Annotated in this window: 105 protein-coding genes, 1 tRNA gene and 1 pseudogene (2 of these 107 cut by a window edge); 52 read left to right on the top strand and 55 right to left on the bottom strand. The window is 42.0% G+C overall.

The window, feature by feature from the left end:
* From GW828_RS04225 to dauA, 4 genes are all read left to right on the top strand, one after another.
* A protein-coding gene (locus GW828_RS04225) for an efflux RND transporter permease subunit (RefSeq protein ID WP_273057813.1) crosses the window boundary here: on the top strand, positions 1–2,352 show its 3' portion. 810 nt of this gene lie to the left of the window's left edge; 2,352 of the gene's 3,162 nt are visible here — the last part of the coding sequence; the start codon falls outside the window, past its left edge; the stop codon is at positions 2,350–2,352.
* 17 nt (positions 2,353–2,369) lie between these two features.
* Positions 2,370–3,053, top strand: coding sequence for a response regulator transcription factor (locus GW828_RS04220; RefSeq protein ID WP_123883122.1), 684 nt, complete (start codon positions 2,370–2,372; stop codon positions 3,051–3,053).
* A gap of 12 nt (positions 3,054–3,065) precedes the next feature.
* On the top strand, positions 3,066–4,322 hold the full coding sequence (locus GW828_RS04215) for a sensor histidine kinase (protein ID WP_273057814.1): 1,257 nt from the start codon (positions 3,066–3,068) through the stop codon (positions 4,320–4,322).
* Between the two features lie 270 nt (positions 4,323–4,592).
* On the top strand, positions 4,593–6,314 hold the full coding sequence (gene dauA / locus GW828_RS04210) for a C4-dicarboxylic acid transporter DauA (protein WP_182741171.1): 1,722 nt from the start codon (positions 4,593–4,595) through the stop codon (positions 6,312–6,314).
* Between the two features lie 64 nt (positions 6,315–6,378).
* On the opposite strand, the gene GW828_RS04205 is transcribed toward dauA, so the two are convergent.
* The 3 genes from GW828_RS04205 to GW828_RS04195 form a co-directional block, all read right to left on the bottom strand.
* The gene (locus tag GW828_RS04205; RefSeq protein ID WP_124015259.1) at positions 6,379–6,894 is read right to left on the bottom strand and encodes a DUF6702 family protein; all 516 of its coding nucleotides are present in this window, start codon (positions 6,892–6,894) and stop codon (positions 6,379–6,381) included.
* The gene (locus GW828_RS04200; RefSeq protein ID WP_273057815.1) at positions 6,894–9,350 is read right to left on the bottom strand and encodes a M1 family metallopeptidase; all 2,457 of its coding nucleotides are present in this window, start codon (positions 9,348–9,350) and stop codon (positions 6,894–6,896) included. The genes GW828_RS04205 and GW828_RS04200 overlap by 1 nt, the downstream gene beginning before the upstream one ends.
* Before the next feature lie 169 nt (positions 9,351–9,519).
* Complete coding sequence (locus GW828_RS04195) at positions 9,520–10,311, bottom strand: substrate-binding periplasmic protein (protein ID WP_273057816.1); 792 nt, start codon at positions 10,309–10,311, stop codon at positions 9,520–9,522.
* Positions 10,312–10,507: 196 nt separating this feature from the next.
* On the opposite strand from GW828_RS04195, the gene GW828_RS04190 reads away from it, so the two are divergent.
* Together GW828_RS04190 and GW828_RS04185 are read left to right on the top strand one after the other, a co-directional pair.
* Positions 10,508–11,512, top strand: coding sequence for an NAD(P)H-quinone oxidoreductase (locus GW828_RS04190; protein ID WP_273057817.1), 1,005 nt, complete (start codon positions 10,508–10,510; stop codon positions 11,510–11,512).
* A gap of 371 nt (positions 11,513–11,883) precedes the next feature.
* Positions 11,884–12,321 (top strand): hypothetical protein, encoded by a 438-nt coding sequence (locus tag GW828_RS04185; RefSeq protein WP_124015255.1) that lies wholly within the window; start codon positions 11,884–11,886, stop codon positions 12,319–12,321.
* 118 nt (positions 12,322–12,439) lie between these two features.
* Here the strand turns inward: GW828_RS04185 and GW828_RS04180 are convergent, their stop codons facing one another.
* From GW828_RS04180 to cutA, 6 genes are all read right to left on the bottom strand, one after another.
* Complete coding sequence (locus GW828_RS04180) at positions 12,440–12,853, bottom strand: DUF2391 family protein (protein ID WP_124015254.1); 414 nt, start codon at positions 12,851–12,853, stop codon at positions 12,440–12,442.
* Entirely contained in the window at positions 12,843–13,877 is a 1,035-nt protein-coding gene (locus GW828_RS04175; protein WP_124015253.1) for an aldose epimerase family protein, read from the bottom strand. The genes GW828_RS04180 and GW828_RS04175 overlap by 11 nt, the downstream gene beginning before the upstream one ends.
* Before the next feature lie 25 nt (positions 13,878–13,902).
* Positions 13,903–15,045 carry a galactokinase gene (gene galK, locus GW828_RS04170; protein ID WP_182723629.1) on the bottom strand — a complete coding sequence of 381 codons (1,143 nt, stop codon included), beginning with the start codon at positions 15,043–15,045 and terminating at the stop codon, positions 13,903–13,905.
* A gap of 184 nt (positions 15,046–15,229) precedes the next feature.
* Complete coding sequence (locus GW828_RS04165) at positions 15,230–16,900, bottom strand: cation:proton antiporter family protein (RefSeq protein ID WP_273057818.1); 1,671 nt, start codon at positions 16,898–16,900, stop codon at positions 15,230–15,232.
* Positions 16,901–17,206: 306 nt separating this feature from the next.
* Positions 17,207–19,075, bottom strand: coding sequence for a protein-disulfide reductase DsbD (locus GW828_RS04160; RefSeq protein ID WP_273057819.1), 1,869 nt, complete (start codon positions 19,073–19,075; stop codon positions 17,207–17,209).
* Positions 19,072–19,398, bottom strand: coding sequence for a divalent-cation tolerance protein CutA (gene cutA, locus GW828_RS04155; RefSeq protein ID WP_124015249.1), 327 nt, complete (start codon positions 19,396–19,398; stop codon positions 19,072–19,074). Before cutA ends, GW828_RS04160 begins: the two co-directional genes overlap by 4 nt.
* A 202-nt stretch (positions 19,399–19,600) precedes the next feature.
* Between cutA and GW828_RS04150 the strand changes: the two genes are divergently transcribed.
* Complete coding sequence (locus tag GW828_RS04150) at positions 19,601–20,248, top strand: FxsA family protein (protein ID WP_124015248.1); 648 nt, start codon at positions 19,601–19,603, stop codon at positions 20,246–20,248.
* Between the two features lie 140 nt (positions 20,249–20,388).
* Here the strand turns inward: GW828_RS04150 and GW828_RS04145 are convergent, their stop codons facing one another.
* Both GW828_RS04145 and GW828_RS04140 read right to left on the bottom strand, forming a co-directional pair.
* Positions 20,389–20,748 carry a hypothetical protein gene (locus GW828_RS04145; RefSeq protein ID WP_124015247.1) on the bottom strand — a complete coding sequence of 120 codons (360 nt, stop codon included), beginning with the start codon at positions 20,746–20,748 and terminating at the stop codon, positions 20,389–20,391.
* A 90-nt stretch (positions 20,749–20,838) separates the two neighbouring features.
* Positions 20,839–22,290 carry an MATE family efflux transporter gene (locus tag GW828_RS04140; RefSeq protein ID WP_273057820.1) on the bottom strand — a complete coding sequence of 484 codons (1,452 nt, stop codon included), beginning with the start codon at positions 22,288–22,290 and terminating at the stop codon, positions 20,839–20,841.
* A gap of 212 nt (positions 22,291–22,502) precedes the next feature.
* Between GW828_RS04140 and GW828_RS04135 the strand changes: the two genes are divergently transcribed.
* Together GW828_RS04135 and groL are read left to right on the top strand one after the other, a co-directional pair.
* On the top strand, positions 22,503–22,793 hold the full coding sequence (locus GW828_RS04135; protein WP_124015245.1) for a co-chaperone GroES: 291 nt from the start codon (positions 22,503–22,505) through the stop codon (positions 22,791–22,793).
* Positions 22,794–22,850: 57 nt separating this feature from the next.
* Positions 22,851–24,488, top strand: a complete 1,638-nt coding sequence (gene groL / locus GW828_RS04130) for a chaperonin GroEL (protein WP_124015244.1) — start codon at positions 22,851–22,853, stop codon at positions 24,486–24,488.
* Positions 24,489–24,920: 432 nt separating this feature from the next.
* Here groL and GW828_RS04125 read toward each other — a convergent pair whose 3' ends face one another.
* The 4 genes and pseudogenes from GW828_RS04125 to GW828_RS04110 all read right to left on the bottom strand — a co-directional run bounded on the left by GW828_RS04125 (position 24,921) and on the right by GW828_RS04110 (position 28,533).
* A complete protein-coding gene (locus GW828_RS04125) occupies positions 24,921–25,058 on the bottom strand; it encodes a hypothetical protein (protein WP_273057821.1) in 138 nt (45 codons plus the stop codon).
* Entirely contained in the window at positions 25,048–26,553 is a 1,506-nt protein-coding gene (locus GW828_RS04120) for an anti-phage dCTP deaminase (RefSeq protein ID WP_273057822.1), read from the bottom strand. Before GW828_RS04120 ends, GW828_RS04125 begins: the two co-directional genes overlap by 11 nt.
* 107 nt (positions 26,554–26,660) lie before the next feature.
* The gene (locus tag GW828_RS04115) at positions 26,661–27,428 is read right to left on the bottom strand and encodes a hypothetical protein (RefSeq protein WP_273057823.1); all 768 of its coding nucleotides are present in this window, start codon (positions 27,426–27,428) and stop codon (positions 26,661–26,663) included.
* 68 nt (positions 27,429–27,496) lie between these two features.
* Positions 27,497–28,533, bottom strand: a pseudogene (locus GW828_RS04110) (nuclease-related domain-containing protein).
* Positions 28,534–28,772: 239 nt separating this feature from the next.
* Between GW828_RS04110 and GW828_RS04105 the strand changes: the two are divergent.
* The gene (locus tag GW828_RS04105; protein WP_273057824.1) at positions 28,773–29,021 is read left to right on the top strand and encodes a helix-turn-helix domain-containing protein; all 249 of its coding nucleotides are present in this window, start codon (positions 28,773–28,775) and stop codon (positions 29,019–29,021) included.
* 64 nt (positions 29,022–29,085) lie between these two features.
* On the opposite strand, the gene GW828_RS04100 is transcribed toward GW828_RS04105, so the two are convergent.
* On the bottom strand, positions 29,086–29,574 hold the full coding sequence (locus GW828_RS04100; protein WP_124015240.1) for a TIGR00645 family protein: 489 nt from the start codon (positions 29,572–29,574) through the stop codon (positions 29,086–29,088).
* Positions 29,575–30,010: 436 nt separating this feature from the next.
* Between GW828_RS04100 and GW828_RS04095 the strand changes: the two genes are divergently transcribed.
* The 4 genes from GW828_RS04095 to GW828_RS04080 all read left to right on the top strand — a co-directional run bounded on the left by GW828_RS04095 (position 30,011) and on the right by GW828_RS04080 (position 33,769).
* Positions 30,011–30,436, top strand: coding sequence for a hypothetical protein (locus GW828_RS04095; RefSeq protein WP_182741723.1), 426 nt, complete (start codon positions 30,011–30,013; stop codon positions 30,434–30,436).
* 254 nt (positions 30,437–30,690) lie between these two features.
* Entirely contained in the window at positions 30,691–32,052 is a 1,362-nt protein-coding gene (locus GW828_RS04090; protein ID WP_273057825.1) for a malectin domain-containing carbohydrate-binding protein, read from the top strand.
* A 412-nt stretch (positions 32,053–32,464) separates the two neighbouring features.
* On the top strand, positions 32,465–32,776 hold the full coding sequence (locus tag GW828_RS04085; protein WP_273057826.1) for a hypothetical protein: 312 nt from the start codon (positions 32,465–32,467) through the stop codon (positions 32,774–32,776).
* A 240-nt stretch (positions 32,777–33,016) separates the two neighbouring features.
* Positions 33,017–33,769 (top strand): class I SAM-dependent DNA methyltransferase, encoded by a 753-nt coding sequence (locus GW828_RS04080; RefSeq protein ID WP_273057827.1) that lies wholly within the window; start codon positions 33,017–33,019, stop codon positions 33,767–33,769.
* Between the two features lie 141 nt (positions 33,770–33,910).
* On the opposite strand, the gene GW828_RS04075 is transcribed toward GW828_RS04080, so the two are convergent.
* The 5 genes from GW828_RS04075 to GW828_RS04055 all read right to left on the bottom strand — a co-directional run bounded on the left by GW828_RS04075 (position 33,911) and on the right by GW828_RS04055 (position 39,024).
* A complete protein-coding gene (locus GW828_RS04075; RefSeq protein ID WP_273057828.1) occupies positions 33,911–34,792 on the bottom strand; it encodes a hypothetical protein in 882 nt (293 codons plus the stop codon).
* Between the two features lie 362 nt (positions 34,793–35,154).
* A complete protein-coding gene (locus tag GW828_RS04070; protein ID WP_124015235.1) occupies positions 35,155–35,433 on the bottom strand; it encodes a DNA polymerase III subunit epsilon in 279 nt (92 codons plus the stop codon).
* A 194-nt stretch (positions 35,434–35,627) separates the two neighbouring features.
* Positions 35,628–36,680: an alpha/beta hydrolase gene (locus GW828_RS04065; RefSeq protein WP_273057829.1), complete on the bottom strand. Its 1,053-nt coding sequence runs from the start codon at positions 36,678–36,680 to the stop codon at positions 35,628–35,630.
* Between the two features lie 44 nt (positions 36,681–36,724).
* The gene (locus GW828_RS04060) at positions 36,725–37,495 is read right to left on the bottom strand and encodes an SDR family oxidoreductase (RefSeq protein WP_273057830.1); all 771 of its coding nucleotides are present in this window, start codon (positions 37,493–37,495) and stop codon (positions 36,725–36,727) included.
* Positions 37,496–37,557: 62 nt separating this feature from the next.
* Positions 37,558–39,024, bottom strand: a complete 1,467-nt coding sequence (locus tag GW828_RS04055; protein WP_273057831.1) for a flavin-containing monooxygenase — start codon at positions 39,022–39,024, stop codon at positions 37,558–37,560.
* A 176-nt stretch (positions 39,025–39,200) separates the two neighbouring features.
* On the opposite strand from GW828_RS04055, the gene GW828_RS04050 reads away from it, so the two are divergent.
* Entirely contained in the window at positions 39,201–40,208 is a 1,008-nt protein-coding gene (locus tag GW828_RS04050; protein ID WP_273057832.1) for an AraC family transcriptional regulator, read from the top strand.
* Positions 40,209–40,356: 148 nt separating this feature from the next.
* Here the strand turns inward: GW828_RS04050 and GW828_RS04045 are convergent, their stop codons facing one another.
* A complete protein-coding gene (locus GW828_RS04045; protein WP_273057833.1) occupies positions 40,357–40,971 on the bottom strand; it encodes an excalibur calcium-binding domain-containing protein in 615 nt (204 codons plus the stop codon).
* A gap of 308 nt (positions 40,972–41,279) precedes the next feature.
* Here GW828_RS04045 and GW828_RS04040 point away from each other — a divergent pair, with 308 nt between their 5' ends.
* The 3 genes from GW828_RS04040 to GW828_RS04030 all read left to right on the top strand — a co-directional run bounded on the left by GW828_RS04040 (position 41,280) and on the right by GW828_RS04030 (position 43,123).
* Positions 41,280–41,666, top strand: a complete 387-nt coding sequence (locus GW828_RS04040; protein ID WP_124015229.1) for a carboxymuconolactone decarboxylase family protein — start codon at positions 41,280–41,282, stop codon at positions 41,664–41,666.
* 109 nt (positions 41,667–41,775) lie between these two features.
* Positions 41,776–42,291, top strand: a complete 516-nt coding sequence (locus tag GW828_RS04035; RefSeq protein WP_124015228.1) for a hypothetical protein — start codon at positions 41,776–41,778, stop codon at positions 42,289–42,291.
* Positions 42,292–42,601: 310 nt separating this feature from the next.
* A complete protein-coding gene (locus tag GW828_RS04030; protein ID WP_124015227.1) occupies positions 42,602–43,123 on the top strand; it encodes a DUF1993 domain-containing protein in 522 nt (173 codons plus the stop codon).
* 113 nt (positions 43,124–43,236) lie between these two features.
* Here the strand turns inward: GW828_RS04030 and GW828_RS04025 are convergent, their stop codons facing one another.
* Entirely contained in the window at positions 43,237–44,196 is a 960-nt protein-coding gene (locus tag GW828_RS04025) for a DMT family transporter (RefSeq protein ID WP_273057834.1), read from the bottom strand.
* A gap of 144 nt (positions 44,197–44,340) precedes the next feature.
* Here GW828_RS04025 and GW828_RS04020 point away from each other — a divergent pair, with 144 nt between their 5' ends.
* Complete coding sequence (locus tag GW828_RS04020; RefSeq protein WP_124015226.1) at positions 44,341–44,829, top strand: MarR family winged helix-turn-helix transcriptional regulator; 489 nt, start codon at positions 44,341–44,343, stop codon at positions 44,827–44,829.
* An 87-nt stretch (positions 44,830–44,916) separates the two neighbouring features.
* Here the strand turns inward: GW828_RS04020 and GW828_RS04015 are convergent, their stop codons facing one another.
* Positions 44,917–45,168 carry a DUF2999 family protein gene (locus GW828_RS04015; protein WP_273057835.1) on the bottom strand — a complete coding sequence of 84 codons (252 nt, stop codon included), beginning with the start codon at positions 45,166–45,168 and terminating at the stop codon, positions 44,917–44,919.
* A 279-nt stretch (positions 45,169–45,447) separates the two neighbouring features.
* On the opposite strand from GW828_RS04015, the gene GW828_RS04010 reads away from it, so the two are divergent.
* Positions 45,448–46,185 carry a hypothetical protein gene (locus GW828_RS04010; RefSeq protein ID WP_273057836.1) on the top strand — a complete coding sequence of 246 codons (738 nt, stop codon included), beginning with the start codon at positions 45,448–45,450 and terminating at the stop codon, positions 46,183–46,185.
* Positions 46,186–46,318: 133 nt separating this feature from the next.
* On the opposite strand, the gene GW828_RS04005 is transcribed toward GW828_RS04010, so the two are convergent.
* Both GW828_RS04005 and GW828_RS04000 read right to left on the bottom strand, forming a co-directional pair.
* Entirely contained in the window at positions 46,319–46,705 is a 387-nt protein-coding gene (locus tag GW828_RS04005) for a hypothetical protein (RefSeq protein ID WP_182723603.1), read from the bottom strand.
* Positions 46,705–48,276: a S41 family peptidase gene (locus GW828_RS04000; protein WP_273057837.1), complete on the bottom strand. Its 1,572-nt coding sequence runs from the start codon at positions 48,274–48,276 to the stop codon at positions 46,705–46,707. Before GW828_RS04000 ends, GW828_RS04005 begins: the two co-directional genes overlap by 1 nt.
* A 369-nt stretch (positions 48,277–48,645) precedes the next feature.
* Between GW828_RS04000 and GW828_RS03995 the strand changes: the two genes are divergently transcribed.
* Positions 48,646–49,368, top strand: coding sequence for an arginine N-succinyltransferase (locus GW828_RS03995; RefSeq protein ID WP_273057838.1), 723 nt, complete (start codon positions 48,646–48,648; stop codon positions 49,366–49,368).
* 134 nt (positions 49,369–49,502) lie between these two features.
* On the opposite strand, the gene GW828_RS03990 is transcribed toward GW828_RS03995, so the two are convergent.
* Complete coding sequence (locus GW828_RS03990) at positions 49,503–49,781, bottom strand: peptidylprolyl isomerase (RefSeq protein ID WP_182696821.1); 279 nt, start codon at positions 49,779–49,781, stop codon at positions 49,503–49,505.
* A 334-nt stretch (positions 49,782–50,115) separates the two neighbouring features.
* On the opposite strand from GW828_RS03990, the gene GW828_RS03985 reads away from it, so the two are divergent.
* Positions 50,116–52,209: a prolyl oligopeptidase family serine peptidase gene (locus tag GW828_RS03985; RefSeq protein ID WP_273057839.1), complete on the top strand. Its 2,094-nt coding sequence runs from the start codon at positions 50,116–50,118 to the stop codon at positions 52,207–52,209.
* A gap of 219 nt (positions 52,210–52,428) precedes the next feature.
* On the opposite strand, the gene GW828_RS03980 is transcribed toward GW828_RS03985, so the two are convergent.
* Positions 52,429–52,998 (bottom strand): hypothetical protein, encoded by a 570-nt coding sequence (locus GW828_RS03980; protein ID WP_124015217.1) that lies wholly within the window; start codon positions 52,996–52,998, stop codon positions 52,429–52,431.
* Positions 52,999–53,008: 10 nt separating this feature from the next.
* Complete coding sequence (locus tag GW828_RS03975) at positions 53,009–53,830, bottom strand: cytochrome c3 family protein (protein ID WP_273057840.1); 822 nt, start codon at positions 53,828–53,830, stop codon at positions 53,009–53,011.
* 463 nt (positions 53,831–54,293) lie between these two features.
* Here GW828_RS03975 and GW828_RS03970 point away from each other — a divergent pair, with 463 nt between their 5' ends.
* Both GW828_RS03970 and GW828_RS03965 read left to right on the top strand, forming a co-directional pair.
* On the top strand, positions 54,294–55,091 hold the full coding sequence (locus tag GW828_RS03970) for a winged helix-turn-helix domain-containing protein (protein WP_182741733.1): 798 nt from the start codon (positions 54,294–54,296) through the stop codon (positions 55,089–55,091).
* A 4-nt stretch (positions 55,092–55,095) separates the two neighbouring features.
* On the top strand, positions 55,096–55,614 hold the full coding sequence (locus GW828_RS03965; RefSeq protein WP_182696817.1) for a hypothetical protein: 519 nt from the start codon (positions 55,096–55,098) through the stop codon (positions 55,612–55,614).
* Positions 55,615–55,671: 57 nt separating this feature from the next.
* Here the strand turns inward: GW828_RS03965 and GW828_RS03960 are convergent, their stop codons facing one another.
* Complete coding sequence (locus GW828_RS03960) at positions 55,672–56,268, bottom strand: acetate uptake transporter (protein ID WP_124015213.1); 597 nt, start codon at positions 56,266–56,268, stop codon at positions 55,672–55,674.
* A gap of 638 nt (positions 56,269–56,906) precedes the next feature.
* Here GW828_RS03960 and GW828_RS03955 point away from each other — a divergent pair.
* Complete coding sequence (locus GW828_RS03955) at positions 56,907–57,413, top strand: glycine cleavage system transcriptional repressor (protein ID WP_273057841.1); 507 nt, start codon at positions 56,907–56,909, stop codon at positions 57,411–57,413.
* Positions 57,414–57,442: 29 nt separating this feature from the next.
* Here the strand turns inward: GW828_RS03955 and GW828_RS03950 are convergent, their stop codons facing one another.
* The 3 genes from GW828_RS03950 to GW828_RS03940 form a co-directional block, all read right to left on the bottom strand.
* Entirely contained in the window at positions 57,443–57,646 is a 204-nt protein-coding gene (locus GW828_RS03950; RefSeq protein ID WP_273057842.1) for a hypothetical protein, read from the bottom strand.
* Positions 57,647–58,276: a flavin reductase family protein gene (locus GW828_RS03945; protein WP_182696815.1), complete on the bottom strand. Its 630-nt coding sequence runs from the start codon at positions 58,274–58,276 to the stop codon at positions 57,647–57,649. It abuts the gene before it with no gap.
* A 139-nt stretch (positions 58,277–58,415) separates the two neighbouring features.
* A complete protein-coding gene (locus GW828_RS03940) occupies positions 58,416–59,159 on the bottom strand; it encodes a sulfite exporter TauE/SafE family protein (RefSeq protein WP_182723598.1) in 744 nt (247 codons plus the stop codon).
* A gap of 369 nt (positions 59,160–59,528) precedes the next feature.
* Here GW828_RS03940 and GW828_RS03935 point away from each other — a divergent pair, with 369 nt between their 5' ends.
* Complete coding sequence (locus GW828_RS03935) at positions 59,529–60,170, top strand: YqiJ family protein (protein ID WP_273057843.1); 642 nt, start codon at positions 59,529–59,531, stop codon at positions 60,168–60,170.
* A gap of 97 nt (positions 60,171–60,267) precedes the next feature.
* The gene (locus GW828_RS03930) at positions 60,268–62,031 is read left to right on the top strand and encodes a flotillin family protein (protein ID WP_273057844.1); all 1,764 of its coding nucleotides are present in this window, start codon (positions 60,268–60,270) and stop codon (positions 62,029–62,031) included.
* Positions 62,032–62,180: 149 nt separating this feature from the next.
* Here the strand turns inward: GW828_RS03930 and GW828_RS03925 are convergent, their stop codons facing one another.
* From GW828_RS03925 to GW828_RS03885, 9 genes are all read right to left on the bottom strand, one after another.
* Positions 62,181–62,372, bottom strand: a complete 192-nt coding sequence (locus GW828_RS03925) for a DUF3185 family protein (protein ID WP_124015207.1) — start codon at positions 62,370–62,372, stop codon at positions 62,181–62,183.
* 256 nt (positions 62,373–62,628) lie between these two features.
* Positions 62,629–63,090 (bottom strand): DUF1499 domain-containing protein, encoded by a 462-nt coding sequence (locus GW828_RS03920; RefSeq protein ID WP_182723596.1) that lies wholly within the window; start codon positions 63,088–63,090, stop codon positions 62,629–62,631.
* A 13-nt stretch (positions 63,091–63,103) separates the two neighbouring features.
* Positions 63,104–63,562, bottom strand: a complete 459-nt coding sequence (locus GW828_RS03915; protein WP_182696810.1) for a nuclear transport factor 2 family protein — start codon at positions 63,560–63,562, stop codon at positions 63,104–63,106.
* A 298-nt stretch (positions 63,563–63,860) separates the two neighbouring features.
* Positions 63,861–65,423, bottom strand: coding sequence for a peptide MFS transporter (locus GW828_RS03910; protein WP_273057845.1), 1,563 nt, complete (start codon positions 65,421–65,423; stop codon positions 63,861–63,863).
* Between the two features lie 563 nt (positions 65,424–65,986).
* Positions 65,987–66,190: a Sec-independent protein translocase family protein gene (locus tag GW828_RS03905; RefSeq protein ID WP_182696808.1), complete on the bottom strand. Its 204-nt coding sequence runs from the start codon at positions 66,188–66,190 to the stop codon at positions 65,987–65,989.
* A gap of 81 nt (positions 66,191–66,271) precedes the next feature.
* A complete protein-coding gene (locus tag GW828_RS03900) occupies positions 66,272–67,069 on the bottom strand; it encodes an alpha/beta fold hydrolase (protein WP_273057945.1) in 798 nt (265 codons plus the stop codon).
* A gap of 95 nt (positions 67,070–67,164) precedes the next feature.
* Positions 67,165–67,515: a hypothetical protein gene (locus tag GW828_RS03895; protein ID WP_273057846.1), complete on the bottom strand. Its 351-nt coding sequence runs from the start codon at positions 67,513–67,515 to the stop codon at positions 67,165–67,167.
* Between the two features lie 1,027 nt (positions 67,516–68,542).
* Positions 68,543–68,632: transfer RNA gene (locus tag GW828_RS03890), tRNA-Ser, on the bottom strand.
* 198 nt (positions 68,633–68,830) lie between these two features.
* Entirely contained in the window at positions 68,831–70,981 is a 2,151-nt protein-coding gene (locus tag GW828_RS03885) for a M3 family metallopeptidase (RefSeq protein WP_182696803.1), read from the bottom strand.
* A gap of 326 nt (positions 70,982–71,307) precedes the next feature.
* On the opposite strand from GW828_RS03885, the gene GW828_RS03880 reads away from it, so the two are divergent.
* Positions 71,308–71,568, top strand: coding sequence for a DUF5062 family protein (locus tag GW828_RS03880; RefSeq protein WP_124015199.1), 261 nt, complete (start codon positions 71,308–71,310; stop codon positions 71,566–71,568).
* 145 nt (positions 71,569–71,713) lie between these two features.
* Here GW828_RS03880 and GW828_RS03875 read toward each other — a convergent pair whose 3' ends face one another.
* On the bottom strand, positions 71,714–72,382 hold the full coding sequence (locus GW828_RS03875) for a DUF3157 family protein (RefSeq protein ID WP_273057847.1): 669 nt from the start codon (positions 72,380–72,382) through the stop codon (positions 71,714–71,716).
* 275 nt (positions 72,383–72,657) lie between these two features.
* Here GW828_RS03875 and GW828_RS03870 point away from each other — a divergent pair, with 275 nt between their 5' ends.
* From GW828_RS03870 to GW828_RS03860, 3 genes are all read left to right on the top strand, one after another.
* The gene (locus GW828_RS03870; RefSeq protein ID WP_182723588.1) at positions 72,658–73,644 is read left to right on the top strand and encodes a DUF4382 domain-containing protein; all 987 of its coding nucleotides are present in this window, start codon (positions 72,658–72,660) and stop codon (positions 73,642–73,644) included.
* 381 nt (positions 73,645–74,025) lie between these two features.
* Complete coding sequence (hcp, locus tag GW828_RS03865) at positions 74,026–75,684, top strand: hydroxylamine reductase (RefSeq protein WP_182696800.1); 1,659 nt, start codon at positions 74,026–74,028, stop codon at positions 75,682–75,684.
* Positions 75,685–75,797: 113 nt separating this feature from the next.
* Positions 75,798–77,009, top strand: coding sequence for an FAD-binding oxidoreductase (locus GW828_RS03860; RefSeq protein WP_273057848.1), 1,212 nt, complete (start codon positions 75,798–75,800; stop codon positions 77,007–77,009).
* 81 nt (positions 77,010–77,090) lie between these two features.
* On the opposite strand, the gene GW828_RS03855 is transcribed toward GW828_RS03860, so the two are convergent.
* Positions 77,091–78,992 carry a sensor domain-containing phosphodiesterase gene (locus GW828_RS03855; RefSeq protein WP_273057849.1) on the bottom strand — a complete coding sequence of 634 codons (1,902 nt, stop codon included), beginning with the start codon at positions 78,990–78,992 and terminating at the stop codon, positions 77,091–77,093.
* 657 nt (positions 78,993–79,649) lie between these two features.
* Complete coding sequence (locus GW828_RS03850; protein WP_124015193.1) at positions 79,650–80,168, bottom strand: GNAT family N-acetyltransferase; 519 nt, start codon at positions 80,166–80,168, stop codon at positions 79,650–79,652.
* 152 nt (positions 80,169–80,320) lie between these two features.
* On the opposite strand from GW828_RS03850, the gene GW828_RS03845 reads away from it, so the two are divergent.
* Both GW828_RS03845 and GW828_RS03840 read left to right on the top strand, forming a co-directional pair.
* The gene (locus GW828_RS03845) at positions 80,321–81,667 is read left to right on the top strand and encodes a M20 metallopeptidase family protein (protein ID WP_273057850.1); all 1,347 of its coding nucleotides are present in this window, start codon (positions 80,321–80,323) and stop codon (positions 81,665–81,667) included.
* 94 nt (positions 81,668–81,761) lie between these two features.
* A complete protein-coding gene (locus tag GW828_RS03840; RefSeq protein WP_273057851.1) occupies positions 81,762–82,271 on the top strand; it encodes a peptidylprolyl isomerase in 510 nt (169 codons plus the stop codon).
* 151 nt (positions 82,272–82,422) lie between these two features.
* On the opposite strand, the gene GW828_RS03835 is transcribed toward GW828_RS03840, so the two are convergent.
* Positions 82,423–83,631, bottom strand: coding sequence for a porin (locus GW828_RS03835; RefSeq protein ID WP_124015190.1), 1,209 nt, complete (start codon positions 83,629–83,631; stop codon positions 82,423–82,425).
* A 369-nt stretch (positions 83,632–84,000) separates the two neighbouring features.
* Here GW828_RS03835 and GW828_RS03830 point away from each other — a divergent pair, with 369 nt between their 5' ends.
* Complete coding sequence (locus tag GW828_RS03830; RefSeq protein WP_273057852.1) at positions 84,001–85,473, top strand: MBL fold metallo-hydrolase RNA specificity domain-containing protein; 1,473 nt, start codon at positions 84,001–84,003, stop codon at positions 85,471–85,473.
* A gap of 45 nt (positions 85,474–85,518) precedes the next feature.
* Here the strand turns inward: GW828_RS03830 and GW828_RS03825 are convergent, their stop codons facing one another.
* Positions 85,519–85,854, bottom strand: coding sequence for a winged helix-turn-helix transcriptional regulator (locus GW828_RS03825; protein WP_124015188.1), 336 nt, complete (start codon positions 85,852–85,854; stop codon positions 85,519–85,521).
* A 105-nt stretch (positions 85,855–85,959) separates the two neighbouring features.
* Between GW828_RS03825 and GW828_RS03820 the strand changes: the two genes are divergently transcribed.
* From GW828_RS03820 to GW828_RS03805, 4 genes are all read left to right on the top strand, one after another.
* The gene (locus GW828_RS03820) at positions 85,960–86,727 is read left to right on the top strand and encodes an SDR family NAD(P)-dependent oxidoreductase (protein WP_273057853.1); all 768 of its coding nucleotides are present in this window, start codon (positions 85,960–85,962) and stop codon (positions 86,725–86,727) included.
* Positions 86,728–87,022: 295 nt separating this feature from the next.
* Entirely contained in the window at positions 87,023–87,547 is a 525-nt protein-coding gene (locus tag GW828_RS03815; protein WP_273057854.1) for a DUF3087 domain-containing protein, read from the top strand.
* Between the two features lie 33 nt (positions 87,548–87,580).
* Entirely contained in the window at positions 87,581–88,591 is a 1,011-nt protein-coding gene (locus GW828_RS03810; RefSeq protein WP_124015185.1) for an LLM class flavin-dependent oxidoreductase, read from the top strand.
* Between the two features lie 196 nt (positions 88,592–88,787).
* Complete coding sequence (locus tag GW828_RS03805) at positions 88,788–89,966, top strand: tetratricopeptide repeat protein (RefSeq protein WP_273057855.1); 1,179 nt, start codon at positions 88,788–88,790, stop codon at positions 89,964–89,966.
* A 122-nt stretch (positions 89,967–90,088) separates the two neighbouring features.
* Here GW828_RS03805 and ohr read toward each other — a convergent pair whose 3' ends face one another.
* Entirely contained in the window at positions 90,089–90,511 is a 423-nt protein-coding gene (gene ohr, locus GW828_RS03800) for an organic hydroperoxide reductase Ohr (RefSeq protein ID WP_182696790.1), read from the bottom strand.
* 373 nt (positions 90,512–90,884) lie between these two features.
* On the opposite strand from ohr, the gene GW828_RS03795 reads away from it, so the two are divergent.
* A complete protein-coding gene (locus tag GW828_RS03795) occupies positions 90,885–92,645 on the top strand; it encodes an alkaline phosphatase D family protein (protein WP_273057856.1) in 1,761 nt (586 codons plus the stop codon).
* Between the two features lie 141 nt (positions 92,646–92,786).
* On the opposite strand, the gene GW828_RS03790 is transcribed toward GW828_RS03795, so the two are convergent.
* From GW828_RS03790 to arfB, 4 genes are all read right to left on the bottom strand, one after another.
* Positions 92,787–93,794: a class I SAM-dependent rRNA methyltransferase gene (locus tag GW828_RS03790; protein WP_273057857.1), complete on the bottom strand. Its 1,008-nt coding sequence runs from the start codon at positions 93,792–93,794 to the stop codon at positions 92,787–92,789.
* Positions 93,795–93,869: 75 nt separating this feature from the next.
* Positions 93,870–94,265, bottom strand: coding sequence for a DUF3859 domain-containing protein (locus GW828_RS03785; protein WP_273057858.1), 396 nt, complete (start codon positions 94,263–94,265; stop codon positions 93,870–93,872).
* A gap of 18 nt (positions 94,266–94,283) precedes the next feature.
* On the bottom strand, positions 94,284–94,730 hold the full coding sequence (gene aroQ / locus GW828_RS03780; RefSeq protein WP_182696786.1) for a type II 3-dehydroquinate dehydratase: 447 nt from the start codon (positions 94,728–94,730) through the stop codon (positions 94,284–94,286).
* Between the two features lie 156 nt (positions 94,731–94,886).
* The gene (gene arfB / locus GW828_RS03775; protein ID WP_124015178.1) at positions 94,887–95,303 is read right to left on the bottom strand and encodes an alternative ribosome rescue aminoacyl-tRNA hydrolase ArfB; all 417 of its coding nucleotides are present in this window, start codon (positions 95,301–95,303) and stop codon (positions 94,887–94,889) included.
* Positions 95,304–95,624: 321 nt separating this feature from the next.
* On the opposite strand from arfB, the gene GW828_RS03770 reads away from it, so the two are divergent.
* From GW828_RS03770 to GW828_RS03740, 7 genes are all read left to right on the top strand, one after another.
* Positions 95,625–95,990, top strand: a complete 366-nt coding sequence (locus tag GW828_RS03770) for a SpoIIAA family protein (RefSeq protein ID WP_124015177.1) — start codon at positions 95,625–95,627, stop codon at positions 95,988–95,990.
* Positions 95,991–96,198: 208 nt separating this feature from the next.
* Positions 96,199–96,330 (top strand): DUF3012 domain-containing protein, encoded by a 132-nt coding sequence (locus GW828_RS03765; protein WP_273057946.1) that lies wholly within the window; start codon positions 96,199–96,201, stop codon positions 96,328–96,330.
* A 44-nt stretch (positions 96,331–96,374) separates the two neighbouring features.
* Entirely contained in the window at positions 96,375–96,785 is a 411-nt protein-coding gene (locus GW828_RS03760; protein WP_182755630.1) for a hypothetical protein, read from the top strand.
* 184 nt (positions 96,786–96,969) lie between these two features.
* A complete protein-coding gene (locus GW828_RS03755) occupies positions 96,970–98,202 on the top strand; it encodes an efflux RND transporter periplasmic adaptor subunit (RefSeq protein WP_273057859.1) in 1,233 nt (410 codons plus the stop codon).
* Between the two features lie 16 nt (positions 98,203–98,218).
* Positions 98,219–101,431: an efflux RND transporter permease subunit gene (locus GW828_RS03750; protein ID WP_273057860.1), complete on the top strand. Its 3,213-nt coding sequence runs from the start codon at positions 98,219–98,221 to the stop codon at positions 101,429–101,431.
* Between the two features lie 188 nt (positions 101,432–101,619).
* Positions 101,620–101,994 (top strand): BlaI/MecI/CopY family transcriptional regulator, encoded by a 375-nt coding sequence (locus tag GW828_RS03745; protein WP_124015175.1) that lies wholly within the window; start codon positions 101,620–101,622, stop codon positions 101,992–101,994.
* A complete protein-coding gene (locus GW828_RS03740) occupies positions 101,994–103,211 on the top strand; it encodes a M56 family metallopeptidase (protein WP_273057861.1) in 1,218 nt (405 codons plus the stop codon). The genes GW828_RS03745 and GW828_RS03740 overlap by 1 nt, the downstream gene beginning before the upstream one ends.
* A 67-nt stretch (positions 103,212–103,278) precedes the next feature.
* On the opposite strand, the gene GW828_RS03735 is transcribed toward GW828_RS03740, so the two are convergent.
* The gene (locus GW828_RS03735) at positions 103,279–104,487 is read right to left on the bottom strand and encodes a potassium/proton antiporter (RefSeq protein WP_124015173.1); all 1,209 of its coding nucleotides are present in this window, start codon (positions 104,485–104,487) and stop codon (positions 103,279–103,281) included.
* A gap of 293 nt (positions 104,488–104,780) precedes the next feature.
* Between GW828_RS03735 and GW828_RS03730 the strand changes: the two genes are divergently transcribed.
* The 6 genes from GW828_RS03730 to GW828_RS03705 all read left to right on the top strand — a co-directional run bounded on the left by GW828_RS03730 (position 104,781) and on the right by GW828_RS03705 (position 113,263).
* Complete coding sequence (locus GW828_RS03730) at positions 104,781–105,155, top strand: hypothetical protein (protein ID WP_182741214.1); 375 nt, start codon at positions 104,781–104,783, stop codon at positions 105,153–105,155.
* Between the two features lie 230 nt (positions 105,156–105,385).
* Positions 105,386–108,208 (top strand): hypothetical protein, encoded by a 2,823-nt coding sequence (locus GW828_RS03725; protein WP_182722415.1) that lies wholly within the window; start codon positions 105,386–105,388, stop codon positions 108,206–108,208.
* Positions 108,209–108,294: 86 nt separating this feature from the next.
* A complete protein-coding gene (locus GW828_RS03720) occupies positions 108,295–110,979 on the top strand; it encodes a TonB-dependent receptor domain-containing protein (RefSeq protein ID WP_124015170.1) in 2,685 nt (894 codons plus the stop codon).
* A 262-nt stretch (positions 110,980–111,241) separates the two neighbouring features.
* Positions 111,242–111,652 carry a hypothetical protein gene (locus tag GW828_RS03715; protein WP_273057862.1) on the top strand — a complete coding sequence of 137 codons (411 nt, stop codon included), beginning with the start codon at positions 111,242–111,244 and terminating at the stop codon, positions 111,650–111,652.
* Positions 111,616–112,149, top strand: a complete 534-nt coding sequence (locus GW828_RS03710; RefSeq protein ID WP_273057863.1) for a hypothetical protein — start codon at positions 111,616–111,618, stop codon at positions 112,147–112,149. Before GW828_RS03715 ends, GW828_RS03710 begins: the two co-directional genes overlap by 37 nt.
* Before the next feature lie 100 nt (positions 112,150–112,249).
* Positions 112,250–113,263 carry a hypothetical protein gene (locus GW828_RS03705; protein ID WP_273057864.1) on the top strand — a complete coding sequence of 338 codons (1,014 nt, stop codon included), beginning with the start codon at positions 112,250–112,252 and terminating at the stop codon, positions 113,261–113,263.
* A 68-nt stretch (positions 113,264–113,331) separates the two neighbouring features.
* On the opposite strand, the gene GW828_RS03700 is transcribed toward GW828_RS03705, so the two are convergent.
* Positions 113,332–114,378 (bottom strand): methionine synthase, encoded by a 1,047-nt coding sequence (locus tag GW828_RS03700; RefSeq protein ID WP_273057865.1) that lies wholly within the window; start codon positions 114,376–114,378, stop codon positions 113,332–113,334.
* Between the two features lie 44 nt (positions 114,379–114,422).
* A protein-coding gene (locus tag GW828_RS03695; protein ID WP_124015165.1) for a DUF1852 domain-containing protein crosses the window boundary here: on the bottom strand, positions 114,423–115,343 show its 3' portion. Its footprint extends 54 nt past the window's final position; only the last 921 of its 975 coding nucleotides appear in the window; its start codon lies off the right edge, out of view — the gene reads right to left on this strand; it ends in the stop codon at positions 114,423–114,425.

The raw sequence follows: 115,343 nt of genomic DNA, 5'->3' as shown, positions 1-115,343 counted from the left end.
GCCGACGATACCTTTGTGTTGTCGCGTTATAACCAAGCTAACTCAAGCGCGATTGAAATTGTGATGGACGAAAATGGCGATATTGTTGATATTGTTGAGCAAGCTAAGCAAGTCGTCGAAAAATGGCGCAGTTCTAATGTATTACCCGACAACGTCAGTATTGCTACTTGGCATGACAAAAGCACGCTGATTATCGAACGCTTAAGCTTATTGGTTAAAAATGCCTTGAGTGGTATCGCTTTGGTATTCATTATTTTAGCGTTATTTTTAAACTTGCGAGTGGCGTTTTGGGTTGCTGCAGGGTTACCGTTTGTGTTCTTCGGCACCTTGTTTTTTATGAGCAATACTTTTGCTGGCTTAAGCCTAAATGAAATGACCACTTTTGGATTTATTATGGCGCTGGGGATTGTCGTCGATGATGCAGTGGTGGTGGGCGAGAGTGTTTATAGCACTCGGCAAAAATACGGCGACAACATCGACAACACTATCAAAGGTACTTTAAAAGTGGCAACCCCAACGATATTTGGTGTGTTAACCACAGTAGTCGCTTTTGTTGCCTTAGCTAATGTTGAAGGTAATTTAGGGCAGATTTATGCCCAGTTTGGTACTGTCGTCGCCATTTGTTTGATGTTGTCGTTGGTTGAATCTAAATTTATTCTACCGTCACATTTAGCGCATATTAATACTCAAAAAAGTGCCAAGAAATCATGGTTTAATCATATCCAACATGCTGCCGATAGTGGCTTGCAGTGGTTTAGTCGAGTGATTTATCAGCCACTTATTGAGTTTGCATTACGGTTTCGTTATGCGGTGGTATTGCTGTTTATCGCACTGTTTATTGTGGTTGCAGGTATGCCGATAACGGGCAGCGTGCGAGTGGCATTTTTTCCTGATATTGCTGGCGACACTGTCGTTGCCGACTTTTCGATGCAAAATGACGCCAGTTTTGGCCAGACCTATAAAAATTTAATGACCTTAGAAACTGCTGCAAAACAAGTCGATGCTCAGCTGGTGGCCGAACAACAGCATAATAAGGACAGCTATTTAACCAGCTTGCATGTGATGGCAAGCAGCAGTGACTCGGGCCAAGTTCAGGTTGAGTTAGCGCCAGACAGTCCTTATAGCCTCAAAGAATTTAGCCAAAAATGGCTTGAGCTTGTTGGCCAAATGGAAGGCATAAAAAAGCTGAAAATATTGTCGAAGCAAGAAATGCTTGATAATTTTAAAGTGGAAATTAAAGCCAGCGATACCGATTCCGTCTTTGCTGTTGGCCAAGCGATAAAAGCGCAGCTAGAAACCATGGATGGCGTCAGTGGTATCGATAACAATTTAGACATAGGCGAGCCGCAATATCGTTTTGAATTAACCGCGCAAGGTCGGGCCCTGGGATTTGACACCGAAACCTTATCGAGCCAGATATTGCAGTCATTTGGCGGTGGTGTAGTACAGCGTTTTCAACGTGGCAAAGATGAGGTAAAAGTACGAGTACGTTACCCTGATGAAGATCGTCAAACCATCGAAGATATTAAGCTTGCCAATGTTCGAACTAGCGACGGTACTATTGTGCCATTAAGCCACGTGGCGCAGATTTTTAATGATTACCAACCGTCGAACATTACCCGTATTGACAGTCAACGGGCGGTATACATCAGTGCTGTACTAGACAAAGATAAAATTGCCTCAAACGAGCTTGTTAGTCAGCTAAAGCAGACGTTAGTGCCGCAGTTAGCAGTGCAATACCCCGGTGTGAGTTTCAATTTTGCCGGTGAGGCTGAGCAACAAGCTGAAACCACAAGTTCGATAGGGTCGATGTTTGTGCTGGCGTTAATTGCCATTTATGCCTTGCTAGCCATCCCGTTAAAATCATACATACAACCGGTGATTATCATGACCGCGATTCCGTTTGGTATTGTTGGCGCCATTTTAGGCCATTGGTGGAATGACTTAACCATTAGTATTTTATCGTTAAATGGTATTTTGGCCTTAAGTGGCGTGGTGGTAAACGACAGTCTATTGCTGGTATCGCGCTATAACGAGTTGATTAAAGAAGAGGGATTGTCGGTACACGATGCTATTGTTGAGTCATGTACCAGCCGGCTTCGTGCGGTATTGCTTACCTCAGTGACGACCTTTGCTGGTTTAGCACCTTTGTTAGGCGAAACCTCGTCACAAGCACAGTTTTTAATACCTGCTGCGGCAGCGCTGGGTTATGGTATTTTATTTGCTACCGTCATCACCTTGATTTTGACGCCATCTTTGTTGCTCATTCAATGTGAGTTGAAAGCATTTATCAATCACGTTATGGCTAAACTGCGCCCAAATCACCATACGACAAGCTCAGTGGCGTCGTAAACCGAGGAATATATTCGATGTTCACCGACAAGTTGCAGTTGTTATTGGTTGAAGACGATCTTGATTTAGCTACCGCAGTGATCGAGTACCTAGAGCTAGAAGGTATTCTTTGTGACCATTCTGCCAATGGCAGTGCAGGGCTGAATCTGATTTTACTCAATCGCTATGATGCAGTGATATTGGATTTGAACTTACCTAAAATGAACGGTTTGCAAGTGTGTGAATCTTTGCGGCTGCAAGGTATCGATGTACCAGTACTCATGCTTACCGCGCGCGACACGCTTAACGATAAGCTCGACGGCTTTGCCAAAGGTGCTGATGATTACCTCATTAAGCCGTTTGCAATGGAAGAGCTCATTGTACGCATTCGAGTATTATCCCGTCGCCGAAGTGGTCAAGCTATGCGCCTAACCGTGGCCGATTTGGTCCTCGATTTGCAGCAGAAGCAGGCGTTTCGTAATGGGGTAGGCTTAAAGCTATCGCCGACAGCGTTTAAAATTTTAGACGTGTTAATACGAGCGAGCCCTAACCCTGTGTCGCGTGAAAAACTGATGCAAAGTGTGTGGGGAGATGACCAACCAGACAGTAATAGTTTAAAAGTACACATGTTTAATTTACGTAAACACCTTGATGGCAACCAGGAACTCAAGTTGCTGCATACCGTTAGTGGTCATGGCTTTGCCATTAAAGATAACCAGTAGGATAGCCATTAGATGAAATTAACTCCGAGCCTGCGAATTTTTGTACTACTGGTCATGTTGTTTACTGGTATTAGTACCATTTTAATTTTATCGATGCTCAGTGTGCACTATTTTATTTCTGGTATGGACCAAATCTTACAATCTACCATGTACGCTCAAGCACAAGATCAACAGGTTATCGATGGTCAGCCGAAAACATCACATTTTTTTACGGTGGCTTCACGTTGGCAAGACCTACCCGAAGAGATCCAACAAAATATTAAGTCTGAGCCTAGCGAGTTTAACGTCTTGTATAAAAACATTATTGGCGGCTCGCCCATTACGCCCCCTGTAAAAGGCTTTTTTGTTATAAAAGTGCTTAAAGGCAATGAGGTGCGATATGTCTCCAGTACCTTTGACAGTAAAGCTGGCACTATGTCTCCTCCTAAAGGCATTCCCTTTTTTGTGGTGATATTAGCGACTGCAATTTTAGGTATTGTGATGTTTACTATCGTGTTGATGTTAATGATGCGAAAAGTGGCGCGGCCAATGAAGCGTTTAAGAACTTGGGCGAAAGGATTAAATAGCCAGCAATTAGCTCAGCCAATACCCGACTTTCATTTTAGCGAATTAAATACCTTAGCCGATATTGTTAAAACGAGTTTAGGCACTGTGCAGGAAAGCTTAGATCGTGAGCAACAATTTTTAGGCTATGCCAGCCATGAGTTACGCACCCCAATAGCGGTTATTCGGACTAATACTGAATTACTGCAAAAGTTGATAAGCAAAGGTGGGAGCGCAGAAAAGCAAGCCCAAGTGCTTAACCGTATTGAACGTGCAGGGCTCACCATGACAGATCTCACCGAAACCTTGTTGTGGTTAACCCGGCGTGAAGGTAAAAGCTTACCCTTGAACGACGTTAATCTGGGTCAGCTTATTCGTCAGCTTGTGCAAGAGTTAAGGTATTTAATCCACGGCAAGAATATTGAAATTAGTATTGAAACCGATGACTCTACTCATCAACTGCCTGATACTCTCTGTCGAATTATTATCACCAACATAATCCGTAATGCTTTACAGCACACCATTGAGGGCAGCGTAACCATTCGTCAATCGTCCACATTGGTGAGTATCGCTAATCAGTGTGACTCTTATGCTGATAGCTTTGAAGAGCTCGGCTTTGGTTTAGGGCTTGAGTTAACCACTAGACTCATTACGCAATATGACTGGGATTATCAAAATCTAGATACTAATCGCGGCCACAAAGTGTCTATTGATTTTAGCCGTTAAAATTGCTTTTTAACATTAGGCTACAGGGTAAAGATAGCCATTGTTTACACTATTAATCACTATGAATATCTACCTAGCCAAAGCCAGCGACACCATCGCTGGCTTTTTTGCGGGTCATTTGTGATTACGTCAATTCAGATAAAACCAATCGTTATAATGTGATTATAATTACATTATCATTAGGTGTTAACTTAATTCGATTGTACTGCAAAGTAATCGGCCTATAATGAGGGGTATCTTGACGTCGTACTAGGTTATGGGATCGCTGCAATGAAATACCTCACACATTTATTTTCTCTTCGTATTGGGCATGCGCTCAGAGAGTCGTTAAAAGACGCTCCCTACAAAGCCAATGCATTCTCTAAAGATTTATTAGCTGGTTTAACGGTTGGCATTATTGCCATTCCACTGGCGATGGCACTGGCAATTGCTATTGGTGTTGCACCGCAATACGGATTATATACCGCCATTATTGCCGGGTTTATTATCCCGCTGACCGGTGGCTCACGTTATAGTGTATCTGGTCCTACTGCGGCGTTTGTGGTGATCCTTTACCCCATAGTGCATCAATATGGTCTGTCTGGATTATTGCTAGCGAGTATTTTGTCTGGAGTGATACTCATCGCTATGGCGTTGTTACGCCTAGGTCGCTATATCCAATATATCCCTGAGTCAGTCACCTTAGGGTTTACCGGCGGTATTGCGGTAGTGATTGCTGTGCTGCAAGTTAAAGATTTTTTCGGTCTAAGCATCAGTGACATGCCTGAAAATTTTGTCGGTAAAGTTGCCGTATTAACGCAAGAATTACCGACATTGTCATTGCCGACACTGGTGGTGGGGTTAAGTGCGTTAGTGATGTTTATTTTGTGGCCTAAGCTCAAGTTACCTGTGCCAGCACATCTTCCGGCTGTGGTGGTTGCTAGTCTGGTGGCGCTAGTGCTCAATCAGCAAGGCTTTCCTGTTGCGACGATTGGTTCTACTTTTAGTTTTACTTTCGCCGATGGTTCAATTGGCGCCGGTATTCCATCCATGTTGCCTGATTTTCAATGGCCTTGGCTGCGGACCCAGTCGGGCGAATTACCTATTGAACTCAGTTGGCAATTGGCTAGCGATTTATTATCGGCGGCATTTGCGATTGCCATGTTGGGGGCAATTGAATCATTACTGTGTGCTGTGGTGCTCGACGGCATGTCGGGTAAAAAGCACAGTGCTAATAGTGAATTGCTCGGCCAAGGTATCGGTAACATTATCGCGCCATTTTTTGGCGGTATTACTGCTACAGCGGCCATTGCTCGTTCAGCGGCTAATTATAAAGCTGGCGCGGTGAGTCCGGTAGCAGCGATGATCCATGCACTGGTGGTATTAGTGTCTTTGTTATCGCTGAGTACTATTTTGGCGTATATCCCCATGGCGGGCATGTCGGCATTACTCATTATGGTGGCTTGGAACATGAGCGAAGCCCCTAAGATTGTGCATCTTATAAAAAAAGCGCCCGCAAGCGAGGTGCTGGTATTGCTGGTGTGCTTGTTATTGACCATCTTCTTCGACATGGTGATTGCGATCAGTGCGGGGATCATTTTGGCGTCGTTGTTGTTCATGAAACAAGTGGCTGATATGACCAAGGTGCAAGACATTAGCGAGCAGAAAAAGCATATTCATGTTGAATTACCGCCGCGTTGGAAAGTCTTTAAAATAAATGGTCCGTTATTTTTTGCTGCCGCGGACAGTGTCTTTGGTGAGTTGGCGCATTTGAGCGCTGATCAAGATGGGGTGGTGTTGTATTTCGATGGGGTGTCTATCTTAGATTCTGGTGGTGTTTCTGCATTGTACAAGTATATTGCGAAATGTAAGCACCACAATACCCGAGTATTGCTCGCGGATTTTCAATTTCAGCCACTTAAAACCTTAGCTAAAGCAGGCTTTAAGCCAGATGGCGTGCAGTGTGTTACTTACTCAACCTTGGCCGATGCACTCGATGATGTGGCCAGATAGAAATAAAAAAAGCGCCCTACTGAACATCAATAGGGCGCTGGATATTGGCTCGAGCTATCAGTGTTTATTCGCTGGCTTTTGCCACTTCAATGTAATGCCAAGAATCTGCAATATGCAGTCTTGCTGAGGTTACGTGTTTATTGCGCTCAACATTAATGTGGTTAGTTTGTTCTGACCACAATTCTTGTAGGGTCGTCATCTTAAGATAAAACCCCTCCATATTAGTGGTGATCGGTGTTTCCTGATAAACCCACAAATATTTACCCTGTAACTCAGTGCCCACATAGGTCAGGGTTAACGGATGTTGCTGCTGATCCTGCATCGAAAATGTCGATATAGCGTAATATGCAAAAGCTTCACGACTCACGGGATCGCTAATCAAATCAGCATTGCTATCAATGACTTGCTGAGCTGCATGCTCAGCGTCGTGCAAGTAAAATCGATGCTGAATTTCCAGCATACCGCTGCGCTGATTAAACACAATACTGGTGTAGGCTTCTTTTTGCTGGTGGCCATGGGCTTGGCCAGCCAATAAACTTAAGCCAATAACACTCAGTAATATTAGAACCAATTGACGCATTACTTTTTCTTCACTTTAATTTCAGGATCTTTCAGGGCTTCTTTATTGTCATGCATGATATCGCGATACTTATTACCCTTACGCTCTTCTTCTTTAAAGGCTTCAATGCGTGATGGGATAATTTGACGAGGATAATAGTTATTTTCAATATCCACATCGGCAGTTTCGCCGCGACGATCAACCACAGCAGACACTAATACATTGTCTTTGTCGGTCACAATCAGTTTACTGACTTCAAACGGCGAGCGGCGCCAAATTTCAGCTGGCAGCACCAATGACTCGGTATCACCATTTTCAAACGTGAGTTCGAGTAGAATTGGCATCACTAAACCACCAAGATTGGAGAAGTTAAACACATAGTAGTTTTTATCTTCTTTCAATGCCCGCGCCAAGACTTGTTGCTCCCACGGATCCAGTTCGGCGTGTTTTTTGTTGTACTTGTTACGATCTTTATTGGTGACGCTGAATTGATCATGTTGGTCATGATAATCAGTATTACCTGGATTAAGTTCTACCCAGGTTTTTTGGCCACTTTGTTGATTACGTTCAACCGAATAAGGCATAGGTTTATCGTTATAATCTTGGCGACGACGATCAAAATCAATATCAGGATTATTGCTGTCTAAGCGCAGTTTATAAATACGATCTAGCGAGATATCGACATGATCTGTGGTGTAAAACCAGCCACGGAAAAACCAATCTAAATCAACCCCAGAGGCTTCTTCCATGGTGCGGAAAAAGTCGCTTGGTGTCGGGCGCTTATTCATCCAACGACGGCTGTATTCTTGAAAGGCAAAATCAAATAGCTCACGGCCTAATATCACTTCACGCAAAATGTTTAATGCAACAGCAGGTTTAATGTAGGCATTAGGACCAAGCTGCAACACACTGTCTGACTGAGTCATAATCGGAACTTGGACATTAGACTTCATGTATTCAATAACATCAGTTGGCTCACGTCCCCAAGATAAATTAGGATCCCATTCGCGGGTGGCAATGCCGTCTAAAAAGCTGTTTATGCCTTCATCCATCCAAGTCCATTGACGCTCGTCCGAGTTGACTATCATCGGAAAATAGTTATGACCGACTTCGTGGATCACCACGCCGATTAAGAATTGTTTTTCAGCCAAGGTGTATGTGCGACTGCCATCTTCATGCCAAATAGTACGTGGGCCATTAAAGCTGATCATCGGGTATTCCATGCCGCCAACGGGACCATTAACACTGATCGCTGCAGGGTAGGGATAATCGAAGGTAAAGCGTGAATAGACTTCAAGTGTATGAATCACTGCCGCTGTTGAATATTGCTGCCACAGTTCGCCACCCTCTTTAGGATAAAACGACATCGCCATTACATGTGGGTTTTGGCTGTTTTTCTGTTGGTAGCCTTGGGCGTCCCAGATAAATTTACGTGATGATGCCCAAGCAAAGTCACGCACATTTTCGGCTTTAAAATGCCAAGTTTTAGTGCCTTTGGCTGTACTCGATTCATTGGCTAGAGCTTCGTCTTTAGAGACAATAAATACAGGTTTGTCAGCTTTTTTGGCGCTATCTAAACGCTTGAGTTGTTCAGATGACAGCACGCTTTTACTGTTTTGGAGCACGCCGGTAGCGGCCACAATATGGTCACTAGGTACTGTCATGCTCACATCGTAATTACCAAACTCGAGCGTAAACTCGCCGCTGCCTAAGAATTCTTTGTTATGCCATGCTTCGTAATCTGAATAACTGGCGACTCGCGGAAACCACTGCGCTAATAAGAAGATGTCATTGCCACCTTCACGATTATCGTCTGGAAAATGCTCATATCCAGAGCGTGCACCTACGGCATCTTCTTCTAAAATATTGTAGCCGTAATTAATGCGCAGTTGCGTCGATTGCTTGCTGTTTAGGGGCGTCGGTAAATCGACCCGCATTTGAGCGCCAACTATGGTGTATTTCAGTGGTTTTTTATTGGCACCGGTTACCGCCGCAATTTGGTAACCCAAGTTATTGTCGGCTAAAAATTGTTGGCGACGAAGATCTTGCAGGCTGATCTTTGCAAATGCGCTATCGCCATAAGTGTTCTCAGCCCTAACGCTCCCATCAACCCCATAAAAGGCGCTGCTTCGTTCAGCAATTGAGTCAGGTTTAAAACGATTTTGTTCTAATTGGAACCACAGATATTTAAGCGTATACGGAGAATTATTATGATAGGTAATGACTTGCTCACCTTGAATAGCACGCTTTTGTTCATCTAATGTGACATTGATTTTATAATCTACTTGTTGTTGCCAATATTCTTTACCTGGTTCGCCAGCAGCATTGCGATAATCATTTGGTGTGGGAAGGCTCTCTTCAAGTTGACGAAATTTGTCGTCGAACCGACCTTTACTTTGGACAATTTCTGAAGCCGAACTGGTGAAGATTGCTGAACTGCTCAATGCCAATATCAGCAGGTAAAGATACACGCGCATAAATACTCCTATGACTTCAGCAAGCTGATGCCATTAATCCCAAAATGATGATTTATTATTTTTTTGTTAGCGCAGTGTAACGAAAATGACAAGGTTATGCAGTGAGAAGAGTGTTACTAAGTTTTGCACCTTGCTGATGCCAATTCCCTCTGGCATAAAAACAGCGAGTTTAATCAAGGATAGGTAAAAACTTTTGCAGGTTTTTATAGCGGGCGTCGGCTGAGGTGACTTCCGGTAATATTTTGTATTTATCCATAATTTGCTTATATTCGCCATTGGCTTTTAGCATCTGTATGCCGCGGTCAAAAGCGCTCACATAGGCTTTATTTTGCGGGTTAAAACCAATATATAAAGGAACCGGTTTACCTATAGTGCCTGCATAACGAAGTTGTTGATTTAAGTTTAGTTGACTTGCGGTGTACTCAATGACATTTTTGTTGTCGATAATCACCGAGTGGCGGCCTTTTATAAGGCGAATAATGTTCATCGCGATAGGGTCATTACCCGAGGCAAAATAGGTGCTCGGGTGGGAGTTAAGCCATATATCCAGTTCTTTGCCATATTGGTAGCCAGTGACAACGGCAACCTGTTGGGTATTATTGAGGTCGGATATTTGCTCAAATGACTCAGTGCTGTCAGCTAGAGTATAAAAGTCGTTACTTTTATAGCCCACAATCACGTCATTACTCAGTAATTGATAGTTGCCTATCGCTTTTTTAGACAATCCAATGACGGCATCGACATTGTTCCTTTGAAGTTCAAGCATGACTCGTTTAAAAGGGGCTATCATAAATTCAACAGGTTGATTTTGAATTTCAAAAGCGCGACGAGTCAATTCCACAACATAACCAGTGTTAGTATCACAGGCATAGGGACACCAAATATCTGAGGCAATACGAATTGGCGCGGCATGGGCGTGAATACTGAAAACAGACAGTAAAATGAACAGGTACTTTAGCAAGTATTGTGCTCCATGGGATGAACGGGCGCGTATAGTAATTGTTTAAAGTGAAGAGGCAATCTTTTTTTGATTAAAAAAGATACTATTTAAGTATTTACTAACAAATATGTTCATATTGTGAACAGCTACAGTGTGCCAATAACAGATAATTAACATTGGTTACTTTTTAACTGCAATTAACCGAGAGAACATTTTTATGGCGACATTAGATAGACAATTTACTCATGTGATGGTTGAGCAACCTGGCGAACCTAGCGTGATGACCATGGCACAATCTACGCTTGCGATGCCATCCGCGGGTCAAGTGACGATTAAGGTACATGCTGCTGGAGTGAATGGCCCAGATATTAAACAGCGTGTGGGGGCTTATCCACCGCCAGCAGATGCTAGCCCAATCCTAGGTTTAGAAGTGGCCGGTGAAATTGTTGCCGTGGCAGATGATGTAACTCAGTGGCAGGTCGGCGACAAAGTGTGTGCGTTAGTGCCTGGTGGTGGTTATGCCGAGTTAGTTAACACTTATGCCGCCCATTGTTTACCTATTCCTACCGGTTACAGTTACGTACAAGCGGCAGCTCTGCCAGAAACCTTTTTTACTGTGTGGGGTAACTTATTTATTCGTGGCGGGCTTAAAGCAGGTGAAACCGTACTGATCCATGGTGGATCTGGCGGTATCGGCACGACCGCAATCCAAATGGCCAGTTGCTTAGGTGCTAAGGTATTTGCGACTTCTGGTAGCGCTGAAAAATGCCAATATTGTTTGGATCAAGGGGCCAGTGTGGCCATTAATTATAATGAAGAGCATTTTGTCGAACCTATCTTGGCGGCAACGGATGGCCTAGGGGTCAATGTGATTATGGACATTGCTGGTGGCGACTTTATTAATGAAAATCTCAAAGCCATAGCCACTGATGGGCGTATGGTGTCCGTCGCGATGCAACGGGGTCCTCAGGCAAATGTAGATATTTTTCGCATTATGGCAAAACGGGTAGTGTGGACAGGTTCAACATTACGACCACAAAGCGTGCAAAATAAAGCGCAAATTGCTCAAGGCTTAGCGCAATATGTATGGCCATTATTAAACAGTGGTGAAATGAGTATTCCTGTAGATAGCGTATTTGCTTTTGCTCAAGTCGTCGAGGCACATCAGCGTATGGAATCTGGGCAACATAAAGGCAAGATTGTATTAAATCTACAAGCCTAAGCCTCGGCGTTATGTGTGTGCCGATCCATTCGGAATATTTATCAGCATATATTTTGCTAAAAAACTTGAAGCTTGATTTTTTTAAGCTAAAGTCGTCAAGACAAAGTGGTTAGCCTAAAAGTGGCTAATTGCCTTTGTGGACGATTATTTTGTGAGAAAAAAGACAGTAAAGTGTTAAAAATAGACTACGACGGACATTTTTATGCGATTACTTGAAAAAATCATCGTTTTAGGCATTGATTCTCAGAAATATTCTGTTTAAATACCCACGTAAATACAGAACAAATAATCGTGTTGTAGATTGGCTGTTTTATTAGCCATCAAGCTGCATCATTTTTAGGATATGTGTTGATTTAAGGGCGTTAGCATATATGTATAACACAGCAAAAAAACAGGTTTGGTTTGGTGAATTAAGAACATCAAAAGGTAATACTATTGTTGTTCATGATAACCAACTGCCACAAGCGTCTCCAGGGCGCATCTACTTTTACAATACAATTCGTAATACGATTGTTGAGTATGTAGAAGACATCGTTAAAGTGAATTTACATGACTTAGATGATGAGCAAACAAAAGCGGCAATCGCTGAGTTTAATGATGCTTGGAAAGCGGCACGTGCTGAGTTTATGTTAAAGCATCAATCACGTATCGACTTGTCAAAAGTACCAGACACAGCGCCTCCTCGTAAGGCTAAACCAGTGCCAGAACCAGATGAAGTTATTGATTCAGATGATGACATTCCAGAATTTGATGACTCAGATGATGACGATGACAGCTTTGATGAAATAGGTGATAGCATAGACGATTAATTCTGTGCAATACATTAAGTTTTAGACTTAATGTATTGTGTGATTAGCCGCATTACTGGTTTATATTGGTCATAGATTGACAACGTCATAAGCAATAATTTTTTATTGCTTATGACGTTTATTCTTTGTCAAAACTATCAACAATAATTGCGCCCATCGATGCGGGCATCGCAATTAATATCATCCGCTTAAATGCTAAAATGGGATCGTCCCATAACGGCAATTTATCTAATGCTAAAAGCACTATTCCCACGACTAATAACGTCAATATATAGGCAGCAACAACTCGTAATAGAAATGCTTGTCTGCGCTTAATAATATTGGCCTGAAATACACTCTGGTAGGCAAATAAGGCAATAAACGCTAGCGACAGTACCACGATCAATACTAAATTTAAGCTTGGTAAGCTGGCTGATAAATGCCAAGCTTCTTCAGAAAATGCAATCGGCACCGACAGGGCAAAAGCCCCTATGGCAATTTGGCCAATGTCTTCAGCATTAAAATTAGATTTAACAGGCGGATTATTCTGCATCAAACTGATATCGAGTGATGTGATGATAAACGTGTCCCGGTTTTACCCACACATCACCAGCTAAGTCTGGTTGATTAGGTGAATCAGGTAGCATCTGCGGTTCAATACACACGGCTTGGTGATCGCAAAGTGGACGTTGTTTTTTACCAATAGTGCCTTGCAAAAAATTAGCGCCGTAAACTTGTACGCCGGGTTGGTTAGTATAAACCGTCATACTGCGGCCGCTATTTGGGCTGGCTAAGCAACCAAAACGTTGCAAGTCTGCCCCTGGGTTATCTAACACATAACAATGATCAAAACCTTTAGTGGCGGCCAATGCTGCGCGCTCGGTCTGCACCGACATTGGTGTAGGTACAGCCATGTCTAAATCGCTGCCTGCGGTAGCTTGCATTGACGTTGGTATGCCAACATCATTCATTGTGAGGTAATGTTTAGCATCCACTTGTAGAGTATGTTGAGCATTGGTGTCGCTACGATTACCGTCTAAATTAAAGTAGCTATGCTGGGTTAAACTAATGGGGCAGGCTTTATCTGTGCTGGCCAGCATTTCAATGTACACATTGTTACCCGCTAAGCGGTAATCGAGCTGTACGGTGCAATTACCTGGAAACCCCATGTCGCCGTCAGGGCTTTTTAAGGTTAAGCGCATGCCATCACTTAATGGCCCAAGCTGCCATAATTTGCGATTAAACCCCTCCGCGCCACCATGTAAACAGTTAGTCGCTTGATTAATACTCAGTGAGTATTGTTGGCCATTATATTGAGTTTTACCATTGGCAATACGATTGCTATAACGTCCTGCAATCGCACCTAAATGTGCTTGTTGGGCTAAATAATCTTCGGCGCTGTCGCAACCTAAGACAATATTTTTACGTTCACCATTGCGATCGGGAGTCCATAATGATCGAATAATGCCGCCTAAACTTAATACTTCGAGTGCGATGATGCCATTATCGATTCTTACCCGTTCAATCTCTCCACCACGGGGATCTTGCCAAGGTTCCAATACACTAAAACGTACCATTTATGCTTCCCACTTTTGTAAAATATTAACTGATGCGTCCTGCACCGCCACTTGCTGAACACAAGTATATTGTTGCTTCGATACCTGTTTGCTCAAAATATTGCTTTTCAACCACATTAATCACCTCATCGGTGAGATCATGATTAACCAGAGCTAATACACAGCCATCGCTCATCCGCACACCGCCTTGTTCGCCGATCAGCGATGCAACCATAGTCACCAAGCAATCGATTTCAGGGGTAATAATCTCAAAATCATCACGCATTGAAACTTGAGACTGCGCCATTAACTCACTAAAACGAGCAATATTATTCTGTTGTAATGCTCGGGCTGCATTACTGGTGCGTTGGTTTTCAGTGATCACATGGCGAGCACGGCGAAACTGCTCATCACTCAATACCTCTTTATTTAGATTCAGTTGGGCGAGTGATAAATCGCGAAGAGAATCGAGGCCAAGTATCGCAGTGATCTGACTGCATTCTTGTTTGCGCTGTTCAAACTGCTGTGTAAAAACATGACGATCTTGTTTTATATCAATCACAATCAAGCTTAATTCTTCAGGCAATAGCACAGCTTCGCTTTCTAGTTCTAAGCAATCAATCAATAAGGCATGATCGGGCTCTGCCATCGCACTGATAATTTGGTCCATCATGCCGCAATTTAATTGCATAAATTGGCTTTCACCGCGCTGTGCTAATTGGGCAATAGCAATAGGTGATAAATGTAATTGGCTGGCATTACTGATAGCAGTACCAAACGCGATTTCCAGTGCTGCTGAAGATGATAAACCTGCCCCAAGCGGCACATCACCGACAATCGCTAAGTCTAAGCCTTTTGCCTGTAAACCTGATTGGTTCATTGCGGCTGTAACGCCCTTTAAATAATGGCTCCAATCATCGCCAGCAGCTACGGTTCCTTCTTCGCCAAAGTACCATTGCTTAATGTGCCCCGGAAAAGCGGTACTGACCGCGCGAAATAAATCATCATCGCGATGCTTTACAGCAATAACAGTATGAAAATTAATGGCGGCAGGTAATGCGAGGCCTTCGTTATAGTCGGTATGTTCGCCCATAATGTTAACTCGCCCGGGCGCTTGGTATAAATCATCGGGCTTAGTGCCAAAAGTTTGCACGAATAATTTAGTCGCGCGTTGAGCAGGGTTTGACATACTTCAAAAAATCCAACAAAGGGTGACAAGAAAAAGTCTTATTAGTGGAGTTATAGCATGACTTTACTCGATCTGTAACTGTGATTTGTTTATCCGACGCAAAATTGAAAATACGTTGTGGAAAACAAAAACGCCTAGAGATATTTCTAGGCGTTTTAAATGGATCGCAACTTAGGGACAGATTTTATGATGTTGACTTAACGGGCTGCTCATCTGCCGCGATAGCGTGATTCTCATTGGTTATTTCGCCGGCGGATTCAGATACGATGACTGATGGCGAATCAAGTAGCTCTTTAATCACATGGTCAACAAAACCTCTACCTGCAGCTTCATACAAGTTGTACACAGTATTCACACCTGAGTCTTTTAACGAATCGGCGTCTTCTGTGTATTGTACAATGGCACTGATTTTACCTTCGTAATTTAATCTTTTCAGTTGTTGAACGGCAAACAAGTTACCGACGTGATTTGGCATTGCCAGTAAAACCAACTCTAAATTAGGAGCCCGTTCGAGTTTTTCCCAAAAATCGGTATCGCCAGCATCCCCTTGAACAACATTACGACCTTGATTGCGATGAAAGTCGACCAGCTCTTGTTTATGCTCAATACCTAATATCTCGCCTATGTATTTTGAACGTAATTCATCATAAGCACCTGAACCAATTCGGCCCATACCTAAAATTAAGAAGCGTGGATTACCAATTGGAATTTGGCGATCTTCAGGGTGCAAAGGATGGCGTTCCAGTCTCATTAGTCTGGTTTGATAACGTAAATAAATCTTCGCGACGCTGTTATTCAGCGGTGCTGCAAATAAGAAACTAATACTTAACGCGACCGCAATAATAATCAGCCATTGTGGTGGTAACCAACCTTTTTGCGCCGCAACAGCAGCTACAATTAAACCAAACTCACTGTAGTTACCTAAGTTAAATGAGGCTAATAACGAGGTGCGCGAACGTAATTTAAAGCGGGTTAGCAAGTAGATAAACATAACAATCTTAACCGGGATTAACACTACTAAAATAGCGGCTAAGCCGATATCTGCCAGTGTCGGCAAACCGTTTAAACCAATGGTTAAGAAAAATGCGACTAAGAATAGCTCTTTAAAGAAATAAATCGATTTAGCTAACTCAGATGATTTAGCATGTCCTGCGAGTAAAATCCCCACAATCAGGGCGCCTAAATCTGGCTTTAAACCTACGGCTTCAAATAGCCATGCGCCCACAACTAAGGCCATCACTAGGCCAAATAACACTAACATTTCACCGTGGCCTACTCGGTCAAACACTTTGTATATCAGTGGTTTTGCTAATGGGAGTAACAACAAGGCAAAGGCCCAAACAGATGGAATGTTACCTTTGGAAATGGTTAAAAATATTACCGCGAAGATATCTTGCATAATTAAGATACCAATCGCTACTCGGCCATATAGAGACTGCATATCACCGCTGTCTTCAAGTACTTTTACCGCAAATACAGTACTTGAAAAACTCAGAGCAAACGCAACTAGCATCAGTTGATTAAAGCTAAATCCATCTAGTTGCTCAATGCCTAAAAAGCCTAATACCTTAAGTACAGGCACAAAAAACAGAATTGAACCGATTAAATGCAAACTTGAACCAGCCCATACTTCGGCTTTAAAAAGACTCTTTAGATCAAGTTTAAGGCCAATGGAAAACAGCAGTAAGGTTACACCTAAGTCGGCAAGCTGTTGCAAAATGGGCAAGCTAGTGTCTTTAATTCCTAAGGTAAATAATACAAAACCAGCTGCAAGATAACCTATGAGTGGCGGTAAACCAACACGGCTAACCAACATACCGCAAAGCAGAGTGATAATAAGGATAGCGGGTTCCATAAAACTCCTTAGATGAGGAATATAAAAATTATATTGTATAAGAAAAAGGTTAACTTACGGTGACTTTAATACCACAAAAGCAAAAAACAGCATCTTTAGTGATTAAAGATACTGTTTTATATTGTGTTCTAGGCAAAGATTTTACTAACAGATTGTCTTTATAACTGCACTTAATACCCTACTTACAGCTAAGTATGATGAGTAACATAGCCTGTTAGGTAACTTATTTAGTCAATAAAGTGAATGCATTATATTTGCCGTGTAGATATCGCGCATTGCGTTAATGCGCGATATTACTCAGGCGATTTATTTTGCTAAAAGGATATCTAAATGGGCTGCAAAGTCTTTTGGTCCCATAAATCCGGTTACCCGTAAATCTTCACGTTGTTTGCCGTCGGTATTGAACATTAATAATGTCGGTAAACCCAATACGCCATAATGCTCTAGCAGCTCAATATCAATATCATCACTGGCTGTCACGTCCGCTTGTAATAACACCATTTGCTTCATCCGTGCTTCTACATCAGCATTTTTAAAGGTAATGGCTTCAAACTCTTTACAAGCCACACACCAGTCGGCATATAAATCTAACATTACCGTTTTGCCGCTAATACTGGCCTTATCTAATTCTACTTCTAAATCGTCTAGCGATTTAATGCGGATAAAGTGATTCGCTTCGGTTTTGGTTTTACCTTCAACACCCGCTTGGTTCATCTGCACAGAGGTATGGCCAAAACCAGCCATCATTGCTTGGAAACCATAAGAGAAGCTTGCCATTAACGCCAACAATAGCAGTACTCCACGGGTGCTTTGTTTCCAGTTAAACTCTGACAATCTATTTTGATGCATTAAGTAAGCAATTAAGCTGATTGCCCATACAGACCAGAGTAAATCGGATACTAAACCTGGCCAAATACGGCCAATCATCACAATAGACACTGAAATCAGCAAGAAGCCAAAGATGGTTTTAATAATGTCCATCCAAGCCCCTGCGCGAGGTAAAATTTTACCACCGGAAGTGCCAATAACTAATAACGGTAAGCCCATGCCCATACTCAGGACATATAGGGCTAAAAAACCTTGTAGCAAGTCGCCAGACTGCGCCACGTAAATAAGCACGCCAGATAATGGCGCTGTGGTGCAAGGTGAGGCGACTAAGCCTGAAATAACGCCCATCATGAACACGCCAATCAGGTTGCCACCTTTTTGGTTGTTCGACATTGAGTTCATTTTTTCCTGCCATTTAGATGGCAGTTTTAAATCGTACATGCCAAACATCGACAAACTCAGCAATACAAACATCACTGCTAAGAAAATCAAAATTGCAGGGTGTTGCAAGGCTGCTTGAAACTTAAGTCCAGCAGAGGCAACAACTAGTCCGAGTAAGGAGTAAGTAATCGCCATGCCTTGTACATAGGCCATAGAGAGGGTGAAGGCTTTGGCCGTTGACAATTTTTGGCCTTGGCCAACAATAATGCCTGATAAAATAGGGTACATAGGGAACACGCATGGTGTTAATGCTAAGCCGATACCTAAACCAAAGAAAATCACTAAGGTCCACAATAGGCTATCGTTTTGTAGCATTTGGTTTAACGTGTCTTGCTCAGTGATAGGGGTTGCTGGAGCATCAGTTGCATTGGTTAGGTTTGCTGATTGCGTGTCATCAGGGGCGCCAATCACTTTTTTGCTGACTATCTTGCCATCATTCGCTTCAATGGCTGATAAGGTCACATCACGCTTGGTCGGTGGGTAACACAAAGTACCTTCAGCACAACCCATAAAGGTGACATGAAACACTGCACCTTCTTGGGCTTCTTTAAATGCGATCGGAATTTCAACGAACGAGTAAAACACCTCTTGGTCGCCAAAATATTCGTCATGGTGGTTTTTACCATGAGGTAATTCAATATCACCAATAACTGCACCATCAACAGAAAACTGCAGCTTGTCGCGGTATAGATAATAACCCTCAGCAATCACAAAGTTGATTTTGAGCTGATTACCTTGTTGCTGGTAGTCAAACACAAAAGCATCGTTGACCTTCATTAATTCAGGTTCACTGCTTAAAAAGCTGAATTTATTCCCCAAGGCATTCGCGCTGTGTGCCACTGGCGCGAGGAGGATTGATGACATCAGTAACAGAGATGTTAGGCATAGTGCGACGATTTTTTTCATGATGGTGAGTTGTCTTTTATCCATTGTAAATAAGGGCCAAAACCACCGATAATCGGAGTGGCAATGAATTCTGGTACTTCATAAGGATGCATTTTGATCACGAGTTGTTCAATTGAATGATAATCAGATGCCATACATTTTATTTGTATTGGTACTTCATTTGACTGACAAATTTTATTGTCCCAGCGATAAATTGACTCAACGGCTTGGCCTATTTGTACGCATGCTGCCAATTTCGCTTCGACTAATTTTGTCGCAATACCTGCAGCAACCTCAGCATTTGGGCAAGAGGTTAAAATAAGTAGCTGTTCAGGTTTATACATAAGTTGTCTTAAAGTTTACTTAAGTTAAAGGCGTTATACTGCAACGCATTACAGTACGATGTTTTAGCATCATTTTCATTAAACTGAGATGATATTCGTGACGCGTCTTGAAAATAGACCCGTTCACCCCCATTTAAGTTTCATCGGCAACAGTTATTTTATCGGTCGCCACTCTATCAAAAAGCGATCATTAGAGGCCAATATGTTTTTTATTTTATTGTTAATATTTGTTTTAGTACCCGTTATAGAGCTCAATGTACTCATTGAAGTTGCCAGTTCAATTGGCTCATGGACTACCGTCGCCTTGGTACTTTTTACTGCCGTTGTTGGTGTGTCATTGGTACGTAGCCAAGGGTTAAGTACGTTAATGAGCGTGCAACAAAAATTAGCTCGTGGTGAAGCACCCGGACAAGAAATTGTTGAAGGCATGATGCTTGCCGCCGCCGGGGTGTTATTGCTTATTCCTGGTTTTGTGACCGACTTTATTGGTTTAATTCTATTAACACCATTAACCCGCTCTCCCATTGCCGCGTTTTTATATAAGCGTATGCAATTGCGTGTGGTCGCCAATGGTGGTTTTAAACCTGGTTTTGGTGGCCAAAGTCCTTTCGGACAATCGGGTCCTTTTGCGGGGCAAAAGCCATTTGATCAGCAGGGTAATACCTTCGACGGTGATTTTGAGCATAAAAATGATCGCCCACGTAGCCATCAAATTGAGCATGAGCAACATGATGTTGATGTGAGTGAAAACCCGCCTCAAGATAAGCATGCCAAAACGGATCACAATCAGGATGACGATATTATTGATGTTGAGCCGATTAAGCCAAAAGACGACCACAAACCGTCTTAATCGCACTAAACGAATTTAATCTTTGATCAACGTTATCTGCAGTGTTGGTTGACGGAATACAGCGTTTTGATGACAGATAAGAATAAGCAGCCGATTGATGCAGATGCATTACTCGGCTGTTTTTGTGTTTATTGCGGTTTTTATTTTTGTAGCTGAAGCTGCTTGTCTTGCTGCGCGCCTAACCAAAATGCACTAATAATGCTTAAGCCCCAGTTGGCCAAAAACACCCAAGTTAAGGCCGACATGCTGGCACCTGCAGTGTCGAGTGCCGCCCCAGAGACAGCAGCATAAATGGAGCTTAAATCATTGCCAATCTCACCGGCCAAAATTTGCTCAGCAATCACTTGGGCGCGGCTAATTATCTGGTTCATAATCACCAATACGCACAGCAAACTGACACTGATAAACCCCCAGCCGAGTAGCTTTTTCCCTAACCAGAGTTGGCCACTGCCAGGGCAAATAATGCCAGAGAGCATGGCGGCATAAATGGACTTTTTCATCATAAACCAGATTTATTGCGTTCAAATATAAGCTTATTAATCACCTTAGCGCGATTAAAAAGCAAGTTCGGCGGCCATTATTAACACAGTTTAATATTCACTGAGGCGACTGCTTGGCTTGGTTGCATCGACTTGATCGTCCGATGTAGCAGCATCGTCAGATGCGGTGTGATTAGCGTTATCTGGGCAAGGCACAGCATGCTTAATCTTTTCGGGTTCGCTAATTTTAGTCGCCAGATAATAACAAGCTATACCCATTAACGTATTGGCGATGGGGAGTGCCAATAAAATCCCTTTCACGCCACCAATATAAGAGCCTAGCGCCGCCAGCGGTAGCATCAATAACATTAAGCGGCATAAGTTAATTACCAGTGAACTCAAGGGTCTATGATAAGCATTTAAGCTAGTGGCAACCATAATCACAATGGCAAGCGGCCCATAAGAGACAGGCAATATCATAATATAAAAACTCAGCCATTCGATAACCAGTGGGTCATGAGTGAATAGCCCGGCAATAGACTCAGCAAAAAAATACAGCGGAATAAACAATAACGTTTGAAACACAAATGCAAACCGCAATGACATCAATAAGGCTTTTTTCGCGCGATCATTTTGACCAGCACCTAAGTTTTGCGCAATAAACGGCATTAAACTCGACGACAGCGCCATCACCACAATCAACAATACCGACTCTAGGCGAATACCGGCACCAAATGCGGCTACACCAGCATGATCAATTCGGGCCAACATCGCCATAATAATGCCGTTGGCAATCGGATTAATCACATTCATTAATGCTGCCGGGCGGGCAATATGCGATAAGACTTTCCAGTGTAAAATTAACCGGCCAACATCAAAGTCTGCAAACTGCACCAGTTTACGTTTGACAATGATCAGGTAGCCCGACAGCGACATGGCCACCACCCAAGACAGTGTTGTCGCAATCGCCGCGCCTTGGATTTCGAGTCGTGGAAAAGGCCCAATACCGAAGATAAGTAGCGGGTCGAGGATCAAATTAACAATCGCGGCTAACATCATAATTTTAGCCGGAGAATGAGTGTCACCCGTGGCGCGTAATGCTTGATTACCCACCATTAATAACACCAGCGCTGGAGCGCCTAAATACCAGTACCACATGTAGTCATTAATGAGCGGCAAACTGGCGCTATTAGCACCCAGTAAACTGAAAACGGGTTCTATAAAGATGCAACCGAGAATCGATAAGCCCCAAATAATCACAAAGGTCATACACAAGGCGTCATATAAAAACACTCTGGATTCGGGCGCATGCCCAGAACCAATCAAGCGACCTAAATTGGTCGACACGCCGGCGCCAATGCCAATACCAATACTGGAAATGACTAAGGTTATCGGGAAAGTAAAGCTGACTGCCGCGAGCGATTCTGTGCCTAACTGACTGATAAAAAAGATGTCTACCAGACTGCCACCAAGAATGGTCATAATCCCAATCAGGTTCGGTAAGGTCATGTTAAGCAGCACACGACCAATTGGCGCTGTGAGCAACCCGTGTCTGTCTTTCATCAATTCTCAGCTTTGATATTTTAACGGAGCCGAATTCTATCAGGATTAGCGTTACTTTAATAAAACAGACTTAAAAAAAGTAGAGTTTTTTTTAAAATTCCCCTTGGATCTGCGACTAACCACCCCCATATCACATGCATCAAGGGGAAAACCCTTATTTGTTAGTCAATAGCCTCGCTTTTTGGGCATCAAATCATTAGGAGAGTTCATAGATGAATATTCGTCCATTACATGACCGCGTTATCGTTAAACGTTTAGAAGTTGAATCTAAATCTGCAGGTGGCATCGTGCTTACAGGCAGCGCAGCAGAAAAATCAACTCGCGGTGAAATCCTTGCTGTAGGCAACGGTCGTATTTCAGAAAATGGCACAGTTACTCCACTTGACGTTAAAGTGGGCGACGTAGTGATCTTCAATGAAGGTTACGGCGTTAAGAAAGAAAAAATTGACGGTGAAGAAGTCTTAATCCTGTCAGAAGCTGACCTGATGGCAGTAGTAGGCTAAGCCTCACGCATCAATCGACTTTCCACTTAATCATTAAATTTAAAGGAACATCAAAAAATGGCAGCAAAAGAAGTCTTATTTGGTAACGACGCACGCGTAAAAATGCTTGCAGGCGTTAACATCCTAGCCAATGCAGTTAAAGTAACCTTAGGCCCTAAAGGTCGTAACGTTGTTTTAGATAAAAGCTTTGGTTCGCCAATGATCACTAAAGATGGTGTGTCAGTGGCTAAAGAAATCGAACTAACAGACAAGTTCGAAAACATGGGCGCACAAATGGTCAAAGAAGTTGCTTCTAAAGCCAATGATGCTGCCGGTGACGGTACCACTACTGCAACAGTATTAGCACAAGCTATTGTTGTAGAAGGCCTAAAAGCAGTTGCAGCGGGTATGAACCCAATGGACCTTAAGCGCGGTATCGACAAAGCGGTTATCGCAGCCGTTGCTGAACTTAAACTACTTTCTCAAGAGTGTTCAGACACTAAAGCCATTGCTCAAGTAGGTACCATTTCTGCTAACTCTGATGAGTCAATCGGCGACATCATTGCAACCGCAATGGAAAAAGTCGGTAAAGAAGGCGTTATCACAGTTGAAGAAGGCCAAGCGCTTGAAAACGAATTAGACGTTGTTGAAGGTATGCAGTTTGACCGTGGTTACCTATCACCATACTTCATCAACAAGCCAGAAACTGGCAGCATTGAATTAGACAGCCCATTCATTTTATTAGTAGACAAAAAAGTCTCTAATATCCGTGAATTGCTACCAATCCTTGAAGGTCTAGCTAAAACAGGTAAGCCATTGCTTATCGTTGCAGAAGACGTTGAAGGCGAAGCATTAGCCACACTCGTTGTGAACAACATGCGTGGCATCGTTAAAGTTGCTGCTGTTAAAGCACCTGGTTTTGGCGACCGTCGTAAAGCAATGCTACAAGACGTTGCAATCTTAACTGGCGGTACTGTTATCGCTGAAGAAATCGGTCTAGAACTTGAAAAAGCGACTCTAGAAGATTTAGGTACAGCTAAGCGCGTCATCATCACTAAAGATAACACTACTATCATCGACGGCAGTGGCGACCAAGTGCAAATTTCTGCACGTGTTTCGCAAATCAAACAACAAGTTGAAGAGTCAACTTCAGACTACGATAAAGAAAAGCTTCAAGAGCGTATGGCTAAGTTAGCTGGCGGTGTTGCAGTCATCAAAGTTGGCGCAGCAACCGAAGTTGAAATGAAAGAGAAAAAAGCGCGCGTAGAAGATGCATTACATGCAACTCGCGCAGCGGTTGAAGAAGGTGTGGTCGCCGGTGGTGGTGTTGCCCTTGTTCGCGTAGCAAGCAAAATTAAAGATGTTGAAGTATTGAACGAAGACCAAAAACACGGTGTAGTGATTGCACTACGTGCTATGGAAGCGCCTTTACGTCAAATCGCAACTAACGCTGGTCAAGAAGCATCAGTTGTTGCTAACACTGTTAAAAACGGTGAAGGTAACTTCGGTTACAACGCTGGTAACGACACCTACGGTGACATGTTAGAAATGGGTATCCTAGACCCAACTAAAGTGACTCGTAGCGCGCTACAGTTCGCCGCATCTATTGCTGGTCTTATGATCACAACAGAAGCGATGATTGCTGAAGTACCACAAGATTCTGCGCCAGATATGGGCGGAATGGGTGGTATGGGCGGAATGGGCGGCATGATGTAATCTAGCTGGTCTAAATCGGTGATAACTGCGTTGCTTCACCACTCGTTTAAGAAAGCTAAACGTCGTGGTAAAGCGCCTTGTTCTAACCCGATTTATCCTGCGCTATATACATTGTCGTTCTCAAGCCTAGTAGCTTAGAGCTAAATAAATGAAAATCCCTGATACTTAATAGTGTCAGGGATTTTTTGTATCTGAGAGTCAGAGAACTGCGTTGCTTCATCACTCACTTAGGTGATTAATAAAAACTAAACGTCTTGGTAAAGCGCTTTGTTCTTACCCGATTTATCCTACGCTACATACATTGTCGTTCTAAAGCCTTAAAGCTGAAACCAAATTTCATATAAAACTAAAAAAGCCCCAATACTTAATAGTATCGGGGCTTTTTTAGTTATGGGTCAAGCTTACAATCTTCGCTATATGCTGTAATCTCAATCATTCAGCTCTTTTATGAGAGGCTGTTTGAATAGGTTGATTTGTCGTTTCTTTTTTAGGCGAATTAGATGTTAGACGGTAGTTTTGCATCCATAAAGGTAAGCTTTTAACTACTGCCGCAGAATTATTATTTGTCATTTGGGCTGTCCTTATGTTTTTGTAATATCTCTTGAAGCTCAGCGTCAAGAATAAATTCACTTTCTAGATATGATAGCGGTACCAATGGAATTCGCAACTCCGCACTTTGCCTGTCCCAGCCAGCAAGTTTTCCAGACTTTTTCCTTATTAGCTTTCTACCATTACCTAACTTCATCGAAAATAAATCAATAAATTTTCGTGGTCCAACGCCAGCAAATTGATAAAATTGTACTTTTGTCTTATCCCTATCGCCTTTTTCTACTTCGATAGAATCGCTATGAAGCTTTGTCGCAAAGCTTTTAGGGTAAGGTTCTATAAATACTACTTTATCAATCCCCGCAGCAACTATGTGTTTTGCGCAATTGTGACATGGGAATGTCGTTGTGTATAGTGTCGCACCTAAAACTGAAGTACCAGTGCGTGCAGCTGACATTAATGCCTCCATTTCGGCATGTACAGCTCTACCATATTCAGTAATATCCAAAATACCTGTTTCTTTGAGTCTTTTTTTCGCTATTTTATAATTATCATCCTCAGATAAATCAGTTTTATATGAATCGAATTCCTTTAATATTTTTAATGCTATAATTTTTTTTTCTCTTTCATTCGTATCACAACCAAAAATATGATCTCGTTGATCATCTTGGTTTGGCCAATACAGGCCCCCTCCTTTTTTCGGGACATCATTTGCACCCGTTGAAATAATGTCGCCAGAGTGCCCGACGACAACGGCGCCAACTTGTCTTGATAAATCAGCCGAGCGTAACGACGCTGCATAAGCTAAAAACATAGCATATTCATCAAGATCTGGAGATACAACTGGCTTAGCAAATAGAAGATTGAAAATGCGTTGAAGCTGTTTGTCAAATTCTTCAACAGTATCAATTGTTAGAAAAAAATCTGAAAGTTGAAATACATCTCTTGTTGACTGACCATGCTCACCATATGCTGTTGGTAAATCATTTTCTCTATCATCACGCTCAATTAGCTCTCTGGCTTTCTCTTCTGTTTCTACACCCTTCTGATCCATTAAGTATTTAATGCGACTGCTTTCGTTAGCTGTAATTCCGACGAGCATGAACCCTTTTCCATAAACTGTGCGTAGTGTTTCAACTTCATCGGGGTGTTTAAGTGAGCGTATTATATGGGCCGTTCTAGATAAGGGTTTACTTCGATCAGAATTTTCAGAGTCTCTTTCTCTTTTAGATAAAATGGCATTAATTACAACAAGTGCCATTATGTCATCTCTGTTATTATCTTGGCGTAAATTATTTCCGATGGTCATTGCCTGCTGAAGCCTTTCGCCTTCAGATAATAACTCAGTACTTTCATTATTAATAAGTAAGCCAAACAATTTGCTCAGATGTAGCCAGTTAGATTTGTACTGGTATCTATCGAAGTAGGTTTCGAAACGTGAACGAATATCATCATAGTTGACGCCCACCGGGGTAACTAATCCAATAACGACTTCGCTATCAGGTGCATAGGTATCCATATCGTAATTAAATCCTTTTAAATTAACTCTATTATTTTTTTAATTAGAATAATCTACGATAAAGACTGCATAGAGTAAACTCATTAACATCGTCATAGGGCATATCGTTATTTACGGAACCTTCTGCTTGTATAATCTTTGAGTTCTTCATCAATAAACAGTTGAATGTCTAAAATTGTGTATGCGCTCAAAATATCTTTTTCTGTTAGATCTAGCTCTACAAACTGAGCTTCGCCACGTGCGGAATCGAAGGTATGATAAATGTAAGCGTGGAGCTTCCCCAAAGCGAAAATATAGCTTATGAGAATATCTGAAGACCTGTTTGAACGATCATTTAAATTGGATAATCGCGCACTATGTACCTGTAGCTGAGACAGAATGTTTGCAAGGTGTTCTGCCATATCTGGCTTTGCGTGGCGTATACAATTGCTAAATACTTGTTTGTATATTGGTGGTAGCGTTAGAGGGGGTAATGGAGGCGTTAAATGTCTTGGGACTCTACTATCATGTTCTATTTGGGTTCTAGCATTGTTCAAGGCTACCAACAGTATTGCAGCACTTCTTTTAGTGTATTCATTAAGTTCGCTTAATGCCTCTGGAAGGAAAGCCCTAGCGGCTATGAACTCACGTTCTCTTTGTCGTTCTGCTTGGCTCCTAGATATATTAAATGCAATAACTGTTGACGTAAAAGCTAAAACCCCAACGTTTAATGATTGCCAATGGCTCCAAACTCTTTGTATATAAGCCCAGTTCCAACTGAATAATGGAACTATAAGCATTCCAATTAGGTACATAATCCCTAGAAATGATCCAATTTTGGTAATAATTGGAATTACCTCATCCCAAGTCAGATGTCCTATCTTTTTTTGTTTCATATTGAATGATCCAATTTATAATAAACGGAATAAACGGAATAAACGGAATAAATGCAAAGTTTTACCCTCTAAATAATCTGCTTTTCAAACCCACAATCCACACAATTCAAGGTGTAGGTTTCTTTGCGCTTGGTGGCTTTGGTATTTTTACTTTTGCATTGTGGCATGGTAATTTCATCGATGTATTTTTGCTGCATTGGTTACAGTTGATGTAGTAACCGAATTTGCCATACATCGGGGTGTATTGTGTTGATTCACCGCAATGTTTGCAGCTTATTATGGGGTGTTGCTGATGCGCGAATGCTGCTACTGGTGCAAGTATTGCGACAGTAGATTGAACTAGATGATGAGTGGGTGCTGATGCTGGTTTAGGCCCTTGCTCAAGCTCTGGTGTGTTCGGTATCGCTTGGGTTTGCTTTAGTCCCACCGGAGCATTATTAGCCTGCTGAGTATTTGAATCGATATGTTGGCTAATAAGAAATTGGCCAATTGAATCGAGTTCTTGCTGACTAAAGTCTGGTCTAGTGTCGGTGACACTGACCAAGCGGATCAGTTTGTGTTTAAGATTCATGATATTTTTGAGCTCATCGACCAAAAATTCAGTTTTATACAGTTTGTCCGAAATCTCTTTGGGCATGGTTTTTCGGTCGATCACCGCATTACTGGATACCGCACATAAATAATGCCAGCAGCGTCCATTGAAGCCTTGCTGCTTTATACCCAGTAACTTACCTAATATGTCATTCTTATGATGCTTGAGCATTTCTTGCAACAAGGCTTGTTGCAGCTCAACTTGCTTAATTGGCGAAGACATACCTGACCATTGGTTGTTATAACTGCGTGTCCATTCGCCTTGGTTGTTCACTTTAACGTGACCTTTAATGCTTTTTGATTCAATTAGCACAAAGCCATAGGTATACACGATCAAGTGATCGATTTGAGCAGTTTCATCATTAAAGCTAAATTTGAAGTCGTTAATAACCAGTACTTCAGGATGATCTTTAAATGCACGGCGTAAGAAGAAAGCTACATCCTGTTCCTGTTTTTGACCCGCAATCATTTGCGGCGTTTTGGTCATTTGTAGTGTTTTAGTTTTAAGAATCATTTACCAACAGCATCCATTCATAACTTGATAATAATCAAGCTCATAATATCTATGATGCTGATAAAAAAGCCAGTGTTAATTTTAAACGTAGGGCGTAATCGATTCGATAGTGTAACAACCTACACTTTCAGCTTGCTTAACGACTTAGGCACTGCAGAAGTGTACTATGTTACACCTTTACTTGTAAAAATAGGGTAAATCACAATAAAGTGTAGCAATGTACACTTTGGACTAACGTTATGGCACTTTCACTCAATCAAGCACTTAATCAACAATCTTTAGGCTTACTCATTAAAGAAACTAGAAACAAAGCAGCACTGACTCAGGATGTGGCGGCTCTGCTGTGTGGCGTGACTAAAAAGACGTTAATCCGTGTTGAGAAAGGCAATGATGTTTATATTTCGACAGTGTTCAAAATTCTGAATGGTCTGGGGATTAGTATTGATATAGCGCAGAATCATAATGCTGATCCTAAAGTGTGGTACTAATCGATAGTAAATAAAAAGCCCTGATGCTGTTATGTATCAGGGCTTTTTATTTGGAGATGGATGGTTACTTACGCGTAATCTTATCCAGATATCCCATGGCGAAGGCTGATAACACGAAGGTGATGTGGATGAGTAGATACCACATGATCTTGTCGTTTTCGATGTTTTCGGCATTCATAAATACTTTGAGTAGGTGAATCGATGAAATCGCCACAATAGAGGCGGCCACTTTGTTTTTAAGTGAACCTGAATCCATCTTGCCTAGCCAGCTGAGCTTTTCACTGTTTTCGCCCACATCAAGCTGTGATACGAAGTTTTCATAACCTGAAAACATCACCATGATGAGCAGGCCTCCGACTAAGGTGATGTCGATGAGTGATAGGGTGATCAGTACCAAATCAACTTCTGCGATGGTGAAAATAATGGGTATGATGTGAAAGATCTCTTGAAAGAACTTTATGCCTAAGGCGAGTAAGACTAAGCTTAATCCTAAATAAATAGGCGCCATGATCCAGCGCGATGCATACATCAATCTTTCAAACACTTTTTCCATAAAAAAATTTAACCCTTCAGATAAAATACGCTAGAAATCAATCGAACCACTCATGGTAAAACAATAACATGATGAACTTTAGCTGTGCTTGCATAGTGTGGCAAGCATGTTGAGGTGTCATCTATACGCTTGGCGCGATGCATAGTGTATTTCATAATGTCTGTAGACGTTAGGTTTTTGTGGGGGGTGAGCCTAGGGGGAAGTCATTTTTTGGCCGCAAACCTTATAAGAGCTTGATATGGGTAATGTGAGTTATTCGATGTCGATAACGGTTGTTTTTGTATTTATACACCCCTGTTGATTTAGCTAAAGCGAATAAAATCAATTGATTAATCAGTATGGTTACCGTTAACTAAATCCGTCTTTGTCCCTGTTTTCTAAAGGTTTTAGCATCAAAGTCGATATAAATATTAGCCTGCTATGCAAGGAGCAACCATTGAATATTTTAGGCGTAAACTCAACGACTTCGGTGACAGATAACCTGCAAAAAGTGTCAGTTAGATTACGGTCTACTATTGCACCACAGGGGACATTGAACACTCAAGTTGAAGCGACAGATAAGGTGTCTATTTCAAATGAGGCGCAAAAAAAGCTGTCTTCTGAATTAAGTTCTACAATGCGTAATAATGCACGTGGTGCAACATCACCGCAGACAAAGCAAGTCGATACGCGCACTGAAATAGAAAAGAAAATTGATCAGTTAAAAGAAGATATTAAAGAGTTACAAGCGCAACGTCGAGAGTTGATTGGTGACAATTCAGAAGAAGCTGAATTGCAGCGAAAAGTGTTAGATCATCAAATTACTATGCTTAATACACAGCTCATTTCCTTATTTAAAATACAAAAGGAAGCGCAGAAATAATTTACTGGTGTTAGAGCATGACGTATGTGACAGAGTGTAATCGGCAAGCGTAAACGGTATTGCACCATCCTCATTTATTCTGTTTTGCTCCTAAATATTTAATTGCTCCATTTAATGTTTTCTCATTAATGACCTGTAATTCGGCTCGGATATTTTGCTTATGCTCTCCGTTCAAGTGCAGCCGGTTACATATTGTTTACATAAGGTGTTGCGTTTATCATCGGTATTCGCTGACGTATTTATGGAATAACATAATGGAATATCGCAAAATGCTGCTGGTCGCCAGCACCTCTCTTCTGTTAGCTGCCTGCAGCCACCACACGTTCAAAATACCTGAAGCTCAAACTCAACATCATCAAGCTAATCCTTCGGACCAAATAGTCTGGGCTATTAATAGTGGCGGCGATGCCTATCTTTCTTCAGACGGGATTCAATATCAGGCTGACGCTATAAAAATGGCCAGTGGCGATGCGAGTCATGTTGTTATCGCCAAGGGGACGATACTTGGCACTCAAGATCCAAACTTGTATTTGTCTTCTCGCCAGGGTGAAACTATTGCTTACCAGCAGCCACTAGCGAATGGTACTTATAGTGTGACGTTACGCTTTGCCGAAGACCAATGGACTCAGGAAGGCAAAAGACAGTTCTCGGTGTGGATTGAGGGCCAGCAGCGTATTCCTGTTATTGATGTCGTTAACGATCGCGACGGGCGTAATATGACCTCCTATGACATCAGTGTGCCAAATGTTGAGCTTGCAGATGGTCAATTGAATATTGATTTCAAAGCCGCAACCGGCAACGCCAGCATTAGTGCCATTGTGGTTCGTAAACCTTATCAGGTAGATAAAGGCTGGCAACTGCTTTGGCAAGATGAGTTTAATCAGGATGGCCGAGTCGATGAGACTAAGTGGAACTATGAGCTGTGGGCACCCAAACGCGTTAATGAAGAACTGCAACGCTATACTGATCGCAGCGAAAACGTGCGTCAACAAGGCGGAAATTTGATCATTGAAGCGCGACGTGATTTCTTTCAAGGTGATGAATACTCGTCGGCGCGCATTACTTCAGCCGGTAAAGGTGATTTACTTTATGGGCGAGTGGAAGTGAGGGCTAAACTGCCTGACGGCTTAGGCACTTGGCCAGCGATTTGGATGATGCCAAGTGATTTTGATGCTTATGCCGAACCCTGTGAAGATCCTACTGATGAGCAAAAACTTTGTAATAGCTGGCCCAATTCTGGCGAGATAGACATTTTGGAACACGTTGGTTTTGATGAGGGGCGCATACATTCTACTATGCACAATAAAGCCTTTTTCTGGAAAAACTTTAAGCAACGCAAAGGCGCGCTTTATGAGCCGGATGTTACCCATAACTTTCATCTGTATGCGATGGAATGGAGCCCAGAGCGCATAGATGTGTTTATCGATGACACTCTATATTTTTCGTATATCAATGATCACCAAGGCTGGCAGTCATGGCCGTTTGATAAACCGTTTCATGTCATTCTTAATATTGCCGTAGGCGGTGGATGGGGTGGTATTAAAGGGGTTGCTGACGATATCTGGCCGAAACAAATGCTAATTGATTACGTACGTTTGTATCAAAAAAGTCACTAACCTGAACTCGGACCGATTGATATTTTGAGTGCTCTTTAGCAAAACCTCAACAGATAAAGTGGCATTAATTCAATGCAATTAGATAGGCACATCGAAAAAGTGTTAGATAAAGACTAGCGATAAAATTGAGCGAAGTGATTAATAGGCACATCGAATAATAGATACCTTTACCATTAAGAAGAGATCCGTCAGGGTAAACGTTATAGCCATTTAAATAATCTGCTGATTATTGCAGCCATTTTTAATCTAGGCCTCAGGTTGGTTGATTAGACTTGTTACTTAGTGATGTATTTTAACTTTAAAAGAAGGACTTATCGTTATGGATAAACATAATTTACACGCAGCTCGTAAAATACCTTGGGTTGCGATAAGTGTCATTGCATCCATAGCTTTGCTGCTTGGACTCTTGCTCATGCTGATGCCCAAGGGATTTAAAGGTACTCACGAGCAAATCGGTAAGGGTAAGCCTGCGGTAGTCTTTGTTTATAATCCTAACCTTGTGTCGAGTACCACCCAGACTGAACAGATGAATGAAGCTCGCTCTCATCTTGGTGATAACGTGTTTTTTCTGCTTGCCAGAGAGGCTACTCCTGAGGGAGAGGCGTTCATCGCTAAATACCGAGCGAGACCTAATGAGCTATTACTCTTTGATCCAGCAGGAGTCCTAATTAAAAGACAAGCTGCGGTGATAGGTGCGAATGAGCTCATGCTGTGGGTACGTTAGTCATTTAACGTCATTGTTATCAGTGATTAATTGAGAGATTAAGTAAAACGCTAAAAAGCCTCGCATAGAAGGAGGTCGGGGGGCTTTTAGCATTTGGGCTTATCTTGCTGAGCGACGATTTACTTTGTTGTTAGCTTTTAGAGAATAGTCGTTAGTGATTTCTCATTCCTTATTTCTCAATCGTGCGATTTGATATATGATGCGCCACCCTAAATTTGCCTATGTCGCCGATCCCTTTATATGTCTACCAATGCCCTTTATACCGATTTGTCCGGTTATTACGATTTAATGTGCTGTGACATTAACTATCAGCAGCAAAGCAATAGCATAGTGCGCTTGCATCAGTTTTTGGGTAACAGCGGTAAACAGCATTTAGATTTAGCCTGTGGTACTGGGCCGCACGTGAGGCATTTCATCGATTTAGGGTTTCAAAGCAGTGGTCTGGATATCAATCAACCTATGCTCGATATTGCGATGCGTCGTTGTCCTGAAGCGCAGTTTAGTTTGCAAAATATGACTGAGTTTTATGTTGACCAAAAACTCGATTTGATCACCTGTTTTTTGTACTCCATTCATTACTCTCCAGGTACCGAGGCGCTTAAAGCCTGCATTGCGAGTGTGTATAAAGCATTAAATACTGGTGGCCTGTTTTGTTTCAACACAGTTGATAAACATAAAATCAATAACAAGGCGTCAGTGCGCCACAGCGCCGAGTTTGCGGGCAGCCAGTTTGTGTTTGAATCTGGCTGGCATTATCAGGGGGAGGGTGAAATGCAGTCGCTTAATGTCAGTATTGCCAAAACTGATGCTGATAAGACTCAGCAATGGCAAGATTCCCATGCGATGGTCGCCACCAGTTTTACTGAACTCGAAGCCTTGTTAAGCCCGTACTTCGAGGTGCAAATTTTTGAACACGATTACGACAAAATCATCCCGTGGGATTTAGCTTCAGGCAACGCCTTGTTTGTGTGTACGAAACGTGAGATTGAGTAGCTAAGGTTTTTAGCGGTCATTCGCTATTGCTAGTGAGCCGGAATACAGATTTTTATGCCATGATATTGCTATTTGATGGACGAGTACCCTGTGGTTTTCGCCCGGTCATTTTGAGCATAACCTTGATGCTAAATAGATATTTTAGTGACAGATATACTGATAAATGTATTTATCATCAAGCTGCTTTTCAGACATAACAAAGGCGCAATCACCGCTAGCAAGTGTTCGGATATACGCTTCAAACTTATCTTTTTCATCCATATCAGCAAAATGAAAAACACCTGTCGCAGATTTGCTCGTCATGGGTATTGAGTTGTTAAAACCATCTCGGCCCCGGTGAATCACAAACGAACTGGTGACAATATTAAGCGATACATTCAAGAAACTATTCTGTGGCTGATTAAGTTCCTCAGTTGAATTGAAATCAATCGTTAAGAACACTCCCAAATCATTCATACTAGGGATTTTTATTGCCTTTAATACCATGGAACTTGCTGATTTTAATGCTGGAATATACTCTTTGAAATAAACATCATAAAGATCATTACGCAAATAACTTGTCTGCAGGAAGTCATAAATACTGCCATTGCCGTCAATATGACCAGCATAAAAAAGGTGCTTTTCAGAATCAGCTGTAGTCGTTTTAGCGATTGAGGTGGACTGAATCCTAGCCAGTTTTAATTGATTTTTCCGTTCAGCTTTTTTGATGATACTGACTAATTCATCTGTATATGAATAAAGTGAATTCACTTCGCGTTGTTCAATCGTCGACATGTCGATGGGATGAACAATAGGTGTTGCATAGCGATTTTGCTCAACTCGATATTTTTGAGCGGCCTTATTTTTAATATCAACCACTATGATGTAAGGCAGCGTAAACTCTACAGCCCCTTTTAGGGCGGTTTGACCCATAGATAATTCTGAGCAATTGTTACAAACCAATGTCTTAACGCTTGCGAAAACATCTGTAGATAATCCACACGCGAGTAGCGCGATACAAAGCTTAAACAACATCCATTTCATCTACAAAATCCTTATTTATCTATAGTAAAACTATAATAAAGCAAACAACGAGAGCTGTCGGTCAGAGTTAATAAGTGGACAGATTAAGCTTTTTAACAATGATTTGGAATGGATAAAGAAGGGGATATTTTTTAAACTGGTTCAAGATAAGCAAATTGTTGTTTAGTTAACAAGATTTGTTTTATGTAAAATGCTTATTGAAGTGAGTTGCGGATTAAGTGCTGTAGTGTTTTATGGTTATAAGGCTGTTCGCTAGCAAACTTCACCAGTTTCAAGTACCTATTTATATTGGCTTAAGTGTATAAAAATAGGTATTTGAATATGGCCAGCCATCATCAGTAACAATGGCTGTTGATGAGGGATTACTGTGCGGTATCAGTAAATTCTGCTTGAACCTTGTCTAATTCTTGCTGGTTTTTAAGCTCAGTTTGTTGCTGTTTTTTAATGCTGACTTCTTCTACTAGTGCCGCTTGTCTTTGTTTAAGGCTGTGTTTCTCATCTTTGGTTAGAAACTTAAACGCTTTTTCATTGGCAAGTGCATACGCAACGACATCTTCGCCTTTTACTCTGCGTTCATCCACTCGTTTTGAAAAACGATCGTTATCTCGAGCTTTGCGCTCTTCGGCATTTAACTTACTCATTGGTGTATCCTCATTAGTTAATCACGGTAGGCTTCACTACGCTCAGTCAAATAAATGAGATGCACATTCATAAAGCTGATCGGCGCATTTTAGCATAAGTTGGCTTGTTAGCCTGTAATACATGGCGTCTGAGTAAACTTTATCATCTGTTGATGGCTTCTAGAGGCGGTTCAGCTATCTGTTACCTGTAACGTTCAATCATTAAAGCTGTTTAAAGCCATCGCGATATCATGAGTCGCTTGCTTAGCGCGCGCACTGAGTTTTGTGATTGAAATAAAGCCATGCATGCAATCGTCATAATGCTGGTGTTGTGTATTGATGCCTGCTGCTTTTAGGCGCTGAGCATATGCAATGCCGTCGTCTCTTAATGGATCGTAACCTAGGGTTAATATGTAGCTTTTTGGCGATTCGCTGATGTCTTTTGCCTGTAGTGGGCTCACTAATGGCAGGGTGACTTCGTCGAGAGAATTCAAATAATGCAGCCTGAAATAATCCATCAGATCGCGGGTGAGTATTAACTGCTTATTGAAACGGCGATAAGACTCGGTCAAACCTTGCAAGTCGACCATTGGGTAGATCAAAAACTGAAATGCAGGAGTTACTTTTGCCTGTACTGGTAGTGACGTTTGCAATGAATTTAAGCCGATAATACAAGCCAGATATCCGCCTGCGCTATCACCACCCACACCGATATATTGTGGATTGATATTCAGTTGTTGATGATTGTCATTGATATAGTTCCACGCCTCGATGGCATCACAAATCGGGATTGGAAATTTATGTTCTGGGGCCAGTCGATAGCCAACAGATATGATGTTCATCTTGCCGTGTTTAGCCAGGTAGCGGCAAAAGTGATCGTGGGTGTTAATACTGCCAATAACGCCGCCGCCACCATGAAAGTACACTAAGGTTTTTTGAGACTTGTTGGCACTAGGATAGTAAATGCGTAGCTTGATGGTGTTATTGATGTGCAGGTTATCAGCTGTGTCTGTGGCATCGCCGCGATGATTCGTGCTCACTGGAATGACTAACTCGACAATCTTATCCATTTCAATTTTAGTCAGCCCAAGTACTCGGTCCATCGCTAGAAATACATACCTGAATAATGTTACTGGCAATTTGTATAACGGCGCTAATGATAACCACTTGGCGACCATTAATTGTTTAGCTTCAAGCTGGGATGCTTGCAGTGGTTTGCCTGGTAGCGGTTCGTTTAGTGATGATGTTGGTTGATTAAGGTTATCCATTTCTATGGCCTTTTTATTATTGTTAACTGATTAGAACCATTTGTTTATCGACTTAACCACTTCATCACCAAGCGATTGATAAACGTAGGTGATACGTTACTTAATTTATGCAATAGGCCATAAAAAACACTGACCGTTCTATGGGTTTTAGGGTGTTTCACTTGTTTATCAATCACAGCGACTACGTGTTCAGCAGTAATGTTCACACCGAGTCGTTGCATGACTTTGGCGGTGTGTTTCTGTGCCTTAAGCATATTGGTTGCCACAAAAGGCGGCATGACATCACATACTCTTATGCCGTACTTTTGCCACTCAAGTTCCAGCGCCTCGGTAAGCGCTTTTACGGCAAACTTACTCGCCGAATAGCTGGCTAATTCTGGTACGCCATAATCGCTACTGGCTGATGACATATTGATAATAGTACTCGTACCAGTATTTTTTAAATATGGCCATGCAGCATGACACAGATTCATGACCCCGATGACATTGACACTTAATGTACGCTGATGATGTTCTATAGAGATGTCTTCAAATGGACCAATTTCCAATATGCCGGCATTGTTAAGTAATACCGCCAAGCAATGATTATGTTCCGCACAAAATGTAGCCATAGCGTGTTGTACTTGTGAAACATCAGTGACATCCAGCTGAAACAAGCGTATTCGAGTTCTATCCCATATTTCGGTGGCTTGTGTTAATTGCGCTAAATTGATGTCGGCCATACCGACCCAATAGCCTTTTTTATGAAAGTGCCGAGCAGCGGCTAAGCCAATTCCAGAAGCCGCGCCGGTAATAAATATCGTGTTGTTATTCATGATAAAACCTGGTTGCTTTTAGTACGAGTGAATCAGTACAAGTGAAAAGGTGGCTAAGCCAATTAGAATGACCGGGTATTAAGGTGTTCCATCTGCGGCTGTTTCATTTCATCAACCCAGCGCTGCCAAGTGTAGGGCCATAAAATAGGGTCACCATCGGCATCTAAATACCAGCTTTGGCATCCTCCAACCCAGCTAGTGCCCTTTAACCCTTCTTTTACGTAGGCATTAAAATCGTCAATGGCTTGTTGTTTGGCTTCAAACTCATCAAATTGATGCTCACGCCATTTATCGATCAATTTAATCACGTAGTCAGTTTGAACCTCGCTCATGGCGATAACCGAAAAGTTACCAATAGGTGTGTTGGGGCCGAGCATTAAAAAGAAGTTAGGGTAATCGCTGAGTAACATTGACCGATATGCTTTAATTTTATGAGCCCACGCCTTATCAATGTGCAAATTGTTGCGGCCAATTAGATTCATTGGGCGCATAAAATTAAATGCATTAAACCCTGTCGACAGTACCAATACATCGAGGTCATGGTGTGTACCGTCTTTAGTGATAATGCCTGTTGCAGTTATGCGCTCAATGGCCTCTGTTATTAACTCAGTATTGGGTTTTTGAATGGCTTTATAAAAAGTGGTGTTGATAATGACCCGTTTGCAGCCTACTTGATAATGAGGTCGCAGCTTTTCGCGTAAAGTTTGGTCTTGAATGCTTAATCTTAAGTTGGCTTTACACAAAAAATTTAACACATGTTTTTGGATAAAGTGTCCAGTTACCGCTTTGGTAAAAAAATGTTCTAGAAAAAACTTACCAGTATTGCGGTGGATTTTGGTAATGATGGGAAAGCGAGCCATCAGTTTGCGGCTGGTTTTTGAAAAGGTAAAATCGGGTAAGTGCATTAACCATTGTGGTGTGCGCTGAAAAACCGAGACCTTAGCACCAGTGTTAATCAACTCAGGAATGGCTTGTGCCGCCGTTGACCCAGTACCGATTACCCCAACCCGAGTTGAGGCAGATATATCGACGTCGTGGTTCCATTGGGCGGTATGAAATGTGGTGCCTTTAAAATCAGCTAATCCAGGAATGTCAGGAAATTGCGGATGGTGCAAAATGCCTGTGGCACACACAATAAAATCAGCGATATAGGTTTGCTGTTGACTGGTTTTTACTGTCCATTTGCCATTGGCATAGTGTGCATCGGTAACCGCTTCGTTAAAGCGTATGTCTCGTTTAACCTCATATTTATCTGCCACATGCTCAAAATATTGTTTAATCTCTGGTCCATGGGCGAAAAATCGGCTCCAATTGGGATTGGGTTCAAATGAATAGGTATACATGTGAGCGGGTACATCACAGGCCGCACCTGGATAGGTATTTTCGCGCCACGTTCCGCCCACAGAGCCTTTTTTCTCCAGCACTACAATGTCAGTAATACCAGCTTGACGCAGTTTGATGGCCATTAAAATGCCCGTCATACCTGCACCAATGATCACCACCGCAGGGTTTCGTTTAACTTGGGTCATGCGGACCTCAATGATTGTTATTTTTAATTATGACTTTGAATGGCTATTTCGCTATACGATCATTCAAAGATTGTTAACCAATGATGTTATCTGTCCAGCATAGGAAATTGGGCTTGATTGATCTAGCGTCTAAATAGACGTATATTTGTGATTTTAAGACATTACGGCCATCAATTATGACATTTCGCAGTATTACCAGTGTGCAGATTATCGTTGCCCATGGCATTGAGCTGGGTATTGATGAGAATGTTTTACTGCAAGGGTCGGGTTTAACCAGTGCTCAATTAGCTGACCATGAGCGGCTGATTGAAGATAAGCAAGAGTTACAGGTGTTAAATAACCTAATGCTTACTACTGAATGCCCAGTTAAAGTAGGAATGGAATTAGGCTGCCGTTATCACCTGACCAGTTATGGCATTATGGGGTATGCCCTGTTGGCCAGCAGTACTGCGAGAAAGGCGATTGAATTAGGCTTACGTTATCTAGATTTAACCTATGTTTTTTCACAGATAACATTAACTGAGCTTAACGACGATTTATCTCTAAGGTTCTCATGCGACATTGCAGGTGAGTTAGGTGAGCTCGTATTAGTCAGAGACATGTTGGGCGCTGCGATGATCCAACGAGAAGTATTTGAACGTAACGGCTTACCGATAAAATTGCAGTTTATGTCGCCTCAGCCTGTAGGCTTGTGCCTAGAAGATATAAAGCAAAAACTCGGAGCTGAGATCCAATTTAATGCCAATTATAATGGCTTTTCTGGACTAGCCCCGCTATTGGATTTGCCCTTGGTAAAAGCCAATGAAGCCACCGCCAGATTATGTGAAGCGCAATGCAGCCAGTTACTGCAACAAAAACAAAACTGGAAACCTGTCGCCAAGTTGGTCAAAGACACCTTAGTGCACTTAGGCTTAACAGCATCAATGGAAGACATCGCCCAGCATTTAGCCCGTACGACTCGCACTTTACATCGTCAACTCAAACTAGAACAAACCAGTTGGCGCCAAGTACGTGATGATGTGCGTTTTGGCATCGCTGAGGAACTGCTGCTAAAGCCGATGCAACTTGATGAAATTGCTGAGCGACTTGGTTTTAGTGATGGGGCTAATTTTAGCCACAGCTTTAAGCGCTGCAAAAACATTACCCCAAGCCAGTATCGCAAGCAGGCAACAAAACAGCGATAGCCAGCTGTTCTTCATAGCTAAAGGCTAGCTAGAATCTCAAGCCTTAGACCTTAGACTTTAGACCTCAAATCTAAAGACTCTTACCTAGAACCTAGAACAAGTGGCTGTTAGCCAGAAACTGCTTTCTATGACCCCCATTGCTTAATGTTTATTTATCGAACTGCCTTTCACAGGGGATTCCGTCACCATCACCATCCATTTTTGTGTCTGGACAGTTACGGAGATAAAAGCTTGCTTCAGCATAAGAGCGCATTTGGCTGCAGTGGGTTTTACCAGCTTCGCATCTGAACTGTGGTTGTAGATTGATTGAGCTTGGTTTTGATACGGTTGGTGTCCACTGCATCTGCTCAACATCTTCATTGGTCAGCACTGGCGTAGCGGTCATTTTTTGATATTGTTTATAACCGAAAATACCAACCCCAAGCAGGATAACAAGCATGATTACGCGGCCAAGTACTGGGCTTGAGCGGTAGTTGTCGTCATGATGAGATGGGCTTTTACGATGATGTTGACTGGTGTGAGACGCTGGACGAATGCTATTGGACACCACCGCGACGCCTTCTATACTGGCTTTTACGGCTTTGACTTTACCGTCGGGCTGGTTCTCACGATGAAATAGGATCTCATCGCCAACAATGGGCTTTCTGGCCATGTGTTTTAAGGTTGAAATGTGAATAAAGACATCTTGATTATCACCGGTTTCTGGCTTGATAAAACCAAAGCCTTTTTCGGTATTCCAACGAACGAGCGTGCCTCTTTCCATGGCGATTCCTTCCTTGATGGTCATTCAGTTATTAAAAAATCATACTTTAGAATCATGCTTTTAAATCAGTAACATAATACCTACAATCACAGTGTTTTAGCCAGTTATTTGATTGGACTTTGTGAGCGGTCGATAAAACATAGTCGATATGATTACCTACTCAGGGAAAAATGAATTGATATCGACATTGGGCAATATATCAACTTGCTACAACAAAAACGTGGTGTTATTTAAGATTAAGTTTAACGTGTATATAGACGGGATTATTTTTAATGAATTGACCAACGCAACAATAGAGGGGGCTACTGATGAATGATGAGCAATACCAAAAAGGACTTGAGGTACGTCGCAAGGTGATGGGGGATGCTTATGTCGATAAAGCGCTCAGCAATGTCACTGATTTTACCCAGCCACTGCAAGACTTAGTGACCGCAAATTGTTGGGGAGAAGTCTGGGTTCGTGATGCTATTTCTAAGCAAACTCGCAGTCTTATCACTATTGCCACATTGGCGGCTTTAAAAGCTCCAACTGAATTAAAAGGTCATGTTAGAGGGGCATTACGTAATGGGTGTTCCATTGCTGAAATTCAGGAGGTATTACTGCATTCAACAGTCTATTGCGGCATGCCAGCGGGAATTGAAGCCTTTCGGGCTGCAAAAGAAGCGATAGAGGAATGGGCTATAGAAAATAGTTAGCACTGAGTTATCTATTAACTTTTTAGCCTAAATGATTGTGTAAAAGCACTAATCTTTTTTTAGATTGTTACGTATAACAGGATCTAATACTTATCCAAAAGGACTTAAAATGCGTTATTTAATGATTATTGCAAGCTTATTACTGCTCAGCGCTTGCAGCACGAGTTATCCAAATCAGGCCATTACTGGGCAAACTTTTCCATCGGTGTCAGGCCAAAATCTTGAAGGGCAGTCTATGACCTTGCCTGATGATTTAAAAGGTGAAACTGCGCTATTACTGATCGGTTATAAACAAGATTCACAGTTTGATATTGATCGCTGGTTAATTGGCTTAGACATGACCGAAACGCAAGTATCGGTATTTGAAGTGCCAACCATACAGGGATTGTTTCCTAGAATGTTCAGCACCTTTATAGACAGTGGTATGCGTGCAGGCATCCCTAAGCCACTTTGGAAAGGCGTCGTTACTGTCTATAAAGATGGTGAAAAAGTACAAGCGTTTACCGGTAATGAAAAACCAAACAATGCGCGAGTGGTGCTATTAGATGGCCAAGGTAAAGTGATTTACTTTTATGACCAAGGCTTCTCTGTTGATGCACTTAATCAGTTAAGAGCCTTGCTTTAATCGCGCAAAAGGTAGTGTATAAATCGATCGAGATATCAATTATATCAGCCTCTTTACTGCCATATTTGAGGCCAGTAAGTGACATCTTGATAAAATATGACCTGATATATATCAACAATATGATGGCCGTGATGATTTGTTAAATGCTTTATTGAGTTTGTATCGTTAGAGTTTTGCTCATAAAAGTCTCTGGTCAGCGTTAAATGAGGCTAATGAGGCCTAAATATCTTTGACTGGGTTGTAATCTTATCGGTTATCACTAATTATCTAAGCGCTGCTAAGTTTGCAGCTCTCAATTGAGGACTTTGCCATGCTGTACGATTTGACTGTAGTGCAATTCAGCAAAATGCTGAATAACTTAAATAATATTCTTGATAAGGCCGAGGTATTTGCCGCCTTTAAAAAGGTCGATATGGCAGTATTGCTGAACTCTCGCTTAGCGGCAGATCAATTTAATCTTACTCGCCAGATTCAGATAGCCTGTGACACGGCTAAAGTTGGTGTTGCCAGATTAACCGGTAATTTAGAGACTATGCCTAAGCATGATGATACTGAAACGACACTTGAAGAGTTGCGTCAACGCATTGCTTCAGTCATTGAGTATATTAATGGTTTTAGCGAAGCCGACTTCGCTCACGCTGCCACTATCCATGTGTCACAACCTCGCTGGGCAGGTAAATATCTAACAGGCTATGAATTTGCTATTGAACATGCCATTCCTAATCTCTATTTTCATGTCACTACGGCCTACGCAATATTGCGCCACAACGGTGTTGAAGTGGGTAAGAAAGACTATTTAGGTGATATGCCTTATAAAGTCCCTGTTATTTAGTAAAGTACTCGTTATCGGCTATTGAGGATACATCCACTAATGTAGCGTTTGTATCCTTTAATAGCTGCGCCCAGAAGCCACTGTCTAAGCCATGTATTGACTTGCTTTTTACACTAGCTTTTGGGCATTTTTGTTTTACTCAGATGATTTAATTCGCTATTACTCTGCTCAATAATCAATTGTTTATTTGCATTTGATGCGGTAATTTTTTGGCGTAGCAACTGAATCAAGGTTGGCGAAATAGAGGCTAAAATCATGCCACACATCAATAAATATTGATGTGGTGTGTATGATTCACCCATTAACACAAAACCACAGGCAATACCTGCTATTGGGTTGGCTATGCCGCCAAAAGTGAAGTCGACAACCGACATACGTTGCAATAACCACACATACATACTGTAACCGAGTACAGTGTTGAGTAATATTATCCAGCTTATGCCGAAGCCATTAGTCAGACTAAATTGCTTGACCACACTGAGATATTGTTCAGGTGAAAATAGTGCCTGAATGCCTGCGGCAACCAATAATAATGCTCCGCCGATAATGAGCTGCCAGGTGAGTATGGTCCACCAATGAATGCGTGAGCCCAGTGCTTTGGTGATCGTGCTGCCGATAATAATACAGCTAATAGCCGCCAGCATCGCCATTAACCCAATAGGATTTAAACTAATGGTGCTGGGGTCAAATAGCATCCACGCTAGAGCAATTAAGATCGCGCCACAAAAGGCTTGCGGCAGATTAGGGCGTTTTTTACTGCTTACCCAATGAAATAGCATCGCGAAAACGGGCACTGAAATCATCCCTATACCAGAGATGGCCGACGGAAGTGTTAGTGCCATAATAAATATCAAACTGAAAAACACCGCAATATTAATCGCACCGAGTTTTATCAAAATAGACCAGTCGGCTTGTTGGGGCTTAGTCGGTTTGATTGCCAATAAAATGAGTCCAGCAGGCAATGCACGCAGAGCACCGAGTAATAACGCTGGCCAGTCAGGTAAAGTGAGCTGAGTCATTGCATAAGTGGTACCCCAAAAAAAGGCTGGGATCATGGCGAGTAAAATATTCATAAACTACCTTAGTGTTAAATATCTTCATATAAAGATAAGTGTTGATTCTGGACTGCTAAGTTATCTTTGTAAAGTATCTTTTTATGAAGTATCTTTATGTTAAGTATTTTATAAGTGATCAATCGTTAAGATTAAGGGTGTTAAATGGAGGATATCGATAGAGTTGTGGCGCAGTGGGGTGAACAGAAGCCGCATTTAGATACTGCACCAATGGCAATACTTGGGCGTTTTTTGCGTTTACAAAAACACATTGAAGCTGAAATATCCACTTGTCATAAATTGTTTGGCCTGACCATGGGGGAATTTGATGTACTGGCTACATTACGACGTGCAGGCCTGCCTTATACCTTAACCCCTTCAGTGCTTTTGTCATCTATGATGTTAACCTCTGGCGCGATGACAAATCGCTTAGATAAACTAGAATCTAAAGATTTAATTGCACGTGTACACAGCACTGAAGACAGGCGTAGCGTATCCGTAGCTTTGACTGAAAAAGGACTTGCCACGATAGATGAAGCGATTGAGGCACATGTCCGCATTCAACATCAGTTGGTAGCAAATCTTTCAGATTCTGAACTGCCCGAGCTCAACCAATTACTCAAAACTTGGTTAGCTGGCTTTGAAGGCAATTAATAGCGGCTGTGATCAGATAAGTGAACCACGGCCAGCATCTTAAGGTGCTGGCCGTGGTTGTTTATGCGTTTTGTAATAGCTTAGCGCTTATGGTTGTAGCTGTGCTTTTGCTGCTTCAACTTTAGAAAAATCTAAGCCAAGTTCTACAACTGCTTCTTTGATTAAAGCTGGGTTTTGCATCACCATGCCCATCAGCTGTTGTAGCTTTTCCGCAGGAATGCCTAATTGACCAATAGTTGCCATTGCTGCAAATGGGTTTTCAGTTAACGTCTGGAACAGCTCATTAATTTGTACGTCACTGATATTGTGTTCTTTTAAGATGGCAATAATAGGATTCATTGCGTTACCTTGTAAATGTTAATTGAGTAAGTTGTGATTTTATCATGATTTAGTCTGTAGAGGGCAAGATAGCGATTGCACAATCGTACTGACAAAATGATTCAGCAGGTTTTGACTTTGGTTAGTCTCTTAGCAAGATTGAACTGAGTGTCGTTTATACGTTACATCATTGGATAAATGATTGAGTTTACTACTCCGGTGTTTATACTGTTCTCGTTTTAGCGTGTTGCTTTGCTGATTTAATACTACTTTTTATATGGATTTGTTACGGACGTTGATATGGATATTGAAACCCTCTGCACTGTGTTAGTGCTGCTCCAACCCCTTGTTGTATATTATGCCTTTTATAAAAATACTGGCGTAACCACCAAAGATAATGAGTTTAATCAATCTTTTTTGGTAATTTCTCCTAGTTTTGCCTTCTTTTATTTAGACCAATATTGGTATGCACTCGGTTTGCTGGTTGGCGTGGCATTGCTCGGTTTGTTATTGGCAATGATAGTGGATCGTAAAGCCAGTCATCCGATTGATTACGGCGGGCTGGTTTCATTTATGCTTGCTTGGTTGATTATATTTGGTATAGGTCATTGGATTGCAGGTTTCTTCCCCGACTCAAGCAGTACTGAGGTTGACGATTCAATAGCGCTGACTGATATCACGCAAGGGGGTTATTCAGCATTAACCAGTTCACTGTATTACTTCTTGATTATGCTGGGGGTGTTTTTTGTCCGTATTATAGAGAAAAAATATTTCACAAAGGATAATCTCAGTAGTTTGTTGTTGTTTATCAGCAGTGTTGTTGGTGGCGTGTTACCTATGGTGGGTGACTATTTTATCTTGAGCATAGTGATAAACTTTTTTATCTTATTTTATATGAGTGTCGCCATTATTCGCTTGGATGATACCGGTCCTTCAAGTGGTTCGGTGACTTTTATATTTAGTTATCTATTTATGATGGGGGCTAGCTTAGCCATCATAATAAAAGGCGGGTATTGGCTTTACAGCTTGATGAGTTAACTGCGGCATGATCGATAGGCTGCATGTTATTAGCTAGAGTCGATAGTCCCAAAAAAAAAGCCAGAACACATATGTAGATGTGTTCTGGCTTTTTGGATTAAGCATATTGACGAAAGTAACTATTGCCTAATCGCTATTCGTTTTCGACCTGACAACGTACTTGCGATAATGTGACCGTCTTGCCGGTTTGTACATGACGTAATAGGCAATTATCGCCTTGTTTTAACAGTTGCACTGCGTCCGGAATTTCAGTGCTGCGCCCCATGATCAATAAGCCGTTAGCATCTTTATGCTGAGCACGCTCAATCACTTCTTGGCTGTATTGAGTAAAAGCGTTATCGGCTATTAATACATTGCTGGCGTCCAGTAAGCTTGCTATCGCTTGTTGTAATTCAGCGTGGGTTTGGCTGCTAGGGTTTGTCAGCATTGCCGCTTGTAACGTTAATGGCGCCTCTTTTGCTGTCGCCCCACAGCCGCTCACTGCCAATACTGCCAGAATACCAATGAATTGCTTTTGCATTATTGCTCCAAAGCCAATGGCGTGAGAATACGGTTGTTTTTCAGTACATTTTGGTTGCGCGTGTCTTGCAACATAAAGCCTGGATCGACAAAGGATTCTCGTGCTGGTGCGCGCGCTAAAGCTGAAGCCGTCGCTGGGCAGCGGTTATTATTACGATAAAACAATGCTGCACTGAGAAGTCTTTCGTTGGTATCACCTAAAGCATGTCCAAGGTCATCTTCTAGAACACAACCTGGCACTTCACTGTCTAGGGTAGGATTGGCTGATGGTATAAATCCGTCAGAATATTCACCAAAGCCTTTGTCATTAACCCCTTTAAACTGAATGGTAAAGTAGGTTGTGGCACAGTTACTGGTTGGGTAAAAGCCATAAGGCTTACCGCAGGTTGTATCACCCAATTGAATTACCTCAATATTAATGCCGCGAAGGGCATTCATTAAGGCTTCGCTGGCAGAACAGGTGCCAGGGGTTGTTAATACGAATACTCGCTTAAGGTTTAGCGTGGGCAGCGATAATCCACTGCGCAGTAATGAAGTGTTAAAGCCGATTGATTCTGAAATAAACGGCATCGGCGAGAGTGCTTCACGCGTTACTGGGTTAATGTTGGGGTACTTGTTGTTAAAGCTAGTTTGTTCAAACACCCGGTTAGTTGTGGCGTTATCACCCGCAATCATGTAGCCCAGTTGGCTGGCAAGTGCTAATAATCCACCGCCGTTATAGCGAATATCCAATACTAAATCGTCTACTTGTGCGTTGCTCAGTAACGTCATGGCATCGTATAAGCCTTTTTCGGCCGTCGCGATGTGAGAGTTAAATTGTAGATAACCCACTTTGCCATTAGTCGTTTGAATGGTTTTAGTATTTTGCACTGGCGTTGATACGATTGTGCCTGCCGATAATGTCAGTGTGCGGTCGGTTTGGGCATTTAAATCTCGCACGGTAAACACCGTTTGTTTACCAGTGGCGTCGGGAAATAAACCTGCATTTAAAGTATCGATACTGTCGCTATCATTGGCATTTGCTACGCTGACACCGTCCACCGATACAATAATGGCACCACGGCTAATACCTGCATTGCTTGCCGGCGTGTTTGGCTCGTTGAAGGCCACAGTCACTTGTCGTGATACACCTGCCGATGCATTACGTAAATTTAGCGTCATGCCATAACCAACAGAGGCCCCGGACCCATTGAGTAATTCCCATTCTGCTGTCGGCATAGAAAAGTGGAAGTTATCTTTGAGGTTGCCTGTGTCTGACAATTCGTCGGTTTTTAGTAGTTCAAAATACTCGGCAACGCTATATGGTGCCGGATCGCGATCAATAATTTCGTCATACCAAAGGTAAGTGTCATCGCTCCACGACCGCAACCACAATTTTTGTGTCAAGGGGACACTGCACTGATTGGCTAATGTCGAGTAGTTAGCAAATTGACCAGCAACCCATTGAGGTGACGTTGAGCCAGTATTGCTATTGTTATCGCCGCTTGATGAGCCGCCACCGCCACAGGCTGTTAGTAACAGGCTGGCGCTGATAATGAATGGGGCGAGAGTGTTGCTTGAGAGTAACTGCATAATAATCCTTTATATACTCAAATATCGTGGTTAATGTTTAATCTTACAATTGACAACTTTATTACAATTGACCTAATTTGTAACTCGGTTTCTTGAGCAATACTAAGATTGATAAACCATGCTATTTGAAGTGTAATGATATTTCTATACGCGGCTACTGGTTGTAATGTTCAGTTCAACCTTAGTACTGTGTTTGTGGTTCCTTGCTACTGTTTTATTGCCTACTTATGTAGATATACTAGATGTCACAAGGTCCTTTTTGTATAAAATTGCCACAAGCGGCTGCCAACTTCATTTTGAAAGTTCAACGGCCCTAATCAGAGATATCATTACTATGTTCGACAAATATAAAGTAAAAAAGGCGGGTCAATGCTAACTTCACTTATGCATTTATCTGTACCCCGCCAGCGACAACATGGCGCATCTGGCATCAAACTACTGTTAATTATTTTAGTGACTATGCTGGTCACAATTGGATTAACGTTTTTTATTATTCGCACTTATATTTTTCCGTCGCCATTAACGCCTGTAACGTTAAATGCCCAAGAAGAGCAAAAGCTGGATCAAAAACTGACCCAGCTTGGTTGGCAAGTTGAACCTAGTCGCCAAGTGAGCCAATCACCTAATTCACGCGAACCAAGTAATCGTGGTCATAACAACGCAGAGCTAACCCCGCAGGCATATCGCGAATTTGATGCCGACCGCCAGGTGACTTTTAGCGAAAAAGAAGTTAATTCAATGATTGGCCGTAATCCTGATTTTGCGCAGCGGGTTGCGATAGATTTTTCAGACAATTTGGCCAGTGCAACCTTGCTGATTTCAATTCCTAAGGACTTTCCTCTGATGGCTGGAGAAATCTTACGGGTTAATACTGGGCTGGACATTCATTTAGATACCAATGGTCGCCCAGTAGTTGCTTTAGTTGGCGTGAGCTTAATGGGCGTGCCTATTCCCAATGCATGGTTGGGTAACATGAAAAACGTCAATCTAGTGAGTGAGTTTGGCGACCGTGGTTTTTGGAATACCTTTGCCGATGGTGTGGATAATATTCAGATTCGTGATGGCGAACTGTCGATCAAACTGCGAAAGTAAATGCTACATATCGGTTTGAAAGCAATGTTATAAGTATGGTGTTAGCAGTGAGCCTGAATATCAAGCTCATTGTTTATTGACCGTTTTTTCAGCCCACTCATGTTGAGTGACGCGAATACTTATCACAGCTAACATTATGTTCTGTATAGCACTTTTACCACATGCCAACCAAATTTTGTTTTGACTAGGTGCGGTGTTATTAGCTCGCCATTGAAACAGACTTTATCAAACGGGGGCACCATTTGACCTTTTTTGAACTCACCTAAGTTGCCACCATTTTTGGCTGATGGGCAGCTAGAATGTTTTTTGGCTAGCACATCAAACTTGGCGCCTTTATTGAGCTGCTTGATGATGTCTTCAGCTTGGGTTTGGTGTTTCACTAATATATGTAATGCTGCTGCAGTTTTGGCCATGATATCGGTCTTAGTTTCTCTGTGATTAGCAGATTATTATACCTGTTTCATCAGCTAAATTGGCAGTAGATCCTTGCACTAATGGATCTATTCAATCCCAATATAGGCAAATACTGTAAGGTTTGGACCTGTTAATGCCTAAATCTTGAGGTTTTATTACTGTAATTTACTGATATTAATGATGCTAATAATGATGTCTTTTATTATGTTATATCGCTACAACACGTTGAACTGACGCTGAGTGGCCAGAAAATTAGCTAATTGAGTATTACATGGATTACAGTATTGATCGGTTGGTAAAAAACGACGAGCACATAACAAAAAGGAAATTTTAATGCTTAAGCGAATCATACCCTTATGTATAGCGAGTGCGATAACTATGGCAATACCTGTTCATGCAGAAGAAGATAAATATATTTGGTTAGAAGATGTTGAAGGCGCTAAGCCAATGGAATGGGTTAAGCAACAAAATAGCTTATCTGCTACTCATATTAAGGCTTATCCAGGTTTTGATAAATTAGTCGCCAACAGCTTAGATATTTTAAACGATAAAGCCCGTATTCCTTATGCAACTCGTATTGGCGATTATTTGTATAACTTTTGGAAAGATGAAACCCACGAGCGTGGCATTTATCGGCGAACTACGTTAGCAGAATATGCTAAAGCCGAACCTAAGTGGGAAACCGTGCTCGATATCGATGCCCTGGGTAAAGCTGAGGACGTTAATTGGGTTTTCAAAGGTATTGAATGCCAATATCCACAGAACGAGCGCTGTTTTGTTTCATTATCTCGTGGTGGTGCTGACGCTGCTGAAGTGCGCGAATTTGATTTAACAACGAAAGCCTTTGTCGATAGTGCTCAAAAGCCATTTTTGTTGGCCGAAGCAAAGTCGATGCTAAGCTGGATTGATAAAGACACTGTGTTTGTTGGTACTGATTTTGGCGATGCGCAAAGCATGACCGACTCTGGTTACCCAAGTGTGGTTAAATTGTGGAAGCGCGGCACTCCTTTATCTGCCGCTAAACTGGTCTTTAGAGGGGATAAAAAGTCAGTAGCCGTGTCGGGTTATGTGATGTTCGATGATAAAACCCCACTCAATATCGTCACAGAAAGCTTAACCTTCTACACAGCTAAACATTATGTCTATCAAGATAGTCAGTTAGTGTCGCTGCCTATTCCTGAAGATGCCGATTTGAAAGGTTACTTTAAAGGTCAGCTATATATTGAGCTAAAAAGCGATTTAGTCACCTCAAAGGGTACGTTCAAACAAGGTGCCATTGTTTATACAGCAGTTGATAAGCTCATTGCGCAAAAACCTGAGTTTAGTGAACTGGTATCGCCAACTGCGCACGCTTCAATTTCACAAGTAGCATTTAGTCAGAATGCTATTTTTGTGACTTGGCTGGATGATGTAAAAAGTAAACTCGTCCGATACATGCAAAACGATAAAGGTGAGTGGCAAAGCAAGCCGGTGCCATTTGAAGCCAATGGCACCTTAAGTGTGTTTGATGTAGAACGCGATAGTGATGACTTTTTTGTTAATTACACCAGCTTTTTAGAACCCGCCAGTTTATATCGCTTAAATGGCGCGAGCTTAAAAGCCGATAAAATTAAAGCCATGCCGCAACAATTTGACGCTAATAAATTTGTCACCCAGCAGTACTTTGTTAAGTCAAAAGACGGCACTAACGTACCTTATTTTGTGGTGATGGCTAAAGACATCAAACTCGATAGCAGTAACCCTACATTACTTTACGGTTATGGCGGTTTTGAAGTGTCGCGTTTGCCAGCCTATTCGGCCACTATTGGTAAAAACTGGTTAGAGCAGGGCGGTGTTTATGTACTGGCTAACATTCGTGGTGGTGGTGAATATGGTCCTGCTTGGCACCAAGCAGCATTGAAGCAAAATCGTCATAAAGCGTATGAAGATTTTGAAGCCATTGCCGAAGACCTAATTGCTCGCAAGATTACTTCAAGCAAACATCTTGGTATTCAAGGTGGCAGTAATGGTGGTTTGTTAATGGGAGCTGCCTTTACCCGTCGTCCTGAGCTCTATAACGCAGTCGTGTGCCAAGTGCCATTGTTGGACATGAAGCGTTATAACAAATTACTGGCTGGTGCTAGTTGGATGGGCGAATACGGTAATCCTGATATTCCTGAAGAGTGGGCATACATTAAAACCTATTCTCCATATCATAATTTAAAACAAGGGGTTAAATACCCTAAAGTGTTTTTTACCACCTCAACACGCGACGATCGGGTTCACCCTGGACATGCGCGTAAAATGGTCGCAAAAATGGAAGATATGGGCATAGATGTGTTGTACTTCGAAAATATTGAAGGCGGCCATGCTGGCGCGGCCGACAATACCCAAGCCGCTCAGTTAAGCTCAATGGTTTACGCTTACTTAATGCAGCAACTTCGTTAAATATAGTCGCTCTGTGATGAGTAAAAAGGGTTTCAGCAGTGCTGAAACCCTTTTTTTGTGTCTGACATTGATATGACTCGGCTCGAAACTCCGCATGTCTCAGTCGTACTCTTTTATGATAAAAAGAGCCGCAGTGTAGTGCTGCGGCAAAATAGCCTGAAGCTAATTGCAAGGGTGCTATTCTCGCCATTAGCTAGGGGGAGGCTAAATGACGATGACTTAATCTGCACTTATCAATTCAATTGCATTACTGGCAAGCGAGCCCTTAATTTGAATCGCAACCTTATAAATCATTGCGGCATTGGCCGATGCTTTACTTTGTAAGTCGAGGTCACTGACATTAAAAGTATATTTGCCCGCAGTATCGGTTGCTTCTAATGTTCCGCTACAACTATCACTCCCTGCACCATCGCATTGATAGCTTTGGGTGACATGCCAACGTTTCCAAGCCTTAGGTTTTATCGATAGCGATGCTGGATCAGGAAAGCCAAAATAGACGATATCGTAATTGGCTACATCAATGAGGGCTTCGCCGTCATTATTGGCGACCGTGAATAATAGCGAGCCAGTGGTAGCATTAAATGTATCCAGGGTAACAACTACGCTGCTTGCATCATCAATACTAATGCCATCAAGAACTGGTGGTACAACAACTACTGGCGGCGTCACCACTGGCGGTACAACCACCACAGGGGGATCAATAACCGCTACATCGTCATCATTGTCACTATTACAGCCAAAGATTAGCAATGAACTGGCTAATATGGCGCTAAGATATTTGACATTCATCATGTACTCCTTAATTGTAATGTCCGGTATGGCAGGTCGTGCATTCCATGTCGCTTTTCACACTGGCAGCAGAGCCCATCGTTTCGGTGACACCATGGCATGATTGACATGCTTGGGTTGTCGCCGATGGTTTCGCTTCTGCTAATACCGAAATATCCTCGCCGCCATGAGCTCGATTCAATAGATCGACAATGTAATAAGCCATAGAGGCAGATAGGCGTTTACAGCGTTCACCTTTTAATGCGAAAGGCTTTCCTGATGCCGCAGACCAATTACTAATGGATGAATGGCACAATGGGCTGTTAGCAATAGATGTTGCCCCCACTTCTAATGATTTTTCGGCTGTAGAGCCTATCCCTGCAATGAACTCAGCTGAAGATAAAGGCAAATCGTTGGTTTCATAGTAACGGAATGAAGCCCCAATAATCGCGTTGTTTTGGCCATTAATATCATCAAGAATGTTGATCAGCATGCCTGCTGCATTTAAGTTACCGCAAAGAGTACCTTGGCCTACCACGCCAGCCCAACCGTAGCCGGCTAATGCTGTTGGGATAGTCGCAAACTTGTCAGCATCAATACTGGCCGATACCGCGAGCATAGTCACAATGGCGTGAAAGACTTGGTGCATGCAACCGCCGCCAGTTTCATAGGCTAGCTTGGCAGTAGCCATGGCATCTAACGGTGCATATTTGAGTTTTTCTCCTAACGCTAAACGGTAGTTTCCATCTGCATCTGTAGCAGCAAATGCTGATGTACCTAAGAGGGTTGCCCCGGCTGCGGCGGTGCTTAATCCAATTATTTTTGTTAATGCTTGACGTCGATTTATGCTCATTTTGATCACCCTTATATCATCATTATTGTTGTGTTTAAGCGCTATGACTTCATATGGCTTAGGCTTGTTGTCATATTTTTGCTGGTCGGAATATCGACAGCAACTTGATGACCTAACGATAAGCAATGGGGCGATTAAAGGTGTGATTTATGCCAGATAAAACGGCTTTTAAAATAATGTTCAATTGAGTGAATAAACTTGAACTTTGAAGACTAACTAACCACAAAAAAAGCCGTCTTTTGTGACAGAAGTCTGATCATTTATAGGATTTACGTACATTTATCTGAGTATTTATTGAAATTAACTGTATGAAATGATGTGACAAATATCGCAATTACATCAATCTTGACCACTATTAATTACAAAGAATAAGGAATTAAAGCGTGAAGATAGCAGGATCACAGATTTTATAAGATTTTCTGCATACACTTTAGCCATTATGTGAAGTATTGAGGCAGTTGGTATGCAATTGGGCCATTGCAGGTTTGATAGCGATAAAGGTGAGCTGATCAATCAGGAAAGTGGTCTGGTGTGGTCTCTTCCCAGAGCAGAGTTACATGTACTGAGATTATTAGTCGAGTATCAAGGCAAAGTCGTTGCTAAACCTATATTAGAGTCTGGCCATAAAGACGGTTCACATCTTAGTTCAGCGTCTGTTGCCAGAGCTATTTTTACATTGCGCTCATTTCTTGGGCCGCAACATGAAACGCTTATCGAGACAGTAAAAGGCCAAGGTTATTTGCTCAGACATCACCGTGCCCGCAAAGAAACCCGTTACCAACGAAGACGTTTTACCATCAAATCTTTACCAGTATTGCTGGTGGTCATAAGCCTTTTTAGTGTATTGCTGCTTAGTCTATGGTGGTTTAATCGGCTTGGGCCCTCAATCAGTCCGACTATGCCGCTGAGTATCGACACGGTAACCTTGGATTCTGGTCAGCAAGTTGAAATGATTTTATATTCGCCCTCAAACACCAATAATGAGTTGTTGATTGCTCAAGGGCAGCTGCTCACTCAGAGTCTATTACATTGTCATGAGACAGTATGGAATAAAGTCTTTCTATCTTTATCTCACGATAAGCAGGTGCTGAACATTACCTTCAGAGGCGACTATTTTGGCCAGTCGATTATTCGTAATATCAAAATTAGCGATTTGCGCCAACCCAAGCGTTTTATCAATCCAGAGTGGCTTAAACAGGTGAGTATTTGTGATTCGTCACCAGTCCAGATCGCCTCTTCGCATCAATCTTGGAGGCGTTAGCATAATGGCAAGAAAAGGGTTATGGCTCATCAACAGTGTTATTTTGCTGTGTTTACTGGCTTGTATTGGGACTATTTACTCGCTCACATCTAAGGCGCCAAACTTTATGCTGAGTTGCAGTTCCGAACTGTTTAATCATCAAGCTGGCGAGGCAGACCATAATCATTACTTATTAGTTGATTTGGTCTCTAAAGATGGCTTGGCGCAAATTAACTATCGTTATTTCGACTTATCCGGTAATTCAGCTGGAACGTTAGCGATGACTGGAAAAGTGAACCGAATTGATACTCAAAGGCAAATATACGATATTTCAGTGACCACAAAACAAGAGTATTTAGGCAGTAAAAATGTTTATAAACCAGAGCATTATGAGTATCTATCGTATGTTAGTGGCATTAATTTAAATAAGAACGGTATGCATTCATTAACTATTCAGGTGCTAGAACGTGATGAGGCAAAAGACTATGCAGTGGTATTGTTTCAGCCTAGTAATACCGTATGTGGGTGTCGTTTGGTCAATTAAAGCTAATCTAACAGGCCGAGACTTAGTATCGGCCTGTTAGATTAGGTGTTGTATTTTTTATACTTTTATCGAATTTAACCTTACTTTTGGGGTGTGCGTTAACTCACCAACGGGCAAAATAGTACGCCCGTATTCGGCATTCAACACTTGCGCCATCGCAAAGTAAATAGCGCTTGCACCACAGAAAATACCTTCAAATCCGGCAATAGTGCCAAGCAATGCATTATCAGTAAAATCGCGCGCAGCCAGTAAGAAAAACAATATGGTTAATGAGCCAAATATTACTTGTTTTGCTCGAGGGTAGCGTAACGAACCCACAAACATAAAGGCTGTAAATGTGCCCCACAGGGTTAAATACCAGCCCATAAAGTGTGCTGGACTGGCCGCTACCCCCATATTAGGCATTAAAATAATCCCCACTAAGGTTAACCAAAATAAGCCGTATGAGGTAAATGCCGTAGTACCAAAGGTATCGCCCCGCATAAAGCACATTATGCCGACAATCACTTGGCCAATGCCTCCGTAAAAGATCCCCATTGCGAGGATCATCGAGTCAATGGGGAAATAGCCAGCATTATGAATGTTGAGCAGTATGGTGGTCATGCCAAAGCCCATTAATCCTAATGGTGCAGGATTCGCTAATTTTGTAACCATGATGTTTCCTTAATGGAAAAATGTAACGACCAAATAACGTCGCTAGAGATTAATTTGTACCCCGATTGGGCAAGGCGCGCATTTTAGAGAAAGCTTCAGTGGGTAGCAATAAGTGACAGGGGAGCCATGATGTTAGTAGTAATATGGATATTATTATTTAAAAACAATAACTTAGTATCATCTCGTGCGGCAAGTGTGTTAAGTATATTAATATTCGAGTAATAAACTATTTAAATTCAATTAGATACGGAAAACACCTTCAGCTGGTGTGATATTATTCAAGTCGTTGCTATTGCTGTGATGGGCCTCAAATATAGGGCTAAACTGTTGTCAAATCGCCTAATGAAGTCGTTACTGCAACAGGCTAATTTGTGACGTAAGCAACACTAACTGATTAAGTTTGTAGCGGCTTGCAAAAACAATATTTACTGCAAATTAATCGTTAACCTCTGCTCGAATTAACGAATGGGATAAATGCGCTAAAGTCAGTATCTATGACCTATTTTGTACCAAACGTGTGATTTGTGCCCCAGACCACAGACTAAATTTCTACTGCTAGTTAGTCTGTGGTGAGGTGTTAACTAAAACTACATCAAATAGGCCAACATTATTTTGGTTTATTTATCATCGGAGGTTATATGCAGCATAAGTTTATTACGACGGTCTTAGGGACTTTACAGCCCAATCTTTTGCAATCACTTGCTCAGGTAAGCCGTGAAATTGGCGCAAGTTGGGAGACCAGTAAAGTCATTAAACTCGATGGGCAATTTGTTGCAATGATGCGGGTGATGATAGATGCAGATAAAGAAACGCTATTAAAACAAACATTAGAGCAGAAGTTTAGCCAACTAACCTTTGTCTATGCTGAATTTGAAAGTGAATCGATACATTTTTCTCAAGAGTGTAAGCTCACTTTAGATTGCAGTGACCGTTCAGGGTTAACTCATGATATTAATGAAATTTTAGCGGATCTTGATGTCAGTGTTGATCACCAAGAATGCTACCGTGTGCAAGTAACCAGTTTAGGCAAAACGGTATATAGTGCCAAGATGACGTTAAGATTACCTAAGAATGTAACCATCGCGTTGTTAGTCTCTCAACTTGAAACCTTAAGCGACAATATTCGCATCGGCATAGAAGACTAAAATACCTTGAACTAACGTCCACTATGGATTTAGCTCAAGGTGTAAACCATCATATTGAAAATAAACATATAGCGAGAAAGACGGTAGTTTTTTGAACCGTACTTGGCTTTAATCACTGCTTTTACCTTGGGGTAAGGCAGTGATGCTTTATTGACGGCATTGACGATTTTATTGGCTGTGTCGCCATCAGCCAGGCTGCCAATGACAACCTGGTTGATGAGACTCTGCGGCAATTACACCGTTGGACGGTGCAAATCAAAGCGTAATTCTTCAGCAATACCATAATAAGCCGATGGGCCGCCGGCTCTAAATACCGGATCTGCTAATGCGGTTTGGTAGATACCTTCAGCGCTGAGTAAGTGCTTGTCAATGTGCACTGCCACAACCTCTCCGAGCACTAACCAGCTATCAATTTTGTCACCATTTGCTGCCGTTAGTTGAATGCATTGCGACAGTTTACATTCGAAGCTAACAGGACTTTGTGCAATAAGATCGGCCTTAACAATATTACCTGCTATTGGCGTTAATCCGGCAAATTCAAATTCATCAGTACCATGAGGAAGTGCGGCAGATGTTTGATTCATTTGCACTGCTAGGTTACGGGTAGTGAGATTCCATACAAATTCGCCAGTTTCAACGATATTAGCCACGCTGTCTTTCCAGCCGACACTGGCAAAACCGATAATTGGCGGATCATAGTTAAAACAGTTAAAGAAGCTATAAGGTGCAAGGTTGCGTTGGCCCTGAGCATTACGAGAAGAAATCCACCCTATTGGTCGCGGGCCTATAATGGCATTGAGTGGATTATGTGGCAGACCATGGCCTTTGCTTGGTTCATAAAAGTAGCGGTTATCAGTACTCATATCTTACCTTGTTTTATTGTTAAACGTGTCTGATGGTATCAAGTAGGTTAATGGCAATAATATCAGTAAATCAGCCCCATTAAATTCATACTATCAGATCCATATGATGACTTTATTAGCCTAATGGTGACCTTTACTATCACGGGTTAAATGCCGTCCATAGTAATCGCAAACCAACGATGATCATTAAGCTAAGAATGATTTTTTTAAACTGTTTTTCGTCAAATTTATCCTGGATGCGTAGTCCCAATTTTACGCCAATCCAAGCGATAGGCGCTAATGATGCCGAGATTAATAAATTGCTCAGGTTAATTTGCCCCAACATACTATAGGGAATTAACTTAACTAAATTTATCACCGCAAAAAACACTACGGCAGTTCCCAAGTATTCTGTTTTAGCTAAACGCAGTGGGATCAGATAGGCATTTAATGGTGGTCCTCCCGCATGGGCAACAAAGCTGGTAAAGCCTGCAATGGTGCCGCACATTCTACCCATTAGCGCGGATGGTTTTCGTTGTGACCATTCACCTAATGTGAGGCCGTAGATGCCAAACCCTAATGAAATCACGCCAAGTATACCGCGTAAGTATTGTTCATTAAGTTGATCAAATAATAGATAAGCCACCACAATACCGACGATAGCAGCAGGCAATAAAATCCACAATTGTGCTGTATTTTGTTTCCCCCACCACGAGCGTACACTTAAAAAGTCCATATAAACGAGCAAGGGTAGCATCACTGCCGCAGCGGTTGCGGGGCTAATCGCTAATGCTAATAACGGCACAGTTAACCCGCCAGCACCACCAGCAAAACCTGATTTTGACATACCTGTGATTAATACTGCTGGAATAGCCACTAACCAAAATAATGGATCTGTTAACACCGACACTCCTGCGCCAATCATGATTATTGGCAATTAATAGTAGATAGTTAGAATTGGCAATTTGGATTATTAGGGAAAGATAATATCACTGCCTAATGGTATATGCTCAGCTGGTGAATAGCATATTTAATCTCAACTTAGGAGAAATGCGCGATGATCTAATTGAGCGAATAGTTACCCTAGGGCGTTATTGTACTGATCAATAATTATCTATTTACCCTTGTGGGTGCAATTAATTTATTATGATGTGAGACAATAATGTTGGTTAATTTTAGTTTTATGTTGAAAAGCGTTATTGCCTGATATCCTATTGCAAAATAACGTGATAATTTACGAATAAATGGAATTCACATCGTTAATGGAGGAACAATGCTGGCATTTTTGAGCGCTCATGGAAATGTGCCTTTTTCAATTGCACTGGTAATAGTGATCATGTTGGGCACCTTTGAGCTTATCGCAATGATTGCTGGTTTAAGCATTTTTAGCGCGTTAGACAACTCGTTATCAGTCGATATTGATACTGATGTCGATATGGATGCTGAAACGTCTATCACCGGCATGACAGGTTTATTGGGCTGGTTGTGCCTTGATCGTTTACCGCTGCTTATTTGGCTGGTGTTGATATTAAGTAGCTTTGCGATTGCAGGCTATGTAATTAACTTTACTAGCTTACAAATCTCAGCAGGACTACTGCCGCAACTTATCACTGTACCTATCGCGTTTATTATTACGCTTATTTCTAGTCATTTCCTCGGCAATGCTGTTGCTAATATTCTTCCTAAAAATGAAACCTCGGCGATTTCTGTTGACTCACTTGTCGGTTGCGTCGCTACCATTACTCAGGGGCGTGCAGTTAAAGGCATGCCTACAGAGGCGGTGGCACGTGACGAATTTCAACAAAAACACTATGTATTAGTTGAGCCAGAACGCCTAGGTATTGAATTTGTCCGAGGCGCGGAAGTTGTACTGTTAGCTCGCAAAGGCAAGGTGTGGACGGCTGCACAAATTTAGTTAACTTAATAATAATCACTCTATATTCTCAAACGGTCATGCCATTGCATTGTGCTGACATGATCGAATTACTCTGTTGTATTTAAAAGGACATTAAATGGAAACCTTAACAAGCTTTGATTCTGGAAGCAGCTTTATCTTATTAATTGCAGGCCTAGTTATATTAGGTTTGATTGTAATAGGACTGATTTTTGCCAAACTGTATAAACGCGCCAGCAAAGAAATGGCATTTGTGCGAACAGGCTTTGGCGGTGAGAAAATCATTAAAGATGGTGGCGCAATTGTGCTGCCAGTGCTGCACGAAACGATTTCGGTCAACATGAATACCTTGCGTATTGAAGTCGAAAAAAACCAAAAAGATGCCCTGATCACCAAAGACAGAATGCGCGTGGACGTAAAAGCCGACTTTTATTTACGAGTTGCGCCGAATGCCGAAGGGATTTCTATGGCGGCACAAACCTTAGGCACTCGTACTAATCGTGTTGAAGAACTCAAAAAATTAATGGAATCAAAGTTTGTCGACGTATTACGTACCGTGGCAGCCGAAATGACCATGACCGAAATGCACGAGCAGCGCGCTGACTTTGTTCAGCGAGTGCAGAATAATGTCGCCAACGATCTTGAGAAAAACGGTTTAGAACTCGAATCTGTTTCACTGACGGGTTTTGATCAAACTGACTTGCAATTCTTTAATGAAAATAATGCATTTGATGCCGAAGGTCGGGCACGTCTAGCTAAAATCATTGAGGAAAAACGTAAAGAAACCAACGATATTCAACAAGAAAACCGCATTAAAATTGAACAGCGTAATCTTGAAGCAGAAAAAGAATCGTTAGAGATTGAAAAGTCGGAAGAAGAAGCACGCCTCGCGCAGCAACAGTCACTTGAATTTAAACGTGCCGATCAAAAAGCTGAAATCATTAAACAAAAAGAAAACAAAGCCCGCGAAGAGCGTGAAGCCGAAATTGCTAAAGAGCGCGCAATTGAAACCGCTGAAATTGAAAAAACCAAAGACATCGAAACCCGTGAAATTGAAAAATATAAGTCTATTGAACAGTCACGCATTCAGCAGCAACGCGATATCGAAGTATCAGAACAAGACAAACGCATTGCCGTAGCCGCTAAGTCAGAAGAAGAGTCTGCTGCCCGTGCTCGCGCCGCAGAAGCGGAAAAAACTAAGGTAGAAAAAGAAGAAGCGGTGATAACAGCGCGCCAAACTGCTGAAGCTAATCGTCGTAAAGACATCGAAGTTATTGACGCCCGCAAAGAAGCTGAGCGCGACGCAGTAGGTGTTACTGTTAGAGCGGAATCAGAAAAAATTGCCGCGGAAGATAGAGCGAGTGCCATTTTAATTGAAGCGCGTGCCAGTGCAGACGCTAAGATGCTCAAAGCCTCAGCCGATGAGAAAATCTATGCAGTAGAAGCGGCAGGTAAGCGGGCGCAGTACGAAGCTGAAAACGTACTGAGCAACGAACAAATTGCCTTACAAAGATCATTAGCGATATTAAAAGCCTTACCTGAAATTGTCGCACAAGCGGTTAAACCACTGGAAAACATCGAAGGCATTAAGATTTTACAAGGCTATGGTACGGGTAATCAGTTTGGCAATGGTGAGAGTAACCCATCGCAAGGTGGTATTGCTGAGCAAGTGACAACCGCGGCACTAAATTATCGTGCCAACGCACCTGTTGTCGATGCCATGCTGCGCGAGTTGGGGCTAGTTAATGCAGAGTCAGGTAATTTAAACGACTTACTGACAGGCAATAATACACTGACATCTGAAGCGATTAATGTCATTCAATCGGCCAAAACAGACTTTAGTGTCGATGAAGTTACCCCTGGGGTTAATCCAGCCCAATAAGCTGATTACCCTGAGGGTTTACATAACAGAGTGTTGTTATCTTGCCCTATTAATAATAAAAAGCGTCAATAGACGCTTTTTATTATTTACCTGACTGATGAGCATCACACCGCGATAAACCATAAATCAGTAACGCGGGTAAAATGGCTTTACTTTAACTTTGTGATACCAATTAACACGCAAATGATACCCCCTGCCATTCCTGCCCATGCTTCTATCGGTGTATCACCACTTAATGCCCTAGTAAATTGAGAGCTCGCTGAATCATAAATATTGTAGCCCCACAAAGCTAAAAAAATACCCGCAATGACAAGCACAATTCCGATAATTTTATTATTCATTCTTACTCCAGACTCTGATGACGTTATCCTTGATGGACCTAGTTGAATAGACCAATGTTAGTAGCCTCTATTATTAGCCATAAGACTGACGCTGCAAACGAAAAATGGACATTTAAAAGGTACATTTACAGATAGTTTTCGTTAATGAGCAGATAAATGCTCGCGTGTATCGAGTTTATTGTCGTTCAAATAATACTGCTATAAGCTAAGTCATTGCTGGCTTTATCAATACCTCTATAAATGATTTTGGTGATTTTTATTGTGGTTTAAAGGCATTAAATTCACCTCTGATTTTTTCTATTCGCTCACGATTCACCCCAAAATCAGAACTGCCAATACGCGAAGCTGATCTAACATGTATGGTTATTTTATCCGCTGCGGTTGATGGGAAGTAAAACTCCACATCATCGACAAAGCGCATTATCTGCGAGGTAAACTCTACGCGAATATAATCGTCCTCAACCACAACGATATTGGCACGCTCTGCAGTCTTGAGTATGTGTAACAGGCGCACTTGTGCTTGCTGCTGGGTTCCGCTGAAATACAGCGGTGCAATAGCATGCTCTTCATCTGCTGAGGTTTGTTGGCTATTAACGCAGTTTGGCGAATTAGGGCAGGGTGTCAATTGGCTATTATTGATGCCTAAGGTCGGTACAGTGCCAGAGCAGCCCATTAACAGCATCATGCTGAGTGTAATAATTGAAATCTGTTTGTACATTATTAATATCCTTTTATTTATTTTCACGGTGACCGTAACTTAATACTCGAGTTATTTGCCATTTGTCGTCTACTTTACGCCAAACCATGACAAAGTCAGCTTTACCTTCGCATTGGTTGGTTTTATTGTGACAAAAGATATGTTCCCCTTCGGTAATCGCCCCAAAATCTTTAATCGGGTGGACGTTAAAAGAGCCCTCAACCAGCTTTCGAGTGTAATGGCCACAGGCATTATTTTTCGTATTGGCGATCATGGTGTCACGATCCCAGGTTACTCCGCCATTATCATGATAAAACTCGACATCAGTGGCAAAGTAGCTCGCATGTTTCTGCAGTTCTTCAGGATTTTCACAATGATTAAATGAGTCAAACACCGCGGTATCAAGCGCTTTCATTTGGTCAGCTAAGCCGCCATCATCTGCAACCGATGACATCGAAACCAAGGTTAATAAAACTAAGTAGATTTTTTTCATTACTATGACTCCTTAAGAGTAAGTCACCTGAACTCAGGATATGTACTAATGTTGAGTTCGGACAGCATAACATTGAGCTTAATATTATTGGCCGGCTAACATCGCCGCCAATCCTTGGTTCATTAACATAACGGCTTTTAGGTTAAGTAACGATAGCCTTTTATGACAATTTACAGGGGAAAGAGGCTGATTTAATGACGGTAGGTTTTTTAAGATGAGTTAAGTCATAAAAAAACTGCCGATGAGCATGGCTTATCGGCAGTTGATTTTTATTCAATAAAGCTTTGTCAGCTCGGCATTACTGCTCGGCTTTTACATCACGTAGCGATGCTGCTGCACTGTCACCAACATCATCAATAACTGTGTTATGTGAGTTGTGAGTCTCCGTCAGGCGACGCATCAGCGGTAATACGGCAAGGGCGATAAAGGTACAAACCACGGCTGCGATACCCAGTTTATTAAATAGGCTGGTATACACAGGTAAGGTTTGCAGTGGATCAACTAAATCTTTCGGCACACTGGCGAAGTTAGCGACCACACCGCCCAGATACTGAGAAATACCTGAGGCGACGAAATAGGCTCCCATCATAAAGCCGCCCATACGCGCTGGCACGTAGCGTGCAATCATCGCAAGACCAAGGCCACTCACCAGCAATTCACCTAAAGAATATGAGGCATAGCCCCAGATCATGATCCATGAAGAGGTTTTACCATTGACGGCAAATTGATCAGCAAAGCCATAGATAAAGAAGCCGATAGCCACTACTGCAAAACCGAGGGCAAATTTCGCTGCGATAGAGAAGTCTTTATTATTGCGACCCGCCCACGAATAACTCCACGCAAGTACAGGGCTTAACACCATGATCCATAATGGGTTCAATGCTTGGAACTGGGCTGGCGACCAAGTCCATAAATGAGTACCAAAGAATTGGAAATCCCAGTCCACATTACGCAGGGCAAACAACGCTAATGAAGTCGACATTTGCTGATAGAAAATAAAGAAGAACACGGTTTGCACTGTGAGGATCAGCGCTGCAATCAGTCCTGCTCGTTCACTGGTTTCGCTGGTGCGGATCAAGTGAAAGAAGATTGCCAATACCGCTACACCAGCGGCGTAAACGAAGACACGGGCAACCGCTTCATATTCAAGAATAATGGCTGAAGCGACTACCGACAATGCAGCTAGCGCCAATACGATGGCAAGGCTTTTTTTGTTTACTGGGCGCGTATCAGGCTCTGAACCAAAGTGGGCTAAACTTTTACACATGAGTGCATAATTGCCTAAACCTACCAAAATGCCGACACAACACACGGCAAAGGCCGCATGCCAGCCAAATTCGTTACCATACTCGGCATTAACGTAATCTTTAATCCAAGGTGTCAATAACATAGAGAAGGTCGAACCGACGTTTACCGCCATATAATAGATGGTAAATGCACTGTCGATTTTAGAATCATCACCTTCGTAAATCTTACGAACTAAGTTACCGGCATTTGGTTTGAACAGGCCGTTACCAACTACAATCACACCGAGTGCTGAAAACATAAACCAAGTATTTTCAGTGGGTACGGCCATCAGCGCATAACCCAGAGACAGAATCCCTGCGCCCAGCAGCATAGTGCGTTTAGTGCCGAGGATCTTATCCCCAACCCAGCCACCAATCGCCGGTGATACATAAATGAGCGCCGCACAGGCACTCCACACTAAGTTCGCGCGAGAGTCATCAAAGCCAAGGCGCTGCACCATAAAGTACACAATCAGCGCTTGCATGCCGTAATAGCCAAAGCGTTCCCATAATTCAATAAGGGACACAGTCATAAATGAATGTGTTTTACTTACCGGAGCAGTCCCAATAGTCATATCGCTTGCTTCCAACATTGTTGTTTTAATATTTGAGCTCAAAAGTATAAGGCGATAACCAAAGCAAACCAATGGTAGATAATGGTAAAAACAGATTTTGTTACAAATCAACTTTTCAATTTCAGTTAATCTTAAGGTTTTTGTTGGTTCAATTTTAATAGATAGAAACTTCTGGACTCAAATGGCTCAATCCAAAAAACAATGTTCACAACTGAGCTCTCTCGATAAATGTGGCGGTGGGATAGCTTGCTTACATAAAGAGGAACCCATGGGTTAAAAGTCCTATCTTTCGTCAAATGAAAAAAGGCTCATCATTGCTGATGAGCCCTTCGTCTTTAATGCGGCGAATAGGGGAGGTGTTTCCTATTTCTAAGACGCCTGTATACGCGGGTTGCAGGGATATTGAATGAGTAAATTGTTACATCAAACTGGTATTTCTATCGCTAGAAAAATGATGTTCAGTCAGAAATGCTAAAGCTGAATCATAGTTATAGTTATAGTTATAGTTATAGTTATAGTTATAGTTATAGTTATAGTTATAGTTATTGAGCCATAGTCTCTTGTTATGTGTTGTTTTCTGGGAGTTCTTTGATTACTACAAAGTAATAAACAAAATACCCTATCCAGGATATAAAAAACGACATTAGAAACCAAATTACTTTCTGTGCACCTTTTGCTTTTTTAGACACTAAAGCTAGTATCCAAGGTAACATCCATATTATAAAAACAGGAATAATCAAAATTTGCCAAATACTTATACCTCCCATAATAAACTCCTTTTTAATTGAAACTACAAAAAACATAATGCTTAAAGCTGCTGCACAGTGCGCATCAGTTGCCTTTACTTGTTAGTGTTTGTCCAGCTTTTGCATCAAGGCTAAAAGCTCATTTACAACTAGCTCAGGTTCATCCATCTGAACAAAATGGCCACTTTTTTCTGTTAGAACAGTTTTCCCCTGTGGAAATGCACCAGCCCAAGTTTGCCACAGTTCCCCCCACATTTTTCTGCCTTCATCGGTAAAAAACAAGTTAGCAGGATTCTTTGTTTTCCTGACAGAGGCAATAACCGTTACGGGTATATCTTTGATCTGTGGATAATCAGGAAGCGGTCTTTTACTCCAAAAATCGAGATATTGGTTTGACATACCATTAGCCATATCATCTAGCTTGATTTGAGCAATTTCTCGGTTCGCTTTTTCTAAATCAATGGCCCGCAATATATCAACATCATGTTCAGAGGACGGATCTAACAATAAGAGCGCTTTTATTTGTTTTGGATAAGCAGTTGCAAAGTCTCTTGCGATGTTGCCACCATATGAATGAGCGACCAAAATGACAGGCTGTTTAATATTCAAATTAACTAAAAGTTCACTAGCGTAGTCTGCATAATCATTCGACGTAAAATGACGCTTAATAACTGTTGATTTGCCATTACCAACTCTAGAATAGCGAATGACCGTTGCATGCTCTGCTATTCGGTTGAAAACAGTATCCCAATCAGACATGCTTGCACCACCACCAGCTTCCAATAAAACGGTATGCTTACCCTGCCCAGCAACTTCGTATTCAAGTTGAAACTCATTAACGTTAATCAGGTTAGGTTGTGCCGCTATTGAGAATGATAATGCAATGCCAATTAATGAAATGAATTTCAAATCTGCTCCTCAAAACACTAACGCCTCAATAAGAGGCTAAAAATTGTTGGCTAAAGTCAGCGAGGCAGGAGCACGGCCAACTGTTTTTAGCCCTGCTTTATTGACTTGTTAGAGCTACTTATCAATATAGCAAACCTGCCAGTTACTCTCTGCCCCTTTTGCTTTGAGCAAATTAATGAATAGATAGGGAAAGAAATAGCTGAGCTAAGAAAGCTAGTAATAAAAAAGCCAACAAGCATATAACCAGCCATCCAAGTATTTAATATAGATTCATTAATGCCAGACTCAGTGGTTGTTATAACTATTGTACGAAGAAAAATAGTAACGACGATTGCAAAGGTAAAGCAAATTATCGAAGCAATTTTCATGTAAGAAATAAAGCTCAACTGTACTCTAGCTTCATAACCATATATTTCATTCAATTCCCTAGAATCCATTACCATCCTCTTGGTAGCTCTAACAGCTTATTGAACGGCTCGCCCGATAAAGTCCGCTATTCAAGTTATTGATTTATATCATCCTACATTCTCTATGTCTTTGATGTAAAGTGATAAAATACTCTCAACATTCCAACTCAACCGAGGTTGCGCGTTAATGTCGTTTGAAAAACAAGCGATAATATTTATTTGCAATATTATCAATCAATTATACTTTTCGAAATAAATCTACATTACGACTTTAGGCTTACCTAATGAGTGGTTTGATTTTACTTAAGCAAAATCTATTTATACCTGTATATAAAATCAGCTCATTCGGTTAAGCACAATCTAGCCAGTAAATAATGGTTTCTATAGACAAGCACCTCAATACTTCGAGTAACTATTTTTCAATAAATAAAGTCAGCATGTATGCCTCAGCGATTACACTGAATTACATTTAGGAATGCGGCATATAGCGTTAAATGAATACATAAACTATGTATAGAATGAATTAACACAAACTGAAAACATTAAAATTCTCGTGTAATTACGCAGTAATCAAAAAAGCTGATTCTATAACAAAAAAGCCCCATCATTGCTGATGAGACTTCCCCGTTGAATGTGGCGGAGTGATAGCTTGCTTGTAATTAAAGAGGAACCTTGGGTTCAAATGTTACAGACACAAAAAAGCCCTATCATTTCTGATAAGGCTTTTTCATTGAATGTAGCGGAGGGATAGCTTGCTTGTAATAAAAAGTAACCCGTGGGTTCAAAGTCCTATCTTTCGCCCAATAAAAAGGCCCGCTATAAATAGCGGGCCTTTTTATTTGAATGTGGCGGAGGGATAGCGATCTTTTATAAATAGGAACCTTGGATTCAAATGTTACAGACACAAAAAAGCCCTATCATTTCTGATAAGGCTTTTTCATTGAATGTAGCGGAGGGATAGCTTGCTTGTAATAAAAAGGAACCCGTGGGTTCAAAGTCCTATCTTTCGCCCAAATAAAAAGGCCTTATCTTTCGATAAGGCCTTTTTATTTGAATGTGGCGGAGGGATAGGGATTTGAACCCTAGAACGGGATAAACCGTTGCCGGTTTTCAAGACCGGTGCATTCGACCACTCTGCCATCCCTCCGAACGCGGTGAATAATAAGGGTATTGGCGAAAATGTAAAGCCTTGATGTGTTCGATGGCACAACAAATGTGCAAAATGACACAAAAAGGCTCGCGTTTGCACAATATTTACCCTTTTTAGTCTTTAACGCGCTTTCGCTACTGACCTCTCTTACTGGCGAATTGCCAACAAGAGAGGCTGCTGTAACGACAATAATACCTAGTTAACTAAACCACGACGCTTTAATAAAGCATCCGTTGATGGTTTCTTACCAGTAAAGTCGATGTAGTCTTGCATCAGATCTTGGCTGTTACCTTTTGACAAAATAGTGTCACGGTATTTTTGGCCATTTTCTAAGGTTAATCCACCGTTATCCATCATGTAAGAGAAGGCGTCAGCGGCAAAAACTTCAGTCCACAAGTACGCGTAGTAACCTGCTGAGTAACCGCCACCGAAGCTGTGGCTAAAGTAGGTAGTTTTATAGCGAGGAGGCACTGGTGTGTAATCCAAACCGTGTTTTGCGAGTGCTTGTTTTTCAAAGGTTGCCACGTCAGTGATTTCAGTATCTGAAGTAATTGAGTGCCATTCCATATCCAGTAAGGCTGCTGCTAAGTATTCAACTGTGCCGAAACCTTGGTTAAAGGTATGCGACTTTAATACTTTAGCCAGTAGCTCTGCTGGAATAGGTTCGCCCGTTTTATAGTGCTTAGCGTAGTTGGCTAGCACTTGTGGGTCGATACTCCAGTCTTCGTTTGCTTGTGATGGAAACTCAACAAAGTCACGAGCTGTTAACGTGCCAGCAAGGCTTGGATAGTTAACTTGTGAGAATAACCCGTGAATAGCATGCCCAAATTCATGGAACATGGTGCTCACTTCGTCGAATGTCATTAGCGTTGGTTGACCGTCGGCTGGCTTTGGAATGTTGAGTGCGTTGTAGACAACAGGCTTAGTGCCTTTTAAGAATGACTGGCTGACTAACTCATCCATCCATGCACCGCCACGCTTGCCTTGGCGCGCGTATGGGTCTAAATAGAATAAACCAATAGAGCTACCGTCTTTATTAAAGATTTCATATGCGGTGACGTCTTCTTGCCACACAGGTAAGTCAGTACGAGGTTTTACCGTGATGCCGTAAAGCTTATTCATTGCAAAGAATAAGCCGTCGTTTAATACGGTATTCATTTCAAAGTATGGCTTAACTTGGCCGTCATCTAAGTCATATTTGGCTTTACGAACTTTTTCAGCATAGTAAGCCCAGTCCCATGGCTCAAGTTTGAAGTCTTTACCGTCTTTAACGATTTCAGCTTGAATATCAGCGGCTTCCACTTTTGCTTTAACCAGTGCTTTAGGTGCTAAATCGTCGAGAATTTCGTAAACGGCTTCTGGGGTTTTGGCCATTTGGTCGCCAAGAGAATAAGCAGCCCATGTTGGGTAGCCGAGTAGTTCAGCTTTTTGTGCGCGCAGTTGAGCAATTTTAATGTTTAATGGCGCGTTAGTGTCCATGGCGCGATAAGCTGAAGTTTCCCATAGCTGTTTACGTAAATCGCGGTTTTTCAGGCTAGACAATAGCGGCTGAGTGGTGGTGTTGACTAAGGTGATCATGTAGCCCGTTTTGCCAGCATCTTTTGCGGCAGCGGCCAATGAAGCGATGTCACTGTCTGATAAGCCATCTAGCATGGCTTTGTCTGTCACGACGATGACGTCATCTTTAAATGATTTCAATACGTTTTGCGAGAAACTGGTTTCAAATTTAGCTAATTCACCGTTTAATTCACGCATTTTAGTTTTGTCTGCATTAGACAGTTTAGCGCCGGCACGGACAAAACGGTCGTAATACACTTCAACTAAACGTAAGTCTTCACCAGTTAATGTTGCTTTGTTTTTATAAACCGCTTGAATGCGAGCAAATAACTTATCATCAAGATAGATATTGTCTTGATGTGCCGTTAGTTTTGGCACTATTTGTTCTTCAATACTGGTGAAGTTGTCATCTGAAATGAGCCCTGACAGATTGAAAAATACTCGTTGAGTGCGATCTAAAATCGCACCGGTTTTTTCAAGTGCAACAATGGTATTGTCGAATGTGGCCGCTTCACTGTTATTAGTAATTGCTGCGAGTTCAGCATTATGTTCTTTTATGCCTTGCTCAAATGCTGGTAAGTATTCGCTGGTGGTTATCTTGTCGAACTGAGGAGCCATGTATTGTAAAGGGCTTGGTGTTAACAGAACGTTTTCAGCAGTTGCTGGTGCTTGGGTCATGGTTGATGCTTCTACTGTTTCGGCTGCCGCTGAGGTGTTTGCTGATTGCTCTGAACACGCGCTGAGCATCAATGCAGCACTAACTGCAGTGGTAATAAGTGTTTTACGCATTGTAATATCCTTGGGTCTTGGCCCTTTTAGGTGTTTGTATGCCTATTCAAAATGTGTTGCGTGGCTGAATAGTGACAATAAAAACGTAATGAAATCGTACCAAACTCAAAAATAAGCTGCTGCTCATCAGTTGGTATAACTTAATACAATACCAAGCCTGTGCCTTGCCGCAAAGGTTAAAGGGATTAACTAAGATTAATTATTGTAACTAAAGTTGCCAATAGTGATATTTGTTAGATTTTGCTGCAAATCGAGCGCAATTGTAGTGCTAATTTGGCTATATTCGCGTAGCTTAATAGCAATAAGTAGCACGATGAGGGTGATAGATGAAAGCAGGTAAACACGATACAAAACTGCTCAAGCTCGCGATGGAGATTGGCATGGGATATGCGCAAAAGCGCGGTTTTGATGATTTTGGCAAAGGCATTTCACCAAAAGATAAAATCGAGTGTATTTATCGATTATTAGTGCAAGACAATTTAATTCAGCCCTTGGCCGAAGATAAAGATGATGGCCCGAATCGCAAACATAAATTGATATTGTGGATTAGTAAGCAGCTGCCTAAAGAGCATGAGTTATTAAACTAACGTTATCAACAGGCACCATAGAATTAAGCCCAAATGAAATGCTATTTCATTTGGGCTTTTTTATTGATGTTAAGGTTATATTGCTGGTACTGGCTTTAATCCAGACTGTTATATTTCGTAGATACTTTAGTGTTTAGCTATTGACCTAGCGTGATTCAATTTCAACAATTTTTAAGCTTATCAACTGCTTTTGCCATTGCTGCTTATTAATACCTTCTACCCAGATAGCATCACTTTGACGATGCTGGCCTTTACGCAGGTAAGTTTCTGGCATACGGAATATCGCTTCCCAGGCTTCAAGCTTTTCTGTTTTAAGCAACTCACCCATGTCATTGTAAAAACTCACTTCAACTTCAACAACCGTGACATGTTCGTTGCTGGTGCTGTCAAAATCGAACACTAAGCCGAGTTTATCGCCTTTCCATTTTGTGTCTGCAAGGGTGATTTTAATGCCATCTTTAGCCGTACTCGCTAATAATTCTGGCTGTGCTAACGCCATTGCTGTTAAACGGGTAGTTGATATCTGAGTATTAACTACTGGCGCAGTGGGCATGGTTACCGTTGACGCTGCAACAGGGGCTGCTGGTGCAATTGTAGCGGGGGTTGCTATGCTTGTTTGCTCTGTGATGCCTGCTTTAGCGGCGAGCTCTGCTTGGGTTACGGTTTCAGTAATGATGTATTCCCAAGTGAAATCGTCTTTTAGGCGAACATTGGCGCCATTTTCTAAGGTGATCACCGCGACATCGGCGGCCATTGCTGCTGGAGCAAGGAATAAAAATAGGGCTGATGCGATCGCATTAAGTTTGGTTTTCATCTATTCGTCCTGATTGAAAGTAGTTACTACTTTGGCCATTCTACGTACATTTATCGTTGAATTGGAAATAAAGTAAGATTGTAGATCCATATTATATCCGCTCATGTTAAGTATGGTTTTATCGCTGTGGCTAGGTTATGCGTAAGTCCACTGTAGATTGTGAGTTTAAGGTTAAAAAATATACTGTTTTAAACGCAGTTTGTTGATGTTGATCAAATTTAGGTACCTCTTTGTGCGCAACACTGGTTGGGTTTCGAATACATAGAGGACGTGTGATGAAAACTTATTATTCAGTATTAATGTTATCTACGGTTTTATTACTAAGCGCTTGTGGTGGCAGCGATAGCACAACCGATGAGGTTATCCCTTTAGGGCAGTTTTCTTTAGGGGTGTCTGATGCGCCTATGGCTGGAGTGTCTCGGTTAGGATTAGTGATGAATGAACTTGTTATGACAGACGCAGCGGGTGAAATTCACCGTTATAGTTTGCAACATAGGGAGTTTAATTTACTCGATTATCAAGGCATGAACCGGCATCTTGCCATTGATAATATCGATCTACCTGTTGGCCAATATCATAATGTTCACGTGACAATTGATCAGGGTGATGGCAATCAAGGTTGTTATGTTGAAGATGGCCAAGGCCGTCATAGTTTGCAAGTTGAAAATGGTTATTTACCAATAGATGATGTTGAGATTATTGCTAACCAACAACGTGTAATGACGTTGGAAATTAACTTATATCGGGGTTTGTTAAGGGAGCAAGAACAATACCAATTAAGTCATAGTGCAATGTGGTCAGTGGATAATAGTCAAATGGGACATTTAATTGGCGAGGTTGATCCGCAATGGATTGCCAATTGTGAAACTGACTATGCTGCTGTCACTCCTGTTGGTGGGGAGTTTTATCATTTAGCCTATTTATATCCTGAAAGTGTCACCTCTGTTGATCAAATGGCCGATATGGGCACAACACATCCAGCAGGGCTAACGGCTCCGTTATCGGTGAGCCGACTGTTACAAACTGCGGATGGAGATTGGTATTTTGCAATGGGCTATTTGCCTGTAGGCAATTACCGCGTTGGTTATAGTTGTTTAGGTCATTTAGATGATCCAATCATTGATGACATTAGCGCAGGGCCTTTTGCTATGTATGAAGATGCAGGCGCTATCACCATTGAATCTGGCCCTCTCGGCGGACAACAAACGATACATGAGTGCGGCAACGGCAATGGTGGCCATCATCAAGGGCATGGTGGCTAGTGCTGAGGCTAGTTGAACTTTCTATCATTTTATTAATGCGTTATATTTTTTAACAAGACTTTTTACCCATTTGATTTGGTCAATCAACTAACAATCAGTAAGACATCATTGCTTGTATGTCTTACTGACTCTAGCTAGGTTATTTTCCGATATTTATGCTCATTATGTCGCGAACGATAATAATGTTTGCGCGTCATAACCTCAGTTATCCCCATCGAAATGACCCAATAACAAACCGCTAATATTAGCGATTGCTGAAGGTGATGTAGCTCATAAAAGCTGACATTAGTGCCAAAAACGGCTGTTGATTTACAGGGTAAAGCGTAAACTCATCCTTAACATGTAAAATTTATACATGAATAATATTTAAGGAGTAGAGTTATGTTTTGTGTGCAATGTGAGCAAACCATTAGAACACCGGAAGGCAATGGCTGTAGTTACTCGCAAGGTATGTGCGGCAAGCTAGCGTCGACATCTGATATTCAAGATTTATTAATTTATATGCTGCAAGGTGTGTCGGCTTACGCAGTTAAAGCCCGTGAGTTTGGCATTGTAGACAGCGACATTGATGTGTTTGTCCCTAAAGCCTTTTTTGCCACACTGACTAACGTCAACTTTGATGATGACCGTTTAATTGATTATGCCTATCAGGCTCAAACCTATCGTGACCAATTAAAAGCGGCTTATATGGCTGCCTGTAAAGGCAAGGGCGTAGAGCCAGAAATGGTTAGCGCCCAGGGCGAGTTATTGCTCGGCGCTTCAAAGCCTGAAATGTTAGCCCAAGCACCCATGGCACTGCCTAATCGTGGTGACGTGCATGAAGATATTCTTGGCTTACGTTTATTATGTTTATACGGTTTAAAAGGTGCGGCTGCTTATATGGAGCATGCTCGCGTATTAGATCAAACTGACGTTGATGTGGCTGCTGAGTTCCATAACATCATGGCATTTTTAGGCGAAGACTCTATTGATGCTGACAAATTATTTGCTACAGCAATGCAAATTGGCCAATTAAACTATCGCATTATGGCGATGTTAGATTTAGGCGAAACCACCTCATTTGGCCACCCAGAGCCAACGCAAGTAAATACCAAATCTGTTAAAGGCAAGGCGATTTTAGTGTCTGGCCACGACATGAAAGATTTAGAGCTTATTCTGCAACAAACCGAAGGCAAGGGCATTAATGTCTTTACTCACGGCGAAATGTTACCCGCTTTGGCTTACCCAGCATTTAAAAAATACTCGCATTTAGTCGGTAACTACGGCGGTGCTTGGCAGAATCAGCAAAAAGAATTCGCCACTTTCCCTGGTGCAGTGGTGATGACCTCAAACTGCATTATCGACCCTACAGTGGGTGAATACTCTGACCGCATTTATACCCGCAGTATTGTCGGTTGGCCTGGTGTGACCCATGTTGAAGGTGATGACTTTAGCGAAGTGATTAACAAAGCACTCGCGCTTGAAGGCTTTATCTATGATGAAATCCCTCACATTATCACTATCGGTTTTGCTCGCAATGCATTAATGGCTGCAGCACCAACAGTGGTTGAAAACGTTAAGAATGGTTCTATTAAGCACTTCTTCTTAATTGGTGGTTGTGATGGTGACAAATTAGAGCGCAATTACTTTACAGACTTAGCTAAGTCTGTGCCTGATGATTCAATTATTTTGACCTTAGGTTGTGGTAAGTACAAATTCAATAAATTGGAATTTGGCGACATTAACGGTGTGCCACGCTTGTTAGATATTGGCCAGTGTAATGATGCTTATTCGGCGATTCAGTTAGCGTTAGCGTTAAAGGACATTTTTGAATGTGACCTTAATGATTTACCGTTAAGCATTGTGTTGTCGTGGTTTGAGCAAAAAGCGATTGTAGTGTTGTTAACCCTGCTATCTCTAGGGGTGAAAAACATTCGTACAGGCCCAAGTGCACCAGGGTTCTTAACTGAAAACTTGGCAAATATCCTTGAGCAACAATTTGGTTTACGTACCACTACCGATGTTGAATCAGACTTAAAAGCGATGATCAAGGTAGCGTAATCCTGTCATAACAATCGTGCATCTAAGCCAGGCTTGTTTGCACGATTACGACTAAAACGATATGAGATTTTCATATTGCTATCTGTGTTTTTTACTGCGTTAAAGGTATCTAAATGAGTAGTACTCCCTCAGTTGGTTTTTCATTTTCACAAGCGCTTTGTGCCCAAGCGGCTAAATCTGTTACACCTGTTAACGAGGCCCCCGTTATCAAGACCACGCCAACGCTTGAATCTACAGCACAGGTTAGTCCGAAAGCACTTTTGGCTGCCGATAACTGGCAACGAGGCGAGGTACAGCTTTGCTGTGTTGAAAAATGGCATGAAACCCACGATGTGGTCAGCTTTCGCTTTCAGGGCCTTACACCGGTTAAATTTAATTTTAAACCGGGGCAGTTTATTACCTTTAAGTTAGATATTAATGGCGACAAGGTTTATCGCAGTTACACTATTTCATCGTCACCTTCACGACCATTTTCACTAGTGGTGACGATTAAAAAAATCGCTGGTGGCGTGGTGTCTAATTACTTAACTGAGTCGCTCAACGTAGGTGATGAAGTGACAGTGACTGGCCCAGATGGGATATTTAACTTGGTCGACATTGAGGCCGATAAATACTTATTTTTAAGCGCCGGTTGCGGTGTGACGCCAATGCATTCTATGTCGCGCTGGCTTTGCGATACCACCACCGATAGCGATATTGCCTTTGTACACAGTGCCAAAACGGTCGATGACATTATATTTGCCAATTCAATGGCGTCGATGGCATCTCGTAGCCAATATTTTAATCTTAATTATGTACTTGAGTCTGATGATAATCAGCAACATTTGACTGATAAATATGCCTCTACAAGTTGTGAAAGTGGTCGTTTAAGTTTAGCAACCTTAGTTAAGTTAGTACCAGATTATCAACAGCGTACCGTATTTGTGTGCGGACCTGAGCCCTACATGGCGGCAGTAAAATTAATGCTTGAAGCCGCCGAATTTGATATGAGTCAATTCAATCAAGAAAGCTTTGGTGCCAGTAGTGCCATGGGGTTGAAAGCTGCATTAGAAAGTAATCCATCAACCGAGCAGTTTATGTTGAGTATAGGTGACAAACAGGTGCCGTTAAGCGGCGATCAAAGCCTACTTGATGGTATCGAGTCAGCAAAGATACCGATAATTGCCGCATGTCGTTCTGGCGTATGCGGTGCGTGTAAATGCCAGGTTGTTTCGGGCACCACGGTATCGTCTAGTCAAATGGCGTTAACGCCAGACGAAATTTCCGCGGGGTTTGTGTTGGCCTGTTCAACTAAAATAACCTCGAATGTACGCTTACAAATGTGATTAGGGTAAATATCTCCCTATTTGTAGCTTCAACACTTAGCCTGTAAACATTTAATGCTACGAGTCTACTCTTGGTTACGACTAATCTTGTGAGGTGATCGAGGTGATTAAGTATTGTTGGGCAAAATCATCAGCATCTACTGGTTTACCCAAATAATAACCCTGCCAGATGTTGGCGCCTTGTGTCGCCACAAAGTCGGCTTGAAATTGATTTTCAACGCCTTCTGCAACCAATGATAACTGTAAGTTATTTGCCATGGCTATAATGGTGCTGACTAACTGTCGGCTCTGTTCTGAGGTATCAAGATTGCAAATAAAACTGCGATCAATTTTAACCGAATTAAACGGATAATGTTGTAAGTAACTGAGTGACGAATAGCCAGTACCAAAATCATCTAACGATAAACGGATCCCGTGCTGATTTAACTTGCTCAATACATCTTGGGCACATACTGTATCGTGGATTAACGCATTCTCGGTCAGCTCAATTTCAAGTAAATGGCCAGGTATTTTGTATAACTCAAGCAAGTTAACAATCTTGTCGACCAGGTAGCTGTCTTTTAGCTGTATGGGTGACATATTGATCGCCAGATAAAAATCTTGATTATAGAGTTCTCGCCAATAAGCTAATTGTTTCAGCGCACTTCTTAATACAAAATAACCCAGTTCAATGATCTGTCCTGAATGTTCTGCAATTTCAATAAATTCAGTTGGTGAAACTTGGCCTAACGTTGGGTTATGCCATCTTATCAGCACTTCAGCACCGACAACATTTTTGCTTTGTGTGCATACAAACGGTTGGTAATGTAACGACAACTCATCGCGTTTAAGTGCGCCTCTTAGTAATGATTCCATTTGTATGCGACTAGACAGTTCAGATTCCATTTTTTGGTTAAAGAACTTATAGCTATTACTATTACCTGTTTCACAATGAGACAGAGCCGCACTGGATTTTCTGGATAGGTCCATAAATCGGCTACCATCGTTAGGATAAAATGCGACTCCCATTGCGGTGGTAACGGATAATGACAAGTCTTCGACATAAATTTCTTGGCCAAAGTGCTGACATAATCGACAGCAAAAATTCGCTATTTTATCCGCGAACAGCCGTTTTTTTGTGGTGATAACGATACAGAAGGTCGTCTCACTGACAATGGCAAGATAGGTGTTATTCGTCATAAAGCGTTGTAGCTTTTGCGCCACTATACTTCGCACTTTTTCACTGATGTCATAACCTAAACCGTCTTGAACGACTTTTAAGTTGGTGATGCTGAAATGGATTACTGAAATACAGGTAAATTCATTTTTTGTCGTCAGTTGGTTAAACATGGTTTCGAGCTGATTGAATTTAGGCAAGCCAGTAACGATATCAAAACGTTGTTGAATATCTAATAGTTTTTCCGCTGCAACTCGTGAGTCGATTTCCTGCATTAATTCATTGTTAAGCTTCTCTAATTCAAAAGTCCGCTGCGCAATACGAGTTTCTAATAGTAAGTTGGCTTGTACCAGTTTTTCCTTTTGATCAAGTATTTCTAGATTACTTTCAACATTTTTACGAAAGCACTCCAATAGCATGATGATGTCGGCGGAGTAGCCTTTTGCTTTTTTGTCTGATACGCAAATGGTGCCAAAGGTCTCGCCGTTGGGCCAATTGAGTGGTAAGCCGTAATAAGAAATCATCCCATGGGCAAGATCTGGATTTTGGCTCCAAAGGGGGTCGTTTAATGCATTCTCAACGTGTAATTCAGTTTGCTGTTCAATCACTGATTCACAATATAAGCCATGGCCTAGCTTGCCCTTCATCCCGGGTGTATATGGGTTATCGGTGTTATTGTTGGCGACACAGACTTCCACTTCATTAGCATGAAGTTTCATGATCAATGATGCTGGCACTTTAGCGACCTTGGCGATGAGGTCGACAGCCGTTTGCCAAGACGTTAGCATTTCTGGCGGTATTGAAATGGTGTTATTTTTCAACAACATTATGACCTCTTATTTTATTGTTACTCAAAAAACATACTGTTTGTACGTAACGAGATACGTCAACAGGTCGCCACTCTGTAACATTGGCGAATTCGAGATTATTAACATTTAAAATAGTGAATCGTTACAAATTATTTTAAAATCAAATGCTTAAAATTGTTGTGTAAAGTGCAACGAGATAGTGTGAGGCCTTGAATGAAGGGAAATACTGGTTGGGTAATTTCTAAAGAGTCCATTGTGATGCTACATAACGGGCTAACTGCCGTAGCTACTCTTTCATCCATGAATCTCGCATCGATCCCTTACAACGTACAATAACAAACTAACATAAAATACTATCACTATGTTGGTTATTAATGTTTTTGTCACGAGTTCGAGCGCAGCTGGTCTGGTTATATGGATTAGCTTGGCATTGATAGTGTTTAATTTAGTGTATAAAAAAATCATTCAAAAATGACTTTTATCTCTTTGCTTACAAGCGCTTATTTTATAATCAAATTTGCTTTTTTTATAAGCTGGATTTGATAGTGAAACATGAGCTTGGCTAATAGTCAGCTTGGATCATAAAGCCTGCTTTATTGGCAAAGCAGGCAAGCAATGTGCGGTTAGAGCTTTTGTTAAATTTAGTATTTAACCTGAACTTGGGATCAGAGGTCGTTATTTGTTGTTAAATGACATCACATAACGATTGAAGGTCAACTCGCCATCTTGGTATTGGGAGTGGTAGGTCATTCCTAGTTTAGTCGCAACATTAATTGAACCGCTGTTGGCATCGGCTACATCGGCATAAACAATGTCTAAATTCATATGTTTGTTTGCGTATTCAATACAAGCCTTATTAGCTTCAGTGGCTAAACCTATCCCCCAATAATCTGGATGTAAGCGGTAGCCAATATCAATGGCATTGATGCGGATTTCATTTTTAAAACCGCAAAACCCAATAACAGTATTGCTATCTTTAAGGACCACAGCCCAACGACCAAAACCGTACTGTTGATATTCAACTAACCAAATATCACGAATGATGTTTTCTGCATCTTGCAACCTTGTGCACACTCCCGCATCGCCAGTGTAACGATTAACCTGCTCAGGGGTATTAAAGTGCAATACTGCAGGAGCGTCTTCAAGAGTAAATTCGCGAATAATTAACCTTGGCGTTTCAGTAATGACTTTCATTATTTTTCCTTTTGATTGGTTTCCCTGCTTATCCTCTGTATGACCACAATGAGTTAATCTTTTAAGCGATTACCAGGAAATTAAAACCCATTACAAAGTGTCCTAAGCTTGTGGTAGGTTAACATATTCAATTTCCGACAATTAAGAATAATATGGCCTGCCTTCGTGTTGTTTACCCGTTATTAGCGTTAGCGATTTCAGCTGCGTCACTGTCACTGTCATTGACAGCAGCTGCAAGTGAACTTGATCAATCTGTCACTAAAGCTTTGCCTAAACTTGAGCAGCTTTATTTACATTTGCATCAACACCCTGAATTGTCATATCAAGAAAAAGCCACTAGTCAACGTATGGCGCAAGAGCTTAAACAACTCGGTTTTGAAGTGACGTCAAATTTTGGTGGTTATGGTGTGGTTGGCATTGTTAAAAATGGTAATGGGCCAGTGGTGATGATCCGCGCTGACATCGATGGCTTACCTATTATTGAACAAACGGGCAAACAATATGCCTCGACCGTGACCACAGTAGATGCCAGTAATAATACCGTGGGGATTATGCATGGTTGTGGCCATGACATTCACATGACCAGTTTAATTGGCACTGCACAACAATTGATGCTTCACAAAGCCGATTGGCAAGGTACGTTAATGATGGTGGCTCAACCAGCAGAGGAGGTCGGTGGTGGTGCAAAAGCCATGCTTAAACAGGGGTTATTTGATCAATTCCCAACACCAGATAGTATTATTGGTTTACATGTTAGTGCATCAATTCCAGCAGGAAAAGTCGGCACCGTAAGCGGTTATGCCTTGGCGAATGTTGATTCGGTTGATATTACCATTAAGGGGAAAGGCGGCCATGGCGCTTATCCGCACGCAACCATCGATCCGGTTGTTATTGCTGCGCGCACCGTACTTGCACTGCAAACCATTGTTAGCCGCGAAGTGTCACCATTAGAGCCTAATGTGGTAACTGTTGGCTCGATCCATGGTGGATCAAAGCACAATATTATTTCCGATGAGGTCAAGCTGCAACTGACATTACGCTCTTACAATCCTGAGGTTCGTGAGCAGCAAATAGCGGCGATTAAACGGATTACTTCCGGTATTGCAATAAGTGCAGGTTTACCTGATGAACTTATGCCTGTGGTGTATGTGCATGATGATGAAACTATCCCTTCAACGTATAACGATCCCTCATTAGCCGCTAAGGTTAAAGCCAGTATTGAAGCCGAGTTAGGTCGTGATAATGTGCTGGTCGCACCGCCAGTAATGGCTGGCGAAGATTTTGGTTTATATGGACTCACGCCAGAGAAACGTCCTATTACCTTATTTTGGCTTGGCGGGGTCGACCCTAGCCTGTATCAAGCGAGCCTTGAGTCTGGCGATACCTTACCGTCTTTGCATTCGAGTCAGTTTGCACCAGATTATCCGTTAACGATTCGCACAGGTGTAAGAGCGATGACGCGCACAGCGATGGATTTATTTAATCAGCCAGCGCAATAAATGCCAAGTGTTCAGCGATAGGATTTCCTTTAGCGATAAGTGGAATAGCAGCTATAATGGCGGCTATTCTCATTTTTAACCCCGTGGGCAGTATATGATTGTTTTTACAACTAATCTTGGCGATTTTACCGTAGAACTGGAAATGGAACGCGCGCCAGTTTCATCAAAGAACTTTTTAAAATATTGCCAAGACGGCTTTTATGAAGGAACGATATTTCATCGAGTGATTAAAGGCTTTATGGTGCAAGGTGGTGGCTTAACTGCCAAAATGAAAGAAAAACCCACTCGTGACCCGATTGCCAATGAAGCCAATAAAGGCTTGAAAAACGTGATCGGCACATTAGCGATGGCGCGAACAGATGCACCACATTCTGCTACTGGGCAGTTCTTCATTAATGTTGCCGACAATGATTTTCTCGACCATGCAGCCATGACTAATGCTGGCTGGGGTTATGCTGTATTTGCTAAAGTCACAGCGGGGATGGATGTTATTCAGCAAATGGAGCGGGTGAAAACTACCACCATGGCTGGCCATGAAGATGTGCCGAGTGAACCTATTATTGTTGAGAAAGTGACTATTATTGACGAAAAAACCGTGGCTTGAGATTGTTGATTTAAGAGTTTTGATTCAGTGACTTGAATCAATTAACTTACTTAACGTTTCAGTTTTAGCCTGTGCTTAAAGGCATAAATATAAAAAAGGTTCGACAGTGATGTCGAACCTTTTTTTGATCGGCAATTAACACCAAATTACATTAAAGTGTGAAACGGATACCAATGGCAACGCCGTCATCTTCAGACACTTCCATTCTTGCTTGTTGTGCTTTATCTGCGCTGGTGAAATCGCTGTAATCACGACGAGCTTCAATATACACAACAGTATCTGGATCAAATACATAATGTAAACCTACTACGAAAAACTGACGTTTGAACATGTCATTTGGGTCAGCATTATAGTTAGGTTGGATGACATAGTTAGTGCCAGCATCCAATATGTTATACGACAAGAACGTACGAATATTGTTATCAAACTTGTATGAGAATAATGATTCAAGACCTACAGCGTCGTTAATTAAACGGCCGATATTGTCGGTGTCATGATTTTCATTTTTGTTGACGTTGGCAGCAGCATAAAAACCATTCTGGTCAAAGTTGCCCCAAGTAATGCCCATGCCGTAAATAAGATCAACAGCAGTAGATGAAGTGCCATTACCAAAGGTCACATCAAACTCACCGCGGTTAACACCAGCAGTTAACACTAATTTGTCTGTTGCTTGATAAGTTACTGCACCACCATAGGTGTAGTTATACTCAACTTGTTGCGCAGAAGGTGAACTTGCTGCCCATAATTCTTCACAGGCATCTTGAGTAATATTTTCAACATCGCAAGTATAGAAAGCGCTGTTTTTAAGTTGCGCCTGTACTGCAAAACTGACATCGCCAAAACTGTTACGATATTGAACAGTTTTGTCGCCACGACCAACACCGTTTACCGCGCCGTCATCTTTGTTATAAGTATAAACACCGGCAGTGTTACCGTCCCACACAAAACCATAGTTGGTACTGTATACCACGTCATACCAAGCACCCCACTGCTTGCCAATTGTGATGCTACCGTATTTGTCGTGTGATAAACCTGCATAGCCAAGACGGTTATAGAAAAACTCTTCTTGGATTGATTCAAAGCGGTTGTTATACACAATATCTGTGCTGCCTACAGGGTTTACACCCCATTCAAGCAAAGCGTATGCTTTCCAATCATTTTGTAATTGACGACTAAAACCAAAATTAATTCGAGAAGCACCGTTAACAACTTCTGTTTCGCCTTGGGTATTGATGACGCGCGCATCGATAAATCCGCCAATTTTAACAGCATTGACATCATCTTTATAAATTTCGATTGCTGAGGCCGAAGGGATAACCAGAATGGTTGAAATCAATGCTGCAACTAAAGTTTTATTCATTTTAATCTCTTGTCTTGTTATTTGAGTAAGCACAGCTTAGTCCGTTAATATATCTTTCCATTGAGACGACGGAGAGTAGCAAACCATCAGTCGACTAACAAAGTGAAATATGCTCAAAAAAGGCGATATACATCATAAAATGCATTGTTCAATGACTTAGCTAAAGCTCGTGTTAATAGAGGGTTGGGTGCCAGTTAATAATTGTAAGCAAATGTTAATTGGTGGTTGCTTATGCATGTAAGGTAGTTTTTTACCCAGTCATAGTGGTGTGCATTTTATCTATAATTAATTTGATGTAGATCGCTACTTTATTCTTCAAATGTCATACGCTTAATTAGGCACTGTTATCGATTTTTCGGGAGCAACACTATGCACATGACTTTGCAGTTTTTCGGCGCAACGGAAGAGGTCACTGGATCTTGCCATTTACTCACGATCAATGGACAGCAAGTGCTGCTTGATTGTGGCTTAATTCAAGGGAGTAAAGCTGACGCGTTACGTAATCATGATCCTTTTCCATTCGATGCGACACAAATCCATGCGGTAGTATTAAGCCATGCACACATTGATCATTCCGGCCGTTTGCCTTATTTGATTAATCAGGGTTTTACTGGCCCCATTTATACTCAAAAAGCCACCGCGCAGTTATGTGATGTCATGTTGCGCGATGCGGCCATGCTGCAAGAAAGAGATACCGACAGGCAAAATAAAAAACGAGCTAAACATGATTTAGCGCTGCTTGAGCCGTTATTTACTGAGAAAGATGTCGAGCAAGTGATGGCACAATTTGAGGTGGTAGATTACGGTCAACGAGTGCAGGTTGCCGATGCGGTAGAAGTTTGTTTGTCTGATGCCGGGCATATTCTAGGTTCTGCTGTGGTTGAGTTGTGGTTAGGCAATAAACCTGAGCAAAAAAAACTGGTGTTTAGTGGTGACTTAGGCCGAGCAGGCATGCCTATATTGGATGACCCAACCTTTATTGAACAAGCCGATTTGGTGTTGATGGAAAGCACCTATGGTGATAGAACTCACCGCAGTTGGCAAGATACCTTGGTCGAGTTGAAATCCATCTTCAAAGATACGATTCATCAGAGTCGTGGCAATATTTTAATCCCCGCATTTTCGGTTGGGCGTGCCCAAGAGTTGTTATATTTGTTTCATTTATATGCCAAAGAGTGGGATTTATCTGGTTGGCGTATTTGCTTAGACAGCCCTATGGCGATAAAGGCTACTGAGATATATGTTAATAATTACCCATTAATGGACGATGATTTTAAGCGCTTTACCCGCTTATCTCCCGGGAAGCATCCCTTGTTGTCTTGCGCTGAGTTTATTAATAGTACCGAAGAGTCGATAGAGCTAAATGATATTCATAAAGGGCTGATTATTATTGCGGGCAGCGGTATGTGTAATGGCGGCCGTATTCGCAATCATTTTGTGCATAATTTGTGGCGTACCGAAGCCGATATTATTATTTGTGGTTTTCAAGCACTAGGTACACCCGGGCGACTATTAGTGGATGGGGCAACAGAACTCACTATTCATGGCCAGAGCGTTAAGGTGGCTGCCCGTCTTCATACTGTAGGGGGCTTATCTGCTCATGCCGATCAAACCGAATTACTGAGTTGGTATCAGCATTTTCATCAAGCACCCCCAGTGATTTTGGTGCATGGTGAGTCAAAAGCGCAACAAGTATTAATTGAAGCATTGAATCAACACGCCACTCATAAACCGAAAAATAGTGCCATTGCCCAGCGCGGAGATTGCTTAGATTTAAACGCTTTGCCTGAGTTGGTATGGCTGAATAAGGCAAGTGAATCTAATGAGACACCAGAAACGTGATTCGAGTTAATGTGTTATTAAGTGATCGATTGCTTAGCCTGCGGGTTAAGCATCAATTTCGTGTTGCAGTTTTTCAATATCATCTAAAATACGCATAAACTTTTGCCCAAACTCGGTTACCTCGTATTCTACTCTAGGTGGAATTTCAGGATAGTTGGTTTTATTTAAAATGCCGAATTCGATGTTTTTCTTTAGGCATTGATTCAACACTTTAGTGCTCAGGCCTTCAACCGATTTGACCATTTCACCAGGGCGATTGATGTTATTAGCCAATAACTGATACACAGTTAACGACCATTTGCAGCCGTAAATGGTTTCAACCATACGAGCACTTTTTTCTGGCGCCGATTTTCGGGTAAATAATTTTTCGTTTGTATTCATTAATATGTACCTAAAAGTACCCATGTAACCGATTTGTACTTACTATTCAAAAGGATAGTTTACCAATAAGCTTACCACAATTACTATTACATTAGGTGCGAACACATGACGAATTTAACTTCAAAAACAGCGCTAATTATTGGCGGTACGAGTGGTATTGGTTTTGAAACGGCTAAGCAATTAGTCACTCAAGGTATTGATACCATTATTGTGGGTAACAAGGCTGATAAGCTTAATGCGGCTGTGGCGCAGCTATCATCATTAGGACATGTTAGCGGATTTCAAGCTAATTTATACGACGCAGAAGACTTAGCACTTTTACTCAAGATGATCGACGCAACTGATCATCATATTGCACACTTAGTGAATGCCGCTGGATACTTTAATCCTAAGCCATTTTTAGAGCATCAAGTGAGTGATTACGATATTTATATGGAACTTAACAAAGCGATTTTTGTTATTTCCCAAGCAGTTGCTAAAAACATGGTTAAACATGGCGGTGGCAGCATAGTGAATATTGGGTCTATGTGGGCTAAACAAGCCATTAAAGCCACACCATCAAGTGCCTATTCTATGGCTAAAGCAGGTTTACATGCGTTAACTCAACACATGGCAATGGAACTGGCAGACAGTCACATTCGAGTGAATGCGGTATCGCCAGCCGTTGTTAGCACGCCAATTTATGAAGCATTTATTGAGCCACAAGATATGACCGGTGTGCTTGAAAGCTTTAATGCATTTCATCCTATCGGCAGAGTGGGCAGTCCGACCGATGTTGCTAATAGCATAGTGTTTTTGTTATCAGAGCAAGCATCTTGGGTGACCGGAGCCGTGTGGGATATTGATGGCGGCGTAATGGCTGGCCGTAACTAGTTATACTTCAAAAGGCCAATGCAGTCGCCATGATCGTTACTGTTTGGCTATCGCCCTAATATCTAACCGAGTGTTGAGTATCCGACGATTAAGTTGTCGCGATGCGCTAATGCGCAGGTTGAGGTATTAATGTTTGATGTTAGTTGGCAAGGGGCGATCTGGTTCGCCCTTTGTTAGCAGAGGTCATCTTTTGAGACTGATTAGATTAAATCACATTTAATAAGCGTTAATATTTCATTCTATAAATCACTCTGACACGTTAAGCTATGCACAAATAAGTGATGTGAGCAGCGTGATGAAGTTAGTTAACATAGATAAAAGCCGATACCGTTCAGTTAACAATCAAGTGCAAATCGGCTTAGTGGCAACACTGGCTATTTTATCTTTGGTGTTTGGCCAACTGATGATTTATTTCTTTGGCGTTAAACAGCTCGCGGGTGTTGAGTCGACGGGCAATTTCCATCTGAACTTTACCGGTTTTATTTTAGCGATAATGGCGTGTAGTTTATTAGTTAGAAATTTACGTCATAAGCCCAGATTTTATGAAGTGTATTACGTGTGGCAGTTAAAGCAGCTACAAAACAAAATTTTCCGTAAACTGAAATCAGTACAACAAGCCGCCAAAGATAATAATCGCGATGCGTTAGTGATACTGAGTTTCTATTATCAAAGTTTATCTTTAGTTTATAACTTAGATAACAACACCTTAACTATATCAAACGTCAATAATGAATTGGAAAAACTCCAACAGTGTATTGATGCTGCTGGATATTCAATTGATGTAGAAGAGTTTACTCCCGAGATGTTGCAAGCTTTTTAGTACCCTCTATTTTACCTACAATAAGGAGCCATGATGTCAATATTGGCAGATATTCCTTTTTCATTACTCGAACTTGCGCCGATGCGCGAAGATTCCACCATATCAGACACTTTACAAGGTAGTTTGCGTTATGCCCAACACGCCGAAAGCCTTGGTGTTAATCGTTTTTGGTTAGCAGAGCACCACAATATGCCGGGCATTATTTGTTCGGCTACTTCGATTTTAATAGGTTACATTGCCGGCGGTACCAAGCACATTCGTGTTGGTGCTGGTGGTATTATGTTGCCTAATCATCCTCCTTTAGTGGTAGCAGAGCAGTTTGGCACTTTGGCTAGCTTATATCCGGGACGAATTGATTTAGGCCTGGGCCGCGCACCAGGCAGCGATCCGGTGACCAGTTTAGCGCTTAATCGTGATAATCAAAGAGCAGAGCATTTTCCTGATGAAGTGAGCGAGTTGCAGTCGTTACTCGGCCCAAGTCAACAGCGTGAAAATCGTCACGATAAAGCAGTAAGGGCGATCCCTGGAGAGGATACCAATGTGCCGATTTGGTTATTAGGCTCTAGCTTATTCAGTGCTAAATTAGCCGCTCAGCGTGGTTTACCTTATGTGTTTGCAGGCCACTTTGCGCCACGTTTTCTGTCTGATGCCATAGCGCTTTATCGACGAGAATTTACTCCTTCTGCCGTGTTGGATAAACCTTATGTGATGGTGGGTTTGCCTTTAGTAGCCGCGCCTACCGATGCTGAGGCTCAGCATCTTAGTACGACCTCTAAACAACGTATTTTAGCGTTAATTCGTGGTCAAGAGATGTGGCTGAAGCCGCCAATCGATAGCATGGATGGTTTATGGAGCGAACAAGAAAAAAACTATGTTGATAGCTTTTTAAGTTTGTCTATTTGCGGTGGACCCGCAACCATTAAACATCGTCTAGAAGTGTTTGTTGAACAGCTTGGTGTTGATGAGTTGATGTTTACTAATGATTTGTATGACAGCGAGCATCGTTTACGTGCCCTGGATATTTTAATGAGCGTGAAACAATAAAATAGTTTGAATCACATCCCGTAAAGATGGATTAAAGCGCTCACAGTTTGTGAGCGCTTTTTTTATGTCATAACAAATCAATGTTCATTAATAAAGTGGGCGCGAATGATTTCTAATATGGCTATTTGGGTTGCCTTGCCATGTTGATTGAATTGATTCATATTAAGTTAATCAATGACTACACGGAATGTTGCCAATGTTGAGCGTTAAGCGTTTATGCCACCCGAAGCTTGCCTTATTATTCTGTACTGTTTTACTTAGTGCTTGCTCTGTCCATTCAAAAAATAGCCAACACGCTTCTGATTTACCGCAGTTTAATCAAGCACTGATCCATTCCACTTCTACTGAAAATGTCCCTGAGATTGCTAGTCTGACGTATCTGTCTGAAGCACAGCGACAAGAATTAGCTGCATTTATCGCCAAAGATAATATTAAAGCACTGCCCAATCGCTTAAAAGTGTCTGAGTTCATTAACCATAAAATGACTAATTTTAATTATGAAGGCAAAAATTATACCAGTACTGAGTCATGGAAGAATCAATCTGGTAATTGTATGGCATTGGCATTATTGACCTATTCAGTTGCAAAAGAATTGAATGTCTATCCGGTGTTTCAAGTGGTTCATGCTGCGCCAATATTGACCAATATTACTTCAGATATTCTTGTCACCTCAGACCATGTGCGCACGTTTTTGTATGACGAGAAACCAAGTGGGCATTTTTTTAGTGGCGGCACTGCTACTGTGATTGATTATTTTCCGGATCGTTTTGATCGCACTGGTGCCATCGTCTCAGAATCTGAATTTTTAGCGATGTTTTATCGTAATTTAGCGGCCGATGCCATGCTAGCAAAACAGTATGAATTTGCTTTTATATTACTTGAGCGAGGGTTAATGCTAGCGCCAGATTATGATGCTTTGATCAATATGATGGCCATTACTCATCGGCGCTTAGGCGACGAACAGACAGCTGAAAAACTCTACCTGCATGCCCTTGATATTAAGCCGAATTCCTTGGCAGTATTAAGTAATTATCGCCTATTACTGGAATTACAAAACAGAGTTGTAGCAGCAAAAAAGATCGACCAATACTTGTTGTCGCTTGAGTCGAGTAACCCATATAGCTACTACAGTTTGGGTATTGAGGCATTGGAGTTCAAAGATTATCAAACCACAGTCACCTTCCTCGAGAAGTTTATCGATAACGCGCCTTATTTCCATCCGGCTTATTTTGCGCTGGCCAGAGCTCAATTGGGCCTAGGCAATACAGAAAAGGCTCAGAAAATATTAAAAAAAGCGATAGAACTGACTGATATGCCAGACAGTAAAAAGTATTATTTAGCAAAATTAGATATGTTAAACAATGTGTCTGATTAGCTTTTGACGCTTCATACCACAGTTGCTTACAAGCATGACAACCTTTGACATCAACATAAAAAAACCAAGACAGATGTCTTGGTTTTTTGGTGTTTAAATCAGTGAAACTAATTTATAACAGCTTAAATAGCTTGGCCATTTACGGTTAATTTCACATCAATATTGCCACGTACCGCGTTTGAGTATGGGCAAACTTGGTGCGCTGTTTTAACTAACTGTTCAGCTTCTGCTTGGTCTAAATCAAGTTCAACGGCTAGTGCCACTGTCAATGCAAAGCCACCATTATCATTGGCGCCAATACCGACCGTCGCTGTGGTTGGAGCCGCCTTGATAGCCACTTTAGTTTGGCCAGCGACATGCAAAATTGCGTTAGAAAAACACGCTGCATAACCTGAAGCAAATAACTGTTCTGGGTTAGTAAACTCACCACTACCACCCATTTCTTTTGGGTAGCTTAATTGTAAGTCGACTTTTTTGTCGTCGGTAGAAACTTGGCCATTACGACCTGCAAGAGCTGTAGCTGAAGTTGTGTATAACGCTTTCATAATAGACCTCATAAAGTAGTTAAAGATATTGTTGTATCAATTCTGTTGATTGCCCTGGCTGATATCTACACCATCTAGATATCTCATCATTAATCAGTTAATGATATTAGGTTGCGTGCAATCTAATTGTGTTCACTATAGGCCTAGTTTTTTACTTTTGCAACTACATTGTGTGCAATTTAATTTTCTATTATGTCTGCCTATCATGATTTGATTAGCATAAAGAGTATTTTCATCGCGGTATCAATTTGATTAGCTTGTCATTCTTCTGTCACCTTTATGTCATCATTTGCTTTCACAATAGCATCTCATTAGACCTCTTAGGCAATGCTAAGCATCGCCATATAACAGCTAACGATAAAAAGGATAGGCTATGAAACGGTTTGTAAATCGTCGAGATTTTCTGGCAATGTCAGCCAAAGGCGTAGGCGCGGTAGTCGTGTCGTATGGATTAATGGGCTGCGGTAGTGATGATGACGATGCAGTATCGGCTCAGTTTTTACAAGGTGTTGCCAGTGGCGATCCCGCCACCGATGCGGTGATTTTATGGACCCGTGTTACGCCTGATATTGACGCCGAGGTTACCGTTTCATGGGAGGTTGCCACCGACAGTAAGTTTACTCAGTTAGTCACTAACGGCCAAATGACAACGACTAAAGATCGTGATTATACCGTTAAAGTTGACGCGGTCGGACTTGAAGCGGGACAGCAGTATTTTTATCGTTTTAAAGCTGGCGATACAGTGTCAGAAATTGGCCAAACGCGCACCTTACCAGAGGGCAGTGTTGCATCGGTAAAGCTAGCGGTAATGTCATGTGCTAACTTCCCCGCGGGTTACTTTAATGTATACGAAATGGCGGCGCAGCAAGATGATTTAGACGCTGTGGTGCATTTAGGTGATTATTTATATGAATACGCTCGTGGTGAATATGCCAGTGAGCATGCCGTTGAGCTAGGTCGTGAAGTTCTGCCGGCCGGTGAGTTATTTCTACTAGAAGATTATCGCACCCGTTACAGCCAATATCGTAGTGACGCCAGTTTACAAAAACTGCATGCTAAAGTGCCATTTATCACAGTGTGGGACGACCATGAAGTCGCTAACGATACTTGGAAAGACGGCGCCGAAAATCATAACGATGGCGAAGGTGATTTTGATCTGCGCAAACAAGCCGCACTGCAAGCGTACTTTGAATGGCTGCCTATTCGACCATGGAGTGAAGGTAACCATGAGGAAATTTACAGAAGTTTCAATTTCGGTAATTTGGTTGATTTGCACATGCTCGATACTCGGGTATTGGCTCGTGATAAGCAATTAGAATATAGCCAATACATTGATGCCACGACAGGGGCATTTAACAGTGCCACATTTTTAACTGATGTGACGGATACTAACCGTACTTTGCTAGGCCAAACACAGCTTTTGTGGTTACAGCAAACCTTATTGCAGTCTACTGCTAAGTGGCAAGTACTGGGTCAGCAAGTGTTAATGGCTAAGATGTTAATGCCAGCCGCTATTGCAACCCAACAAATGAGTATTCCGCAGTTTGCTGAATTAGCAGGAATCGCGCAATTAGCCGGTCGCGCTCAAGCAAGTGACCCAACATTAACCGCAGAAGAATTAGCGTATTTGCAAGCTAACCAAGCTAGGTTAACTCCAGAGGTTATGGCCCTGCTTCAATTACCTGCTATTCCATATAATTTAGATGCTTGGGATGGTTATGCTTACGAGCGTGAAGTGATTTTAGCAACCGCGAAATCGTTAAATCACAACTTGGTGGTTATTGCTGGTGATACCCACAATGCATGGGCGAGTGAATTAACTGACAGTGGCGGGGATGTCGTAGGAATAGAATTTGCCACCAGTTCGGTATCTTCTCCTGGGCTTGAGTATTATTTGGGATTGTCAGATGCTGAAATGCCGTCAACAGAAGCCGCCATTGTGAGTTTGATTGCCGATCTTAAATATGCCAATTTAAAAGACCGCGGTTATTTATTGCTGAGCTTTACGCAAGATGAAGTGCGCAGTGATTGGCAGTATGTAGATACTATTTTAGATAAAACCTTTGCTCGTTTAGACGCGCGTGGCTTCAGCGCCACCAGCACAGCAGGTAATCCTAAAGTGACTGCGGTGTAATAATGCTTGGATAATGGTCGCAATTTAGGCCGTGGCCATTTACGCCTATTTACTCACAGATAAGCTCTCATTTATATAAGAGATAACATTCAGCCACCTTTAGGTGGCTGAATGCATTATCCATAAAGCAGATAACGAAAATTAATTTATCGTCAAGGCGACGATTTTTAATGGATGATTGTCATCAAAGGCTGGGAAGTCAGGGTGACAGTGAAGCCACTGGCTGCTAGTGACTGTGCGGCCTTGTTTTTCAACACAACGCACTAAGCTGTCGTACCATGCTTGGCGATCCACTTTAGCGACATTATTACAGCAAACTATAGTGCCACCGGCTTTAGTTATCAGCACTGCTGGCTTAAATAGGCCTTGGTAATCATTGACCAGATCGACTATACCAAAAGCACTCTTGGCAAAACGCGGGGGATCTAAAAACACTAAATCAAATTGAGTCGCGCGCAGTTTTGGGTATTTTGGCAGTTTTTGATTACGACGTCCGCCGATAGGTAAACCGGCTAATTGACGCAGTGCCGGAAACGCATCACTTTGGACAAACTCACACACATCAGTGACATTATTTAACTCGGCATTTTTTTGCCCAGCAGCCAATGCAAACGATGAGAAGTCGACATTCATGACGCGTCGCGCGCCGCCCATTGCCGCAGCAATACCAATGCCACACGTATATGAAAACAGATTTAATACGGTTTTATCTTGGCTATTGTTGCGAACAAATTCGCGGCCAATGCGCATGTCTAAAAACAGTAGTGGGTCTTGACCTTCATGACGTAATTTAGAGGTAAAGGCTATACCATTTTCATGGATAACTTGGGTTGATTGTGAGTAATCTTGGGCTTCATTTTCGCTATGGTTAGCAATGCGAGAATGGCTGCCTGAGCGATCGTTATATACGATATGGAAATCAGCATGGGCGCTAAGGATGCTTGATATGTCTTCAAGTTGTTGCGCCGTTAGCGTTTGGTGAAAGGTTTGGATTAACCATGCATCGCCGTAGCGGTCGATGTTTAAGCCATTTTCACCTTCAACAGTGCCATGAAAAACGCGATAACAATCGGTCTTATCGTGGGACGCTTGCTCAAAAAAAGCACTTCGTTTGGCTAGCGCATCGGCTAAAACAGCTTGAATAGACATGGGGGCTCGTTAAATGGTGTGGCAATTGGCGCGGATTATAGCAAACATTCCCATTTAGTGAACTTACGGCAGAGACTATTCCTCAGGCAGGTATACCTTAAAGGTTTTGTCGGCAATGATTTTGCCATTGAGGGTTAATGTCATGCGCCAGTTACCAAGTTTGTTGTTAACCGGCGCCCAGATGCAATCACCCAGATAAAAGCGCCAATCATTTTCCTTGATAAACACTTCACCCTCAAACGGTGGGCGAATGTTACCGTCATCGTCAGGAATGTCAGGATGATAAATACAGTAAGTTAGTATCTGGTTTTTGGCTTTTTTGATGCAAGTAATAAAGCCAAATTCAGTATCGATAAGGGCGGGCACATGGACCGTTGCCTGTAACAAGCGCGGTAGCTCGTCACTACTATTGTCCCACTGGCTAAAAATCCCACTGTAAATAATACTGACATCCGCTTTTAATTTACTCAAGCGCTACCCTTATTCACTCTAGTGTTGATCATTTAAGTGTTTAATTGCCGCTTGTAACGCGAATTCATAACCTTGTGCGCCTAAGCCACAAATAACGCCCTGGGCTTTGTCAGAAAAGTACGAATGGTGTCTAAATGGCTCACGGGCATGTACGTTGGATAAATGCACTTCAATAAATGGAATAGCCACGCCGAGTATCGCATCGCGCAGAGCAACACTGGTGTGAGTAAAAGCAGCAGGATTGATAATAATAAATTGTGCATCAGTTGCATGAATCGCATCAATAAGCTGGTACTCAGCATTGGACTGAATATGTTCAAGTTGAACGCCAGCTAGGGCCGCATTTTTGCTTAACTCGTCAACAATAGTTGTCAGGGTTTGGTGACCGTAATGCCCTGGTTCGCGACGGCCAAGTAGATTTAAATTAGGACCGTTGATCAATAAAATTTTTAGGGTTTGGCTCATAATGGTTCCTGTAAACATCGCAAAGTAAGTCGATTTAATCTGCAGCACAAAAGCGGTTAACAAGCATTCTTACCGAAGACGGTTATTAGGTAAACCAAAAAATGCTCAACTCGCGCATAAGGTTAAACGATTGAGCGATGGAAGAGACACTTTTTATTAATAGTCAGATTTATTTTGGCGCATTGCCTTAGTGGCACCGCGTTGTTTCTTTGTTTCAATACGTCGTTTTTGACTGCCTTTTGTTGCTCTGGTGGGGATACGAGCTTTTTGCACAATACCCACGCTTTTTACCAGCTCAATAAACTGTTCTAATGCCGTTTGACGGTTAAAATCTTGGCTGCGTGATTGCTGACACTTTATAATGATCTTACCGCTTTTAGTTATGCGATGGTCGGCTTTTTCGAGCAGTTTTTGTTGATAAAACTCAGGTAAAGACGATGAGGCAATATCAAAGGTGAGTTGAGCGGCGGTAGAGACTTTATTAATGTGCTGGCCACCCGCACCGCTTGAGCGGACAAATTGCCATTCAATTTCGTTGTCTTGCAATATGACTCGTTGAGTAATTTGTATCATTCGGGTGTGGTCGTCCCCTTAAATTGATTATCGATAAACCTATTCTTATACTTAATATTTCAAAAGTACGAGGGTTTATTTTATGTGGTATTGGCCTATTCTACCGTAATTGGACAAACTTTTCAGTGTTGTCATTTGACCACCTCTAGTCTGATCAGTTGGCTCGGAGCAACTAAAATTCTGATTGGCCTCTGAGTTATTACATATTTAATGAAATGAATAGAATAGTTTTGCTATTATTAGCGCCATTGTGGCTTTACACGATTACATCACCGTATAAAGTCTGTTCTATGGCCTGATTACAAGGCTGGAGTTGCCGTTATGTTGTGTCAAATTCCCGATATTTCCAAGGGTGTGATTAGTTTATTTGTCAGTGGCCGTTTATCGGCACAAGATTATCGTACCCGTTTACAACCTGCCATTAAGAGTTACCGTAAAGATTGGAATCAAGTGTGTCTGTATATTGAAGCAGATGTATTACTCGAAGGCTGGGAATTTGGTTCATTAACCGGCAGTGGTGAAGTGCAGTTACCTGAGTTTGATGCGCTAGTGTTTGTCGGTGGCCCTGATTGGGTGGGTAATTCGGTGAGGTTGATGGGGCCATTTATGCAAGGCGAAGTAGCATGGTTCCCATTAGAGCGTAAGCAAGATGCTGTCTCTTGGATTGCCAAACGTTCTGCGTGCTAGAAGCCGTGTGGTAGCAGCTTTGATATTGCTAACGATTATTTATGGCGAAAATGACTCATCATAAGCGTTAGCTAGTAGCAAATTATCAGCAACTGTTGCAAAATTCATCTTCAAAGGTCAGTAGGCCTTAGTATTAATCGATTACTCTAGAACAGGATTACTTATGTCATTATCAAAGCTTTTTGCCGTATCAAGTGCGTTATTGTTAATGCTTAGTTTAACGGCATGCGCCCCTGAAGTGGGTAGTGAAGCATGGTGTAAGCAAATGAAAGAAAAACAAAGTGGTGATTGGACTGCTAATGAAGCTGCCGATTATGCCAAGCACTGCGTATTTAAATAATATTGTTTAGGAGTGGGTGGTTGAGTTATCGCGTTTTGCCTTTTATGGCTAGTATAGCCAAATTACTGATTGCCATTGTGCTACTACAATTTGTGGGCGCCAACATGGGCGCGCATCAGTTGCATGCGGGCAACAGTAACGAAGAGCAAAATAACCACCCACATCTGCAATTTACCACCGAAGTGATTACCCTTGCTGAATGTGTCGACTGTGCCTGTGCGCTCGACGGCTTAGGTATTCATTCTGTTAATGATGATCATCAGCATGCTGCCAGTAGTACCGATATTGAGCGCGTTGATGTGTGCTTAGATTGCCAGTGTCATGGCGGTCATGTGGCACTTGCTATGCTTAGCGATAATATCACCCATGAGCATTTTCATGATGCTTATGCCAATGTTAGCCTGCACTACTTAGCTCCAGAATCTTTTCCGACTTATCGTCCTCCGATAGCTTAATCCTGTTAAACAGCTTTTTATTGTTTAGTTCTGCACCTTGATCTGCTCACATTGCGTAAATGAGTGCTACTTTTTTGCATTTTATTTTAACGTTATCTGACGCTTATTAAGGCTGGTGGCTAAACCGATTATCGTTGATTCCCTCTGGGGTTGTCGACGGTCTAGATTGTTTTTAGGATTGACCATGAAAACCAAATTAGTAGCGCTTTTATCTTTATTGGCAGGATTAAATGCCAAATTTACCGTACCTCATCTCAAGAGTCGTGTCGTTATCATTGCTCAGTCAACAGCATGGATAAATAGCCAGAGGGGGCTATTGCTCTGTTCTGGGTTATTGACATCATTATTGTTATTGTCGAGCTTGCCTGTTCAGGCAAGCAATGAATCTACAGCAACTGACCACCAAGAGTTACTGTTAAGCTTAAATACTGAGCAAAGACAGTTAGCCGGAATTGAAGTGTCTGAATTGAGCCTACAAGCGTTTAATTTACAGGCGGTCGCGACCGCGCAGTTAATCGTCGATAAAGACAAAACCATTACCATAGCCCCGCAATTAGACATGCAGATCCTCAAGCGTCATGTAGTGCCCGGAGAGCAGGTCACCCAGGGGCAGCCGTTGTTAACCATAGGTGGCGCTGACATTGCTGCTGCCCAAGCAGATTACATTAATGCCGCCACTGAATGGGATCGGATCAAGCGCATGACCCCAGGCACCATCAGTGCCAGTCAGCGGATGCAAATCGAAGTGAATGCCGAGTTAAAGCGAGCTATTTTACAAGCCATCATGATGACACCCGCGCAAATTAAAGCCTTAGCTAAATCACCGAGTTCGATTGGCCAGTTCCAGTTATTAGCACCTATCAATGGGCGAGTTCAACAAGATGTCGCGACGTTAGGCCAGGTACTCGATGCGGGTACGCCTTTAATGCAACTCACCGATGAGTCGTATTTATGGGTGCAGGCCGAGCTTACGCCTATACAAGCTGATCAAGTGGATATGGGCCGCAATGTGTTAGTGCGTGTCGGTGATCGTACTCGTGACGGCATTATTATTGGTCGTTCCCATGAAATTAGTGCGCAAACCCGTACCGAGCAAGTGTTGGTGAGAATGGCAAATCCAGGCCATGAATTACATGCAGGAGAGTTTGCCGAATTGTACCTAGCGGAAGATAAGCAGGTGAAATCGGTTGGCTTTATTGTGCCTGATGCTGCGTTAACTCGCAGTGGTGATGGCGACTGGCAAGTGTTTATTGAGCAGGAGGGGAAGTTCAGTGCAGTCGAGGTGACGGTGGTTGAGCGTCAACGCGGGTTGAGTTTTATTCGCGGTTTAACACCGAAAACTCGGGTGGTGATTTCTGGGGCTTTTTTCTTAGCATCTGAGCAAGCCAAAGCTGGTTTTGACATCCACAATCACTAAGCGCTAGGACATCATCATGTTATATAAATTAATTGAGATTGCCGTTGAAAAGCGGTTATTGGTTTTACTTAGCTTGCTCGCAGCGGTTGTGGCTTCAATATTCATGCTGCCAAAACTAAATTTAGATGCGTTTCCAGATGTGACTAATGTGCAAGTGACCATTAACACAGAAGCTGAAGGTTTGGCTGCCGAAGAAGTTGAAAAACTGATTAGTTATCCGGTCGAGTCGGCTATGTATGCCTTACCCGCGGTGACTGAAGTGCGTTCATTATCGCGCACTGGTTTGTCATTGGTGACAGTGGTATTTGCCGAGGGAACCGATATTTACTTTGCCCGTCAGCAAGTGTTTGAACAACTACAAGCTGCCAAAGAGTCGATTCCTGCAGGTGTTGGCACTCCCGAAATTGGCCCGAATACCTCGGGTTTAGGGCAAATTTATCAATACATTTTACGGGCTGAATCTGAAACCCATATCAGTGCATCTGAGCTGCGTAGCTTAAATGATTACTTAGTTAAGCTGATATTAATGCCAGTAAGCGGTGTGACCGAAGTATTGTCATTTGGCGGCGAGGTGCTGCAATACCAAGTGCAAGTTGACCCTAATAAACTGCGCAGTTATGGCTTGTCGCTGACCCAAGTTAGCCAAGCATTGGAAAGTAATAATCGTAACGCAGGCGGTTGGTTTATGGACCAAGGCCAAGAGCAATTAGTGGTCCGTGGTTATGGTTTATTGCCCGCAGGTGAGGCTGGCTTACAAGCCATTGCCGACATTCCTTTAACCGAAATCAATGGCACGCCCATTCGAGTGGCCGACATTGCTAACGTGGCATTTGGTAGTGAAATAAGAGTCGGCGCAGTGACTATGTCGCTTAGGCAAGCTGCTGATAATAACTCGTCATCTGATGTACAAGCACTGGGTGAAGTTGTTGCTGGCGTCGTGCTTAAACGCATGGGGGCCAATACCAAAGCCACCATTGATGACATCAATTCTCGTATTAGTTTGATTGAGCAATCCTTACCAAAAGGAGTGTCATTTGAGGTGTTTTATGACCAAGCCGATTTGGTCGAGCAAGCGGTGACCACAGTCGTTGAAGCGTTATTGATGGCCTTTGGGTTTATCGTGATTATTCTGGCGTTGTTTTTGGTCAACATCCGCGCCACCTTGTTGGTATTGCTGTCGATCCCAGTGTCGATCGGGATCGCGTTATTGATCATGTCTTATTATGGTATGTCGGCTAACTTAATGTCCTTGGGTGGTCTGGCGGTCGCAATAGGTATGCTCGTTGATGGCTCTGTGGTGATGGTTGAGAACATCTTTAAGCATGTTAGCGCTGAAACGGGCGCCAACCCAAATGCTGCTGTGCATCTTGATGGTGATCATCATGCTACTCGTAAAAGTGGCTCTGATGCCCAAACCCAAAGTATGGCGATTAGGGTCATGCTGGCGGCCAAAGAAGTGTGCAGCCCTATCTTCTTTGCGACAGCGATTATCATCGTGGTGTTTATGCCGTTATTTGCCCTTGAAGGTGTAGAAGGTAAGTTATTTCAGCCGATGGCGATTAGCATTATTTTAGCCATGATGGCGGCATTGGTGGTGGCATTATTTGCAGTACCCGCATTGGCGGTATTTTTATTCAAACGCGGTGTTGTGGTACGTCAAAGTAAAGTGCTGGCACCCATTGATGCTGTTTATCGCCGTATTCTGACATTGGTATTATCAAGCCCTAAATCGGTGATGTTAGCCGCTGTAGTGTTGTTTATCTCAAGCATGTTGTTATTGCCAAAGTTAGGCACTGAATTTGTGCCAGAACTCGAAGAAGGCACCATTAACTTACGCGTCACACTGGCACCGACAGCAAGCTTGGCCACTTCTATTAACGTCGCGCCTAAAATTGAAGCCATGCTGCTGGAGTTTCCTGAGGTGGAATATGCCTTAAGTCGCATTGGCGCACCAGAGCTTGGCGGCGACCCCGAACCTGTGAGTAATATTGAAATCTACATTGGTCTTAAGCCGATAGAACAATGGACATCGGCAAGTAACCGCTTTGAGCTTCAGCGCTTAATGGAGCAAAGATTAGCGATATTCCCGGGATTATTGCTGACCTTCTCACAACCCATTGCGACTCGAGTGGATGAGCTATTATCAGGGGTTAAAGCGCAGTTAGCGATTAAGATATTTGGCCCAGATTTGAGCATATTATCGGAAAAAGGTCAGGTACTAACAGACTTAGTCGCAGCCATTCCTGGGGCGGTTGATGTATCGTTAGAACAAGTCAGCGGTGAAGCTCAGTTAGTGGTTCGGCCTAAACGTGAAGTACTGGCACGTTATGGGATCAGCGTTGATGAAGTGATGAGTTTAGTCACTCAAGGTATTGGTGGTGCCAGCGCTGGTCAGGTGATTGACGGTAACGCTCGTTATGACATTAACCTGCGATTAGCTGCGCAATATCGTAATGCGCCTGATGCAATTGAAGATTTGCTCCTCAGTGGCGCCAATGGTGCGATTGTTCGTTTGGGCGATCTCGCTGATGTGGTGATTGAAATGGCGCCACCGAATATTCGTCGTGACGATGTACAGCGCCGCGTGGTGGTGCAAGCCAACGTGTCGGGGCGTGATATGGGCTCGGTGGTCAATGATATTTATGCCATAGTGCCGCAAGCTGCATTACCTGCTGGCTATACTGTGGTGGTGGGCGGCCAATATGAAAACCAGCAACGAGCGCAACAAAAGCTAATGTTAGTGGTGCCCATTTCTATCGCACTGATTGGCCTATTGCTGTATTTCTCGTTTGGTTCAGTCAAACAAGTGGCCTTGATTATGGCTAATGTGCCATTGGCATTAATCGGCGGCGTAGTGGCTTTATATGCTACTGGCACCTATTTATCTGTGCCCAGCTCCATCGGCTTTATCACCTTGTTTGGTGTTGCTGTGTTAAATGGTGTGGTGCTGGTGGACTCAATTAACCAGCGCAGACAATCATCAACTGAAAGCCTATACGACAGTGTTTATCAAGGTACAGTCGGGCGTTTACGTCCAGTGTTAATGACGGCACTGACGTCTGCATTAGGGCTGATCCCTATTTTGTTATCGTCTGGCGTGGGCAGTGAAATTCAACAGCCGTTAGCTGTCGTGATCATCGGCGGTTTGTTTAGCTCAACCGCTTTGACGTTATTGGTGTTGCCTACGGTTTATCAGTGGTTGTATCGCGATAAACTATCATTGTCATAAAGTCTATTCGCTAAATAATACTTCAATCTTAAGCCTAATCATCTGATTAGGCTTTTTTCATTTTTATGAGTAAATCATGTAAAAAACTGCTTGCTTATTTAAGATTACAGTTGTAATTTAAATAAATAGATTACGTCTGTAATCCTTTTTTGTCTTCACAAGTTTTAACAACAAATGAGCGGTATAGCATGAAAGAGATCAGCAATAGTGAATTAGTGGTGTTGCAGCAGCTTTGGCAACAGTCGCCATTAACCTCGAGCGAAGTGGTTGATGCCTTAGCACAAAGCCATGACATGCATGAGAAAACGGTGAAAACCTTGCTTAATCGTTTAGTTAAAAAACAAGCCGTCAGTTTTGAAAAGCAGGGGCGGGTTTACCATTATTCACCATTAATCGCTGAGCAGGACTATACCGTTAAAGAGTCGCTTTCTTTTGTGGATCGCATGTTTGCCGGCAAGTTAACCCCACTGGTTGCCGGGTTTGCGCAGAAAAACAAACTGTCGGCAGAAGATGTCGCCGACCTGCAAACTTTACTCGATGATTGGCAAAAGGAACAAAAGTGATGATCAATTGGTTTATGGAACAAACCCTTTCACTGAGTATGGTGTGTTTGGCAATACTGCTATTACATCGGTTTTTATTGTCTAAGCTTGGCGCGCACTATACCTATTTTATGTGGATATCAGTGCCGCTATTTGTTTTTGCCGATTTACTGCAAATGATATTACCACAGCACTTTAGCTGGTTTGGCAGCAGTAATGGCGTCTCAGTCATCGAGCAATATTATGTGTTGGCGAATGATACTGTTGCCTTGTCGGCAGGTTTACTTGATCAACTCTATTTGCCTTATCTCTACGCCGCAGTGGTTGCCTTATTAGTGATTAATATCGTAATGGAATACGCCAATCTGCAACGGTTAATTAATGATGCAAAACCGCTAGAGGTAAGCTCTAGCAAGCTTAAGGTGCTGGTTCATTCTCAGATTGAATCACCTATGTTAGCGGGATTTTTCACCCCCAGTATTTTAGTCCCTGATAGCTTTATGCCACTCGATGACAGCCAGCAGCAAGCCATTATTCAGCACGAGATGTATCACTATCAACGTGGTGATTTGTGGATGAATATATTGGCTTATGGCTTAACGGTTCTATTTTGGTTCAATCCCTTGATGTGGCTCAGCTACCGCCGATTTAGACAAGATCAAGAATTGTCATGTGATGCGCAAGTGACCGCCGACATGAAAACCCAAGCTAAAATTGCCTATAGCAAAACACTATTGGCCTATTCACAGCATGCACCTTTGAGCATGCTACACACCCCTTATGGGGACAAAACTATCTTAAAAGAGAGGATCTTACAGATGAAAAAGCAACATGGAAAAAGCACGCTAGCATTGGTTGGAATGACCTTGGTTATTGGTATGAGTGCCTTTATGTTTAATCAGCAGGCATTGGCAGGTGACAATCTTAAGGCTAAAACCAACACTGATGCTATGGCAATGCCAGTAATCAGAATTGAGCCTAGCTATCCCATAGATGCCGCTAAAGAAGGGCTCAACGGCTATGTGCAAATGATATTTGATATTAGCCCAGCAGGAAAAGTGAGTAATGTTAGGGTAATGAAGTCAGCGCCAAAACAAATGTTCGACGCATCGGCAGTTGAGGCGCTTGAACAGTGGCAGTATCAAACTTCAGCAGATGGTTTTAAAGACGTACAAGTACAGTTAGATTATGTGATCCATCAGCCTGAAAAATCAGTGGAGAGAATCACAGTAAATTAGGGTTTAGTTATATCGCCAATATTGAAAATGATTCAATGCCTCATTGCTATGGGGCATTGAATCATTTTTAAACCTGAGGCGGTTTGGGCTTTAATTTGAGTCCCAGTTTATTGGCAAGTGGTTCGATGGCGGCGCCTTGAACAATGACCGATATCAGCACAATAAAAAACACCATGTGGATCATTTCTCGCGAACCTTCAACACCTGCCGCAGCGGGGATCAGCGCAAATACAATTGGCGTAGCGCCTTTTAGACCTATCATAGAGACAAACAAACGCTTGCGCCAAGTTGCTTGCCTAAAGGGCAGATAACACAATTGCACCGCTAATGGCCGTGCCACCAGAATAAGCAAGATAGCAGGCAGTAAAGACACCATAAACACAGGTAATAACTGCTGCGGGAATATTTGTAAGCCCAAAATAATAAACATTAATGATTGCGCTAACCAAGAAATCCCATTAAAAAAATGCTTACTGACTTCAGCACCTTTCTTTAAATAGTTACCAATAATCACTCCGGTAATGTAAACCGCAATCAGTTCGTTACCGCCTAATATTTCGGTACCAGATACTGTGATGGCAAAAGTCGCCAAAATAAATACAGGAATAAGTCCAAATTCAGGTAGTTTGATACGATTCAATGTCCAAACGGTTATTTTACCCATCAATAGGCCAATAATTGCCCCAACACCAATTTGTTGTCCTAGGTTTAATAGTATCGATATTGTTGTCGGAGCGCCGTTAGTACTATTGATAATGTAGTCGGTTAGCATGATAACCATCAGCAAGGCGACCGGGTCATTAGTGGCCGATTCGAATTCTAAAATAGTGCCGGTGCCGTGTTTTAATTTAAGTTTTTTGGATTCTAAAATAGAAAATACGGCTGCAGCATCAGTCGATGACACTACCGCCGCAAATAACATGCAAGTAATGAGGTTAAAGTCGAGTAAGGCATTCAGGATAAAGCCAAAAATGATTGTCGTGAAGATGACGCCGGCAGTGGACAGCATGCCGCCTTCTTTCCAAGAAAATTGAATATTTTTCATTGGTGTATTCAGCCCGCCCACAAATACTATGGTGTTTAATGCGAGAGTGCCAATCAACGAGGTCAGTTGCAGATCATCGTATACAAAACCAAATTCCCCATTACCAAAGGCAAGTCCTACACCCATGAAAATTAAGAGTGAGGGTAGGCCTAATGTCTTAGAAGGGTGATGGAGCAAAATGCCAATAGCAATAAGAATAGAGATCCCTAAAATAATGATATCAGATGGCATATAGGCACTCCTTGGCTAATTTAAACGTTACTAAATGGCTATTTTAACATTAAATTAGCCCAAACTTGCTTTATGAGTATTTATTAATATTAATTTATAACTCATCAGTGATTTGCACCAACGAGCATGCGTTCAGGTATCAGAGTTTATAAATAGCGGCTATGAGCCACTCTACTTTAGCTTTCATCATAATTGATAGATCTTTTTTCCTGCTCAACAATATTAGTTTGCCACATTTTCATTACATTATTTGGTGCTAATATCTGCATATATAAGTGCATTGTGGAGACATCATGGCGATATTAATTAGTGTTTGGGGTGTTATCATCAGTTGTGTTGGGCTGTTTATGTTACTTAAGCCACAAGGTTTTGCTGATGCTATTGTTCTATTTAGTCGCCAAAGGTATTTTCATGCTGTCGAAATCATTTCTCGGTTAATGATTGGCGCAGCATTGTTACTCGATGCGGATAATACTTCATTCCCGCTAGTGTTTGAGGTGATAGCTAACTTACTGTTTACCATTGCAGTTTTTCTAGTTTTTATGACTGAAAAATATCATAAGATGTTTGCTTTATGGGCCGGTACACATTGTATTAGTTGGTTCAGACCTGCTGGTGTTAGTGCGCTGATATTTGGCTTATGGGCAGTATATGTCAGCATCAATTAACCACTCTTATTTGTTATGCAAACAGTTGTTAAGTTATTTTTTTGTCTTTTTTGTTAATTTTTTTCGCAAGTGAAATCCCTCCTAAGCCGCAGCACCATTGAACTTGAATATTTCTGAAATGTTAATGAAATGTAAGCGTAATATTTAAGCAGTCTCTTTGTCATTTTTGCAGGTTAGTTTGTCATCCAGCCAACTTACTCACATGCTTACATCCGTCTCCGGAGATGATAATGGAACTGAAAAATCTTTTTAAACTGACTGCACTTTCTACTGCTCTTGCTGCAACATTAGGGCTCGCTGGTTGTGGTGGCGATATTAATATCAATACAGGTAGTGATGTTGTTACCCCTACCACACCAACAACGCCAACTACTCCAACTCAGACAGCTCAAGAAAAATCATACAGTGGCTTTGCAACTAAAAGCACCACAATGACTGCTGTTGATGGAAAAGAAGTTTGGGTATTAAAAGGAACATTAGCGCCTTCAACCGCCGCATCAACCGTGACAACTGGTGGCCAAGATGGCGACAAAATTGTACTAGGTAACGATGTTGTTTGGCAGCTAGATGGTGCTGTCATCGCCGGTGGCGATAACGCTAATTCGGTTGAGTTATCTATTTTGCCCGGCACTAAAATACTCGGTGGTAGCGATTCTTATTTAGTGATCAGCCGTGGTTCAAAAATCATTGCCGACGGTACAGCAACTGCGCCAATCGTATTTACTTCAGTTGAAACCGCTTTAGGGCAAGAGGGTAAAGCGGGTCAGTGGGGTGGCTTAGTGTTGCTTGGTAATGCACCGGTAAACACGTGTCCTGATTTAACCAATTGTTCAGCGTCTTTTGAAGTGGGTAACCATAGCTACGGCGGCAACGATACTGAAGATAATTCTGGCTCAATCAAGTATGTACGCGTTGAGTTTGGTGGTTTCAAAATTAACGACACACAAGAAATGAACGGCATCAGTTTTGCTGCTGTAGGTGCGGGTACTGAAGTTGATCACGTACAAGTGCACATGAATAACGATGATGGTTTTGAATTTTGGGGCGGCAATGTTTCCGTTACCAATATCGTACTAACAGAAAACTTTGATGACTCGCTAGATTGGACTAACGGTTGGCAAGGTAGCGCACAACACGTTTATATTCGTCAAGCTGATAACGGTTCTAACCGTGGTATTGAAGCCGACAGTAACAGCGACGCAAGCGCATTACCTATGTCGAAACCAACACTCGCCAACTTCACTATCCAAGTCGCTAACGGTACTAACAGTGGCGGTGACGATGCAGAAGGCATTTTGTTCCGTAAAGGCACAGGTGTTAATGCTTATAACATGCTCGTTAAAGGTGATGTTGATTCGGGCGAATGTTTAGAAGTTAACGATGACGACACAGTAAATAATGCCAATACGGCAGAATTAATAATGCAAAACAGTTTAATTGACTGTGTTGAGCCGTTTAAAAATGCTAAGGCAGATGCAGCAGAAGGCCGTACATTGGCATTAGATGTTGAAGCATGGTTTAACGACCAAGACGGTAACTTAGTTGCTGCAGCAGATTTAACTGACTATATGCCTAATTCATCATCGGTAGCCTTAACCGGTGGTAAAGCTGACTTAAGCAACCTTGATTCTCGCTTAGTGAATGCTCAGTATATTGGTGCATTTGACGGCACAAATGATTGGACGACTGGTTGGACTACAGCAATCCATGATGATGCGGCGCCAACACCAACTGAGCTGCCGGTGTTAACTTCTTGTCCTGTTGGCACTACAGCTTCAGCTGCGACAGCGGGTTTATATAAAGATGCATCAGTGACGCTTATTTGTACTCTAGAAGGGAATGTTCTGAGTAACACAACCTTACTTGCTGGTCAGAACGTGATGTACAAAATTGATGGCGGCGCTGTTCTTGTCGGGGCAGATAAAACCACATCGGCAACATTAGCAATTCAAGCGGGTGTAAAATTATTCGCGACATCTAACAGCTATATTGCCATTAGCCGTGGTTCTAAAATTATGGCTCAAGGTAGTGCGACTCACCCAATCGAAATGACGTCAGAAGAAGATGTTATTGCCGGTGCCACTGGTGAGCGCGGACAATGGGGTGGATTAGTTATCTTAGGTAACGGTTTAACAAATACCTGCCCAGATAAAACGGCTTGTGATGCATCGTTTGAAGTAGGTGACTTCCCATATGGTGGTAACGACAACGCAGATAACAGCGGACAAATCAGTTACGTAGTAGTTAAGTATGCTGGCTTTAAAGTCAATGATACTCAAGAAATGAACGGTATCTCATTTGCGGCAGTGGGCAGCGGAACTCAAGTAGACCACATTCAAATTCACGCTAACGGCGACGATGGCGTTGAGTTTTGGGGCGGTGCTGTAAACTTGAAATATGTCTACTTAACAGCCAACTTCGATGACAGCTTAGACTGGACCAATGGTTGGACGGGTAAAGCACAGTTTGTCTACATCACTCATGAAGACGGCAATGCAAACCGTGGTATTGAAGCTGATAGCAGCAGTGCTGGTGCAGCAGCGACCCCTGTTTCTGCCCCTAAGTTAGCTAACTTCACTATTCTACCCGGTACAGATACTGCAAACGCTAGCGGTGACAACGGCGAAGGTATCTTACTTCGAGTGGGTACTGCTGGTGAGTTATACAACGTACTTGTGCAAGGCCGCAAAGGTAGTACTGCTGACACTGAGTCTGGTGAGTGTTTAGAGCTAGATGGTTCAGTATCAAGCTTGGTTGATAACGTGAATAACAACACCTTAGTGATGTCTCATTCAATTATCGATTGTAATGAGCCATTCAAGACTTCAGGTACTACCGCGATTAATACTGAAACCTGGTTCTTGGGTCAACAAGGTAACTCTGCAACGGCAGTGACTATCACTGACGGCATGCCTGCAGCAACCGATACAACACTACTTGGTAAAGGTAAAGATTTAAGTACAGATGATAGCTTCTTCGAATCAACCAACTTTATTGGTGCATTCGATGGCCAGAATGACTGGCGTCAAGGTTGGGCTTACTTTCCACAGTAATCACCTTTGATGAACTAAATCTGTGACCTATTAATAGCCGCTCGCAAGGGCGGCTATCTCTGAACCGCATACAGGATAGTATAAGTATGAAAACCAAGCCGAGTTTTACCGTTAATAAGTTAAGCCTTGCCATTATCTCTGTGATTTCTGCGGCAACGTTATTAACCACAACCCCCGTATACTCGCAAGAACCCGCGCCTGTTCGTGATCCTGGTGAAGTGATTCCAATTGAACCCATTGAAGTGATTTCAGTGACAGGGCGTTTACGCAGCTCAGCATCAGAAGCAACCGAAGAGCGTCGTGAACAAATTGCTGTAGCCGATATTATGGGCTCAGAACAAATTTCAAGAACCGGTGACGGTGATGCAGCAGCAGCGCTTCGTCGTGTGACAGGTTTGACCTTAAAAGATGGTAAATTTATCTATGTTCGTGGTCTGGGTGAACGTTATTCAAGTACTTCGCTTAACGGCGCGACTGTACCCTCACCGGATCCAACCCGTAACGTAGTGCCACTGGATATGTTCCCAGCGTCGATCATTGAATCGTTATCGGTGCAAAAGTCAGCGTCAGCCAATGCGCCAGCAGCATTTGGTGGCGGACATGTGGATATTCGTACTAAATCTATCCCTGCAGACTTCTTTTTTAAAGCTTCTGTGGGCGGTCGTTATAACACTAATGACTCGAATGACAGCTACACCTATAACGGTGGTGGCGATGATTGGACTGGCCAAGACGATGGCACCCGCGGTATGCCAAGCAACATTAATAATACTATTGATCAATACGGTGGCATCAGCCCGATTGATATCGTCAGTGGCTCAAATGGAGCGATTAATTATCCTGCGGCGCAACAAATTAACCGTGAGTTAGCGTTAGATATGTATCGCGACATGACGCTACAAAGTCAAAGTACTGATCCTGCCGTGCGCGGTGATATTGCCATTGGTGATCGTTGGGACATTAGCGACGACATCATTTTTGGTGCTTTGTCTGCGGTGTCGTACAAGAAACAAGCTGAAAATTACACTAAACGTGAAGTTGAACTTGATGGCGACAGCAGCCAAGTGCAAGTTGAAAACCAAAAAGATATTGTTGGCACCGATTCGATAGTGCAAGTGTCTGGCATGTTGAACTTAGGTTTAGAAATTGGCTACAACCATAAAATCGAAACCTTCACCACTTATCTTCAAGATACCTCAGATGACGTATCAACGGGTATTGAAGAAACTATCGATACCTTAGGCGAGCCTAATGCACTGCAAGTTTATGCTATTGATTACGAAGAACGTTCGTTAATCAGCAATCAAATAAAAGGTCATCATTTCATTGAATATTTGAATGACGCTGAATTTAATTGGAAGTTTTCTGATGCACGTTCTGAGCGTTATGCACCCAATGAAGTGTCGTATACCTATAACGTGATTTTAGATGCAAACAACCAGTTACTCTCTCGCAATCTTAACACTCAAGATGCACCTAAGTATGTCTACAGTCGCTTAGAAGATAACACTCAAAATTACGCCTGGGACTTTACTTACCCAATCAATTTAGATGCCACAGTAATTAAACTGACAACGGGTTATGAATACTTTGAACGCACCCGAGAAAGCTATGCTACCCGCTTAGGTTTTGATGTTGATTTAAGCCCAACAGATGTTAACGGTGGTATTTTATCCGGCGACTTTAATGATATTTTCTCTGATAAAAATATCAACGACAATACTCTAGGGCTAGAGCTAAAAGACGCGTCAACCGATACTGAAGACTACATTGCCGCCGAGAAAAACGATGCTGCGTTTGTCAGCATGGACATCGACTTTGACGATGTATGGCGAGTCTATGCTGGTCTTCGCTACGAAGACTTTCGCCGTGTCACTTTGCCTATTGACCCAAATGGACAGATTTCAGATGAAGGTGGCCGTTACGATTTGGCGGATTACGCCATCGCTGAAGATGGTTGGTTCCCGTCGTTATCATTAACCTGGAAACAAACCGACACCACTCAGTGGCGTTTAGGCGCAAGTAAAACCATAGTGCGTCCAGATCTCCGTGAAGTATCGCCAGTTCGCTTCCAAGATCCGGTTACCGATTTTGATTTCTTCGGTAATCCAGAACTTAAGAGCTCCGACATTCTAAACTTCGACTTACGTTGGGAATATTACTCAGATTCGGGTAACAATTTCAGTATGGGCGCATTCTATAAGGATGTAGACGCACCGATTGAACCTATTCAACGTATTTCAGAAGCCGGCCGTCAGCTGAAGTTTTATAATGCCGAGTCGGGTTATGTGTATGGTCTTGAAACCGAGTTTTTACAAGAATTGGCGTTTTTGGGCAGCGAAGGCAGTATTTGGGAAGACTTCTTTGTGGCGGGGAACTTAACCCTTGGCGACTCAGAAATCAATATCGCTGCTAATGGCGAAATTGACCCAACCAATCAAACGCGTCGTATGACTGGGCATTCACAATGGGTGGCTAACTTACAATTAAGTTACGACTCATCAGACAGTTATCACAGTGCTACATTGGTATATAACGTGTTTGGCGAACGCATTGCCTACGGCGGACGTGGTGGTTTAGATGATGTATTAGAAAAGCCATTTCACAGCCTAGATTTTACCTATAGTTTCTTCCCGACAACCAGCACTACTGTGAAGTTAAAAGCGAAGAATATCTTAGGTGAAACTACGGAATACCAACAGCAAGATATTGAAGTTTATGCCAAAGATCCTGGCACTGAATTTACCTTGCAGTTTAGTTATCAATACTAATACGCGTTAGTTTTAAGACTTAGAAGAGTACTGGTTTTTAGTGATTTTTACTCATCATTTCAATCGCTAAAAATGTGCACGGCCACTTTCTTCGGAACAAAGAAAGTGGCCTTTTTAGTTTCAAATTATCATTGTAGTTAGGTTATTTGATAAATATGCATTCTCTTTACATTACAAGTAATAGTGTAAATAGTAGAAGCTTTTTTTTATGATTTTTTTTTGTTATTTTATAATTCAAACTTAAATTAATGGATTGCTTATTATGGATAGGAAAGTTTGTCCAACGATTGTAGATCTTCAGCTTGATACTAAGAGTATTGAAGCAATAAATTCGATAAATGATATTTTAAAAACTAAAGACACAGGTTTGTGGGTTACATTAATTGGCCAATTACTTCTTATTTTTGGTGGTTTAGGAGTTAATGCCAAAGCGTCAAATAATGTAATTGAAAAGAGTTTAGTGTTTAAATCTGTGTCTAGTGATTCAAGTCAAACTTCGTATAGTATTTTTTCTACAAATTGGGAGTATTTTTTTAAGACTTTCTCTTCGCTTGATAGGTTTGCTAACAATCAAATTGAAACTATTGCTGGTATGCAAATGTTAAGATCTGAAATTTCATCAAAGGAGAGAGTTTTTTGGAAATCAGTTCATTATGGTTGCAAAGCAAAATGAAAATATTATCGATTTTATTTTTTATTCTAACTATTTTTCCTTCAGTTGTTTTAGCTGATGAGTTCTTAGATTTCGGTATTGATTTACTGGGTGATAAGTTTACAGCCTTTGAAGTCAAACATAATAAATGTTTAACCATGTCAAAAAAGAATCAATTATCTGATAGCAGCATTGCCACTCTAAAACAGTTACCAGTTTCAGTTGGTGAGGCTTTAGGCTATTTACATCTTAAAGCGATACGGATGTGCGTGGGTGATGAATATACTGAGTTACTCCAAGTGCTTCTAGATTTAGAAAATGAAAATAAGACAGAACAGAATACTTTTGTCACACAAGAAATAGATAAGATCAAATTGTTAATTTTTTCTACTTCGGAGTTAAGAGCTCAGAAGCAATATGATTCTTTACCTGTTGAGTACAAAAATAAACTACAGCTAGTGGAAGGTATTCATCAGCCATTTGATATGATCAATGCATTTGAACGAGCGTGGTTATAATTAATTAGTAATCTTTATAAAGTCGATTAACATAAGTTAATCGATTTTTTTATTTTTTTAATAATAGTCACTGATATTGTTGTTAGAATACGGCTACTTTTTGCAAGCTGCAGTTCGAGTCAATAATCTTATGTTTAACCGTCGTTCTCTGTTTTTATACTTAATTTTGACGTTATCAGCCAGTGCTTGTGCTATGCCTCTAGGGCTCACTCAAGCCGGTACGATTGTGTCATCTGATATTGATGAGGCCAGTGGTTTAGCCACATCGCGACTTAATGACAAGGTCTTATGGGTACATAATGATAGCGGCGATTCGGCGCGATTGTTTGCGATTGATTCAAGCGGCAAGCAACTGGCAACGGTTAACGTTGAAGGGGTAAAAAGTATCGATTGGGAAGATATAGCCTCGTTTACGTATCACAATCAGTCTTATTTACTCATCGCCGATATCGGTGATAACCAGGCGCAACGATCGCAGTATCAATTACATCTGATCAAAGAGCCTGATTTGAGTCAATTACACGGTAATAAACTACTCTCGGTCAAACCCAGTTGGAGTATGACATTTACCTATGGAGATGGTGCTCACGATAGTGAATCTGTAGCGGTTGATGTTGCCAAGCAAAAAATACTGCTACTGACTAAACGCGATAAATTGCCGATTTTGTATGAGTTGCCATTGATCGATCCTGCTTTAGGACAAACTGAATCAAACCATTCAGCTAACAATCTAGCCGCTAATTCAACTAAACAGTTCAACAGGCAAGCAAAAAAGTTGGGCGAGATAGCGCCGTTACCATCGGCGATGCTCGATTACACCAGTATCTATACTTGGATAGGTTTTGCCGGAAAGCCTACGGCAATGGACATTTCTGCTGATGGCTTATCGGCGGTGGTATTAACCTACACTCACGCGTTCTATTTTACTCAAACAGAGCCAGGCGATTGGTTAACGCTGTTTTCTTCACCGCCACAACAGATCAATTTACCCAATATCAGACAAGCCGAAGCGGTGGGTTTTAGTCAAGATGGCCGCAGTATTTACATCACGTCTGAAAATCTACCTGCGCCATTGTATAAAGTTGATTTAAAGGCTTATCGAACTCAATTTTAGGTGATTTGCGCCCGCGCTGCGATGAAATCGCCTAAATTGAATAAATGTTAACCCCTAAGGTTTAACAATCACTTGGCCGAGAGCTCTTTTCTAACAATTTCAGCCCCTGCACTCAAGGCATGTAACTTACCTCTTGCGACATGATGGGGTAAGGGCGCCATGCCACAGTTGGTGCATGGATATAGTTTATCGGCATCGACATACTGAAGTGCTTTTCGCAGGGTATTGGCGACTTCCTCTGGTGTTTCAATCGTATTGCTTGCTACATCTATGGCACCAACCATCACTTTTTTACCTCGAATGAGTTCAAGCAGCTCAATGGGCACATGAGAGTTGTGGCATTCTAGTGAGATAATATCGATATTAGACTGCTGTAGTTTAGGGAAAGCTTTTTCATACTGTCGCCACTCTGAACCCAGTGTTTTTTTCCAATCTGTGTTGGCTTTGATGCCATAGCCATAACAAATATGCACAGCTGTTTCGCACTTTAGTCCTTCAATGGCTCTTTCTAAACAAGCAATCCCCCAATCATTTACCTCATCAAAAAAGACATTAAATGCTGGCTCATCAAATTGAATAATATCAACACCTGCCGCTTCTAATTCTTTGGCTTCCTGATTAAGAATTTTAGCAAATTCCCACGCTAGCTTTTCGCGACTTTTATAATGGTCATCAAAAAGCGTATCTATCATTGTCATGGGACCTGGCAGAGCCCATTTAATGGACTGTGTGGTTTGCTGACGTAAAAACTTGGCATCTTCAACAAAAACTGATTTTTGGCGACTAACCGGGCCGACAACCGTTGGTACACTGGCATCATAGCGATCACGAATTTTAACGGTTTTACGTTTATTAAAATCAACGCCGTTAAGATGCTCAATAAACGTAGTCACAAAATGTTGGCGTGTTTGCTCACCATCACCAACAATATCAATGCCTGCATGTTGTTGATCTTGTAATGACAAACGTAACGCGTCTTGTTTGCCCTTAATTAATTCTTCACCTTGTAGTTTCCAAGGTGACCAAAGTGTTTCGGGTTCAGCGAGCCAAGAAGGCTTAGGTAAACTGCCTGCAGTTGAAGTGGGTAGTATTCTTTTGTTAATAAGTTTTTTCATAATAAATCATGCCGTATATTGGGTGTAATTATTAAACGCAGCGATTAAACGTAATTGGCAGACCATTGCTCAAGCACCGTTTGATATGGTTTGATGAAGTGTTTTTCAGCAAACTTTCCCTGCTCATTAGCCAACTGGCTACGTTCTTCTCGATCATAAACAATTTGCGTTAATGAATGATCCTGGTTCTTTAAATTGGGTTGATAGGACTTTCCAGCAGCGGCATTCGCATTATAAATCTCTGGTCGGTAGATTTTTTGAAAGGTTCCCATGGTGCTGATGGTGCTTATAAGCTCAAGATTAGTGTAATCATTAAGTAGATCACCAAAGAAATGGAAAGCCAACGGCGCAACACTATTTGGCGGCATAAAATAACGTACCTGTAGGCCCATTTTTTTGAAATATTGCTCAGTCAAAGACGACTCGTTTGGCTGGTATTCAACACCCAATACAGGATGCTGATTTTCAGTTCTATGGTAGGTTTTGTTATCTGAAACACTAAGGCAGATAACAGGCGTTTTGTTAAAATTTTGTTTGTAAGCATCTGAATTAACAAAATACTGAAACAGCTTGCCATGCAGCTCGCCAAAGTTATCTGGAATACTAAAGTTGGGCTGGTCTTTATTATGAGCCTGCAGTAATACGCTAAAATCATAATCCCGCACATAAGAGGAAAAATTATTTCCTACAATACCTTCAATGCGTTGATTAGTTTGATGATCTACAATATTCGTTTTCAATATTTCAATCGATGGGAAGGTTTTACCACTGCCTTCAATATCCATATCAACAGAAATGATTTCAAGTTCGACTGAGTAACGATCGCCTTTAGGATTATCCCAATTCGCTAAGGCATTAAAACTGTTGTCAATCATCTTCAACGCGTTGCGCAAGTTTGCTTGGCGATAGCTTCCTCTGGCCAAATTAGCAAAGTTGGTGGTGATACGTGTATTGTTTGATGGATG

The sequence above is a fragment of the Shewanella vesiculosa genome, assembly GCF_009994065.1.
Lineage (GTDB): Bacteria > Pseudomonadota > Gammaproteobacteria > Enterobacterales > Shewanellaceae > Shewanella > Shewanella vesiculosa.
This window is presented reverse-complemented; position numbering and strand designations above follow the sequence as displayed.

Bases quoted from the DNA above. Each gene is read 5' to 3' on its own strand.
- GW828_RS04220 (WP_123883122.1), top strand. From the start codon at position 2,370: ATGTTCACCGACAAGTTGCAGTTGTTATTGGTTGAAGACGATCTTGAT.
- GW828_RS04215 (WP_273057814.1), top strand. From the start codon at position 3,066: ATGAAATTAACTCCGAGCCTGCGAATTTTTGTACTACTGGTCATGTTG.
- dauA (WP_182741171.1), top strand. From the start codon at position 4,593: ATGAAATACCTCACACATTTATTTTCTCTTCGTATTGGGCATGCGCTC.
- GW828_RS04205 (WP_124015259.1), bottom strand. From the start codon at position 6,894: ATGCGTCAATTGGTTCTAATATTACTGAGTGTTATTGGCTTAAGTTTA.
- GW828_RS04200 (WP_273057815.1), bottom strand. From the start codon at position 9,350: ATGCGCGTGTATCTTTACCTGCTGATATTGGCATTGAGCAGTTCAGCA.
- GW828_RS04190 (WP_273057817.1), top strand. From the start codon at position 10,508: ATGGCGACATTAGATAGACAATTTACTCATGTGATGGTTGAGCAACCT.
- GW828_RS04185 (WP_124015255.1), top strand. From the start codon at position 11,884: ATGTATAACACAGCAAAAAAACAGGTTTGGTTTGGTGAATTAAGAACA.
- GW828_RS04180 (WP_124015254.1), bottom strand. From the start codon at position 12,853: ATGCAGAATAATCCGCCTGTTAAATCTAATTTTAATGCTGAAGACATT.
- GW828_RS04175 (WP_124015253.1), bottom strand. From the start codon at position 13,877: ATGGTACGTTTTAGTGTATTGGAACCTTGGCAAGATCCCCGTGGTGGA.
- galK (WP_182723629.1), bottom strand. From the start codon at position 15,045: ATGTCAAACCCTGCTCAACGCGCGACTAAATTATTCGTGCAAACTTTT.
- GW828_RS04165 (WP_273057818.1), bottom strand. From the start codon at position 16,900: ATGGAACCCGCTATCCTTATTATCACTCTGCTTTGCGGTATGTTGGTT.
- GW828_RS04160 (WP_273057819.1), bottom strand. From the start codon at position 19,075: ATGAAAAAAATCGTCGCACTATGCCTAACATCTCTGTTACTGATGTCA.
- cutA (WP_124015249.1), bottom strand. From the start codon at position 19,398: ATGTATAAACCTGAACAGCTACTTATTTTAACCTCTTGCCCAAATGCT.
- GW828_RS04150 (WP_124015248.1), top strand. From the start codon at position 19,601: ATGTTTTTTATTTTATTGTTAATATTTGTTTTAGTACCCGTTATAGAG.
- GW828_RS04145 (WP_124015247.1), bottom strand. From the start codon at position 20,748: ATGAAAAAGTCCATTTATGCCGCCATGCTCTCTGGCATTATTTGCCCT.
- GW828_RS04140 (WP_273057820.1), bottom strand. From the start codon at position 22,290: ATGAAAGACAGACACGGGTTGCTCACAGCGCCAATTGGTCGTGTGCTG.
- GW828_RS04135 (WP_124015245.1), top strand. From the start codon at position 22,503: ATGAATATTCGTCCATTACATGACCGCGTTATCGTTAAACGTTTAGAA.
- groL (WP_124015244.1), top strand. From the start codon at position 22,851: ATGGCAGCAAAAGAAGTCTTATTTGGTAACGACGCACGCGTAAAAATG.
- GW828_RS04125 (WP_273057821.1), bottom strand. From the start codon at position 25,058: ATGACAAATAATAATTCTGCGGCAGTAGTTAAAAGCTTACCTTTATGG.
- GW828_RS04120 (WP_273057822.1), bottom strand. From the start codon at position 26,553: ATGGATACCTATGCACCTGATAGCGAAGTCGTTATTGGATTAGTTACC.
- GW828_RS04115 (WP_273057823.1), bottom strand. From the start codon at position 27,428: ATGAAACAAAAAAAGATAGGACATCTGACTTGGGATGAGGTAATTCCA.
- GW828_RS04105 (WP_273057824.1), top strand. From the start codon at position 28,773: ATGGCACTTTCACTCAATCAAGCACTTAATCAACAATCTTTAGGCTTA.
- GW828_RS04100 (WP_124015240.1), bottom strand. From the start codon at position 29,574: ATGGAAAAAGTGTTTGAAAGATTGATGTATGCATCGCGCTGGATCATG.
- GW828_RS04090 (WP_273057825.1), top strand. From the start codon at position 30,691: ATGGAATATCGCAAAATGCTGCTGGTCGCCAGCACCTCTCTTCTGTTA.
- GW828_RS04085 (WP_273057826.1), top strand. From the start codon at position 32,465: ATGCTGATGCCCAAGGGATTTAAAGGTACTCACGAGCAAATCGGTAAG.
- GW828_RS04080 (WP_273057827.1), top strand. From the start codon at position 33,017: ATGTCTACCAATGCCCTTTATACCGATTTGTCCGGTTATTACGATTTA.
- GW828_RS04075 (WP_273057828.1), bottom strand. From the start codon at position 34,792: ATGAAATGGATGTTGTTTAAGCTTTGTATCGCGCTACTCGCGTGTGGA.
- GW828_RS04070 (WP_124015235.1), bottom strand. From the start codon at position 35,433: ATGAGTAAGTTAAATGCCGAAGAGCGCAAAGCTCGAGATAACGATCGT.
- GW828_RS04065 (WP_273057829.1), bottom strand. From the start codon at position 36,680: ATGGATAACCTTAATCAACCAACATCATCACTAAACGAACCGCTACCA.
- GW828_RS04060 (WP_273057830.1), bottom strand. From the start codon at position 37,495: ATGAATAACAACACGATATTTATTACCGGCGCGGCTTCTGGAATTGGC.
- GW828_RS04055 (WP_273057831.1), bottom strand. From the start codon at position 39,024: ATGACCCAAGTTAAACGAAACCCTGCGGTGGTGATCATTGGTGCAGGT.
- GW828_RS04050 (WP_273057832.1), top strand. From the start codon at position 39,201: ATGACATTTCGCAGTATTACCAGTGTGCAGATTATCGTTGCCCATGGC.
- GW828_RS04045 (WP_273057833.1), bottom strand. From the start codon at position 40,971: ATGGAAAGAGGCACGCTCGTTCGTTGGAATACCGAAAAAGGCTTTGGT.
- GW828_RS04040 (WP_124015229.1), top strand. From the start codon at position 41,280: ATGAATGATGAGCAATACCAAAAAGGACTTGAGGTACGTCGCAAGGTG.
- GW828_RS04035 (WP_124015228.1), top strand. From the start codon at position 41,776: ATGCGTTATTTAATGATTATTGCAAGCTTATTACTGCTCAGCGCTTGC.
- GW828_RS04030 (WP_124015227.1), top strand. From the start codon at position 42,602: ATGCTGTACGATTTGACTGTAGTGCAATTCAGCAAAATGCTGAATAAC.
- GW828_RS04025 (WP_273057834.1), bottom strand. From the start codon at position 44,196: ATGAATATTTTACTCGCCATGATCCCAGCCTTTTTTTGGGGTACCACT.
- GW828_RS04020 (WP_124015226.1), top strand. From the start codon at position 44,341: ATGGAGGATATCGATAGAGTTGTGGCGCAGTGGGGTGAACAGAAGCCG.
- GW828_RS04015 (WP_273057835.1), bottom strand. From the start codon at position 45,168: ATGAATCCTATTATTGCCATCTTAAAAGAACACAATATCAGTGACGTA.
- GW828_RS04010 (WP_273057836.1), top strand. From the start codon at position 45,448: ATGGATATTGAAACCCTCTGCACTGTGTTAGTGCTGCTCCAACCCCTT.
- GW828_RS04005 (WP_182723603.1), bottom strand. From the start codon at position 46,705: ATGCAAAAGCAATTCATTGGTATTCTGGCAGTATTGGCAGTGAGCGGC.
- GW828_RS04000 (WP_273057837.1), bottom strand. From the start codon at position 48,276: ATGCAGTTACTCTCAAGCAACACTCTCGCCCCATTCATTATCAGCGCC.
- GW828_RS03995 (WP_273057838.1), top strand. From the start codon at position 48,646: ATGCTAACTTCACTTATGCATTTATCTGTACCCCGCCAGCGACAACAT.
- GW828_RS03990 (WP_182696821.1), bottom strand. From the start codon at position 49,781: ATGGCCAAAACTGCAGCAGCATTACATATATTAGTGAAACACCAAACC.
- GW828_RS03985 (WP_273057839.1), top strand. From the start codon at position 50,116: ATGCTTAAGCGAATCATACCCTTATGTATAGCGAGTGCGATAACTATG.
- GW828_RS03980 (WP_124015217.1), bottom strand. From the start codon at position 52,998: ATGAATGTCAAATATCTTAGCGCCATATTAGCCAGTTCATTGCTAATC.
- GW828_RS03975 (WP_273057840.1), bottom strand. From the start codon at position 53,830: ATGAGCATAAATCGACGTCAAGCATTAACAAAAATAATTGGATTAAGC.
- GW828_RS03970 (WP_182741733.1), top strand. From the start codon at position 54,294: ATGCAATTGGGCCATTGCAGGTTTGATAGCGATAAAGGTGAGCTGATC.
- GW828_RS03965 (WP_182696817.1), top strand. From the start codon at position 55,096: ATGGCAAGAAAAGGGTTATGGCTCATCAACAGTGTTATTTTGCTGTGT.
- GW828_RS03960 (WP_124015213.1), bottom strand. From the start codon at position 56,268: ATGGTTACAAAATTAGCGAATCCTGCACCATTAGGATTAATGGGCTTT.
- GW828_RS03955 (WP_273057841.1), top strand. From the start codon at position 56,907: ATGCAGCATAAGTTTATTACGACGGTCTTAGGGACTTTACAGCCCAAT.
- GW828_RS03945 (WP_182696815.1), bottom strand. From the start codon at position 58,276: ATGAGTACTGATAACCGCTACTTTTATGAACCAAGCAAAGGCCATGGT.
- GW828_RS03935 (WP_273057843.1), top strand. From the start codon at position 59,529: ATGCTGGCATTTTTGAGCGCTCATGGAAATGTGCCTTTTTCAATTGCA.
- GW828_RS03930 (WP_273057844.1), top strand. From the start codon at position 60,268: ATGGAAACCTTAACAAGCTTTGATTCTGGAAGCAGCTTTATCTTATTA.
- GW828_RS03925 (WP_124015207.1), bottom strand. From the start codon at position 62,372: ATGAATAATAAAATTATCGGAATTGTGCTTGTCATTGCGGGTATTTTT.
- GW828_RS03920 (WP_182723596.1), bottom strand. From the start codon at position 63,090: ATGTACAAACAGATTTCAATTATTACACTCAGCATGATGCTGTTAATG.
- GW828_RS03915 (WP_182696810.1), bottom strand. From the start codon at position 63,562: ATGAAAAAAATCTACTTAGTTTTATTAACCTTGGTTTCGATGTCATCG.
- GW828_RS03910 (WP_273057845.1), bottom strand. From the start codon at position 65,423: ATGACTATTGGGACTGCTCCGGTAAGTAAAACACATTCATTTATGACT.
- GW828_RS03905 (WP_182696808.1), bottom strand. From the start codon at position 66,190: ATGGGAGGTATAAGTATTTGGCAAATTTTGATTATTCCTGTTTTTATA.
- GW828_RS03895 (WP_273057846.1), bottom strand. From the start codon at position 67,515: ATGGATTCTAGGGAATTGAATGAAATATATGGTTATGAAGCTAGAGTA.
- GW828_RS03885 (WP_182696803.1), bottom strand. From the start codon at position 70,981: ATGCGTAAAACACTTATTACCACTGCAGTTAGTGCTGCATTGATGCTC.
- GW828_RS03880 (WP_124015199.1), top strand. From the start codon at position 71,308: ATGAAAGCAGGTAAACACGATACAAAACTGCTCAAGCTCGCGATGGAG.
- GW828_RS03875 (WP_273057847.1), bottom strand. From the start codon at position 72,382: ATGAAAACCAAACTTAATGCGATCGCATCAGCCCTATTTTTATTCCTT.
- GW828_RS03870 (WP_182723588.1), top strand. From the start codon at position 72,658: ATGAAAACTTATTATTCAGTATTAATGTTATCTACGGTTTTATTACTA.
- hcp (WP_182696800.1), top strand. From the start codon at position 74,026: ATGTTTTGTGTGCAATGTGAGCAAACCATTAGAACACCGGAAGGCAAT.
- GW828_RS03860 (WP_273057848.1), top strand. From the start codon at position 75,798: ATGAGTAGTACTCCCTCAGTTGGTTTTTCATTTTCACAAGCGCTTTGT.
- GW828_RS03855 (WP_273057849.1), bottom strand. From the start codon at position 78,992: ATGTTGTTGAAAAATAACACCATTTCAATACCGCCAGAAATGCTAACG.
- GW828_RS03850 (WP_124015193.1), bottom strand. From the start codon at position 80,168: ATGAAAGTCATTACTGAAACGCCAAGGTTAATTATTCGCGAATTTACT.
- GW828_RS03845 (WP_273057850.1), top strand. From the start codon at position 80,321: ATGGCCTGCCTTCGTGTTGTTTACCCGTTATTAGCGTTAGCGATTTCA.
- GW828_RS03840 (WP_273057851.1), top strand. From the start codon at position 81,762: ATGATTGTTTTTACAACTAATCTTGGCGATTTTACCGTAGAACTGGAA.
- GW828_RS03835 (WP_124015190.1), bottom strand. From the start codon at position 83,631: ATGAATAAAACTTTAGTTGCAGCATTGATTTCAACCATTCTGGTTATC.
- GW828_RS03830 (WP_273057852.1), top strand. From the start codon at position 84,001: ATGCACATGACTTTGCAGTTTTTCGGCGCAACGGAAGAGGTCACTGGA.
- GW828_RS03825 (WP_124015188.1), bottom strand. From the start codon at position 85,854: ATGAATACAAACGAAAAATTATTTACCCGAAAATCGGCGCCAGAAAAA.
- GW828_RS03820 (WP_273057853.1), top strand. From the start codon at position 85,960: ATGACGAATTTAACTTCAAAAACAGCGCTAATTATTGGCGGTACGAGT.
- GW828_RS03815 (WP_273057854.1), top strand. From the start codon at position 87,023: ATGAAGTTAGTTAACATAGATAAAAGCCGATACCGTTCAGTTAACAAT.
- GW828_RS03810 (WP_124015185.1), top strand. From the start codon at position 87,581: ATGTCAATATTGGCAGATATTCCTTTTTCATTACTCGAACTTGCGCCG.
- GW828_RS03805 (WP_273057855.1), top strand. From the start codon at position 88,788: ATGTTGAGCGTTAAGCGTTTATGCCACCCGAAGCTTGCCTTATTATTC.
- ohr (WP_182696790.1), bottom strand. From the start codon at position 90,511: ATGAAAGCGTTATACACAACTTCAGCTACAGCTCTTGCAGGTCGTAAT.
- GW828_RS03795 (WP_273057856.1), top strand. From the start codon at position 90,885: ATGAAACGGTTTGTAAATCGTCGAGATTTTCTGGCAATGTCAGCCAAA.
- GW828_RS03790 (WP_273057857.1), bottom strand. From the start codon at position 93,794: ATGTCTATTCAAGCTGTTTTAGCCGATGCGCTAGCCAAACGAAGTGCT.
- aroQ (WP_182696786.1), bottom strand. From the start codon at position 94,730: ATGAGCCAAACCCTAAAAATTTTATTGATCAACGGTCCTAATTTAAAT.
- arfB (WP_124015178.1), bottom strand. From the start codon at position 95,303: ATGATACAAATTACTCAACGAGTCATATTGCAAGACAACGAAATTGAA.
- GW828_RS03770 (WP_124015177.1), top strand. From the start codon at position 95,625: ATGTTGTGTCAAATTCCCGATATTTCCAAGGGTGTGATTAGTTTATTT.
- GW828_RS03765 (WP_273057946.1), top strand. From the start codon at position 96,199: ATGCTTAGTTTAACGGCATGCGCCCCTGAAGTGGGTAGTGAAGCATGG.
- GW828_RS03760 (WP_182755630.1), top strand. From the start codon at position 96,375: ATGGCTAGTATAGCCAAATTACTGATTGCCATTGTGCTACTACAATTT.
- GW828_RS03755 (WP_273057859.1), top strand. From the start codon at position 96,970: ATGAAAACCAAATTAGTAGCGCTTTTATCTTTATTGGCAGGATTAAAT.
- GW828_RS03750 (WP_273057860.1), top strand. From the start codon at position 98,219: ATGTTATATAAATTAATTGAGATTGCCGTTGAAAAGCGGTTATTGGTT.
- GW828_RS03745 (WP_124015175.1), top strand. From the start codon at position 101,620: ATGAAAGAGATCAGCAATAGTGAATTAGTGGTGTTGCAGCAGCTTTGG.
- GW828_RS03740 (WP_273057861.1), top strand. From the start codon at position 101,994: ATGATCAATTGGTTTATGGAACAAACCCTTTCACTGAGTATGGTGTGT.
- GW828_RS03735 (WP_124015173.1), bottom strand. From the start codon at position 104,487: ATGCCATCTGATATCATTATTTTAGGGATCTCTATTCTTATTGCTATT.
- GW828_RS03730 (WP_182741214.1), top strand. From the start codon at position 104,781: ATGGCGATATTAATTAGTGTTTGGGGTGTTATCATCAGTTGTGTTGGG.
- GW828_RS03725 (WP_182722415.1), top strand. From the start codon at position 105,386: ATGGAACTGAAAAATCTTTTTAAACTGACTGCACTTTCTACTGCTCTT.
- GW828_RS03720 (WP_124015170.1), top strand. From the start codon at position 108,295: ATGAAAACCAAGCCGAGTTTTACCGTTAATAAGTTAAGCCTTGCCATT.
- GW828_RS03715 (WP_273057862.1), top strand. From the start codon at position 111,242: ATGGATAGGAAAGTTTGTCCAACGATTGTAGATCTTCAGCTTGATACT.
- GW828_RS03700 (WP_273057865.1), bottom strand. From the start codon at position 114,378: ATGAAAAAACTTATTAACAAAAGAATACTACCCACTTCAACTGCAGGC.